We start from the raw sequence: 115,343 nt of genomic DNA, 5'->3' as shown, positions 1-115,343 counted from the left end.
ATAACATTACAATGACTTCCTAATAGAACTCTCCGTTTGACTAATGCTTTCGAATTCTTCGTGAGTCAGCTTCCAACTTAATGTGGCTGCATTGGAGGCTGCTTGTCTGGCATTTTTTTCACCCGGAATAGGGATTACTCGTGGATTGCTTGCAATCAGCCAGTTTAGTGCTACCTGTGAAATGGTTGCGTTATACTTATGAGAAATTCTATCCATAAGCTCAAATAAAGACTCAAGCTTTTCCCGCTCCAACAAATATGGCTTTGTAAAGAGACGTCGCATAAGGGGCGATGGGTCTCCGTCTTTGAATATATCTAGTTGTGTAACCCTAGCGATGCTACGCAGATTGGAGGGATGAGCATCACCGCCCACTCTATACTTTCCGGTAAGAACCCCTTCTCCTAAAGGGAGGATGGCTATAAGCGCAATATCAAGCTCTTTGCAGGCTGTAAGCATGCCATTCGTTTCAGGAAGACGGTGTAACAAATTATATCCAACCTGGTTGGAGGCCAGTTGAATATTCTGCTTTGCAAAATATTCATGGGCATACTTCATACGCTCTGTATTGAAGTTGCAGACACCAACTGCTTTTGCCTTGCCGCTTTTCACTGTTTCAGCAAGGGCATCCAAATACTTATTAAGTTTATGACGTGGAACGGGATAGTGTAATTGGTATAGATCAACTTTTTTCAGTCCGAGACGTTTTAGACTTCCATCAAGGGTGCTAACAATGTCCTTAGCTGAAAAGCGAGTAGATGGATCATAAATTTTTGCCGGTGAAAATTTAGTTGCTACTACAATTGGCCGGGCATCTTGATGATGAAATTCACACAGCAGCTGCTCGGATATCCCTCCTCCGTAACTTTCTGAAGTATCAAAAAAATTTAAACCTGCATCTAAAGACGTCTTATACGCCTTGAACAGATCCTCACGGGTAAATCTTTTACCATATCCAACAAGTTTTTCTCCCCACGCCACTGTACCAATCCCCATTGCCGGAACTTCTATACCCGTCGCGCCAAGTTTACGATATTCCATATTGTTCATCTGCAAGGCAAAATATCTACAAATACTTTAGAACAAAGGATGAAATCCTTCTTCTTATTTTGAAGGAAGACTTTAAATCCTTTATTTCAGCTTTTATTAAATCATTTAAAATTAATAAAATTTATTCTCTTTACGAAATTACAGATATATGGACATGCAGGCTGATAGAAAACGAACGGCTGTTAAAATTATATGGTATCCTTTATACAACCATCGAAAAAAATGTTTCACTAGAATCTTTAGCTGAGTTTAAAAAAGAAATACTTATATCATATCAACAATTAGTAAACTTTATTAGCCAGCTTTTTTCTGACGCCAGCGAGGATAATATAAATAATTTTATTTCTTCGGTACTTACCCTTGCTTGCGGATTATATTCATCAACAAAATTAAGTAAATTACAAATGGAGGCAACTAAATTAGCGGATGCAAATTATAGGTTTGCTGACTTTAAAGAGGTATATATGGCTTGCTTCTATCAGCAACTATATTGTTTAAAGCATTCTATTGAAATTAAATTAGAATAGTGGGTGTGGTCGTTTGAATATACTGAAATCTTTCTTTTGATGTAAAAATCATCGCATGTGATTTCCCTGATTTATATATCAGCTAATAGAATTACTATTTTATGTAATTTATTTGCATTTTTTGTAATTTCGTATTATTATAAAAAATAAAGTATAACGAAAGGAAGATTTTATGCAAAAATCACTTTTATTAACCCCACCTCCTTCAGAAACTTACCAATGTACTTCTTTCTTTATTGCAATCCTGATTGCACATCCTAGTATACAGAATTACTATTATAATAATTTTATTAACTTAAAATGTCGAAATTCTTCTGAATCTCGCAGCACTGAACTTACATATATCACCAATCATTGGGAATATATTCGTCCGTATAATTTTGCACAGATCGATGAATACAACCTCAAAAATATTCCTCGTAACCAACTTGTTCCATTGTTAAAAAAATGTATTGATGATAACAAATATCTTCTTTTATACATGGTTGACGATTACTATCTGAGTTATTCCGCCTCATACAAAAGCATACACTATATTCACGATACGTATATCTATGGCTATGACAATGACTCCTTTTTGGTGCAAGCATATAGTAATGCCAATCTACACCTGTTGAAAGTTCCAGCAGAAGAAATTGAAGAGTCATTATATAACATAAACACTGATTTAGATGTAACATTTAAGACTCTATATATTGATGATAGTAAAAATGTTGAATTAGATCTTCACACGATATATACCGAATTCAACAATTACTTAAATGGTGTCGCACCAAATGACTTAGAATCATTTGGTATCTACGGGATGAATACTTACAAAGCCTTATTCGAATTTTTGGAAATGATTCCGATACAAATGGAAAATTCAGAGAACTTACTAGATTACCGAATACTTAGATTCTTCTGGGAACATAAGGAATCAAGAACTATTCTTTTACAATACATCAAAGGCTCAATCCACATTGATGATGAAATCTTATTATTATGTAATAAAATTTCTAAATTAAGTTGTAACTTATTCAACCAATTCCTTAAGTATACAATCCAAAAAAATCCGAACCATCTTGAGAAAATGAACAACTATTTGGAAAGAATTGAAGAACTTGACTATACTTTTACAACTTCAATGATAGAGATTCTAAAGAGGGAATTAGAAATATGAGTACTCAGCCATATCTGCATAATTTAAAATCCAATCCAGTCTATTGAAGAGGGAAATAATTGCTAAGAATTATTTCCCTCTCATTGAACCGAATGTACCGCTCCCTTATATGGCTCTACAAACCTTTAACAACATTTCACAACATTTCTAAGTAAATGATCCAAAAAATGCAAATAAAAAAAGACCCTCGAGATTACTATATAAAACCAAACATTAACGGCAAATGAATCAATTTCCACATCCCATGCCAAGCTCCGCCTTATTTTAACTTATTGTACTTTTCCTTACTTCCATATGCCTTATTTACCGGATATTTCTCATCATTGCGTTTGAGTTTCTCCAGTACAATTTCATCAAGATCCAGTCCACAGGCATCTGACATAAGTACGCAATAATTAACCACATCTGCTAGCTCTTCCTTAATCTTGTCCATATTCTCCGTACATTTTACATCTTCTCCGCTCCATTGGAATACTTCCAATAATTCAGCTGCTTCTAAGGAAATGGATATGGCCAGGTCCTTGGGATTGTGAAATTGCTTCCAATCACGTTCATCACGAAATTGTAATATTTTATTTATGGTATCTTGTGTCATAATCTTTTATCTCCTTTTTGACGCTGCAAGAAGCGCTTCTCTAAGTTCCTTATCATAGGCATAAACATATAAGCCCTCTACACCGCGTGTCATCAGAACTCTAACCTCATGCTGTATTAAGGTTTCGCCAAACTGCTTTTTCGTACCATCGGATAGGGTACGATTTTGCGTCATTTTCTTATAATTCTTAGCTGTTGGATCAAAGATTACTTTTCCATCACGATATTTTACGGAAGGTCCTAAAATTACTCCTGCATAATTTAAATCAAATCCCTGAATCGTAAAGGTTGACCCCACCTCATCAATGGTCTGTGGCTGCTCTGCCCAAGAAAGTGATTTGATTGCACGTTTTTCTTTGCGTGATAATTTCTGCTCCAGCTCTCTGTTCCAGGGCTTATGCCAGGGTCCAATCAATACTTCCCAATATTTATATTTACTCAGCCTAGCTTCTGTTGTCGCTTTATTCTTATAGTCCCAATCATAGGTTGCGATCATACGGGAAAGACGATGATTCTCATCCGATGCCTTTTGCTTCAAAGCAAATTCCAGCTTCTCTGGTTCATCAAATATCTGAATATCGTATCCTCCAAGATTTGACGGTATATTAGTAATTATCTGATCCTTCGTGAATCCATCAATCCAATCTACTACCTCCTTGGAGGCTTTGATACGAAGCTGATTCGTTAGTTCATAATAATTATTGCTACACTTAGCTTGTTCTCTGAATTTATCCAAGATCTGTGATTCCCAATATTGTTCTGTTGTAAGAATTTGATTTTCATCAAACATGACAACAGTAACTCTTGCACGATCTACAATATCTTGCAGCTGATTATCACCCTGATAGGATTGTTTTCCTTGTGTTAATAGCAAATGTGCCTCATCAATAAAAGCAACATCCACCGGCTCTTCTATCCTATGATGATTGATAAAAGACGTAGGCTTACATACAACCTCTCCAAAGCGTTCCGTTAAACCAAGCTTTTGTGCAATTTGTGAATATACAGTAATCTGCTCATCATGATTTACCATCATATAGCATTGTAATGGCTCCCTATCTTCTTCCGCTGCTTTTGCAAAGATTTCATAGAAGGTGCTACTATTAAGAACTGTTTTTCCAGTTCCTGCCTCGCCTTCTATGAATATAAGTTGGTTTTTCTTTCCCGTATTTAATGCATCAAATACTCTTTGAATGATAATGCCTTTGATTTTCTCCTGATCAACTGTCAGTTTATGTAGCGGAGAGGCCTTATATACCGCAGAGTCTTTAATTGTACTTTCTCTTGGAAATAAATTTTTGTTATCCCTTCGTAATTTAGACCACATCATTCGAAAAATATCATCCATTTCACTGTCTGGATAATATTTGTTCTGGGGATTCCCCCTCATGTTGTGAATCTTTTTCACCCGGTCAACACTCATCATATAAAGCATCAATCGATTCTCTATATCCAAAGTCATGGATTTGTTGAAATGTTCATGTCCGATAATATATAAACTCGCATCAGCTTTCATGAGCTGTTGCTGCCATTCACCTGACTGATTATCGTGATGCTGCTTTGTTCTTTGAATAATATTATTGGATTCCCCAATATACACCTCATAATCCTCTGTATCTTTCCAATTATGAATATATACTGTTGGAAACTGCAGTATAATATTTTGCTCTTTTTCTGAAGCATTCGCTTTTAAATTGTTGTGAAACTCTTTTAATCCATTTGGATTGTTTGAGATTTTGTAGACGATTGGCTTTATCTCTGTTCCCATATATATTATCCTTTGTTAATTTTGTTTTTTTGCTCGGGGCGCGTTCCCTGGTTTTTCTATGTCCACTGGTTAAGCAATGCTTTCCTTTGATGGTTGGATGATTGCTGCTTTAAATCTTTCTTCTTTACAATAAATGTCTATCTTCTCTGTGAAATATTGCATTATACTGTTACTTCTGCTGTAGTTTTCATATTCCATATTTTTTCCTTAAAATCTACAACTTCTACCATTTTAGTATATTCTTATATACGAACATTTTCAACAAATTTTCACAGTTATTACGCTAATCTCATAATATTATCTGTTCCTCCTTTTAGCAAACTATGTTCTCTAAGATACTCATGTTCATTGATGAATTTCACTAGAAATTTGAAATCGATTGGCAATAGGTGCTCCGGTCTCTCCACTAATACAGGTTTACATATATACTAAGCTACTGCTGTTATCATATTTATATATTCTCATAGAACTCAAACACATTGGAATGGGTTTCTATAGATAATGCACAGTCATGCTGTAACTGGTAACGTTTAGAGGATATCCTATTCTATTCTATAAATTTGTATGATATAATAAAATATTAAAAAGGACTATCTGCAGGTTTTCGTGACGTAGCCATATTACATTATGCTTATAATGAGAGGGTATTTTGATATGAATACAATTAGTTATAGAAAATTAAATTGGCAAGATATTTCAGAATTTATAAGATTAAGAATGTGTCAATTACAGGAAGAAGGAGCTGAGCCAATATTCGATTTAGCACCTTCTTTATATGCTTACTATGATAAACATATTGCCGATGGCACTTTTGTGTCTTGGATTGCTTTATGTGGTGATGAAATTATTTCCACAAGCGGTATATCTTTTGTGGAAAAACCACCCTATTACAGTAATCCTTCCGGCAAAATCGGCTTATTATCAAGTATGTACACTTTAGAGCCGTACAGAAGAAAAGGAATCGCTAAACAACTGCTGGATCATGTAATGAATGAAGCAAAAATATATGGCTGCGGTGCTGTACATATTTCCGCATCCGATATGGGAGTTCTTTTATATAATAATTATGGATTCGAAAAAAATGGGAATTTTATGCAATATAAATTATAATAAAATCTGCAATGAAGTTGTGTCTTTAATTTACAAGATTAATAATTATTTTGTGCAATGCATTGTATTTTTCGTGCAATCAGCATATAATGTAAGTACCAGCAAGGAAGGGAGTTGATTGTATGGCTGGAACTACAACAAACATCAGCATCCGTATGGATTCCGAACTGAAAGCACAAGCGGATGAACTGTTCAATGAGTTAGGCATGAATCTGACTACAGCATTCAACATTTTTGTTCGACAGTCGCTACGTGAAGGTGGTATTCCCTTTGAGATCAAAGCAGATCGTCCTAACAAGGAAACCATTGCTGCTATACTGGAAGCGGAAAGGAATGCGAAAGACCCATCGGTCAAAGGCTACACTGATTTGGATGAACTGTTCGCAGATCTGAAGAAATGAGAGAAACCAAGCTGACCGTAAAGCTCACCACACAATTTAAGAAAGATTACAAGCTGGCTATGAAACGCGGCTTGAATATATCGCTGCTGGAGGATGTAATCACTCAGCTGGCTATGAGTGAAGCACTCCCGGAGAAAAATAAGGATCACGCGCTTTCCGGCGATTGGGTCGGACATCGGGAATGTCACATACAGCCAGATTGGCTGCTGGTTTACCGGGTGGATGATGATGTGTTGGTACTCACCTTAACTCGCACAGGAACGCACTCCGATATGTTCGGCAAATAAAGACTAGTTTACCGCCATATGGAAATTTGTTTCCTGTATGGCGGTTCACTAAATAATAGTATTCGGTTGATTATATTTTCGACCAGGTCAGTTTTAATCGAGATGCAATGTGCCTTTTACAGGATATTTCTAATTATTCATTTGATTTATCCAGTATAATTTATCAAGATTCAGTCTACAGGCATCCGACATAAGTACACAATAATTTACCACATCGGCAATTTCTACCTTAATCTTATCAATAATCTCCGTACATTTTACTTCTTCCCCGCTCCATTGGAATACTTCCAATGATTCAACAGCTTCTAAAGAAATGGATATACATAATCTCACTCCCTTATCCTAAGATAATCCTCTTATAATAAATCAAAAAAATCATCCTCTGGTTCCCCATCTAATGAATAAGTAGCTTTATAACTTGCAATTTGCTTTTCTTTGTGGTGTATCCACATTGATGCTGAAACCGTATTATAGCTGCATTCTGGCCAATTACCTAAATTCAATGATATTGTATGCACTTGTAAAGATAGATCGTTAATTCTTATATTTTTGAATACATCATTAAACTCTTCCGGATCATCAGCTTTATAATTATCCAACATTTCGTAAAATGAGTTTATTGTTTGCTCTTCAATTTTGTGTTCAAGTGCCCAATTCTTTAACTCTATGATATCTATTATACCACCCTTCTATTTGAGGTTTTTTAGTTCTCTATATATAGATTTCTCGTAATAGTTTTATATAGTAACATCTTTTTTGTTATTATACAATATTTTATGTTACTATTTTGAATTGGTCAGTTGTAAAACGAGATGCATTTTTGTAAGTCGATAATCTATTCCTTTATCGGTTGGTGTATATACCATGGTTTTAGAAGAAAACCTTAATACTTTGCAAATGCTGCATAGGTGAGTTGGTCCGCCAGCAATCCTTCCTCAATCGGTTCTTTGACTTAACACTCCATCAACAATTACGAATACCTTATCACAAAACTCCAACATTCTTTCATCATGGGTAACCATAATCGTTGCCTTCTGTTGTTCCTTGGTCTCTTTTGCTAATAACTTAACGACTTCAAAGGCCCTACTGGTATCTAAGCTTGCCGTTGGTTCATCTGCAAAGATTACCGACGGCTGATGATATAAGGCTTTGGCAATGGCTGCCCGTTGTCTTTCTCCTCCCGATAATTCATTGGGGTATTTATCTTTTAGTTTTTCTACACCAAGCTTTAAAAATAGTTCATTTATCCAGGGTAGGTTTACTTTTGTTTTCGTAATTTTATTATATAAAACCATTTGCTCCTGTATTGTTAAAAAAGGAATTAAATTAGATGCCTGCAAGATAAAGCCAATATTTTCTAAACGAAGTTTTGATTTTTCCTTGATATCTAATTCACTAAAAGGTTTGCCATTTAATAAGACATTTCCTGTGGTTGGCTTTTGCAGTCCGCCTAAGATAGTCAAAAAAGTAGATTTTCCAGAACCAGAGGGCCCTACAATTCCAATTAGTTCTCCTTCTGAAGCACTAAAACTTGTTTCCTTAAGGGCATTAATAACATTATCACCTTGTAAAAAATCTTTTGTCACACCAATCATTTCTATTAATTGTTTCATATTAACCTCCCATCTAAATCAGTATGTTGAAAAAACTGCTCTTGTTTTTTCAACTTAACTCCCTTTCGTGTGCTTTAGCAAGCTGTTCTTGTTTTTTTAACTTAATTCCCTATCGCCTTTAATGGATCTATTTTTAACACTGCACTCACTGAGAACAGTCCTCCCAAAAACGCAAATATAAAAAAAGCCGCTGTTATTACGAAATAAAACACAACATTTACAGCAAAGGGAATCACATCCGCTAATAATGCTCCTGTTACTAACGTTAACCCTAAACCTAAGATAATTCCAAATGCCACCAGTAAAAATGTTTGTATAATAACTGAGCCACCAATATATCCATTTGAAATACCTTGTGCTTTCATGACACCAAACATACTGGTTTTTTGGATGGTTAATACATATATAAATATTCCTAATACAAAGGCTGTAATAATAATCAGGAAAATAATCATGACAGAAAAAGTTAGTACTTGAGCCGTATAGCCTGGTAAGGTAGCAATATAGTCATCTGTTGTATAGCTAATTAAATCACTTGATAATTTATCTGTTTGACCCCTGACTACAATACCACTAAATTGGTCTTGCTTATTATTTGCTCCATAACGATACGTTTGCCAGGTATCTAAGTTCATATAAATGACAGGTGCTGTTTGATATGTACTCTTTTTAGAGAATCCAATTATTTCAAACTGCTCTGTGCTTCCCGTGACACCAAATAAATCTCCGATTTCATAACCTTCTTTTTTAAGCTCTTCATCTACAATAACTTGATTACCGGTTAAAGTAAGATCGTTAAGTTCAGGGGGTTTAATAAAACTATCATTTTCAATACCCCAAAAATACACATTAATTCTTGAATCCGGATTATTTTCTGAAGATGGATTATTAATTACGGCTGGAAACAAACCCAATTTTGCTTTTGAACCGGTTGTTTTGACCGAATCAAAATCCTCTTGGTCCATATAGGACATCATCATATTATCGTTGGCATCAACGGTTAAAATAATCTGATCGGAATTCCATTTTTCAATGGCATTGGTATATGAGGTAGCAAGACCGGTGGCTAACGACGTTAAAAAATATACTAAATAACTAATAAGAAAAATGACCGTAATGATTAGTGCAAATTTCGTTTTCGTATACTTTAATTCTTTCAATGCTAAAAACATAGGCTTTCTCCTTCTTACTTATTTTGGGATACTAATTTTTCAATATCTTTGGCTATTTTTTCAGACTTTACTCGCAGTGTATATCTTTTTAAGAATTATTGCAAAACTCACTCATACAATACTAAAATCAGTTTAACTTTCATTGTTTTGTTATATTATTATTTTTTACAATTTAATTGTATGCAATTTTTTATAATGTGTCAATACTTACTTTTTAGTTCATGTATAAATTATTTTGTATCATTCCCAAATGTATACAGTGAATGCTACTCCTTATCAATGGAGCTAAATATACAAATATATACATATATTCAAATATATACAAATATTATTAGACAAGTAATGTCTTAACAGAAAATAGAAAGAAATGTTTGATATACAAAGCCAGTACTATAAAGGTAAAGAAGGAAACAATGAAGGATAAGCAAAAGTAACTTACCTTTCCATTTATAGAAAGAGAATACGTGTTTTACAATAAAAATTATGCAATTGGGGTTGTAAAATTCCATGCAATCATTAATATAGTCATTATTATTATACCTAGCGTTGAAAGTATATCGTTTAATTTTATGGTCTTTATTTGTTTATTTCTTATAGTTGAAATAAACCTAAAAATTAACAGGATGAAAGAAATTGATAACAAAATAATATTTAGGTAAATAAAAAAATTAGTAATTACTATTGATGGTGACGTATTTATTCCTAATAGATAACTCATTAATAAAATTTGATTTAATGTAATTGCAAAACCGATCAGATTCAACAATATTGATATTACCCTTTGTTTTTTCTCTTCTTTGCTATATAATATTTTCTTTTTTCTATTTAATACAGTACTAATGATAAGAAACAAAGGATACAATAAAAATGCTAAAACGATAACTAAATATAGAATTCCTTCAACTATTAAGAACAAATTAGTATACGGAGGTTTCATTCTTAAGTATTCTTTCGCTACTACACCACCTTCATTTATTTTTGAAATATTGTTGTCTTTATCTTTTACAAAAAATATTTTATTACCTACCATTTTGACTACGTCTGATACATGTTCATCCTTAAGTTCATATAAATAAGGTTCCGTTTGTACAAAGGTTAAGTCTTTATACTTAATAGTATTATTATCAATTGCTTTTACTTTATCATTACCACTTAAAACTCCTAATAATTTTGTAACATCAGTATAATTTCTTCGTGAAGTTGAAAATTCCATACCATCTAGTTCATGTGAATCTGGTAAATTTATTCCTGCACGAATCTGTTTTGGTTCATTATTACCTAATAGCTTTTTAGTTAATCCATATGTAACATTTGTCTCTCCTGCATTATTAGTCAAAATAATTAGCCCAGTTTTAGTTGAAGGTGAAAATGACATCAACGATGTAAAACCAGTTTGAGCACCTCCATGCTGGTAATATAATACACCATCCATATATTCCCAAAATCCATGGGCACATCCTGTCATATCTTTATTTGCTTGATAAGTTGTTGTAAATAATTCATTCTGTATTGCTTGTTTTTCAAAAAGTGGTGTCTTATCTTTCATAAAAGCAATTGCAAAATTTGCAAGGTCAGTGACTGTTCCATTTAAAGAGCCATCAGGGTAAGCGTCCACATATGTCCACGAACTTTGGTTTAAATTACTATCATAACCCTTTGCCTTATTATCAACTATATAGCTTATATCAGCATATCTTGGATTAGCGGTAGTGCTTGTCATTCCAATCACCTGGAATATATTTTTTTCCAGATAATCATATAACTTTTCACCAGTTACACATTCCACAATGTATCCAGCCAACGCAGCACCAAAATTTGAATAGGCTACAACCGTTCCTGGTTTATATACTTGTTTCGGCATTGATTTCAAAAGTGCATCTTCTAAACTTCCAGACAATTCATCTTGATGAATTACATCACCGTCAAAGTACCTCTCCTCAAAACCTGCAGTATGATTCATTAAATCCAGCATTGTAATTGGCTTTTCAAACGATAATTTATGTTTTAGCTTTTTTATAAACTCCTGAGGCAAATAACTAAGTATATTTTCATTCAGATCAATTTTACCTTTTTCCACCTGTTGCATAACAGCTGTCCATGTGAAAAGCTTACTGATCGATGCGAATTCAAATACCGTTGAATTTGCATTAACCTTTTTTCTGTTTTCTTTATCCGAGTATCCATATCCTTTTGAAAATACCATCTTTCCGTCTTTTATAACTGCTACAGCTGCTCCCATTGTTGTATTACCTATATATTGAGACATATACTTGTCAATTGTATTTTCCATTCCATCTAATGACATTGTTTGAACAAGTGGAGCTTGGGCAGCATATACATTTGTGCTAGAAACTAACATATTTATTACTATACTTATAATTAAAATTCTTATAATGAGTAATTTTTTCATTTTAACCTCTGTTCTTGCGCACGCTCTTTGTGCATACCAAGTTTGTGGTGCGCAAGCACAAACTTGCGGTTGAAAACTTTATTTTTCAACCTATCCTCCTTAGTTAAAGTTGTAATTTTAAGTGAAATCATCCAACAGCAAAATCATTAATTTATTTCCGGTTAAATAGTATCAATCACAACCATCCTTCCATTCCCTTTTTGACTATGGCAGCAAATACACCTGTATCCTTACCACTGATACCAATATACAAGTGCAGGTTGTCATAATGACTGGTTATTACGATAAAATTGTATTATAAACTCCGTACCCTTCCCCAGTTCCGAATTGACTCTAATAGTTCCATTGTGTTTCTCAATAATTCTCTTCGATATAGTTAACCCCAAGCCTGCCCCCCCATCACTGGGTCTGGTAACATCTCCTCTTATAAATTCACGGAATGCATTATCTTGAAGTTCTTTTGACATACCTATTCCATTATCTCTGATTTTAATTATGATGGAATTTTCCTCTTCTAACAGTTCTACGGATATTATGGTTCCTTTTGGATTATATTTTAAGCTATTACTCAATAGATTAGTAATGGCACGATCCATTTCTATCATTGCTATCGGAAAGATAATTTCTTTTTCCGGTATATTCAAATCCAGATCAAATCCCTGCTTTTCAATCTCAATAAAGCATGAAGCAATGGCTTCTCTCAGAAATTCAGCAATATCCGTTTCTTTTTTCGCTATTTCGTAATTTTCCATATCCAGCTTTGAATAAAGAAATAATTCATTTACCATTCCATTCACCTTATTTGATTTATCAAGGATATATTGAAGGTATTTCTTTTTATCACGATCTTCCATTATCATATCTTCATTTAAGGCTTTTGCAAAACCATAGATGGTAGTAATTGGTGTCTTTAAATCATGGGATATATTCATTACCATTTGTTTTTTTCTTTCGTTTGTAAGCTTTTGTTCCGTTTCTAAATCCTGAAGTTTTTCAAGCATTGTATTAAAAGCATCTCGTATCATAAGAAATTCCCGTTCTGCTTTAAAATCCAGCTTTAATCTTGAGTTATCCTCCGTCATTTTCTGAATTCCTTCCGTAATCATTATCAAGGATTTTATAATTTTACGGTAGGTTAACCGGCTGTATAGTATGATGTTAATTATAATTAACAAGGAAATCACTAGAATACAGGCAACAACAAAAAACAGTATTGCAGCTTTGGAATTGCCAATTGGATCGTTTACTTCCATGTAGATAAATAAGGATCCCAGCGATTTTTTAGGAATCTTTACGATGCAAAAATAATCGTTCCCTTCTACTCCTTTAAAACTAGTTATAGAATAACTGTAACCATTCAGATGATATCCCGGAGTAGCCATATTATGTAGTTCCTTCTGTGAATAATTGAATTTATCATCTTCTTTCGTTCCAATGACATAAACGACATCTCTTCCATGTATGATTTCAACCCAACCTTTTAAATCTTTGATAAATTCTGAATCAATATTTTTATAATCCGGACGCACAATCCTGCTAGCGGAGATGACGGAAGGTATCTGTCCCTTTCCAAAAAGAGACATACTCAACAATGAGATGAGAATAACCCCTAAGACCAGAGTAATAACTAATGATACGATAAAAATAATATAATTACGAATTAATGTTCCATGTAGACTATTTGAACGAATTCTCAATTTTACCGTCCTTCGCTGTCAAAACGACCATCAAATTTATATCCTAAGCCTCTGACTGTTTTTATATAATACGGGTTTTTAGGATCATCTTCTATTTTCTCCCGAATATTACTCATATGTACCATAATAGTGCTGTCATCTGAATTATAAGGATCCTCCCATACCCGTTCAAAAATTTGTTTCTTTGTAAACACCCTGCCGATCTGTTGCATCAACATGGATAGAATTCTAAATTCTGTAGAAGTAAAAGAGAGTTCCTTCTCACACTTTTTTATAATACACCTCTCCAAGTCAAGAGTGATGTTCCCAGACGTGATTATTCTCTTATTATTTTCCTTAGGCATTACTTGATTAAGCTGATAAAATCTTCTAATCTGTGATTGAATTCTTGCTGTTAATTCTAGAGGATCAAAAGGTTTTGTAACATAATCATCCGCTCCTAGACCAAGTCCAAGAATAATATCATTTTTTGTGTTTTTTGCCGATAAAACGATAACCGGTATGTGGTACTTTTCTCTAATCCGCCGTACCAGTTGAAAACCATCCATGCCCGGCATCATGATATCGATAACCGCAAGATCACTTTCCGTCTCCTCAATCAGCTTCCATGCAGTAAGACCATCATAAGCTTTTATCACTTCAAATTTCTCTTTTAATAAATAAATTTCAATTAATTCAACAATTTCCTTTTCATCATCTGCAATTAAAATTTTTCTCCTCACTAGTTTTCATATGCTCCTTCCTACATACCATAGATTATACTTTCTGATAGTGATTATATATTTATTATGTTAGAAAATAAAGGTCATCTTTACTTTCCATCAGGCCTTCTAAGACCTAATCAAATGCTACTGTACCAGTGGCGCTAAATATTCTCTGGATTTTTTGATAAGCGTCGTCCAATACCTTCTAATTTAGATTTATAAACTACTTAATAAAATTAAATTCATGTCAGGAGGAAGATGATTTATATAAAGGATAACATAGAAACCTGAAGTTATTCTAAACTCAACCTAAAGATTACCTAAAAATGTCCGATTAAAAGGTGGGAGTAAAAGGTGGCTCCTATCCTTAACCCCCTGACTAAAAGGAACCATTGTAAGTGATTTAATAACTTTTTAATATAATTTTTTCAACATTTTACTAGTAAATATGCCAATATCCTTTACAACCTTTACTCCCCTATATTAGTCCATAATTTTTTGATAGGAATTCCCTAAATCATCATTAATTACTAAAGCTTCACCATTCGCTTTCAAAATTGAATCCTCTTTCAAAATTCTGGCACTATACTTCCACCCTTCCGGTAATTTAAGCCTTGATCCAAGGGTTTCAAGATCAGCAATTGTTAGTGTTGGATCTATCTGCTGTGAATAAGACTGCATTCTATATACGGAGCCATCCGGAGCTATTAACTCATAGACCATGTTACCTTTCCAGTATTCATATGTGGTCGATCGGTTTACAACATTTTCTTTATACGTTTTACCACCGACTGTACCGCTGAATATATTCGAATGCAGAACCGCACGTTGCGTCATCTCGATTCCTCCAAAATCAGCCACTTTTCCTTCCGCGGTTTGATTCGCACCTGCAATTTCATTTAACACCCAATACCTGGGACCATTTAGTATTACTTTCTTTGCACCATATGTTTTTGCCAGTTCCTCAGCATCCAGCTTTTCCCACAGTTCTTGAGGCAACTCATTCGATCCCATGGTATTATAGACTTCTACATACAACTTTGCACCTTTACTAAAAACCGGAATGATTTCTCCATATCGCAAATCTCTCTTGTCTTTCACATCGTCCATATATTGGGATTTTTCTACTTCTGGAATTCTATTGGCGAACTCCTTCATATCACCGCCGAACAGATATACCAGCACCCCTGCAGCAATTAACACTATAATAACGAAACCGATTAAAACTTTCTTCCTTAAGATATTTTTCATAATGTCATCCTTTCTTTTTTGGTTAAATGATACATTGTATCATTTGCATCTGTATTATATAATGAACTTAAGGATTAATCAATCCGATATCATTAACTGATACGAAAGCGAGGAATATGCATCATGAAAAGAACGAAACAAATAAATGAATCAAAGGAACTCATCTTTGAAGCGTTTATGCAATTATTAAAAGAAAAGAAAGAGGAAGATATTACTTTAACTGAGATAGCGGAAACTGCTGGTGTTGGTCGGATGACAATCTATAGACACTTTAAAGAAAAAGATGATATCCTTCTCTACAAAGTTAAACAGTACTACGAAGTTGCAAGACTCCAGCTTCAAGATAAAAAACTCTCTCTACTTGACCTCATGGAATTCAGATATAAGCTCATTTATGAATCACCACATATCGAGCACTTTTATAAAATAAATAAGTTACAATCCTTATTTGATGCTTTTCGAACAATTTATTCTTCTGATATCATGACCGTGCTCCCTCCATCAACGGATGCCTATACAATTGCCTTTATCATCTCAGGCATGGATGCCATCACAAATTTATGGATCCAAAACGGCAGAACGGAACCTCCAAAGCAAATGGCACAGCTCACAGCTCAAATTATTGAAAAAAATCTTTCAAACTAGATGTGTTAGTAAATACGAATAAATCCTTAAATGACAGTAATGATTAGTGCAAATTTTGTTTTAGAATACCTTAATTCTTTCCATGTTAAAAACATAGGCTTTCTCCTTCTTATCTATTTATCGGTAATACTTTTTCAAGATCTTTGGCTATTTTTTCAGGCTTTACTCGTGGCGAACGATCAAATTTTTTAGTACTTAGAAGAAACTCGTTTATTTTGGCACACAAAAAAAACTATATATGATTTTTCACATATAGATTCCATATTCGTGCGTTTTTATCAATACAATTTATTGTTCAGGGAACCACTCCATTACTTCACTAACTCGTTGCATAACAACGGTCCATTCAATTTCTCCTACAAAATAATTATCTAACCTAAAGGATTCCCATCTAACTTCCATTGCTTTGTCATGTAATATTCTCTCACATATCTGCATTGCTTTTTCTTTTGTAAAAATAGTTGCACGTTTCTTACAGGTAGCCAAAAATGCTCTATGTAACAAAGTCCCCTCTTGTAACTCCTCCTGTTTCTCTTTACTCAGAAAATAAATGTCATAGAAATCTCTCATTCTCGTATTCGCAATATCTCGACTAAGAACTATGTCATGATCATAGCATTACCTCCACGTATTTCATAATTTCATCTCTTAATCCTAGTTTCTCGGCATACATAAGCAAAACATCCATCTTCTTCTCTGAACTGCTCATATATTCCTTCATCGCCGTTTGAAAGGTCTGAACCTCGACATCACTGCGTTCCGCAACCATATCGCAAATGCATCTCTCTTTATCATAAATCCTTAATAGATTTCCATAATTAGACTCGACTTCAATAATCCCCATTTGATATAATTCTTTATGATATCTATGAATAACCAATCCCTTTTCTTTAAGACGAAAGGTATTATGATTTTTAGGAACGCTCACATGAATCTTTGAATACTCCCGGTCTGTCAAACCATGCAAATACAGTGCTGTTTCTCTGTCAAAAATCACAACTGGATTACTCATTTGAATAACATATAATTCGTCTAACCATGTATCTTCAGAGAAATAGATACCATGTGCAGCTTTTTCAAATTGATTTTCTTTCAAATATTTGGATAAATAGGTTTTCGAAATACCTGCTTCAACAACCTCAGCAGTAAAAAGATAACCGTTATTTTTCTCAGTCATAGCTTTAAGCTGTTCAATTTTTGTCATGGATATCATCTCCTTTGTTTACTTTTGTGTGAATTATACATCTAAATCGCACAAAAGTAAACCATATTAATTCTGTACTCTTATAAAATACTTCTCCCTCTTTAGAAAAGTTAATTCATATCTCTATTTTTCCCTTTTTTTATTGTAAAATACTATCAGGTTATGACAAACTCACTAGTGCCTTTAGTTGTGTTAGTGCCACCGGTTTCATTTTGTGTCATAAAAAAATCTTTTGAAGTCTTGCATCAAGACGATAGTTTTGGATAATAATCATAGTTTTGGTAGGCATTCCCGATGACTGTTCTGGTAACACAGTTATCAATAAGGGAGTGCCTTCTTTCTTTAGTTTATGGTCATTATACTCGTCAATTCATGGACAGGCAAGTTCGGTAGCTTTTGAATAAAATCCTGCAGTAAAAGCAATATACAATGGTTTTATTGTATATCTACTGGTTTTAATATATTTGCTGGTTTTAATATATCTGCTGGTTTTAATATATTTGCTGGTTTTAATATATGTTTACTAATTTTATCATCTTCAGTCCCGACGTTCCGGGTGAATATATACTCTTTTAAAATAGTCTCTGCTTTTCCTTCTTAATTTAAATCTTAACTTTTAGAATTCTTGAGACTATAATAAGTCAGAGGAATCATCATCGGAATTTGTGTGATCAAAATTCTTTTCTTTTACCTGACCGATCAGCCATATTACAACTTTCATCATGTATTTATTAAAGGCAATATCCTCCTGACCTATATTAATAACCATACCATCCAGTTCTCCTTTCTCCGCTAATAAATGAAAGAGATCATCGATAAACATAACAAAACCAGAAGTATCGTTACACTCCTGAAATCTTTCTTTCGATGTAAAAACCATGGCATAGGATTTACCTGCTTTATCTATTAGCCTATGGATATCCCCTCTCTCCGTACCTGTAAATAGTACGATATTATCTGCTCCTGTTGGAATCGTATCGCTGTTTACTGATAGAATTAACCCTGCGCATTCTTCTGATTCAGCGGCTATGATTTCTAGCATTTTGGCTAATGTATCACTGTTCTGGTTTTGTTTCCAATTTATTAGAGATTTTTCAATTTTTTCGTTGTGGAGCATGTATTCTATATACTCTTTTTGCTCTTCTTGGCTTATGCTCTCTGACATGATTTTCTTCGCCTCTCTTCCTATTAAGTGGTTATTTTAATTTTGAGTTATCATTTATATACTGTAGGCAAGATTCTACTTAAGTCTGCAAAATATTCACTCACTCTTTTAAATAACTTGCCGATATGTATTTAATCTTTTTGTCTCACTTTTACAACCGATTTTAATACATTTTTAGAGTAAAATCAATAAAAATGGTGCAAAAAGTGAGACAAATCATTAAACAATATTCGACATATAAAGAAGGGGGATTGCTATGCCTAAACCAAGAACCAGTTCTGGCGAGAAAAATCTTATCAGTGAACGTTTGATTGAGTTAAGAAAACAGAATAAACTTTCTCAACGTGATTTAGCCCACAAGCTTCAACTTGCAGGCTTTGATATGGATAAAAATGTGATTACCAGAATAGAAACGAACAAAAGATATGTAACTGACATTGAACTTCGTGCTTTATGCCAGGTTTTTAATGTAACTTATGATTATCTTGTGGATGGTAAGGAATAATATTTAACTTGTGTAAAAACGTGATGGAAAACTAGAAACTAATATTTTTGTCAAATAATATATTCGGATATTGATGGTCATATCGCAATGTGACACAATCAAGATTATTTAATAAAATATGAGGTGAATTGATGGATATAGTTAAAAAAATTGCTAAGTTAGTAGGCGTATCAATAATTTATAGTTATATATTTTATATAGATATATATTTCTGTCAAAATATTAACAACGATACTTTAAGAAATGTAATGCAAACTATTACATTAATAATACTGCTATATTTCTCGAATATTGGTTTGGGCATAAAAGGATATGTTTTTGAGAAGTATACTATAACTGCAAGAGTAATTACACAAATAATTATTCTATTAATGGTTTATTTTTTTAATGAAATATTATTTTACTTTGATATTATTAAATTATAACATACAATATCGATTTAGCCGTCATTAAAAGATGATAAGCGGACTCTCTGTTTCCGTTTCTCCGGAACTGCGGTTTCACCGCGCACGAGAATAATCAGTCACTGCATGTATAACTGGCTTGATTGAATTACCAATGAGCCATAACAGTTTACGCACCCGCATAGCGGGTGGTTTATTGCTGAGCGTAGATCCTACAATATAAAAAAGATATTGATAGAGACCTATAACATGCTCTATCAATATCTTTTATCGTTTTTAACACTCTAGTGTATTACATATTAAACTGATAATTGGTTTCATCGTACTCAAACCTCACTGCATTTACATCTGAAAAAGTTATCTCAAATATAAAGTGTTCGTAGTTTGCAGTACATAAAAAAATGAAACTATATAAATTGTCACTAACTTTATAATATGTACATAAAAAAATACTATTACTCTTTAAAAGATCAAAATTCAATGAACCTTTTACTTTAAAATCTTTTAATCCCATAAAATGCAACATTAAGTTATCTACTTCAACATCATTAAGCGGATTACTCCTTTTATCACCGTAGATTAAAACATTAGAGAAAAAACACTTGCATATTTTTTCTTCATAATCTACTTCAAACTTAAGTAAAATACTGTCCTCAAATACATAATTATTGATTTCCTTTAATATATCAGACTGTTGACTCTGTAATGCAACTTTTATATAATCATTCTGTTTTTTCAATAATTCATTTCTATCTCTTAAGTATAGTATATTATGTATATAATGAAATAATAAATTCAATTGATTATGCTCGGCGAAATCAAAGCTTTCACCCAGTTGGAGAACCTTAACCATGAAATTTACTAAATCTTTATTATAATAAAATTCAAAATCTTCATTTACAGTGTTATTTAATTTATATTTATTATATTCATTTGCAAATTTACTATTTTCTAGAATATTAACACATAATGAAACAACATAATCAAACTCAATTGTTATCATAATTATATACCCAGATACCATATATGTGTTAACCCAGGTGTACCGGAAGCATTCATTCTTATATGTACATGGGGTAAATTGTAAATTTGTTTACCAGAATTGTGCGCAGGATCCTTTTTATAACCATATATTGGTGATGCTTGTTGAGCAAGATGAGTTGCTATATTTATTTCATAAGTGAATACACCAGCATAAGAATTATTAGCAAGCACTTTTGTAATCGCTTTATCTATAGTTATCGGTTCAGCAACCCTTATTCCACCTAGACCTTTATAATCAACCAAATATGCAGACCAATATTTTGCACCTTGTTGCTTCTGGACCACTACAGCAGCGGTAGTAGTTCTCGCATTGAGTAAGTCCGATGCAGAATTAACATACCATGTGAGTATCAAATTATTAGCACCTACTGCAACTGCTGAATAGGCAATAACAATAGCTGTAAAGGTAATTAAACCCATACCTGCTATAAGCGCAACAAGATCAAGAAATGGAAAAGCACTTCCAATATTAATATAAGTGCCAATCGAAACTAATTGTCTTGCTATTTGATCAACCGTAAAGGTATAACCCAAACCTTTCATTAATTCCGAATAATCACCTGCATAACTATATGCCGGTGTAATAAGGCTTGGAGTTATATTTTGAGAATTATTGATTAAACTATCTGAATTTGGAAATTCACCGTATGCCGTATAATATTCATAATATTCTTTGGCTAAATTATCAATAATTTCTACTTCCGGGTTATTTAAAACATCTTTTGAGAATCCATAATTTAAATTTTCACTCTCAGAAACAGCAGAATATGAATTTTTCAGAATCTCAATATCAGAGTCACTTAAGTTTACAATTATATCTTCCGGAGCAATATTTTGTTCAACAGCTGTGTTTATCTTGTCATTCACTTTTTGCAATAGTCTTTGATTTTGACTTTTTATATCAGCTGCATTTACATGGCTAGCATTGATACAAAAAAACATAATAACACATAACATTATGGATGTTATTCTCTTAAAGAACCTCTTATTCATTTTTCCTCCCATGGGCTTTAGCCCTCTCAAAATTAGTTAATAGATATCTCGTTAAAAAGTATGACAGTTTTTCCTCCCTTCCGTAAATATTATACTTTATTTTACATTGAGTCCCAATTATTTTCAAGTTTTTACCAAATTCTTAATAAAATTGTAAGCTTTTTTATATTTTATGTTTTTATGTTAAAATTATAGTCTTATATTCATAGTATTTTTTTATCTCTCCTCCCAGTAGATTCGTTTCAACTCGACAATAAGAAAAGGACTGAACCCTATATTATCAGTTTTTGTAGTAGATTATATATTACTCATATCTACTATTAGTATATATACAATCTTTAAAAAAGCTATAAAATAAGTTGATATCCAATCAATGGATGCCCAATAACCTACCAAATAATCTATCTATTATTAAATTTATATTTTCCAAGCAACACAAAATCCCTGTAGCTATACAAGTTACAGGAATGCGAAGCGTGAAAAAGAAAAGTAAGCGGTAAATCATACGTACCGGCAACAAAAAAACAAAGCCGCCAGATGATGGCAGCATAGAATATATGGTTTTTGTTTTTAACAAGGTAAATGGTAAATAACCAGTCCTGCTCAATTTCCTCATACGCTCAATACCATAGCTTTTGACTACAGCACCTATGGGTGTTTTGCAATCTTCACCTGTATGCCGATTGCGGAAGACCTACTTCCATCTCTTAGAAAGCAGTTACTATAATTCTTTCAGTATCCTCTAGCATTCAGGACTCACTATGTGATAAACTAACTCTATATTAATATCGACAAATATTCTTGGATACTGTCTTGTGGCACAACTTCATCTTAACATAGCAGTTTCTTATTAATAACCTACGTAACACCTCTGATTATTGTATCACCCCTTTATAGCTGGAGGGTTAATTTTTTCATTTAGATATAGTTCATTAATTTTTGGTATATTCATAATATATAAAATCACTGTCCTCATTTATGTACTTAAAACCTACTTTTTCAAGAACATGCTGACTACGGGTATTCCTCAAAACTGTATCAGCATATACAATTTGCAAGCCCAATTGATTTACGCCATATTCTAACATTTTCTTTTCTACTACTGTACCATATCCTTTTCCTTTATGAATATCTTGTGTTAGCGCAATTGAAAGTACTGCTGTTTTCTTTTCAAAGTTAATGTTTTTATAATACACATTCCCTATTACATTAGTATTTTGCACTATTGCAAACCATCTTCGGTTTTTATCATGAATTTTTTTATCAAAATCTTTTTGAGCATTTTCTCTGTCGTATACATATGGTATGTCACACATCATTGGATCAGCTATATAATTCATTCTTTCTTTATGATATAGCTCTGATGTCATTGGTATCAATTTAATGCTATTTTCTAAAATTATTATTTCCACTTTCTACCTCCACTACTTTTTATAATTACTTTATCTGTCAATAACTCAACTTTCCCAACAGATATTTCCAAAAAATCTGCTTCGGTTATAGGATGTCTCATTTAGTTTGATTTATCATACGATTAGCATCTTTCTGTAATGGTTTCTCTTCAAGTGCTGATTAATCTTTTTCTTTGGAAAGAACAGTATTATCGCATTACTTCCAGTTGTCTATAATGTCCAGTGTTTTATCTCTGAATAAATTATTACAATTCTTAATGATCAACTACTTGCTCCATAAATCCAGTTTCTAAATCCACAATTTTTTGCAGATTGGTAAACCGGACGCAACACATTTTCCAGTTCTCCTGCAAATTCCGGATATTCTATTCCTTCTCGGTAAATACGTCGTCTTACATCATCATTATTTAGATGCTCTCTTACACATTTTTCAAATTCTTTATGTATCTTGTTATATTTCCATATCATCTCATAAGAGAAATACTCTACCTGAGCTAACCTTGGAAAATAAATTTCCCAATTAGGAAGCCTATTACTTTTAGAACTATTAATACTTTTTGTAGTAGGATGAAGATTCCACAATTCATCATGGGCAACATATGACCAAGGGACAAAATGATCAATTGAAATATCTTGTGAAGTCAATAGCTCATGCCCGTAAATATCATAAATTGGCTTTAGCGAAAGCAACAACTTCCAATACTTCTTAACCTTCTCCAGCTTTCTTTCCTGTGGTGGGTATAGCTTATCTGCAATGCCCGGTACACTGGGATTTTTTCGCTGCAAATAAATTATCATGTTATATTCAAGCCATCCTTTGATTATCTCCTGATTTTTTACAATATAACTTTCCAATCTTTCTGAATTATGATTGTCGTATTCATCCCGTTTAAAGCACTAAAATAATACATTAATCTTTTTTCCTGATTAATCTTTGCTACCAATGAACTCTCAGATTTCTTCCATACCTCTCCTCTTACCAGTTCCATAAATGGTGCCTGGAGTTGATATGGAACGTTATATATGTTAATGTTCTTTTTCTTTTTCGTATTTCTTGATCGGACGTATTCTTCAGATAATCCAGTATAATATCTTTTTTCTCTGCCGACTTTATACCACTGACTTTTTGCATATATAAAACCAATATCTCTAACGTATCCTTCGGTCCAAGTTTCAAATGATATTCCGTTACCATATACCACGCATCTGCAATCATCTCATCAATGAGTTCTTCAAAAAAAGAATCGACGTGTGAAATGCGAGTTTTGTCCCTGTATTATCTCAAAAAATAATAGATTCCAAGGAATCACGCCCAAAAATCAAATACAGTTTAACATTATCACTGCATATAGTATTTTTCAATTATTCCAACACCATATGCGTAAAATATAGGTATAAGATAATCTAATTGCATTTATTTCAACATATACTTTCTGTTTTTACTGTTTCCAACTGGTATAAGAGCCCCTTGCTCTACTAGTTTTTTTAATATACGACCAGACATTGTTTGAGATACTTTCAAAAGCTCCTCCACATCTTTTCGTGTGACTTCTGTTTTGTTCTCAACCAGCCCAATTACAGCCTGTTCCTGCTCAGACAATAAACCTCTTTCTTGCAATATATTTTTATTAGGGAGTGTAATTTTAAAGGCATTTTCAGAGATTTCAAACTTAGGCTGTAGTGGAAAACTCTGATAGCTTTTTAAAATCTTTGGGATTCCCGTTCCATATGCCTCTATCAGTGTAAGCCGATAGAAAATGTGTGCAAGATTTTCATTGCGAGTTATAGAAACACCAAGCATAATATCATCAGCCGAAATACCTCTGACCAGCCCACCCACCGATATAAATTCGATTCTATCATCAAATATGCTAATCAATGTGCTCGCACTATAAGAATAATCCCGGTGGACTAAAGAATTCAGCAACGCTTCTCTTAATGCATCTTCCGGATAATCCCTCTTGTCTATCCGGTGAAGCCCGGCAAATTCCGCCCGAGTGCGGTTATACTTGGAAATGTATTCGTATACCTCGTTCAGCTGCTGTAACAGTGAACCATTGAATTCATGCCGATCCTTAAATACCGATTTGTCAGTTCCTTCAAATACGGCTGCCTTGACGGTATGCACACACTGATCGGAAAGCAGATAAGCAAGGTTTGTATAGATTCCATCTGCATTAACAAGTTTCAGTGTTTTGTATTGTGCCGTGCCAAAAGGAACCTTTCGAGAAGAGAATTCCCTTTGAGCAGCTTCGAAGGTGATTTCTTGATTTAAAGAACGCATATCCTCATAGCTGTCCCCATCTGTCTCCTTAATCATTTTTCGAATTGCACTTTCCGATGCCGGTACCGTGGAAGCGCCCTGGCGAACAAATACGCCTTCAGGACGCAACCCTTTTCCTATCAGATAATAGGGACTCTCTGTCCCTCTTTGTACTATAATTTTAATAATTTTCTTATTCTCCAACTCTCCTGTCTCGTATGAAGTAAACAGAGTAATATCCGGTTTAACTGAATCACGTATCATATTGGATAATTTTAAAATTTCATTATCTGTATTCTCTATTCCAACGATCTCTCCAGAATCTTCAATCCCAACATAAACAATTCCTCCATCTGTATTGGCAAAGGCTATTACTGTTTTACGGATATCATCGACCACCTGTCGCTTTAATTCCAGATTTAATCCTTCTATAAACCTCATATTCAGACCTCCTTTTTCCTAACACACATTCTAACACATTCTAACCATTCTCGTCAACGAAATGTGTTAGCATTTTTCGACCACATTTTTCAGTCAAATGAAAATTATTCTTTCACAATACTGCAAACCCACGCGCCAGCACAACATAATGTGCTTTATATCTTGATATTCCTCTTTATATAGCGGTATACTTCCAAGAATAGTATAGATGTACTAGAATAGTTTTTTCCCAAGAACAGCACTCAATAATACTTAAGTTTTGTCAACTCTTCTTTATTAACAATCGTACTTCATAAATTTCAAACTTGAAGTAAGGATTGTTTCTGTATAGTGTAACTCAACCGACAATCAAGTTTTCTATTATTTTCTTTAAAAAACCAGACTTCAGTAGCAATAGTTGTTCTACGAGGCTGGACTAATTATCACAAACACACAGTTGCAAGCAAAACGTTTTCAAATGTTAACAATGCCTTATATTTACTGTTACAAAGATGGGCAAAGTGACCTGCTCCCTGTTTTCGTATACAGGGAATGTTAGTAATTGCTTGAATGTTTCAACGCATATTCTTCCGGTGTCAGGTTGTCAAGGGAGGAATGGGCCTAACTCGGTTATATTCCAGCGGTCAATTTTCAAAGATTTCCTGTGTCTCGGACAGGCTGTGAAACCAATGTTGGTTGAGACATTCCGTACGGAGTTTTTCATTAAAGCTTTCTATAATAACTGTTTTGCATGGGCTTCCCCGGATCGATAAATATATGCTCCACTTTGTGATCGTACGCCCAGGCATTCATAACATTGCTCGTAAATTCAGAGCCGTTATCCGTCAGTATTTCTTTGGGCAACCCGCGTTACTTCATCAATGACGGTCAGAACCCGAATGTTAGAGCCATACTTAGCCTTTTATAACAGAAAGAATGGCATTATAGTTTTTAAAGAACACTGTCATTTCTCTTGTCGATGTTTTTTCTTTTAGGCAATCGCTTTGCCACGTATCCCTTGGCACTTTAATATATGTATTTTGTGGTGGCTTAATGTTCTCTGCAAAACACTGATGTGCAATACTATTGATTGGGACTTTGCTTTGGCGTTTGGGTAATATCATCCGACAATTTGGTGATTTTACAGACCACTGAATAATCCCATTTTCTGCCCAAACAGCCATAAAACTTCCTTGTAAAAAAGCAATTGTACGAATTACTGACGCAGATAACCGACACATCGTTAACACGATATTTTTTTGGTTTCTTGTTATTGTCGCCCTCACATCCCGTGATTTATCGCATTACTTCCGGACTTCTATAATTTCCAGTGTTTATCTCTAAACAACTCATTATAATTCTTCATACTCAACTACTTGCTCCATAAATCCAGTTTCTAAATCAACAATTTTTTGCAGATTGGTAAACCGGATGCAACACATTTTCCAGTTCTCCTGCAAATTCCGGATATTCTATTCCCTCTCGGTAAATACGTCGTCTTACATCATCATTATTTAGATGCTCTCTTGCACATTTTTCAAATTCTTTATGTACCTTGTTATATTTCCATATCATCTCATAAGAGAAATACTCTACCTGAGCTAACTGAGGAAAATAAATTTCCCAATCAGGAAGTCTATTACTTTTAGAACTATTAATACTTTTTGTTGTAGGATGAAGATTCCACAATTCATCATGGGCAACATATGACCAGGGGACAAAATGATCAATTGAAATATCTTGTGAAGTCAATAGTTCATGCCCGTAAATATCATAAATTGGCTTTAGCGAAAGCAACAACTTCCAATACTTCTTAACTTTCTCCAGCTTTCTTTCCTGTGGTGGGTATAGCTTATCTGCAATGCCTGGTACACTGGGATTTTTACGCTGCAAATAAATTATCATGTTATATTCAAGCCATCCAGAACCATATCCTATATGTTGACAGCATGTACCCGCAGCCGTACTGAAAGGCAAAAAGGAAAGCCCTGATTCTTACCGAAATAGAAACCAGAGCCTTCTGCTCTTGGGATAGTTTACACAGCTGCCCCTACTGTAAACATATTAAATTTTCTCTGATATTTCTTGCAACTTTGATAAGAATATATTTGCATGTTCGACTTTTGGTTCAAAATCATATGTAAATGTATAACTTACATCATCACTTCCACCATATTCATCACTAGAACGAATACAAGGCTCATCTTTATAATATCTTTTAAATTCTTCTGTCACACTATCTATTAGCTCTAGATAATCATCACTTCCATTCTCTTCACCATAAAAAGGATTATATAATTCTGCAGACATAATTAACCGTTTGTTTTTTACATTGATATTTGCCTTCACATTTGAAAAATTAGTATCTGACTCATAAGAGAAACTATCTTCATCTTTAACAAATCCCGACTTCAAAAGATCATACTCCAGTTTTGTAGCAATTACAAGCTCTTTACGACTCAAAGTACTTACTAATTTTTGATATTCATCTTCAAAATATTTCTTATAATACTCCTGCAACACCTTCTTTTTTTCAATCTTATTCTTTGCTTCATTGATTTGTTTTACCGGATAGGCACTTTCATTATGCATTATCTTTCGTATTACCAAGTAGTGCAATTGACTTCTTGTATTTGGAATAACTATATCAATACCAAACTCTTCGATTTTTTTATCAAGCATTTCTATTTTCTCATATACAGGTCGATTAGCTATTTCAGTATTAAAAGTACTATTTAAAATTAGGTAATTAGCAATCGTCGCAATGTATTTTCGATATTTTCTAGGAATCTTGATTTCAATATCAAGTGTTTTGCCATCATTTAAATATAAGGCATATTCAAATTTTCTATTTACAATAAAATGCTCTATGTTCTTATCACCAGTTGTGATATTTGCATTCTTAAATACATCCTCATCCGGACTAATATTTCCACTATCCCATGAATATGCATCATACATGCTAAAATATCGCCTCGCCATATATTGACCACTTTCAACAGTATATGACTTGTTTATTTGAGCTACTTTATCAAACCCAATTGTGCTTATAGTATCCGAAACATATTTGTAACTGTATTTTCTTATTGCGTCTTCCCATTTTTCTTGTAACAATCGACCAGCAATTTGTTCCGATCCCTTCCCTCTTATGCTCATTGTGAAAACGCATGCAATTGCATTAATATTATGTATTATTTTATAATTATTTCTATTAACAAATTCTGGTTCCAATACTTCTAAATAATATTTCATCACCATCATTTTAGGAACCAAATCATCATTTCTAATAATTGAATTAATAACAGTATGAGTATTCAGAATTCTAGTTTCATCAGAAAGTTCTCCTTTTTCTGTATAAAACAATTTTTTGAACTCGTCGCTTCCTCCTGTTTCCTGATTAACAACTAACAACAAGAAATCCAAATAATCATTGAGATCTCGTAGCATCTTAGAATAAAATTTTTCGTTCGCAAATAAATTCCATACGAACGTACCAGAATCATATCTTTTATCGTTAAGATTAATATTTTCTCGAGTTTTATAATCCTCACCTAATTTTGTTAGCTTATATCCAATTTCCTTATTGACATTACATATAAAATACTGAAAGTAAAGAACTTCTCTTGTATACTTAACTTTCTTCTCTAACTGTATACATTTATTTTGAATATCAACCCATTTCCCTGTCATTTCATCAAAATCTTCTTTAAATGCATAAGCTCTTATTATATCCAACTCATCTAAATGAACACCCTTATTATTTACATCTATAAAATAGTCCACACAAAATTTACGTCCTGAATCTGTTTGTTGTGAATTATTAATTATTATGTTTATATCACTCTCAAGTAACGCTGAATAAAGCTTTTCTTGATCCGGTTCTGAAAGCAAATCCACTCTTTCAACAATGCTTTTCCAAATTTCTTTAAAATCTTTTTTTTGATCTAATACATCACTTTTCAATAATGCATCATATAATGGTTTATTTTCATTCTCAACACGCGAATAATCAAATCCATAATCTAGTAATTCATTAAACTTTTCAAATGATTGATTATCAATTTTACACAAACCGTCTATATTCTTTTTGTTTGGAACCACTATTTTCAAATAAGTAACTAACATAGTTATAACTGTTATTCTCTGCTGCCCATCTATAATTTCAAATTTTCCTTCCCATGATGTACTTAAAGTAATTGTTCCCAAAAACTTCTTCCCATTTTGAAGATCATCTATTAAAATTTGAACATTTTCTGAAGACCAACGAATTTTCCGCTGATATCCAGGAATAATATAAACACGACTTTTCTCGAGAGGAAAAGGTCTAGTACGATTTCCCACAATTTCATATACCGTTGTTTCTTTCAATGAAATAATATCTTGAACATTTTTTATTGCACTAAGGTTACTCATTGATACAGTTCTCCTCTTCTGTTAGTATCTATTTGCTATGTCGTCTCATTAACAATTTGTATATTGCAAAGTAATGACATTCACAATAAGTCTAATTATACCAAAAAACAACAATAATTGAAATGAGTAATAAAAAAAAGGTTGTAATCTGTTCTTTTCAGATTACAACCTAAACTACTATTCAATCAATTTATTTCACATACTCCTTTATCCCACTAAGCTTAGCATAATGCCACATTCTCTTTAGCAAATTGTCCGTGTATCTGTTAAATTCCGTTTGAATAACAGTATTTTGCAATAATTGTATCTTTCTATTTCTATCTTCTAATCTATTAAGATAATCCTGGCTAGGAACTCGATTATTTTTTTTAACATTGCACGTTGGACAAGATAAGACAAAGTTCCATATCTTATCATCTTTAACGAATGACCATGGAATAAAATGATCCACATGCATGTTCTTCTGTAATTTCTTACCACAATAAAAACAAATATCTTCTTCAAATTCTCGTCTAAGGATTTCTCGATATACAGAAAGATTTTCTCTTCTTGGTGTTGAAAGTTCAAGCTTATCGATAACTCTTATCAAGGCATTATCATCATTTATCTGTTCCATGAAACGAGCCCATGAATAATAATTCAATCGTTCCAGCTCTGCCTTATATTTTAACATAAATTCATATACACAGTAGTTAAGGGTTATTCCATCATCCTTTAAGTCAAATGAATATAAGATTCCGTCAAAATCATCATACAGGGCACCAACAACAAACTTTTTACACTCTGCTGTCACTTTTTTGATAATTGAAGATTTTGTACTTTCATCTATAATTTCAAATTCCAACAGTGCCAATGTAGGATTCTCGGCAACTGCTGTCATCAATATAGTTTCAACTTTGGAATAAATGGACTTTCCATCTTTTCTCATTTTTTTGAGACCATATTTAATGACCAAGTTCCAATAATTCTCAGGAAATCTCGAAAATAATTCTTCATAAGTATACTTGATACCTGTCTCTGTATTTTGTCCGTTGAATACATTATCAAGCAGTGACTTAACCAGTCCAAATTTATAAGTATTTCGTTTTCTGCTCGAATCAGAGAATACATAGTTAAACAAGGACCAGATTCCGTCTTCATTAACGCTATATTCAGTTATTGAACCATTTTTCAGCTCCCATCCAGCCATGATTTCTCCTTAAAATACTAATCCTTTTGCAACATTTACCACTTCCAGTAATTGACTGATTAATTCATCTTTATTTGTCTTTGCTCCCCAGCTTAATCGGATAGCTGAGGAAATCCTGTCTTGGTCTAGCCCCATTGCTGTCAATACATAGCTTGGACTATAATCCTGTGATGTGCATGCAGAACCGTTTGAGATACTACAATATTGCTTCGTAGAAAGCATGAGTGCCTCTGATTCTACTCCGTTAAAACTTACATTCAATGTATTCGGCATACAAAAATCTTGACTACCATTATATTGATAAGCAAGACCAGATTTTTCAATTAGTTTTTTTACAATTTTTTTCTTTTCTATCATACTTTCGATATTAGCTTCATATTCAGTTTCAGCCAATCTACAAGCTTCCCCAAGCCCAACAACTAATGCAACCGGTATTGTACCTGGTCTAATTCCATGTTCCTGTTGACCACCATATGTAATTGCTTTTATTGGAGGTAGCTTATATTTTTTCTTTCTAAGAACAAGTGCACCAATCCCCTGTGGTCCGCACAATTTATGTCCACTCAATGAAAGCATATCGTACTTTATTGCTTTCATTTCAGGTACTAGCTTACCGCAACTTTGAGTTGCATCCACATGAAAAAAGACACCTTTCTTTGATAACTCTTCTCCAACTTCCTTAACCGGCTGAATTGTACCTGTTTCATTATTGGCATGCATAAGGCTAACTAATAATGTGTCCTCTCTAACTAAACGTAAAACTTCATCAGCGTTAACTCGTCCTCTTTCATCTGGATTAACAAGGTCTATCTGGAATCCCTCATTTGCTAAACTCTTTACAGTTTCTAACACAGCCTTGTGTTCTATAGTCGAAGTAATAACATGCTTTTTTCCAGTTTTATTCGCATAATCAATAAGTCCTCGAATTGCAATATTATTACTTTCAGTCGAACCGCTTGTAAAGAATACTTCTCCCGCATTGACACCGAGCAGAGAAGCCACCTGCTTTCTTGCATTTTCTACTAGTTTTCGAGCATGATCCCCATAATCATGCGTTCTGCTATCCGCATTTCCATATGTATTTCTATACACATCTACCATTGCATCCAGTACGCGTTCATCAACTGGCGCTGATGCATTGTAATCTAAATAAATTCCCATTTTTTAATCCTCTATAGTTAAATTCATTAAATCATCAAGATTCTTTATAAAGTTTGTACCAGATAAATGTGCTATTCCTCTTTCAACATGAAGCTTAAAATATTTAGCCAGTGTCTCCTCATCTGTTGGTAAACTCATTTTCTTGCACCAAGCAATCATCAATGCATCATAAATATCACTATACTCACCACCAAAAGTAAACCATGACATTTCAACATTGCTGTCTGAAACTATTGGCATATCAGTAGGTATCGTATTCTCTGAGAGTGAATAACAAAGAGCCCATCTACAAAGGATATTCCAATTCTTAATACCAGTTTTTCCTTTTAATCTTCCTAAACGATCTTTCGAAATGCTAGATAACTTTATCTGCTTTACGATCATGATTCACTACCTCCCCATCCGAAATATCCTGGTGTTATCGTTGTATTTTTTGTTTCATCGTTGTATTTCAATGTGAATTCATCCCCAACACTGTTCTTCATCAATGAATAGTAGTTCTCATCAATCTCTGAATCTGTTGACAGAATAATTGTTTGATCACTAGCTTTCGGAAAATAAATTTTAATCAATGCCTGACGATGAGATGAATCAAGTCTTGATAGCGGAGTATCAATAATTACTGGGAGTTTTTTCTTTGAACAAATTGCCAATGCCCACAATAGGGAAATTACCATTAACTGTTTTTCACCAGCCGAAAGTCTTTTTTTAGCAATTTCCACACCTTCGTTGTTCATATAATGCAAATCCAAGGATTCAGAATCCATTTTGATATAGTCAACAAGTTTCTTCTTATTTGCAAGTTTTTTATAGCATTCTGTCATCGTTTGTGCTAATACATTCGTTTTTCTTTCTTGCAAGCGAACTCTGTAAAGTTTTATAATCTCAATAGCCATATGAGCATATTTTACAGTTCTTTCATTAGAATCTACCGACTCAAGAACTGACAATATTCCTTCAGCATACTTTCCAAACTCAGATTCAGCTATTACTTGCGTTCCATGTAATGATGTTCTCTCCTTCTCCAAAATGTCGATTTCAATTTGCTTTTTGGTTATCTCTCGTTCTTTATTTCTAATAGCGTTAAATAAATCTTTTAAAGATTTTTCATCAATATCAACAGATAATGAATTATCAATGTCATCAACATTTTTCTGATAATTATTACGCTTACTGATCAAAGATTTTGCTTTGTCACCACATCTCTGTAACCCATCTATATTTAACGCATCTATTTGAAATAAATTCAAATCTGAAAGACGGTATACATCTTCTTCCTTACTAGCACTCATTTCTTTTTGCATAAACTCAATAAATCCAGTGATCTGATCTGATTTTTCACTAAATTTTCCATACGTGGACTTAATCTTATCCAATGCCATCCTATTAAGTTTTCTTTCATGCTCAATTTGACTCTGATTTTGAATGTCCCTTAACAACTCTGAAACAAGAAGCAGTGGCATCTCCCCAGCTACAAGTTCAATTAATTGCTCCTGGCAGCTAGCAACGGCAGCAATACTTTCTGCCCTTTGTTTTAAAAGCATATTCTTTTGTTCAAGAATACCCCCACCTTTCACGGAATATTCAACGTTTAATTTTTCTAGATTTAGCTGTAATTCCTGCATTTCCAGATTCAAGGTCTGTAATCTTTCATCTGCTTTGCCTAACGCCTTTTCTGCTTCTTCTTTTACAATTCTAAGCTCCTCTAATCTCTTTAAATCCTGATTTCCATTGTTTTCCTTGCTGATTCTGCTAATTATCCTTCCGATATCTCCTTGCAAAATATCCAATACAGTTATTCCAAGCATAGCTTTAACTGATTCTTTCATTTGTTCGCTTGTTTCTTCAACTGCCAGTTCTGCAATTTTTTCACCATCAAAGAAAAAGAAGCTTGATAACGCACTTGGTAAAATATTCTCAACAAACATTGCCCAATTATCTGTAAGGAATGTGTTCTCTTCTCCATTCTTCCTTACACGGATTTTTTCTCTTACTCGCTGACTATTTCCATCCCATTCTCTATGTACACAGTAAACTTCCTCCTCAAAATCATCCATTGAAAACTCAATTTCAACATATGATTCCAATGAACCATCAGCCCTGTTAACATATGACTTCAAATACTGTCCATATGTTGTATATTTGCTCTCTGTATATGCAAAAGAATTTGATCCATAAAGTCCCAATAAAACAGCTTCTAAGATGGTCGTTTTACCTCGACCATTCATTCCTCCAATTAGGATTACAGGCTTATTCCCTTTAAATTCCAAACCATTTGTACCTGCATAAACACCAAAGTTATGCATAATAAGTCTCTTTATTCTCATTTACCAAAGTCCTCGTCTTCATCAGATTCTTCGTCTTCTGTTGGCTCATCATACGTACTATCTAATGCTTTTTCATGATATTTACCACCTAAATCTTTTTTACGTGCCATTTGACTTATATAGTATTCAGTTGCATCCTTTTCATCTTTATAGAAAGTTCTTTGAATACAACTTTCTAAAGCATCTGCCACACCTTTTCTCTGATTAAGGCGATTTGAATGATTCACAATATCTATAAGACTGTAAGCCATCTCAAATGCCAATTCTTCATATGGATACAATTCATCTACTACAGACTTCAATATTTCCCATTCCTCACTCTTAAAAGCTTCTAGAGCAATCCATTCTGGATCTTCAAATTTTTTTCCCATCACTTCTTGGTATATACGAGGTAATGTGTCATCGAATTCATGTTTATCATTAACCCAAATCCGACGAATATGTCTCAACTCTTGTAAGGTGATTAACTCCAAATCACTAAATTCTTCTGGCCCGTTTTCATTGATATCCTTTTGAATTTCCAATAATTCTTTGAGCCATTCCTCTCGAATTTCCTTCTTGTATGGTCCATGATGAAGCTGCTTGTAACTGCCTTGAAGGTATCCCTGCATTTTACGAAATGATCTGCGTTCTCTATCATGCTCTTCATCGCCAAATTTATTTCTAAATTCTAGCAGTGCTGACATCCATGCCTTTTCATCATCATTTGATATCATTGCTTCCATAGATTTGTCTTTTTCCACCATAGTACAAACCCAACAACCAAATCTACTCTTTCCACAACTTGGGAGTCCTTTTTCAACCATCATCGGACATTCATTATCAGCTGTCGCACCACGATATAAAGTGAGTAACTCTTTATTAGAATATCCCCATGGATTCTTATACTGCATTAGGAAAACCCATACATCATTGTCATTCCAATCTTCCAAGGGTGAAAAAACAAGCTCATTTACCATAGATTGATTAGGACTTAATAACTCCCTAACCCTCTTCTTTTCGTAGTAAGCCATTGTTTTTGCTCTTCGTGCACTTTCTGCTTTTCGAGTACCAATGACCATAATGATTTCACCATGTTCTGCAATTTTTTCCTTAACAAATGTATTTACTGGTTGAATTTTAAGTCGATCTGTACACCAACGCAGTTTTTTTCTTGGAAAAGGGTAGCCTCGACCAACAAAATTAACCCAGAATGTATTATCCATTGCAGGAGTCAGTCTATGAGTTACAAATGGAAGTTCTTGGCTTAGGGCAGCCTCATCCATTATATGTAGTGAATTCTGAACCCATTTTGAGATAATAGGGGATTCAACCATTGTATCTGTGTTAATAATATGAACCTGCTTCTTTAACTGTTCTTTTGGTAACTCTGAAAGAGCAAGCCATACAAGCTGTAATGTTGCAGTGCTATCCTTACCACCTGAATATCCGATTACCCATGGAATATCATCACATAGGTATAAATTTCTTACTGTTTCCATCAACCCATCAATGATCTCTTTGGTAATTGTTACTTCCTGCTTATTTGCTTCACAGCTTTCGCATTTTTCTGCCATGATTATTTCTCCTAAACGTTTATTGAATTGATAAATTGCTTTTCTTTTATTTTTTCTTCATCGGTCAATCCTAATCCGATTTCCTTTTTTATTTCTATAGCAGTCAGATTAATCGCTCTATTGCTTGGAATAATTTTTCCATCTGCCCTAATAACTCTCAATTTCCACTGAGATGCGCTTCTCTTCCAGTCGATTTTTTTCAAATTCATCAAGTATTTTTCCATATCTTCTTTGCGATTCTTATAAAAATATGATCCAATTACACCAAAAGATTGTATTACAACGCCCTGTGTTACAATATAGTTTTCCCTTAAATCTACTTTGGATATCTCATGATTTGTAAGTTCTTTCCACTGCAAAATATTTTCAGATACCACAGACCAAAATCGAATCATGAACTCCTCTGCGTCATCTGCTAATTCCATATTACCTACTATTTTTTTATTTGCCATGTAAAATGTGTTTAACGTAAACAGTTTTGAAGAGAATTTTCCAAGGTTATCTTTTTCTTTATCTGTGTATTCAGATAAAAATCCAACATTAGTTACAACGGTTCTGTTCACAACAGCTAACTCGTCTCTTGAATCATAAAGTTCAGATATAGAATTGGATGTCTTTACAGCATGCTTATTCAAATCAGTAAAAATCTGCTGACTCCGTGCCAACCCCAGATCTTCATAAAACACAACAGAAATTGTTTCATTTCCTAACGATACATCTTCATTTATTGCATCGAGAATAGCAGCCTTTCTATGTTGTCCATCATTAATTAAGAACCGAGCATCCATTGATATTTCAAGTACTCCTGTTCCCATTCCATCTTTACTCTCATGAAATTCATACTCTCCATCTATAGATGCTGCTAATGCCGAAAAAACATACGAATCCCTATTTTCTGTAATATATCTACTTATTACTGGTATTCTGGCTTCATTTAACTTTCTCTGAGCTCTGTATTCCGGAAGAACATACTCATCTTCATTTGGAAATATTTTCGAAAGCATCTTGAGCGGTACCATTGCTATAAAATACTCTCTTCCTGCCTGTTTTCCCCTTACCACTGGAAATTTATATGCGTAATCCATAATGCCTCCATCTCAAAAATGCTATACTTAAGTATACTACTTAAGTATAGCATTTTTATTATAATAGTCAATGTAATTCTTTGTACAACTCCCAAAAAGCTTTATCTTGAACATAGACTGGTTTATTGTTTCCAATCTTAACAATACTATGATGTTTTGTTAAACCCTTTATTGAATTATACAATACTTGATTTTCCTGACTCTTAGTCTCTGTCTTGAATACAAAATCTACATCAGAATTTTTAAGGTCTGATACATTATGTACTACCCAGGTAAGTATATACTTTGCATAGTCATCTTCACCGCTTCCAAAATGTTTCAAGAACTGGGTGGAAAGAATTGTTCCTACACCAAATTCTCGTCCTTCTTTTAAGATCTTTTTCAGAGCTGAAAAACCTTCACTCATAAAGTTATCTGCTTCATCAACCAAAATTATTTTTGTTAATTGTCGGTAATTTTCCAACATTTTGCTTGATCCAGAGGCCTGCATTTGCGTATAAAATAGATCCAGGGTAATAGCAACAATTAAGCTCTGTATATCTGAATCGTATCCTGATAAATCAATAACTACAACACCTTGTAAAATATCAAATAATGATTTTGTATTACTTGGATTTGCCTCAAACACTTCAAACTGATGAAGTTTATTCATAGCTGCAGCTAAAGAGTCATTTTTCTTTATTTCTTCATCATTCGCATATCTCTGATAAACCTGATCAAATGTTGGTGTTTCGTTATCCCATGTAGTTGCATTCGATGGCGTAATTCCACTTGCTTGATAAGTTTCAATAATACATTGGAATAACGTATCCTGCTGTTTTGGTCCTAATCCATACACTTTTGATATTGTATCTTTAAATGCATTAGCTGTATGAATAGGAAGCAGCGGTTTAAACACAGATGATTTGGTTAATGCTAACGGATTGAACGGAAGATGATATGGTTTAAGTATTGTTGCATTTGTAGTCGTAACAAAATCTGTCTTGCTTTCGTTGTAATCACCCTTATAATCAAAAATCAAAATACCTAACTTCTGACCATCTACATTATGATCTTGATCACGATATAATTGAGCAATGAGTGATTTTGTGAACTGTGTTTTACCTGTACCCATCGTACCAATAATACCTGTATTAGTATGGAAAAGTTGTGTTGTATCATTTGGTTTCCATATTACCGGTTTGCCGTCTTGCGCATTTGTACCGAAGAGTATATGCATGCACCTTTCTTCATCTTCCACGTCTTCTGTAGTCGAATCCGGTTGTGGTACCACAACTTCTGGTTTATCAGGTTCTTCTCTTTTTGATTCAAGAATTTTCACTGGATCAGGTTCTATTTTGTCTCCATCTCCGCTATCATCTGGTCTATCCTCTAATTTTGTTATAGATAACTTTGACAAATCTCCTGTTAGCTTATCAACCACACAGTCATCTAAGATAAGTAATTCCGTGTTTTTTTTATTTCGAATGTCCTCATAAATTTCATATACATCCTTCAATATTAAACCAAACTCGTCTATTTCTGGCATTTCAATGAAATTAATTGCATCTTCTTTAAATGAAGTTCTTCTTGATACTAATGCTTTCCTGAAAGATAGCACTGCTCCTTTTCCTATCAATTCCTGAATATCTTCAGATAAAACATATTTTTCATTTAATAGGGCTTCTCGAAATGTATCTAAAACAATATCCCAATTCTGAGTGTCATCCACGTGGTAAACCTGCATTTTCTTACAGCTTGTTACAAGCATTTGCATTAAGAAATTACGATTTACTTTATAAAGAATTGTATTTATCATCTCTCCACCAGGATTAAATGCATTGTGAAGACCACTGGCAGTTGATGAAGCCTGTTCAAACGCTTTTTTTATTACAGCATTATCATTATTTCCTGTCTTTACCTCTGTAGGGTATAAATATACCTTTGGCACATCTCCACTTCGATCCAAACCAATAAACAGCAAGTCATCACTTGTTGGTCCTTTCTCGAATCCAAGATTTTTAGCCGAAAGAATCCCCTCGTCTTGTGACAGTCCTGCTCCGCCAGAAATTCTTAGCATTTCCTCTAATGATATCGGAATCCAGACAATGTCTTTATGTTTTAAAAAAGCAAGCATAAATTTGATTGTGGCAACAATACTGATTTTCTCTCTACTAAATGTTGAATCTTTATTTCCTTTCTTTGAAGAAACCAATCTAAGAAGCCAATCACCATTAACTGCATTAAACAGATTTATAATCTTATGGACATCTTCCACTTCCGCACTCACACCTTTTGTCTTAAGGTATTCCTGAATAACAAGAGAATACTGCTGAGACTTATGCGTAACGGTAATTGCATCATATCCGCTACTCGATGTATATTGATCACTATAATGTATAATTAATAAATCACTGTTTGCTTCTTTTTCACTAAAGAAGTCTAAATCAACTTTTGGATCTACAAATACCACCCAGTTTGAATTCTTGTAGATGTAGTCCATTTTATTTTCTACGAGCTCATCAATCTGTGTAGAAATACTCGTTCCAGAATGATACGGATTTCCAGTTGTTTCTACTTGCATCAGCGCATTATACAGTGATGAAAGCCTGGTTAGAGAAGTATCTTCTGCATATCTTACTCCATAACCAGTTCTATATTTATATCCATATTTACTTGATGGAATTCCCGACAAAATTCCTCCAAGTGAAATCCCTGTTTCGATCTGATTCATAGTAGCCTGCTCTGAAATAATCTCTGATTCCATTTCATAGAAAGAAATATGCGCATAATTATAATTTTTACCATTATCTTTATGGAAATAGCATTCAATATTTTTGGAAAGAATTCCTTCTAAGCTATTCATTGATGTTCCATTAATAACAAATAACTTCTGCTCTGCTAAGTATTCTTTAAGTAAAGAATATTCTTTTAAATTTGAAAAAGCATTTCCTGTAATATCATCGGTATAAATGTGAAGTTCAAATTTAGCAAGACGCTCAGCATCAGCATTTCTATTAATAGAATGGATGAAGAACTGCGCCAGTCCAATAAAAACTTCACTGCAATCTCCAATATTGATAAGATTTACTCTTATTTTCTTGTTATTGATGTCATCAAATATATACCTAAAATGAGAAATAAATTCAGAGATTTTCTCTTCAATCAGTTTAGGTACATACCTACGACTTCCTCGGTATTTCTTATTTTCTACAGGCGCATAGTATTTCCACTCTTGAGAATAAAGCTGATCGGACACCTTGTATATCTTCCTCATCCGTTGTATATATGGCAGAAGGTTAATTGAATTAAGGCGATCCATTACAATATCTGTTGCATATTCTAGACCAGACTCGTTCAATAGAGTTAGCTGATATTTTAAATTAAGCGGATGAAAAGGTGTTAATAGTATCTCTTCACTATTTTTTCCCACAGATAACGTTCCTAGATATAATGCATATTCCTGCTCCTGTGATAAATTTTCTCCATCACTAAGATTTTCGAAACATTCTTCAAAAGCTTTTATAAAATTCTTTACAGAATCCTGTAAATCGCCTCCAAGGTAAGCCAGGGTTGGGATTGTACGATGTAATTTAAAAGCAGACAACATACTTAAAAATGCATCTTTAAGAGTTGAGGAAATCGTCAAATCTCGCGAATCAATCTTTATAGAATCTGACACATAAAAATTCTTTACATTTCCACAGAGGATACTATTATCAATAATATCCTGTTCTAATCTTAATTCTCTAAGTAAATTTGCCTTTGCAAAATACTCCTGCGAATCGCTTAAAATGGCTCCATCATCAAACTCAAAGCTCTTTTTATTTGATAATTTATCCCTTAATATCTTTCTTCCAATAATTTCAACACTTTTTACCTCATCTGGAAACAGTATAAACGGCACAAGAACGCCTGAAAAATTAACGTCTATCTTTATTCCACTTCCAAAGTTGGATATTTCTTCTTCTGAAGAATAAATCAACAACCTTTCTCCATAACCGCAGCTATAAATCTCGTTATCTTCTAATTTACACGATGAAACTTCCACACCATTCTTATTAAAGATAAGATTAATTCCTACTCCTGCTAACTTTATACGACTGTTCTTCTTTGTTTTTTTATAATCAATAGAAAAGCTGTGTTTTACTGTTGAATACATAAACTCTGGAGAAATATCAATAATGCATATCTTAAAAATATATGTAATGTCATTGGCTTCATCTTTAATCTCAATTTTATGAAAGGTCATTCCTTCACGATCAAATAAAAAAATTATATTCTTACCCGCTTTAACATATTTAGAATCATCCGCCATAATACCGCTATTAATAATTTTTGCATTACAACTCACTTGAATATGCATATTAGCATAATGCTCCGGATTAAAAATCAGCAAATTCTTTGTACGTTTTTTTGCTGTTTGAGAGCCTTCATTTCTTATCAAAAATCCGTCATCAAAGTTAATGGTATTAAATGGTAAATCACCATAAACTTCAATGTCATCATTCTCTATCTTTAGAGGATTTTCCATTTTAGCCTGTTTACGTTCCATTGCAGCCAAGAGTTCAGCGTATGTAAATAATCTGCTCCAATTTTCCACTTCATCTTTATGTGCTTTTTCTATTCTTACTATCACATTATCTTCGAATACTTTTGCCAGTTCAATTTCGAGATTTCCAAAACGAATTCCTCTATCTATTTTTTCAAACAGCTCGTTATTATTTTTTAACTCTTTATCAACTTGGTTATTTCCATAATGTAGATATTCTTTTTTCCCATCTACTGAAAACAAACGAAATCCCGGGAAATTATTTGTATCAATCTTTCCACTACTCATAATAGCAAGTAAGTCTCTATATTCATAAATTGAAGCTTTATCGCTAAAAACATCAGCATCTCTTCTCTTTAATTCGAACTGTAGAATACGCTTTTCAGTATTAGTTAACTGTGTGCTTTCATTAACCATATTTCTAATTTCAAACATTAATTGATCTGCATAAAAAGGCATTCCGCTTGATGACATATCCCTAGATCCACTTTTTGCGCTATCAATTGGATTTGATGAAATCATAAGCAATGGCTTTTGTTCATTATTTGCTGCATTTCTTAAAGTGGCACATAAAAAATCATTAGTCATTCCATTGATTTGTGACGCTATAATAACCTCATCATCAATTACTTTTAAAGTATACGTTTTATATATCGATTCATCTCCACATAAGTATTCATACTTACCTATAGACTGATTACTTGTGGCAAGATCTTTTAGAGCCTCTGTAACCTTGATAACCATATCATCATTATCAAGTTTCAGACAGAAACTTTCTCCTTTTAATAAAGTTCCTTCAGATGCTGCAGTCTGAAAGTAACTATTTATTTTTTTTGCTATAAAATCATAAAATTCGTTTAACATACTGTGCATCTCCGCTATCACTCTTTTTATCAATCAGGTTTAATTTAGTGAAAAAATCTTGTAAATACTCTTTTGAAGTACTATCTAAATATATACCTCTATATTCATATTCTTTATATAATTCATTCAATCTAATTTTATCTTCGTCTCTTAAACAAATCTTTGTCAAAAAAATTACATCTCTCTCTGTCAGATTCAAAACCAGACCAGATTTCTTTCTATTTTTTACCCAACGACTTTTACAGAAATCAGAAAATTTCTCATTATAGAATTGATTTGCTCTTTTACGTTCCGTATTCATGAACTGTGCTTCTACACATCTATATAAATGACGTATTGCTTTTTCTGTTTCAGTTAATCCTTGTTGATATGCAATCTTATCAAAATCTTTATAGTCTCCAACATAAGAACAATATGTCACCTCTGCCTTAGCTACTTCTCCTGCTATTTTTTCGTCTATCTCTTGGCTTTCTTCTGCCATTTTACCAAGAGAAATATAATCACACATTTCAGATTCTGTCGTCTGATTTAATATCTCCAATGTAATCGCATGACTAAACATATGACTAATGCTGCCTTGTAACTTTTCCCAGCCTTCTATACAGCACATTCTGTTTTTACTGACTTTTTCCCAATCCAGTGCATAATATAAGTTTACTTCGCCATCTCGCTCACCCGAGCAATAATGATCCAATATAATACATGTTTGCGAAACATAGTAAAAATAATAAATAGCAAAGAGATTTGAAATATCTTCTAATGATGTCATTCCTGATTCAAGCATAAAATAAAAATCTTTTCTGAATCGACCTTGAATGTCTGGTTTTATAGAAAAATAAGGTTGCCTTTTTTCTGCTTCGGATACCTTTTTCGTCTCTATTGTTTTTATTACCATGTCCTCAAGTACGTTAAAATGATATTTATTTTTTGCTGTAGTAATTGCATCGCAATCCCTCTTATTTATTCCAAACACCGAGAATAAAAAGTGAGCCAAGTTATCTGCACTTTTATTATTTGTTGCCATTTGATATGGATATAGGCCTAAATTTGTTGCAACAAAATTGTCACCTTTAAAGAATATACTTTGTAGCATATCTTTAAAATACTCCAGATCTTCACAATCCACATTAATCTCGTCAAGTATAGCACTACACAAATCCTCAAAATCTATAGGATCTGTTTTTTTATTCAATGCCTCTTTAAAAAAACCGCTTACCACATCTTCTAAATCTGTAACAATAGGTGCTTGAGCTTTTCCAGAAGCTTTATACGGAAACAATTTAAATTTATTATCTGCCCTATGAGTGAGTCTCATAGAATCTGCAGATTTTGTTTCGTTTGATTTTGCATTAAAGCTTTCTATGAACTTTTCTTCATCGAATATGTATTCCATCATTTCACCACCTTAAACTTGTATCCAAACATGCCTTGAGAAATAATAGCCTTCTTACCTTCTTTTGACACGATCGACACTGTTTCTGTCAATGAACCAGTTTGCAAAATTCTATTTACAAAACTTATAAAATCAGCATGATTATTTCTATCATCTGCAGTTTGAATATATCCATGGTTCAGTCTGTAAATCAACTCATATAATGAAAAATCTATGTTCAGTAAAATCCTTTCACCATCAGAATCTTTAAAAGCAGTAGAAACAGTCGGTACAAATCTCTGTAATTCATCTGTAGCAGCCGGATAAGGTATATGATCCAAATTTTCCTTGAAATAAATCTTCTCATATAATGAAAAACCAGGATGCTTATCATCTAAACATAAATTTCCATCCTCATCACATCCGCACCATTGCGCTACACCCCTTTCTACCATGTTATATAAAATACCGAGCTTTTTCCCTTTTCCAGCGTTAAACATGTAAAGATCCGACAAATATTTCTTATATACATCATTACCCAAATCCCCTCTATCGATTGATTGAATTCTCACAATCAAATTAAATAAATTCGATTTAAGCATTTTATCATCATTGATTCTTGCAATCATAGTCGAATCACATATTATTTCTTTATAGGATACATTTGCAAATGCGTTGTTAATATCTTTTGAAACATCAGAACTTACATAATAGGAAATTGCAATCTCATCTGCTTTTTCTGATCTATTAAGTAATGGATCATATTTTTTTAACATATTCATCAAAACCGTTACATCAACAGAATCAAACAGTAATGCTGGAGTTATTTGTTTAATAAACTCCTTCAGATATGCCGAATCATCAATCAAAAGTTTTTGAAAATTTGTATAACTAAAATTTTGAGCTATTAATATGTCGTAAATAAAATTTAAGATTTCTCTTGTTGTCAAAATAGCCTTATCTTGTATGATTGTTTCCACCAATAGCTCTGCTACATATTTCTGACGGTTCTTATCCATCATGTATTCATAATTCTTTTTCACAGGACATTTTTGTGCCAATGGGCATCCTGAACAATCATTTATATACGAGCGATAAAACAAATTCTCATCTTTCTCGCAAAACACTTTATCAAGAATAGCTTCAATATAACCTGCATGAACACCTTCCTCAGTAAGACTAAACATATGATAATCTGAAAAACTCACATGCTGAAAACTGCTCTCTTGGTCAAATGCATTATTATTAACCTGTGTCGTAAGAATGTTGCTACGTTCAACATAATTTCTTAATTGACTATATTCTCTACCATATTCAGATTCGATGAAATTACTAAGTACCCCCAGATTAATCGCTAATATTACATTTTGACCCAGATTTTTTATATTTGTATCTTTAAACGAAGATAATAAATCATTCATTGTTTCAATTGCCGTCTTTGATGGTGCACTACTTTCTGTTGCATCATTATAAACAACATAATTCTGTATCAAATGCTCTTCGTCTGAATTTTTAAGATATGAAAGCAAATGTGATTTACCATCTCCTGCACTACCACATAATAGTACTAATGTTTTTTTCCCATATGCATTTACCTTTCTGAGAATGTCTTTTAGATCCTCTTCCGCAGTTCTTGTTACATGCATATACTCCTTAAACCTGTCAAACTTCTCCACATTGTCAATGGAATCACTTGAAGATTTTCTTAGTCTATTTAATTCATTTGAAAATTTACAACTTCCCATATGACACCTCACTCACTCTTTTTATTTACAGACACAACGTCCTCGATTGTGCAGTCAAGTATTTCGCATATCTTATGTATTATCGAAAGAGACACTGGTTCATTTCTACTCATCTTTGCTAATGTACTACTGCTAATACCAGTTTTCTTACAAAGTTCACCTTTTTTTACACCATGGTCAATTAGTGTTTTCCATAAATTATTGTAGTTTAAAAACATAAACTGCCTCCATAAAACCACTTTTTGCTACATTTTTTCTACTAGTTTTTTCCTATTTTATATTATAGAAACATATTTCTTTTATTTCAACCACTTTTCTTTGATTTTGTGCAACTTTCTTCTTATTTTACAATCTAGAATTAAAGTAGGGTTAAAGTAGAATTAAAATTTAAAAAGGTTCATACATTTCAGCAATACATTTTAGCTTTTACCTGTAGATTTCATTATAGAATTTACCTTAAAATAGCAAACAATTAATTCAACATCTTTTTCCTCCTGGTTTTCTTTACCACTAAAAAAGACACTCTCACGAGTGTCTCCAATGCATCTCTTTCAAGATATTATCCGAACAACATTTTCCCTCCTCCTTAATCTCAGCCCCTTCTTTTCAATCACCTTACAAATCCCACTATATAATCTCTTATCATAACCATACTTTTCCTGTAATTCTTCCATAGTATAACCTTCAAAATCTTTCGCCAAATTTATGCCACTTTCATAAAGTGTAAGCACCTGGCTTGTTGAGAATTTAACAGGCTGTAAATCATCTTCCAACAATTTCACTGTTGATAGTTCCACTTTATACCGTACACATACCTCTAGTAATTCCTGAAAAGCTACTTCACCTAAATTGCGCATTTTCATATAGGATTCTTTTGAATAATTTCCCAATTGCGAAATAAAGTAAATACCATTTCTGGCAAGTATATTTCGCAGTCTGGTAGTCATTTGGATATCACTTAAACAAATATCTCCTTCTTTAGGATACAAATATCCCCATTGGTTCATTTCTGCAATAAAACTCTTCTCTATTTTTTCGTTGGGATAGTTTTCAATAAATTTGGATAATACCATACCATCAAGCTCTGAGATATCCATTATATTTAGGCGATTCAACGTTTTCTCTGTTCGGATTCCATACTTATTACTCATATAAGTCCCCCCAATACTTAGCTATATTAGTTTCATATGAAAATGACCTTTTTCGATACTGCAAATTAATCATTTAAGGCAATATATTTAATGCTTTTGAATACAAGCCTTTTTAGATTTCATCTGCTCTTCTGATCATCATAATGATAAACGAATTTTAGTATTCACATTTTTTTTTGAATAAATTACACATATCCATAATAATTCAACTTTTATGTCGTTACAAAGAATTATTTCGCTATTACGAAACATTATAATATAAATAACAGGTAAAATCAATCTAAATTATTTCGTTATTACGAATTATCAGGGAAGGATTTACAACTATGAAATTGAGACCGGATATGGATATCGGAAGAAATATTCAGATACTTAGACAAAAGACAGGATTGACTCAAGATCAAACCATTGCTCATATGCATCTTATGGGTCTTAACATTTCTAAGAGCACTTATGCTAAATTGGAAACAAACCGTATGAATATTCGTGTTAGTGAATTGGTGGCATTGAAAATGATTTTTCATGCCGAATTTAATGACTTTTTTGTAGGATTGGAATGTGAACAAGCTCAAATTGATGAATGATAATAACCGAATTAAATGGTTGTAATCCAGATTATTTTTCATCTCAATATATATACCCTTACTTTGTACATGGATGATAGAGATATTATATAGTTCGCCATATATTCCGAATCACTTAAATTTGAAAGCTTTTGCAATGACTCTAAGTAGTCATCAAAACTCTCATATTTACAGTATAAGATTATTCAATTTATAGATCGTTTCCAATATTCTTAGCCATCTGTTCAAAATTTGACTGACTCATGCTATATAAATCAGCTCCTTTATATCGTACGAACTTCTTATTTATTTCTTTTCCTCTTACGATTCTAAAATTAGAATCTGCCATAACGCTGTTCTCCTTTCAAACTTAAAAACGATTGATATTGTTCAACTACAACGCAATAAAGGACACCTTTCAAAAAGTCTATTTTTGAAAAGTGTCCTTTAAGTGCAAATATCTTAAATTAGATTTTATAAGGATATTTGAAATTATCACTAACTATTTCAAACTATGGACTGTCAATTAACCGTCCTCTAGTAGTTCGACATGCTTCATATCCTTGATTTTTCTAACTTTATTTCTCCAAGCTCTTCATCGTCGGAAACAACAACACATCCCTAATCGCCGCCGAATCCGTCAACAACATAACAAATCGATCAATCCCAATCCCAATACCACCAGTAGGCGGCATACCATATTCCAGAGCATTTAAGAAATCTTCATCCATAGAATTCGCTTCATCATCACCAGCCGCACGAAGTGCTTCCTGTGCTTCAAAGCGACCTCTCTGGTCAATCGGATCATTTAACTCAGAGAACGCATTCGCCATTTCTCTTTTGGTAATAAATAACTCAAACCGTTCCGTAAAGTCCGGATCACTTGGCTTTCTCTTAGCAAGGGGTGAAATCTCCACCGGATGATCCATAATGAAAGTAGGCTGTACTAATTTCTCTTCTACATACTCTTCAAAGAATAAATTAATAATATCACCTTTCTTATGACGGTCTTCATACTTAATATGATGTTCCTTCGCAAGGGCTTTCGCCTCTTCCTCGGTCTTCACCTCATTAAAATCAATACCTGCATATTCCTTAACGGCATCTACCATTGTCATACGGGCAAATGGTTTCGCCAGATCTATTTCAACGCCATCATAACTGATCGTTGTAGTCCCAAGCACTTTGTTAGCAACGGTACGGAATAACTCTTCGGCTAAATCCATCATACCGTAGTAATCGGTATAAGCCTGATATAATTCAAGCAGGGTAAATTCCGGGTTATGTCTTACGGATAAACCTTCATTTCTGAATACTCTGCCGATTTCGTATACTCGTTCTAAACCGCCGACTATTAATCTCTTTAAATATAATTCCAAAGATATTCTCAAATGAATATCTTCATCCAAGGCATTGTGATGGGTCAAAAATGGTCTTGCCGCTGCACCGCCGGCATTGGGTACAAGGACAGGAGTTTCTACTTCGATAAAACTTTTACCGTCCAGATAGTTTCTGATTTCTCTGATAATCAGGGAACGCTTAACAAAGGTATCCTTAACCTCAGGATTTACGATTAAATCTACATATCTTTGTCTGTAACGGGTATCCGTGTCCTTAAGACCGTGGAATTTTTCTGGAAGAACCTGCAGACTCTTTGATAAAAGCACAACCTGGTTTGCCTTAACCGATACTTCTTCCGTGTGGGTTTTAAATACTTCACCGGTAATGCCTACAATATCACCAATATCAAATTTTTTAAAATCCGCATAGGCATCTTCGCCGACTACGTCTTTTTTTACATAAGTCTGAATGCTGCCTTTTACATCCTGTATATTGCAGAAAGAAGCTTTTCCCATAACACGTTTGGACATAATACGTCCGGCTATGGAAACTGTTTTTCCTTCTAAATTTTCAAAATCTGCACCAACTTCTGCAGAATGATGTGTTACGTCATATTTCATTATTTGAAATGGGTCTTTGGCATTCTCTTTTAATTCGGTTAATTTTGCTCTCTTAATCTTTAAAAGCTCATTCAGATCCTGTTCTGCTTGTATCTTTTCTTCCGCCACAATAGTTACTTCCTTTCTATCTTAACATTTTTTCCGGGGTATACTGCTTAATTTGATTTCTGTATTTCAAGTATCTTATATTGGAGCATGCCGGAATGGGTCTCAACATTAACAATATCCCCAATACGGGCACCAATCAATGCTTTTCCGACGGGTGACTCGTTGGAGATTTTTCCTTTGAGACTATTTGCTTCCGTAGATCCTACGATTTTATATTCCATCTCATCATCAAACTCTAAATCTAATATTTTAACTTTGCAGCCGATGTTGATTACGTCAACTTCTACTTCGTCTTCTACAACTACCTCTGCATTCTTAAGGATTTTATCTATTTCTTCGATTCTGGCTTCTATTTCTCTTTGTTCGTCTTTCGCAGCATCGTATTCCGCATTCTCAGATAAGTCTCCTTGTTCTCTGGCTTCTTTGATCTTCTGCGCGACTTCTTTACGTTTGTTAACTTTTAAATCCTGGATTTCTTCCTCTAAAAGTCTTAATCCCTCATAGGTCAATATGTTCTTTTTGTCTGCCATATTTAAACACCCTTCCTCCGTTTTAATCGATATTACGATACATTCAAAGTATTATAACGTATCACTTGTTTCTTGTCAACAACATAAGGCTTTATTTCCTATACTTTATGCTATTTTTATAAGGATTTTACATTTCCCTTGTGGCTATTCTATATCTTATCTAGCTGACCTAAAAATTATTCCACACAAATTGGAATCTTATCATCCATTTTATTAATATTTTGGCATTTTATCTATTTTTTATTAAAATTTTGAATTAGTACGAAGAAACCCTTTACACTTCTGTCGAATAGTGATATTCTCTGTATAGGTATTTATTAAATACATATTTCATAGTAATCAGGGCGCTATGAGGGCGGCTCTGTATTTTGCTGTCTAAAGGCAATTTACCTTGATTGCTGCATTCATAAGGAGGATAATTATAATATGGCTAGAAAAATGAAAACCATGGATGGAAATAATGCCGCGGCACATGTGTCTTATGCATTTACCGACGTAGCCGCTATCTATCCAATCACACCCTCTTCAGTAATGGCTGAAGTTACAGATGCTTGGTCTACTCAAGGTAGAAAAAACATCTTCGGACATGAAGTACAGGTTACAGAAATGCAATCCGAGGCTGGTGCAGCTGGTACTGTTCACGGTTCCTTGGCAGCTGGTGCATTAACAACTACGTTTACTGCTTCTCAAGGTTTATTGTTAATGATTCCTAATATGTATAAAATTGCTGGTGAATTATTACCTTGCGTTATCGATGTATCTGCCCGTGCATTAGCAAGCCACGCTTTATCAATCTTTGGTGATCACTCCGACGTATATGCTTGCCGTCAGACAGGTTTTGCAATGCTTTGCTCCAGTAATGTACAGGAAGTTATGGATTTAGGCGCTGTAGCTCACCTTTCCACGATCAAAGGCTGCGTTCCTTTCCTTCATTTCTTTGATGGTTTCAGAACTTCTCACGAAATTCAGAAAATTGAAACCTGGGATTATGAAGACTTAAAAGAACTTACTGATTTAGACGCGGTTGCAGCTTTCCGTAAACATGCCTTAAACCCTCAGCATCCAGTTACCCGCGGTACTGCTCAGAACCCTGATATCTTCTTCCAGGCAAGAGAAGCAAGTAATGAATATTACAATGCGGTTCCTGGTATTGTAGAAGATTATATGAATAAAATCAATGCCAAAATTGGTACAGACTATAAATTATTTAACTACTACGGTGCTGCTGATGCAGAACACGTAATCATCGCTATGGGTTCCGTATGTGATACCATTGATGAAACAATTGATTACTTAACCGCTGCCGGTTCTAAAGTCGGCGTTGTCAAAGTAAGACTTTACAGACCATTCAGTGCAAAACACTTAATCGATGTTATTCCTGATACCGTAAAACAAATCTCTGTTTTAGACAGAACAAAAGAACCAGGCGCACTTGGCGAACCTTTATGGCTTGACGTAGTTGCTGCTTTAAAGAATACGAAATTCGATGCGGTTCCTGTTTTATCCGGACGTTACGGTTTAGGTTCTAAAGATACAACTCCTGCACAGATTATCGCTGTTTACAAGAATCAGGCAAAGAAACTCTTCACAATCGGTATTGTGGATGATGTTACGAATCTTTCCCTTGAAGTTACTGAAAATCCTAACACTACTCCGGAAAGCACAATCAGCTGTAAATTCTGGGGACTTGGTGCGGATGGTACTGTAGGTGCTAACAAAAACTCCATTAAGATCATTGGTGACCATACCGATATGTATGCTCAGGCATATTTCTCCTATGACTCCAAGAAATCCGGCGGTGTTACAATCTCCCATTTACGTTTTGGTAAAGACCCGATTAAGGCTACTTACTTAATTAACAAGGCTAACTTCGTAGCTTGCCATAATCCTTCTTATATCGCTAAATACAACATGGTTCAGGACTTAAAAGATGGTGGTTCTTTCCTTCTTAACTGCGGCTGGACTATGGAAGAGATCGAACATCACTTACCTGGACAGGTAAAACGCTACATAGCAAAACACAACATCAAATTCTACACCATCGATGGTATCAGCATCGGTAAAGAAATCGGACTTGGCGGACGTATCAATACTGTTCTTCAGGCTGCCTTCTTTAAATTAGCAAATATCATTCCTGTAGATGATGCTGTTAACTATATGAAAGCTGCTGCTACTGCTTCTTACAGCAAAAAAGGCGATGCAGTTGTTAAGATGAACCATGATGCAATTGACCGTGGTATCACAGATGTAAAAGAAATCGCAATTCCTGCTTCCTGGGCAGATGCTGCTGACGTAGATTTATCAACCGTAGCTGTTGGAGCAAGAAAAGACGTTGTAGATTATGTTAACAAGATTCAGAATGTTATGAATGCACAAAACGGTGACAGCCTTCCTGTTTCAACTTTTGTTGATTCCGCAGACGGTACTTTCCCTCTTGGCTCTGCTGCCTTTGAAAAACGTGGTATCGCTGTTGATGTACCAAGCTGGAATCCAGACAACTGTATTCAGTGTAACTTCTGTTCTTATGTTTGTCCTCACGCTTCCATCCGTCCGGTAGCTATGACAGAAGCTCAGGCAGCTGCTGCTCCTGAAGGTTCAACTACTATGGATTTAACCGGTTTAGCAGGCTTTAAATTCGCTATCTCCGTATCTGCTCTTGACTGTCAAGGCTGCGGTTCCTGCGTAAATGTTTGTCCTGGTAAGAAGGGTGAAAAAGCTTTAACAATGAAGAGCTTAGAAAGCCAGTTAGAATCACAGAAATTATTTGATTACGGCGTTGAAATCGGATATCCGGATGAAGTTGTAACGAAATTCAAAGAAACTACGGTTAAGGGCAGCCAGTTCAAACAGCCTTTACTTGAGTTCTCCGGCGCTTGTGCAGGTTGTGGTGAAACTCCTTATGCTAAATTAGTTACTCAGTTATTCGGTGACAGAATGTACATTGCTAACGCAACAGGATGCTCCTCAATCTGGGGTGGTTCCGCACCTTCTACACCTTATACGGTTAATAAAGACGGACATGGTCCTGCTTGGGCTAACTCCTTATTCGAAGATAATGCAGAATTCGGTTATGGTATGGCTTTAGCTCAGAAAGCTTTAAGAAGACGCTTAATCTCTTCTGTAGAAGCGCTTGCTTCCGTAGTTGATAATGCTGATTTAAAAGCTGCTTGTGACCAATACCTTGCAACAAAAGAATCCAGCGTATCAAACGGTCCTGCTTCCAAAGAGCTTCTTGCAGCTTTAGCTGACAGCAGCATCGAAAGCGCTGATAAAGACAATATCTTAGCAAACAGCGACTTCTTATCCAAGAAATCCCAATGGATCTTTGGTGGTGATGGTTGGGCTTATGATATCGGCTTCGGCGGTTTAGACCATGTTATTGCCAGCGGCGAAGATGTAAACATCTTAGTATTTGATACAGAAGTTTACTCCAATACAGGCGGACAGTCTTCTAAATCCACTCCTACCGGTGCAATCGCTCAGTTTGCTGCCGGCGGTAAAGAAGTGAAGAAGAAAGACTTAGCTGCTATTGCAATGAGCTATGGTTATGTTTACGTAGCGCAGATCGCTCAGGGTGCTGATTACAACCAGTGCGTAAAAGCATTTGTAGAAGCTGAAAGCTATCCAGGTCCTTCCATCGTTATCGCTTATGCTCCTTGTATCAACCATGGTATCAAAGGCGGTATGAAGGGTGCTCAGACAGAAGAAAAACGTGCTGTTGCTGCCGGATACTGGCATTTATTCCGCTTCGATCCTCGTCTTGAGGAACAAGGTAAGAATCCATTCCAGTTAGACTCCAAAGCGCCTACTGCTGATTATCAGGAATTCATTACCAGCGAAGTTCGTTACAGCTCTCTTGCACGTTCTAATCCAGAAAGAGCAGCAGAATTATTTGCAAAAGCTGAAAAGAGTGCAAAAGCAAAATATGCTAAATTAGTTAGAATGACTCAGGACTAATTACTAGATTTAATTCAAACGTTAGCCTTGTAAATTATAACGTAACATAAAGCAAAAAAGAGAAAACCTTAATCTTGGGTTTTCTCTTTTTTATTTCAGCTCTTTGTCAAGCATAAGTCTTATTATTATGCTCATGTTTATCTACAGTGTAGTCATAATCAATTTTTCTAGTCACAGCCTGGTTAAAATTGTCTAAGTTATGTATCACCATTCTTTCGCATTCTATTTGTACGGATTATCGTATAATAACCGTAAGACCCCGCACGCTCTGAATAAATAATTCTGCATATTAGTAATAGTAAATAGTGAAATATTGATTGTGCCATAATAAAATACTACCAAATTATAACAATGTATTATTTTGAATTTAAGTGACCATGCCTGATGCATGTAGAATATGCAGAAAACATGTAGAATATGCAGAATATATTGGAAAAGACACAAAAAATGATAAAATCTATCTGTAGCCATAAATATCCTCATCTGAAATTTGAATATTTTGCGAAAAAATTAGTTACTCCTACACCTTTCTGTCACTGTACATACCAGAACACAATTACCAGAACATTCAGAATCACATAAAACATTACAACTACTGTACAACTACTAAGAACCATATTCTTTCATTCTCCCTGTATAATTTTTACGATAGTTACATGGAGATTTTTGGGAGTACAGTAAAAATAGTGTGGCTCGTTGTTCAGAATGTGAAAATAGGTTTGCGTGCTCAAATTGTTTCAACTTGGAGTAAGAAATTGAAGCAGATAATAATAAATTAGAAATCATATGCAACTATAAACCAGAGCAGGGAAAATGGCGTAATGAAAATGTTAATTATACAAGGAGCGAATTTGAATGGAACTTCTAAATGTGAAAAATGTAGTTAAGAAATATGGAAATAAAATTGTATTAGATAATGTATCTTTTACATTATCTAAAGGTGAAATAATGGGATATCTAGGTCCTAATGCATCGGGTAAAACAACAACAATTAAATCTATTGTTGGACTAAGTCAAATTAGTAGTGGGAGCATTAGTTTATTCGGATATGATGTAGGGAAGCATTATGATAAAGTTTTCCCAAGAGTAGGAGTACTATTTGATTCCAACGGATTGTATGAAAGATTAACAGCAATGCAAAATTTAGAATTTTTTATGAAAGCATGTTCTAACTCACATGGTTATAATAAAGAATTAGTTTTAAGTATTTTAAAAGAATTTAAATTGGATGAAGTTAAGTATGATAAAGTAAAGACATTTTCAAAAGGAATGAAAAGAAAGCTTGCCTTAGCCAGATTACTTTTAATTCAACCAGATATACTTATCTTAGATGAACCTTTTGATGGAATAGACATGGAAAATAGAAATACAATAATTAGTTTGATAAACAAATATCAAACTAATTATCAAATGAGCGTAATTATAACATCACATGTAATGGCAGATATTGAGGAACTAGCAACTAAAGTAGTAGTTTTAAAGCAAGGGAAGATATTGGCAGATATGCCTATTGATCAATTCAGAGATTTGTCACAAGATACTAAAGTCAAGGTTGTTTTTGCTAATAAAGGTGATAAAGATTTATTTGTTGAATTATGCAATAAAAAACAGCCAAATATTCTGAGCATAATTCAAAATGGTTATACAGTAACCTTATCATATTCAAACAAAGAAAATATAAATATAAAAAAAATGTTGATAGAAAATGAAATTGATTTTCAAGAGATTTATAATATGCAGGAAAATATAGGTGATATCTATTTAAGGATGGTGAAATAATGAACAAATTATGGTTATCAACATTTAAAGCATTTATCTATAAGGAACTTTTAGAAGTATTATCAACGATGAAAGGTTTATCTCTTGTATGCATTCTAACTATATTAGTAACACAATATGCTACGATTAATCAAGTTGTAAATTCAGGCATGAATAAATCTATTATTGAAGAGCAAATCAGTTTTCTTATGGTTTATGTTGTTACTATGATATTTTTTTTCCATGGGCATACATTGATAGACAGATTTATCCATGAAGAAAGAATGAATAAAACGATACATGTTATGTTAGCTTCGGGAATGCCCAAAACAGCTATATGGACCGCAAAGATGTTTGTGACCATAGTAACAAGCGAAGTAATAAGTTTGCTATCTGTTGGACTGAATATTATAATGGTAAGGGTTGTTTATAGTGTAAGTGTAAAATTTAATGTAATTTCTTTTTTATTAGTCTTCGTAACAGTGCCAATATTGTGTTTTGGCATTTTAGCAATAATTTCTGTGGCATATTGGTACTTTAAGAATGTAAAAATATTTGGATTTTTATTTCCAATGATTATGTTTTTTGGCATTTGGAATCTTTCAATTAAATTATCGAATGTACTTATTCCTAAAATATTTTTAAGCATATCAACAATAACAGGAATTGTATTATTATATATTTCATTTCTTTTAGTAAAAAAAATTCCTAAAGAACGTATAGCAAACATGGAGTGATGTAGATGAAAAAGTATATAAATAATGAGTATGAATTTTCATTAGAATATCCAGAAAAATGGGAATGTATAGAAAATTATGCAGATTCTATTGTTGCAATAGTTTGTAGAGAACACGAATTTTTGATTAACAAAGATATAATACCAAATCTAAATATATTTATATATTCGGATAATCGGTCTTTAGACTTAAAATTATTAGTACACAATACGAAAACTGAATTATCGAGATATTTGAACGATTTCGTTATTAATGAGGATATAATAATAAATGAACGTGAAGAAAAACTCTTGTATAATGGAAAATTTAATAATAATCACTTGTCATTTATGCAATATCTTATAATACATAATAATAAAGTATATTCTATTACCGCTGGTTGTAATGAGGAGGAATTTGAAAAATTCCAATCGGTATTTCTCTTAATAAAAGATTCAATTTGTTTATTATAACTAAATAACTAATTGTTATATAAGGGATTTCTTAAGCAAGATATGATAAGATAATGATAAATATTTAAGCTTAAAATAAGACTCTTTGTCAATAGTTGGGGTGGATTCATTAATCCCGCTCCAACTATTGCAAAGAGCCTAAAAAATAAGTTGTTGGAACTATGTTCAACACACCCCAACATTTATTTTAGAATCTTTATTTATGAAATACATTTATTTACCTTAATGTGACTTAAATAACCATCAAATAAAAACAAATCCCGGATACTGCAATTTTCTCACTATAATATACTTCTTTCATTAAAGGTAAAGCTGTCTACTAACATATTATTATCCTAATAATATCTTTTTACATTATAATGTATCCAAATAATCCGTTAATGCCATAATAACCGGAATAGTAATTAGTGAAAGCAACGTAGTCATAGCAAAGATTTCAGAGGAATAGAGAGCATTCTTATTATAACGGATGGCAAACAGGGTACCGGTGGCAGCGGTTGGACAGGCGGCGGCCAGGATGGCGGTTGTCAGAACGGTAGGTTCTATCGGCAATCTGGTATAGAGCAACAGCACTACCACAGGAATTACCATTAATTTTAAAAGCACCACGAGATAAATCCTAGCTTTAAAGAATATCTTAACAATATTCGTCTGGGCAATGGTAACTCCCGCAATCAACATAGCAAGAGGGGTATTCATATCCGCTATGTACTTCATGGAACTGTTAAGAATCGGTGGAAGTTTTATTTGGAGAGCAAAAAATACAAACCCCAGAATGATGGATATGAGGGTTGGTGAGATCAGGGTTTTGATCATGGTTCTTCTGTCCTGAATCCCATTCATCATAATAAGCCCATGGGTCCAAACAAATAAATTAAAGATTGTGATATAGGCGGTGATGTAAAACACGCCTTCACTGCCATAAATTCCGTTGATAATCGGTATACCAATAAAACCGCAGTTTGAGTACATAGCAGCAAACCGTTCAATCACAACATCGTCATTATCCCTGACTCTTAAAACTACATATGCAATTACGATTCCAACCAAATGGGTCAGCACCGCCAGACCAATAGAAATTAACAGCCCCTTTAATAGTTCACTGCTAAAGTCCCTCTGATAGGAATTAAATATAAGAAACGGGGACACTAAAAACAGCAATAGGTCCGATAACTTTTTATTCAATTCCTTGTCGATTAACCGTAGTTTAAAACTGATATAACCGATAAGGATAAGGATAAACATGATAAGAATCTGATACATTACATTATTCGCTAGTGACATTCGGCTCTTCTCCTGGGTGTTTTATTTAATATATTGGGGAACTAAAAAAAGGTTCTATTTAAAGCGTCGTACCTGTTGGCGGCAGCTCTTCGTTTATTATATCATGGGATTGTAGTTGTATTTCCTTATTTATATAGTTATCAGATCATTTTTCATTTCTATATTTTACAATCTTTTTATATCACTACCATATCCCAAATGATTCTATTTATGTAATATTACTATTAACAGTTACTTTCTTATTGTCATATAATAATATAAACTATTTTTTGGGGTATGTCTATGAATGTTAGTATCGGTATGAAAGCCCCTGATTTTACTGCCACTACCACCTTCGGACCAATGAGACTTTCTGATTACAAAGGACACTGGGTCATTCTGTTTTCTCATCCGGGAGATTTTACTCCTGTATGTACTACAGAATTTATCGCATTTGCACAAGCCAATGATCAATTTAAAGGACTCAATGCAAACCTGATTGGACTTAGTATTGACAGCAACCCTTCTCATTTGGCATGGGTGAATCAAATTTATCAATTAACCGGCATCGAAATTCCTTTCCCAATCATCGCAGACCGTATGGCTGAGGTTGCGAAGCTCTACGGAATGATAGCTCCTGATGCAAGCACACAGGAAACCGTGCGGAATGTCTTTTTTATTGACCCCGATCAGGTGATCCGGGCAATCTTTATTTATCCTCTGACAAACGGCAGAAACATAGCAGAAATTCTGCGCCTGTTAATTGCACTTCAAACCACAGATAAATGCAAAGTAGTTACCCCGGCAAACTGGCAGCCTGGCAGTCCCGTTATGGTCCCTCCGCCCCGCACATATGATCAATTAACGGAACGGGTTAATGATCCTGAAAAGATGTGTTTGGACTGTATGGACTGGTTCTGGTGCTACAAGGATATAAACAGCTAATCATGTAAAAATGTAGCCGCGCCGGCATTACCTCTTACCGACACGGCTATTCCTATTTGAATATATATTAACTTCTTATCGTTTTTACTTCTGGGTTCTGATTATTCAATATACCGTTGCCTGATCAGCAAATTCACCACTTTTTTATCTTCTCTGCTTTCATAAGCACCGATTCCGGTTAGTATAAAAATGAAAAGCGGCAACGTCTGTATCCAGAAAAGCGTTAAGTCTGTCAAGCCATGAACCAAGGCAGCTCCCATTACAGCCAGGATAAGTGAAGTGATCATTGGTTTCTTTTCTTTCAGACATATTTTCAAAATCCTGATCAGATATTTCATAAAATATATCACAATCGGTATTGTTCCGATCATCCCATAATTCATCAGGGTATCCAGGTAGACACTATGGGCATGTGGTATCAGGTTACCGGCTTTACTGCTTAGGAATGCTGTGGACATGGAACCGTGGCCAAACAACGGCTCTTTTATGAATTGCTCCCACACAAATTGCCAGATCTTAAGACGAAGGCTTAAGGTTTCTTTTGCCTCGTACAAACGGGGGATTAAATCTATGTTTAATTCAAATATAGCAAACCCGGCAATCATTGCTCCGCCTAACCATAGGCTAAATAGTCCGTATTTTTTCATTACCAGTAGTAAAATTGCGATACCTACAAAAACTTCTACCCAGGCAAACATGCTTTCGCATAAATAGATACTTATAATATTCATAACCCCTACTATATAATACACCCATTTAGAGCCTTGATTTGAGAGTATTTTATAAGCACAGATAATGATAACGGTAGCTGTGATCGTCCCAAAATAATTGGGGTGCAAAAACATAGCAGAGATTCTGTCATAATTATAAAAATCATCCACCAGTGATATCACAAACTTCTGGGTTATGGCGCAGCTGGAACTGGTTATACTCAAAATGCAGACCAGTGTTAATACTCTTTCATAAAGTTCCGTAGTCATGAAACTGCGTTGAAAGAAGCCAATCGCCAAAGCAAGTATTAATCCAAATCCTGCCCCTACACCAAACCAGTTTCCATAAAACAAGGCTTCCAGCAAGTAAAAAACAAAAAACGAAATAATATATTTCGAGCACCTTTGGGAAAATATTATTTTTCGGGTCTGTTTATTTAGTATAAGATACATACCTAATCCAACCAACAGGATCCCTGCAAATATGTAAGGTAGAAAAATGGATGTAACAGTAATTATTATTATATTGGTATATGTTAAAGACTCATCAATCTGACGTCTTATCGCTGCTTTATTTTCTATAGTAATTCCTCTTTTCAAAAGAAAAAATCTTTATCTGAATCGATTCTTTCCCTTCTATGAACAATCCGGATTTATAGTAATTTATCTTCCGGTCACTTTATGGTATTACAACAAAGAATTATATTAGCATATAATATTTTACATTTCAATGGTTTTCACCATTCTTTCACAATTTTTGTTCATTTTTCATTAACAATTTATTCATATATTAATAAAATTAGAACAAATATCTATATCTGGCGAATTATAGTATTCAGCTTATTTTGATAGGATTTCCGGAATTATTTTATATTTTCTTAATTGTTTGTTTTATTTCGTATTTCTATTTTCCATTTTCTATTTTCTATTTTCATTTTCTATTTTCCATTTTCTATTTTATTTTCTATTTTCATTTTCTATTTTATTTTCTATTTCCATTTTCTTTTTTCATTTTCTATTTTAACTTTCTATTTTATTTTCTATTTCATTTTCTATTTTCTCAGATATTATTTTTCATTTATAGTTTCGTTATCATGTCAAGCTAGTTATAATTATTTACTTATTTTAGTATGAGTTACTTACGATTTGCATTTCATAAAGATTATGAATTCATTAAGTTTTCGCCTGTAAAGTTATAAAATCTTTATATTTGGTGTTTATTGACAGATTGCTACGACATCGACTTTCGTTTTGACCTTTCCGATTACTAATGCTTACAAATATCATGGTATTAATTACAATTACTATTTAGGTTAAGCAGTATAAATCACATAAATCACTTACATTTTCGTCTTACTTAACAATGCAGAAACATTTTCGTCTTACTTAATAATGGATGTTGACAAATAAACATCTTTTCCATATAATAAACCTATGACCCGTTTATTATTTTCGGTCATAGATTATTATAAGGAGGAAATTAAAATGGCAAGGAGTTTTTCAGAAGCCGAAAAAGACAATATCCGTGATAAGTTAATAAAGGAATGCGAGAAAAGCTGGATAACTATTGGCTACAAAAACACAAAGATTGATGAACTCTGCTCAAAAGCTGGAATATCAAAAGGAGCTTTCTATGCCTTCTTTGATTCGAAAGAGCATTTGTTTTGCAGGGTATTTGATGTTTTTCAAGAAAGGCACAAGGCACTTGAAGAAACACTTCCCGCATTTCCAGTCAAAGAAGATATCTGCCGTATGCTGAAACAATTATATCTTGAATACGACAAAACAAAGATACTCACACAGCGTAATAGCCCGGATTTTATCAGTTTTCTAAACAGGGCACCCAAAGAATGGTTAGAAAAAACTCAAAAAATCAGCGAAAGTTTTATTGCGGATAATATTTTCAATTCCAATCTTAAATTGAAAATGAGCAAAGAAAAAGCAATCGGGATATTTAATGCATTGCTTGCTATTGTAACGAACAAAGATATCCTTTACTACGACCATTATGAAGTGTTCTGTACGTTACTCGACAACATTATCGACGAAATATATGAATAGAAATTTATATATAAATTGGAGGTCCGATGAAACGTGAACCAATTATTGTAATCAAAAACCTTGCCAAAAAGTTTGATAATACTTTTGTTGTCAAGGACAGCAATATGACCGTTCCTAAAGGTAGCATTTACGGCTTCTTAGGCGCAAATGGCGCTGGAAAAACAACAATATTTAAGATCCTTACTGGCTTACTATCCCCGACAAGCGGAACTGTTGAAGTCTTGGGGTTTAATGTGACAAAAGACAGGGAAAACGTCTTGCAACGTATCGGAAGTCTGATTGAAGCTCCGGTGTTCTATGAGCATTTGTCAGCCGCCGAAAACTTGGCACTTCACCTTGACTATATGGGGGTAACAGGCTTTGGAGCGGAAACCGCACTTGATATGGTGGGGCTAAAAGTCACAGGTACTAAGCCTGTCAGCAAATTTTCGCTTGGTATGCGGCAAAGATTAGGTATTGCCCGGGCTTTCATCCACAAGCCGAAAATCTTGATTTTAGATGAACCCATAAACGGACTCGACCCTGTGGGAATACGGGATATGCGGACTTTGTTTCTTACTCTTACACAAGAGCACGGCATGACAATCCTTTTGTCAAGTCACCTTCTAAGTGAAATCGAGCATATCGCCGATATGGTGGGCGTGATTGTAAACGGTACTATCCTACAGGAGATTTCTCTTGAACAAATCAAAGGGAAAAGTGACATACGGCTAGAGGAATACTTTTTTAATATTATGAGCGGAGGAAATATATCATGAAGAAGTTAATTAAACTGGAACTTAGACGAAATAACCTTCGTACTTATTTGGTGTCAAGTGCTGTTTCCTGCTTAGTCCTGCTTGTGCTAATTTATTTTATAGCCTATGCGGCACAACTTGAAGATAGCAGTGCCCGTGAGATTGTATTTAGAAGCTATACCAACATTTTTCGTCTGACCGGGATAATCAGTCTGGTCGTTTTTGCCACCATGTCAGCAATAATGTATTCGCGGCTGATTATAGGCGAATATACGGGTAAGCGGGCGGCATTGTTATTTTCCTATCCTGTTAGCAGAAGCAAGATCCTTTTTGCTAAATTACTTTTGGTTTTTGTATTTACGTCGGTTTCCATGCTGATTTGTACGGCGATACCTTATCTTGTTTTTAGCATAACAGAATCGGTTTCGCCAATCGTCGTACAAGATGTTATGACAGTACGCTTGGTGGCAGATGCATTGAAAACATCAAGTGTTGCTGTTATTGCACTTGGCGGAATTGGGATTGTGTCCCTTAGAATCGGTTTTATCCAAAAATCCGTTCCTGCAACGCTGATTAGTGCCATTTTACTGAGTACCATCTACGGTAATGCCGCAATTAATGCAAGCAGCATTCTATCTAGTATGTTGATTAGTGGTATCGGTCTTGTTGTCGCTGTTGCAGTAATGATCGAGCTATCGAACAAAGTAAATAAAATGGAGGTCGCGTAATGCATATTGGATATATTGTTGGTGCAATTGTTGCAGTTTCGCTTATTATCTGCGGTGTAGCCGCAATGGTTTTTGCTAAAAAGAAACAAAAAAAGAATAAATGGGCTATATGGGCAATCGTTTTTGGTATTGTCGCCCTGATAAGTGCGGGTATCAATTATAACCTGTTCCGTAATTAGATAAGGTGGGTATTATGCGAAGAACAGTTAATTCATACTCGAAAAATTTTAAGTTACTAATATTTGGGCAAGTCATTTCCATATTTGGTGGGGTACTCTTGCGATTTGCTCTATCCCTTTACATCTTGGATATTACGAAACGGGCTGATCTGTTTGCCACAATGTACGCAATATCAAATATTCCGATTTTGTTTTCGCCTGTGGGCGGCGCAATCGCAGATCGATTTAACCGGCGTAATCTAATGGTAATTCTTGATTTTGCAAGCAGCTCGGTTGCTATGTGCCTGTTCTTGCTTATTTCTGCTAGATTGGCTACGGTTATACCGATTGGTGTAATTATGGTGTTGCTGTCCATTATCAGTGCAATGGAAACTCCCACTGTCACAGCCAGTATTCCTCTGTTGGTGGAGACTGAAAAATTAGAGGGTGCAAATGGTATTGCACAGGCTGTACAGGCTTTATCGGGTGTTGCCGCACCAATTCTTGGCGGTGTGCTATACAGTGCATTTGGGATTCGTTTTCTCGTTCTCACAACCTGTATTGCGTTTTTTCTATCAGCTGTAATGGAACTGTTCATTAAGATACCGTTTGTCAGACGTGAATGGGATGGGCATATTATTGCAACTATTGGTAAGGACATGAAAGTGGGTTTTGTCTTTGTTGTAAAACAATCCTTTATTCTAAAATCAATGATTGTAGCCGCTGGAATCAATTTTGTTTTATCACCACTTTTAATAGTAGGTAGTCCAATTATTTTACGCGTCACTATGCAAAGCAGCGGTACCATGCAGGGTATCGGCGTCGGACTTATCAGCTTTGCAAGCATTTTAGGCACATTGAGTATTGGAGTTTTTGCCAAAAGAATTAAAATGAATACGCTGTACCGATTGATTGCTGCTACTGCCTTATTCGTTATGCCAATAGCCGTATCCGTGTTGCCATTTACCTTGGACTTGGCTATTATCCGGCCTTCGCCCTGTTTATGCTCGGTGCGATTCCCATCGCTATGTTTGCAGCTATAATTTCAATCATTGTTATTGCGAGAGTACAGCGGGTGACTTCAAATGAGAATCTGGGCAAGGTTATGGCAATCATCATGGCTATTGCAGGGTGTGCCACACCGATCGGTCAGGTTATATATGGTGTTATATTCGAATCGTTTAGCGACGTGCTATATGTGCCAATTTCAGCTGTTAGTTTACTGATGTTTGTTATCGCCCTCATTGCGCGGAGAATGTTTGCGGCTGAACCCATTAAATAAAAAAAGGTAGGTGATATTATGGATAAATATGACTGGTTATTGTGTCCAGTTTGTAAAAACAAAACTCGGATAAAACTACGACCAGACACAATACTAACGAATTTCCCATTGTTCTGTCCGAAGTGTAAACAAGAAACATTACTACATGTTCAAGAAATGCATATGTCCGTTATCAATGAGCCAGACGCAAAGACGCAGAGCCGATAACCCGTTACACAAACACGGTTATCGGCTCGTTTTTTATATAATCAACAAAATGGTAAAAAAAAGTTGTGATGGATGTATCTCGTTACAACTTCCCGCAGCTTCTTATATATCCGCGCAGAATTCGGGCACCATAGATTATTACTATTTTTATACTATCCCTTAAATTGATGCCGGTTCGTTTCACCATCTGACATTATTGCAGATATAATAGTATAGATCACAAAACAGGAACCTATTATTATGTATACGGATTCATTACAATCTATTTACACAGAAGAACCCTTTAGCATACTTCAATATGACAAAAACGATACGGCTTATTCCATATTAATTGATACGGCGAATCATACCCTAACCTTATATCAGGGAGCAAAGGTTGTTAAGGTTTATCCTGTGGCAGTTGGAAAGGCTGCCACTCCGACTCCCAAAGGCTCTTTTAAAATTATGAACAAGGCAATTAATTCCGGAGGCCCTTTTGGAGTAAGGTGGCTTGGTCTTAATGCGCCAAATGGCGATTACGGGATACATGGCACCAATAATCCTTCTTCAATCGGTAAAAATATCTCTAATGGCTGCATCCGGATGTATAATGATGATGTATTAGAACTCAGTAAACAGGTATCCGTTGGGACACCCGTTAAAATTATTTGATTATCTATTTACCTTAGGGCTTATCTATGCTTTTACTGCTTTTCTGTTTTACTTTTTATTATTTTTTATGCTTTTATGCTTTTCATGCTTTTAAAGCTTTTACTTTTATTGTTTTCTGTTTTTCTATATTCTTACAGTTACAAATTTTACCTGAATCAATTAATTCAACAGCACAACCATAATTATCGCTATATTTTTGGATCATTTACTTTGCGTGTTTTACTATATAATCTCAAGTTTATTATTTAAATAAAATAAAGCTGATATCCGTTCTCTAAAACAGATTATCAGCTTTATTTTGCAAACTTAATTATGAGCTTATCTATTCAATCAAAATAATTTCACGAATTTCACATACCGAATAAACTTGATAAATTATCAAATCCGTCAGCGGTAATCGCCCACTCCCTAACAAATACGGGGCAGTCCTTCACCATATAAAATATCAATAATGCGGCTGCCTTCCAGTGCAGTTGTCATGGTGACTCCGCTGCCTTCTTTTATTTTACCGATGATTGCGGCATTTTCCCCATATTTGCTCTTTTTTATAAGAGCCAGGGCTTTCTCTGCCTGAGCTTTGGGAACTACTGCAATCAGCTTGCCCTCATTGGCCATATAAAGAGGGTCAAGTCCCAGGATATCACAAAAACCGCGGACTTCGCTGCTGATTGGCAGTGAGGTCTCATTAATTTCTACTCCGCAGGAGGAACTAGACGCCACTTCGTTTAATACGGTAGCCAGACCTCCTCTTGTTACATCCCGCATACAGTGGACCTTAATATCATGCTCCAGAAGATTTTTAACCATAGCACGAAGTGGTGCGCAGTCACTTTGTATGGTATTTTCAATGCCCATTCTGTGGGACATAATAGCGGCATGATGTTCCCCCAGATTGCCGGAAAGGATTATGACATCATTGTTTTTACACTTTGAGATGCTTATTCCACTTCTTTGTATCTCTCCGATACCGGAGGTGTTAATGTAGATGCCTCCCTTTCCTTCTATGACTTTTGTATCTCCGGCAACAATTTTCACCTTCGCCTCTGCGGCTGCCAAAGCCATGGATTTTGCTATCTGGTCCAGGGCATCCACATCTGCGCCTTCTTCTATTATAAAGCCGGCAGTCAGGTATTTGGGCATGGCTCCCATCATTAAAAGGTCATTCACCGTTCCGCAGACGGCTACCTTGCCGATATCCCCTCCGCGGAAAAACAGTGGCGTAACTACAAAGGAATCCGTGGTGTAGGCAATTTTTCCGCTTACGTTTAAAACGGCGGAATCCTCCATTTTTGCAAGTATTTTATTATCGAAATTTCTTAAGAATATGTCGTTGATTAAGCTGCTGGTCTGTTTCCCACCGCTGCCGTAGGCCATATCTATCTTCATACAGTAACCCTCCTGTTCTTATACCAGATTCCACAGGCGCCTTCCGTTGATACCATACAAGGACCAACGGCATTAAGAGGCGAGCAGACGGTTTGAAAAAGCGGACAGTCCACCGGTTGAATCCGCCCCAATATAACATCCTGGCATCTACAGCCCTTTGGAACCTGTTCCGTATAATCGGTTATTCTGCTGCCTGCATCGTATTGCTGGTACTCCCATCGAAGCTTAAGACCGGAACTTTTTATGATCCCGATTCCTCTCCAGTAATCATCTGCGGTTTCAAAATATTGATCTGTAATTGCCGCAGCCTTTTGATTCCCTAATTCGGTAACGGAACTGGTGTACATATTTTTCATGGAATACTGTTTCTTTTTCAGCTGGTGAAGAATTTCATCCACAGCAGCTACTATATGCTCTCCTTCAAAGCCCGCAACGACAAAGGGTTTCTGATATTTCTGGGCCAGTTCTTCGTAAATGGAACAGCCGGTAATTACGCTTACATGCCCAGGGCAAAGAAAGGCATCAATTTCCTTTTCATTTTCACAGACAAAGGAAAGTGCAGGAAGTATGGTTTTTAAGGAAGTAAGGAATTTAAGATTCGTTATATGATTCGTTATGATTTCCTCTAGCATTAAGGCGTAAATCGGTGTGGTTGTTTCAAAACCTACTGCTGCAAATATATATTCCGTATGGGTGTCCTCTTTGGCCAGTTTCATGGCAGACAGGGGCGAATACAAGATTTTAACGTTACCGCCCAGAGCCTTTGCTTCTGTTAAGGAGTATTGATTTCCCTTTACCTTCATCATATCCCCAAAGGTTAGCACACAGGTGTTTTCCTTTAAGGCATATTCCACTAATTTATCAATATAAGCAGAGGCAGTAACACATACCGGGCAGCCGGGACCGGATATTAATTGGATATCAGGGGATAACAGACTCCGGATTCCATTTTTAAAGATACTGGAAGTGTGGGTTCCGCAGACTTCCATAATTTTAATCTTTTTTCCGGTATAATTTTTAAGTTCAGTCTTTACCTGTTCGAGGGTCTTCATTCCCATCCTCCTCAAGTTCCCCAAATATACTGATTAGTTCTTCCGCCATATCCTGTTTCATGACTTCCAGGGCAAAACCGGCATGAATCAGGATATAATCACCGATTTTAGCGTCTACCAGTTTTACATTGGCTTCACAAATATTATTTAATACATCTACTTTGGCGATGTCACCGCTTATTTCAATGATTTTACCAGGTACTGCAACACACATAAGTTATCCTCCTTAATCCCAATTCAGGTTAAACTCATTAACCCGATATAAGTCTGCCCCAGACTGATGGAGCCGTCATTTGGCGGGACAGCCATATTGACATATACTGAAAAATCCGCTTCCCTTAACAGTTTTAAAACCCGTTCTGTCAGGATTGTATTCTGAAATACTCCGCCGCTTAGGGCTACTGTATTCATATTCTGTTCTTCTCTTATTATTTCACATACCCGTAACACGGCATTTGCCACGCTATAATGAAAGCCCAGGGCCAGAGAGGCCTTTGACCTTGTCCCTCTTAAGGTACTGATGGCTTTTATGACCGGCTTTGGATCAATTTCTATTATGCCACTTTTTTTACAAATTGCAAAGGTAAGGTTTTCCGGTTCCAGGTGGTTTCTTACGGCTAATACTGCCTCTTTTTCAAGAAGGGTCGCACCTTCGCCTTCGTAACGGTTCTCCTGGCAAATGTCAAGTAGGGAAGCCGCTGCATCAAATAACCGTCCCATACTGGAGGTCAGTACCGTATTGATTTTATTGTCAAGGGCTGCTTTGATGAGATCTACCCGTTCATCTTTCACTTCCTCTTTCAGACCCGCTTGTAATAAAAAGCAGGTGGCGGTCTTTTTCCCGTCCTTCATGGAACTGTCTCCCCCAAGGATTGGTGTGTAACTTAACTGGGCCGCCCGGGTAAATCCTGCACCTTTACAGATTAAAAATTCCCCGCCCCAGATGTTACCGTCCGTACCATATCCGGTTCCGTCAAAGGCAACGCCGATAACCGGTCCTTTTAAATCGTGTTCTGCCATAACCGAGGCAATATGGGCGTGATGATGCTGGACTGCAAGGACAGGAAGGTTTAATGTCCTTGCATAGAGGCCAGAGTGGTAATTCGGGTGTAAATCACATACTGCCAGACCAGGTGTAATGTTTAACAGACCTGACAAATCCTCATAAGACTTTTTATATTCCTCCAGTACGGTCTGTTCTTCCAAATCACCGAAGTACTGGGAGACTACTGCACTGCCTTTTTTATACAGGCAAAAAGCCGCTTTTAAATCACCGCCTGCGGCAAAAATCGCCGTGTCACAGCGCTCTCTCTTAGTATTCTCCATAGCCTCCTTATCTGGGTTTATAAATACCGGGTAAGGAACATATCCCCTGCTTCGTCTGATTAACTGAGGTTTTCCATCTATTACTTTTGCTACAGAATCGTCTACAGAACGGACAATCCGCCGCTTGTGATATAAGATACCTTTAAGATAAGGTGATTTTACTTCCAGCATTCTGATATCGTCTTTTATTATTGGCGCACCGGATCGATTCGCACTGGTCATTATAAGAGGTCCGCAGTGTCTGGTTAATAGAATCTGCAGGGGAGTGTAAGGCAAAAAGGCACCGCAGTAGATACCTCCCTTATTAGTGGCTTCTGCCATGGAATCATTTCTGGTATAAAGCAGTACAATCGGTCTTGCTTTTGATAACAGGAGCTCCCGTTCTTCCTCTGATACCATACAGTATTCCTCAATGGCTTCCAGATCCGGGAACATAACTGCAAATGGTTTTTCCTCCCTGCCTTTTAACCTCCGCAGGTTAAGTACGGTTTCTTCTGACATTGGGGAACAGACATAATGATAACCGCCGATTCCTTTTACTGCCAGGATTCCTCCTGATTTAAGGATGGAAACGGCTTTTGTTATTGCTTCTTCATTTAGGAATGATTTATTAGTGGCTATTTCAGTTATTGCTTTACCTGTTATTGTTTTATCTGTTACTGCTTTATTTCTTACTAATTTACCAGCTATCACTTTATCAGTTATTACTGCATTAGCTATTTTTTTATCAGGTATTACTTTATTATTTTCATCTTTTTCTTTTACCGTATCATCCTCTAAATCCTGAAATATTACATAAGGTCCGCAGTCATTACAAGAGATTGTCTGAGCATGGAATCGCCTGCTTTCGGGGTCTGTATATTCTTTGTTACATGCCTCACACATCGGAAATTCTTTCATTGTGGTAGTATGTCTGTCGTAAGGCAGATGTTCCATAATCGTATATCTGGGACCGCAGGAGGTACAGCTGATAAAAGGGTTCTTATATCTCCGGTTGCCGCTTTCATACAGCTCTTTTTTACATTTGTTACAAACCGGAAGATCTGGCGGAAGGATGGATATCTCAGACTCCGCCGCACTATTTAAGATTCTAAAATCCTTATAACGAATCTTATCTCCCTGCATAATCTTTTCTCGGATGTTCTCAGCGTCATATTTAATATCTTTCCTACTGGAACCCTTGGCAGTATTTTCTCCGTCATTCCCGCTGACATCCTCGACAATATTCTCTCTGTCATTCCCGCTAACATCCTCGGTAATCTTCTCTCTGTCATTTCCACTAACATCCTTGGCAGTATTCTCTCCGCCATTCCCGCTGACATCCTCGGCAGTATTCTCTCTGTCATTCCCACTAACATCCGCGGCAGTATTCTCTCCGCCATTCCCGCTGACATCCTCTCCATCGTTCTCCCAGACATCCTCACTGAACTCCTCACTTATATCCTCGACCTGAATATGAACGATTTCATAATCTTCTTCCCTGTTCTCCTGCAATTCCTTTAGAAAGTCTGCTACTTTTTGTTCTGGAGCATTGGCTATAATTTCAACAATTCCGCCGATATTTCTGACAGTTCCTTTTATTCCGTATTTCCCTGCATGGCGAAATACAAGGGGTCTAAAGCCAACCCCTTGTACCATGCCAAATATCTTTATTTTCTTTGTGACTACTTTAATTTGTTCTTGATCCATTCTACTGCTTCCTCAAAACCTTCTTCCGTTTTGCAGGATACTTTAACCACCGGAGCTGTTTTATTTAACGCTCTGACACCCTTCATGAAGAACTCTTCATCAAAATCCAGATATGGTATCAGATCACATTTATTTAAGATAATAATATCTGCTTTTTCAAAGGCTAACGGATATTTGTAGGGCTTGTCACTGCCTTCTGTTACGGTTGATATTAACATCTTAACATGTTCGCCAATCTGGAATTCTGCGGGGCATACTAAATTGCCTATATTTTCTATGAATAATACACCATTTTTTAAAGCTAGTTCTTTTGCAGCTTTTCCGATTAAAGGAGAATCCAGGTGGCAGGCTCCACCGGTATTAATCTGGATTGCCTGTACTCCCAGGGATTGGAGGTGTTTTGTATCAAAATCTGCCTCTATATCACCTTCAATTACATAAGAAGTGATACCTTCCAGTCTTTTAATTATTTGAATCAACGTAGAGGTCTTACCGGCTCCCGGGGCACCCATAACATTAATTGCGAAGATTCCGTTTTCATTAAAGGAGGCATTAATCTGTGTGGCAACCTCATCGTTTTTATCGTAAACCGACTGCATAATTTCTATTTCTTTCTTTTCTGACATAATTACCTCCATCCGACGCTTAGCAGCAATAATTATTTAGCAGCAATTCCTCACTGTATTTTAACTAGAAGCAATACAATATAAAAAAGCTTCCTTAAGTAAATTCTATACTGTTTGACAAAAGGTTAAATATAAACCCTTCAAATAAAAAGCTTACATTTAACCTGTCCTTACCTTACACTTCAATCGACTTAATATAAAATTCCTGACCGATTTCTGTAGGCCTTCCCTCCCCTTTGCAGACAGGACATTCAAAGGAATAAGGTTTCCTGACAAAAAGTTCGCCGCAGGTTTGGCACTTTAACTTCGGTATCACACGCTCAATATTCAACTTCGCATGTTCACATAAGCTTCCTTGTGCAATAATTTCAAAATATAATTCAATAGAACTTGCCACATAACCGGAGTAGTCACCTACTACCAGATTAATCTGCTTTACCTCAGCAGCTTCATTCTTCGCAGCAAATTCATCTGCTATCTCAATTATTCTCTGTGTGATCGGATACTCGTGCATTGGTATAATCATCCCTTACGCTTCCAAAGGAAGGTGTGGTATATCCATTGTCCATTCTCAGACATTTCTTTGGACAAACCTCATTGCAGTAATTGCATTGAATGCATTTTAGTCTTTCAATACTCCAGGAGGCACTGGCTTTATCTACCTGTATTGCCCCGGTAGGACAGCGTCTCTGGCATAAGCCGCAGTAGATACATTCGGATATATTAATACCTACACTGCCTCTGGTACGTTCATAATTATCTTTCTTTTTAACGGGATATAATACGGTATAGGGTCCGTGGATCAGACTTTTAAAGAGTGTCTTACTCATACTTAAAATTGACATAATTCTCCGTCCTATCTATAAACAATCATCGTTCCGTGCAGCTGATGCATGGGTCAATGGTAAGAATTAATATAGGTACATCCGCCAGTGCACAACCCTTTAAGGTCTCGAGTAATGCCGGTACATTAGCAAAGGTTGGTGTTCTTACTCTGACTCTGTCAAGAAATTTTGTTCCATTTGCTTTTGCATAGTACACTACCTCTCCTCTTGGCTGCTCTATTCTAGTAAAATATTCACCCTTTGGATTACCGGTTACTTTCACCTTAATATCTCCATCGGGTATTATTGCAATTGCCTGCTTAATTAAATCGATCGCCTGAAAGACTTCTTTGATACGGACAGAAGTTCTGGCATAGGAATCACCGGCAGTATCAATTATTGGCTCAAACATTAATTTAGAGTAGGCGGCATATCCCTGGGTTCTTAAATCGATGCTGACACCACTGGCTTTCGCCATAGGACCAACTGCTCCAAGGTCATAGGCTAATTCTTTTGATAATACACCTACTCCTTTGGTACGGTATTTTACAGAAGAATCATTTAAAAATACCTGGGTAAGCTCCTCTAATTCTTTTGCCATATTGGTAAGAATGTCAGAGATTTTATATAAAGTCTCATTACTAACATCTTTTCTTACTCCGCCGATATCGCATACAGAAAAAATAACACGACCTCCGGTGGTTTCCTCAAATATATCAAGAACCTGTTCTCTCAGCCTCCAGGAATGCATAAATAAACTTTCAAAGCCAAAGGCGTCTGCTAACAGTCCTAACCATAATAAATGGCTGTGAATACGGGATAACTCTGCCCAGATGGTTCTTAAAAATTCTGCTCTCTCTGGAATCTTGACATCCATAATACTTTCGATTGACATACAGTATCCCATGCCGTGCATAAAGGAACAGATACCACAGATTCTCTCTGCAACGAAGGTATATTGCTGAAAGTCCTTCTTCTCTACCAGTTTTTCAAGTCCTCGGTGAATATATCCAATACGCGGTATTGCTTCTATTACTCTTTCGTCCTCAAGCACTAAATCCAAATGGATTGGCTCCGGCAGTACGGGATGTTGAGGACCAAAGGGAATTACCGTTCTATTTCCCATTATTTCTCCTCCTTAACAATCTTATATGGAGTTTTTACCGGAATTTTATATAAGTTGTTATTAAAATCAATGGAAATATTCTTAATATCTGCCCCAAACAATTCCTTAATTTCATTCTCATATAAGAAGGCATAGGAATACAGGCTGCTGATACTGCTGATCTCCGTTTCCGTATCTGTATTAATTCTTAAATTAATAAAGTCATATTCTTTGTCAAAGGAGTAACTAAGTTCCAAATCCTCCTTGCTTGAACAGGAAATAGCCACAAGACGATAACCGTCAGTTTTTAATTGCAGAGTTTCTGCTATCAATTCATTTGGCTGAATACTTTTAATTTGTTGTTCCATACTAAACCACTTTCTTTCTATAAGGTATCTCCCAGAAACGTCTGTGTTCTTATACCACGTTTTTCTGAGAAAATGTATATCCCCTTAATTCCGGTAATCTAATTGCTCACTTTTTTGCTTACTTTTTGCTTCCTTTACGTGCATATTTTTGTTTTTCTTCCAATATAGCCAGGCCTTTCACAACGCCGTCTATAATCGCTTCCGGACGAGCGGCACAGCCTGGCACATATACATCTACCGGCAATACTTTGTCTACTCCTCCGACCACATTATAGCACTCTGCAAAAATACCACCGGAAGTAGCACAGATCCCAACCGCTACCACCACTTTAGGCTCTGCCATCTGCTCATACAACTGTTTCACTACGGGTATATTCTGCTCATTTACGCTGCCGGTTATTAATAAAATATCCGCATGCTTTGGATTACCGGTATTAATAATACCAAACCGCTCCACATCATACAAAGGTGTCAGACAGGCAAGTACTTCAATATCACAGCCATTACAGCTTGAACCATCATAATGTAAAATCCATGGGGATTTTTTAATATAATTCATATTAGACTCCCGTCCGCGTGCTTTAGCACGCTTTTAAATCAGGAAGAGTTAAAAAATACGCCTTTATTTTTTAACTTTACTCCCGTCTGCGTGCTTTAGCACGCTTTTAAATCAGGATGAGTTAAAAAATACGCCTTCATTTTTTAACTTTACTCCCGTCCGCGTGCTTTAGCACGCTTTTAAATCAAGACAAGTTAAAAAATACGCCTTTCATTTTTTAACTTTACTCCAAACTGCGTGCTTTAGCACGCAGTTCCATTCACTTCTTTTATTTGAAGAAAGATAACACAAGTAAATTTACTGTTCCTAACACAGCCGTTATAATCCAGCTGGAATTGAGTGCAAGCTGCCATTTTGTTCTAGCAAAGCCATTATCAATTACTATCTCCAAAAAATACGCCAGGATACAGGCTAGTGTAGCAAAAACATAACTGATTGGCGCTTTTGTTGCAAAGAACACGAATACAAAGGTCAAGGCAATCACGGTCTCATACCAATGTGTGATCTCTATGACTGCAAGATCCCTGCCGGAATATTCAGTCGTAATACCCTGTACGATTTCCTGATGTCCATGGTGACCCATGCTAAAATCGAAGGGAGACTTTCTTAATTTAAAAGTCAATATAAATAAAAGTCCTAAAAACAAACCTGGCAACTGAAGAACTGCTGGTGCCGAAGCTGTAATAATATCCTTAATGTAAAAGCTCTTGTCCGCATAATACAAGCCGATACCAGTAAGTAATACCATCGGCTCATAAGCCATCATCTGTAACAGTTCTCTTTCTGAACCAATCAGACTGTAGGGGGAATTTGAGGCATATCCGCCCAGTACAAAGAAGATGGAGCCTAATGTCAGAGCAAAGATTGCTAATAAGATATCTCCGCCGGTCAGCATAATAACTGCTGTAAACACAATAAAGATTAACGAAATATATACGTAAAAACGATGCATTAAATTAACTTCTATAGACTCTTTTTGTATCAGCTTTAATACATCATAAAAAGGCTGTAACACTGGAGGACCTTGCCTGCCCTGCATTCGCGCCGTAATAACACGGTCTATTCCGGTAAGTAACCCGCCGACGAAAGGGGTTAAAATAACAGCTCCTATAATACTTAAGATAAACATAATCATTATTTTGCTAAGCCTCCAATCAGAAGTATTACCCCGGCAGATAACATACAGATCGCTAACAGATCGCTCCAAAAGGCTAATCTTTTCGGTCCGAAATAGCTCTCTAAATACCAGTTGCTTAATTCCACTTTTTGTTTTTCACCGGCAAAGCCGTAAAATGTCTCATTATCGCCGGTATTCTCACCAGCCATATAAATAGGTACAATTCTTCGTTTATCCTGTTTATAAAACGGAATAAAACTGATTGGTATCACTAAGAGCATAATTAACATAGTAATCATAATCTTAACATCGCTGGTTCCAATCGGTATGATTGCTTTCGTTCCATACAAATCCGTCAAATATGGTATCAGCGCATATTTTGATATGAGAGGAAAACTTAGACAGGAGACTACTACAAGGGTCGCCTGAATAAAAATTGGAATTTCTTCTTCTGCATAAAATACATGTTTCTTAGGGTTTTTTACATTGGCATTGGACACCAGCTTACCCATCCACTTTGTCCAGTAGAGAAGCGTTGCTGCACTGCCAAAGGCTATTGTTACCACTGTTACTATATGATTCGAATCGATAAAAGCTTTCATGGCAACCCATTTTGAGATAAGCATGCCAAAAGGTGCTAAGAACATACCTGCTATACCGATTATCATGTATAAAGACAATCTTCTGGATACATGAAGCAGGATATCCATATCCTCAACATTCCTGCTGCCAATCTGGTGTTCAATAGAACCTACAGATAAGAATAACAAAGATTTTGATATTGCATGGAAGATTACCAGTAAAATTGCAGCCCAGATGGATTCCTGTGTCCCTACACTTGCACAGATAACGATCAAGCCTAAGTTAGCCAGAGTAGAATATGCTAAAATCTTCTTTGCATCACTTTGGGTTATTGCAATCAGGGAACAGGCAAGGAAGGTGATACAGCCAATGCCAGTTACGATTAATCCAACCGCACTAAGACCTAAAAGCGGCGCCAGCCTGATAATAAGGTAAACACCTGCTTTAACCATGGTTGCTGAGTGCAGCAACGCAGAAGAAGGTGTAGGGGCCACCATTGCGCCAAGGAGCCAGGAAGAGAACGGCAGCTGTGCTGATTTTGTAAGTGCGGCAAAAGAAAGCAGGAATACAGGTATTAATACCATTGTTTCTGGTTCCATTTTAGTTAAAACTGATAATTCCAACGTGCCAAACTTCATTCCAATAAATACTATTGCAGCTGCAAATGCAACTCCTCCAGCTAAATTAATCGTAAGGGCCCGAAAGGAATTGTTTTTTGCTTCCTCGGTTTTTGTATAGCCGATAAGCAGATAAGAACAAAGGGTTGTTAACTCCCAGCAGAAATATAGCCAGGTCAGATTATTACTTAATACTAAACCAAACATGGCGGAAAGGAATAAGAATAATACAGCCAGGAAGAAGTTTCTTCTATCCTTAAACTCCTTATGGTGTTTATGGTACGTCCTCATATAACCTACGGCGTACAAACATATTAAACTTCCGATCACACCTATTATTAAAACCATAATTGCTGTAAGCTTATCAAATACAATACTGTTTTCTACTTCGATGCTTCTCTCCCTGGTGAATTCAAACCACAGTATTAGGGGGGTCTGTATAACAGCGAAAACTGATACCAAGTACTTCTTGTTTTTTAAGCCTGTAATTATGATGTAGGCAGCAACCACAACCTCAACGGCCATGATAATCACATTTATTACTTCTTCGAAAGCGGGGGTAAATGAAATTCCATTCTGAAAGAACTGTGCAAATACACAGATTGTCAGTACTGCTACTATAAATGCGCTGACCTTTACTATGACATTCCTTACTTCATCGTTTCTGACAAGAAAGATAATAATGGAGGCTACCAATGGGAATAAAATTAATGCATAAATTACATTCATAATCGTCACCTTATCTAAATAATATACAAATTTCACAACGAGTTATTATAGCATATCAAAAATTCTTTTACAATGATTAACATTGTTATAGTTTAAACAATCAATTAGGTGTAGTTTAGAATTATTTTAGACATTTTATAAACAATTCATTTTGTAAAGCCATAAATCTGCTGTAATTATTTGATTGATTTGTTTAATTTTTATTACAAAAAACAGGTTCTAGAGCATGTGACTCTGATAATTATTTCACTAATCAATAATATTTATTTCATTATCAGCAATATAACTAAAATCTGGACAGATTTTCGCTATAAAAACATAAAAAACTACAAATGTTACTATTTCTTCTGAATTACCTTTCCAAACAAGAAGTCTTGCTTTGCTTTTTCTGCTTTTAGTCACAAAAAGAAACCCGCACAGAGGTTAGTTTCTGTACGGGTTTCTTAATAGGGGCTGAAATAAATTCAATGACTATATTACTTGGGAGAAATAAGGTTTATTTATATAAATCTTGAGGAAACTATGCAGTTCCTTCAATCTTATACAATCTGCCTGAGATAATCAAAATCGTTCTTAATACCATCCCAGACCGGTTTATCATATTCTTCATGTTCTACTACAAAATAGTTTGCATATACCGAAGCATCTTTGATCTTTTTCATATCAAGGATACCGTCTGCCATATCTACATTGGCTTTATCACCATCCATTTGTTTCAAATGAATCAGCTCTACCTTCTTACCCCACTTCTTAATATATTCTACGGGGTCGACACCGGCATAAGCTACCCAGAATACGTCCAGTTCCAGTATTACATTGTCGTCGGTATTCTCAGCTATAATATCAAGTGGAAATCTGCCGTCAATTTCAGTAAATTCATGGGCATGATTATGATAGCCCACTTTTATCCCTTCCCCAGCAGCTTTTTTTGCAGCACTGTTAAGAAGATTAACCAATTTGTCAATCTTTTCTATGGTATCCACTTCTGCATAAGGACAGATAATGTACTTAGAACCAATGGCTTTACTAAGCTTTAGTTCTTCGTCAAAGGAATTCTCAAAAACCTGGAGACCAGTATGGGTGCCAACAGAATACAGGTTATTCTCTTTTAGCAGGGACTTTAATTCTTCTGCGGATAATCCGCCGTAGCCGGCAAATTCCACACCGCTGTAGCCGAGCTTTGCAACCTGCTCTACCGATGCCCTAAAATCTTTCTTCGTTTCCTCATGAATTGAGTATAACTGTAAAGATACTTCCATTTCTTGTATACCTCGTTCTTTTATTGGCAGCTTAAATGGTTTCTTTTTTACCGTTTTCGCTGGATTTATATGCCGCTTCCATCATTCTGGTCAAGACAATGGCATCCTCTATTCCAAAGGCTGCGCCTTCTTTATTAAATTCTCCGGTTGCCCACTGAACTACAGGGGAGGGCAGTGATTCCGGCAGCTGCTTTGGAGCTACCCATTTGCCTTCTGTTTCTTCTGTCGCATACCATACACCGTCGCGGATGAATAGCGCACCCTTGGTTCCGCTGATTTCAAGGCTGGCAGGATTATATACGGATACAAAACCGGTTTCAGATACTCCGATGGCACCATTCTCAAATTCAATAACCGAAACACTGTTGTCATCCACTCCGCGGTTCGTAACCTCTGTAAATACGGACTGAACTGTCTTAGGTTCGCCTAACAGCCAGTTTAATAAGTACATAGGATGAGCACCCAGATCCATCATAGCTCCCCCGCCGCACTGTTCTTTGTTATAAAAATGGGCAGGCAGCCAGTCTCCGATACTTCCGTTATGCACGTTGCGCATTCTTGCATAAGTAATCCGTCCCAAAACTCCGCTGTCTACCAGCTGCTTTGCGAACAGGAATTCTTTATCACATTTCTTAACCAGGGATAAAGTAATATCTGCATTATGCTTTACCAGGGCTTCTTTTATCTCTAAGCAGTCTGCTGTGGTCAGTGCCAGTACTTTTTCGCTGAATACTTTTTTACCGGCATTGACTGCCTTTAGAATCAGCTCTTTATGCATAGAGGTAGGAGAAGTTATAATGACACCGTCAATGGACTGATCCGCAATCAATTCATCATAATCTTTATAAAACTTTGCATCAAACTGAGCGGCGTACTTTTCTCCGCGAGCTGCTTCTTCATCCCAGACAGCGGTGATTTTACTGTCTGTCTTTTCTATGATTTCTTTCGTATATCCTTCGGCATGTACATGCCAATAACTGATTACAGCTATGTTCATAGTAAATTCCTCTATTCTTTTTAGTCAAAGTAAACCGGTTGTCCGGATTTGGCTGATTTATAGATTGCTTCCAGGATTTCTGATACAACACAGGCTTGTTCCGGTTTTACAACTACTTCGGTATCGTTCTTAACTGCATCGATCCAACGTCTTGCTTCTACTTCCGCAGGATTATCGGATACGCCTTCATAGAAAGCAACTCCGCCGCTGCTTAAATCAGGTTTGATTTCAATCAGTCTGTTAAATTCACCTTTGTTGATGGTTACGCCGCCTTTTATCTGTGCTCCGGCATCACTTCCGCAAAGTACTGTGCTTCCTTCTGGAATCGGTTCGCAGGTATTAAGTGCCCAGCTGGACTCTAATATGATAGTTGCGCCGTTTTTCATTACGATAAAACCAAAGGCAGAGTCTTCCATAGTATGCTGATCTTTATCCCAGCCGCCCCAAGGATTACCGCATTCTGGATCATTTACTTTTTTATAGGTAGTACCAACTACCATCTTAGGTTCATAGTTATTCATCAGATATAAAGTTACATCAAGGGAATGGGTACCGATATCAATTAATGGTCCTCCGCCCTGTTCATATTCATTTAAGAAAACACCCCAGTTCGGAGTTCCTCTTCTTCTTACTGCAAATGCTTTTGCAAAATAGATATCTCCTAAATCCCCGCGGTCAATCACGCTCTTTAAGTAAAGAGATTCCGGTTTATGTCTGTGCTGATAGCCAATGGTAAGTTTCTTGCCGGTTTCTTTTGCAGCAGCAACCATCTTTCTTGCATCTTCAGCAGTCTTTGCCATAGGTTTTTCGCACATTACATGTTTGTCTGCATGAAGGGCATCAATGGAAATGGGTGCATGGGAACGGTTCGGGGTACATACATGTACTACTTCGATTTCAGGGTCTTTTAACAGTTCCTGATAATCTGTATAAACTTTAGCGTCCGGTGTACCGTATTTTTCTTTGGCACTTTGTGCCTTTTCTTCCACGAGGTCGCAAAATGCTACCATCTCTACATCAGATAATTTGCTTAAGGCAGGCATATGCTTACCGTTTGCAATACCTCCACAACCGATAATGCCAACTTTAATTTTCTTCTCCATAGTGTTTTATCTCCTTTAATATTTATATTCTTGGTCCGGTTATGAAGTCGTATTGATTTTCATACCAAAACCAATTGTTTACTTAACTAAAAATATAGCATACCCATAATTATTATGATATAATAATTTTAGAATAAAATATCAATTTTTTGTCATTGGGGGGTTTTTATATGGAGTATTATGTTGAGAAAAAAGATACCTTGGATGATCTGCCGCTGCCCATCAGCGTTCATATCCAGGAAGGATATACGGCAGGTACCATCGCTTCTGCCCATATACACGATTATATTGAAATTATATATACCATAACCGGAAAATTCAGGATTCTCTTAAATAACAAAGATTATTATTTTGGTTCCGGTGATATGGTCTTAATCAATTCCAACGAAATACATAATATTATTTCTCTGACAGATGGTCCTAATAAATATATCGTAGTTAAGTTCGAACCCGAAATTCTCTACACCACTACCCAGTCTGTTTTTGAAATGAAATATGTCATGCCTTTTATCCTGAATGAATCAACCCATCAGAAGATATTTAAGCGGGAGGAAATCGAGCATTCCGTGATCCCAGATATTATTACCGGAATCCAGCAGGAATACCGGGACAAGTATTATGGGTATGAACTGGCAGTACGTGCGAACATCTTTAATTTATTTTTGTTTATTTTACGCCGGTGGAATTCTCAGAATATGGACTTAAATATAAATCCGGAGGTAAACAAAGATATGGTCAAACGGCTTCAGACCGTATTTGACTATGTGGAAAACAACTATCAAAACGACATTACTTCTCTTAATATGGCAGCCTTATGTAATTTAAGCTATAGCTATTTTTCAAGAGCCTTTAAAAAGATCATGAAGAAGAATTTTAAAGAATATTTAAACTATGTCCGGATTTCCAAATCCGAGAAACTTCTTAGTACCTCGGAACTTAATATAACAGAAATTGCCCTGGCGGTAGGCTTTTCCACCTCCAGCTACTTTATTCAGCAGTTTAAGCAATATAAGGGGATATCACCGAAACAGTTTAAGAATAAATATATGAAGGTATAAGATAACATAAATCAGCCTGATTAAGACTTTCCACTTAACCTTTTCTCATAAAAAGGAAATGGATAGCATTAATCAGGCTTTCATCAGGCTTTCATCCAGGTTATCAACTGTATACCAGATTGCACCAACTGATCTTACTGGTCTTAAACCAGTAAATCCATACTTCTTTATTCTTCCAAGCTTACAGGTTTTTTAATACCTCGCTCGTAATAATCCTGTTTCTCTGCTCTGGTCCGGGTGCATGGTTCACTGCAAGTTCAAGAGCCCAAAGAAGGGCACCTGCCGCCGGGATGACCTTAAGGGGCACCGGTTCCAGAACTTTACCCGTATACTGAAAGATTCGTTCTTTAAAATGGGTTAATAAAAGGGGACAGTCCGACTTTGTCCATACGGAACCTGCCAATATGATTTCCGGAGTTTCTTCAAATTTAAGTTTTAGGATACAGCCGGATACCGATTTGGCTAGCTGGTCAGCCACTTCTTTAACAATACCTGTAGAGACTTCATCCCCTCCATTGGCTGCTTCAAACAGATAGGTTACAATTGTTTTATCCATTTCGCTGTCCCCGTAAAATCTGTCACTGATTACATTCAGCAGTTCAATCGGATTTTCAATTCCAAAATAATCCATTATCTTCCCGGTCAAACTTGTTTTCTGACCGCACCGGAAAAAATAATCATAAACCGAACATACGGCTAAGGTCGCAATGTAGTGACCGCCTGCCCTGTCTCCGGTAGCTCTGCCGATACCGCCGATCTGGAGTATTTCACCCTTTTCATTTATACCGCTGGCAACCGTACCGGTTCCATTAATGGAGCAGATTCCAACTCCGGAAGGACAGCCTGCCTTTATGCCCAGAATGGAATCATTGGACACCGCGTAGTTCAATCCGGTTTTATTCAATATCTCCTTTATCTTAGCTAACTGTACCGGTGTATCGATTCCCGCCATGCCAAAGGCAGCCCCGGCTACCTGGGATTTTTTTATTGAATTTTTCTTAAGAAGTTCCTCGATATCTGCTAAGATCTTCTCTTCCGCTTCTAAAAATCCGCCTTCCAGAAATTCGTGGCTTCTGCTTCCGGCACGGATATTGTCTACCCATTGACCCTCAGTCGTAAAAATGAGATAATCCGTCTTCGTACCGCCGCCATCTACTCCTAAAATATAGTTCGTTTCCATGGGGTTTCTCCTTTTTTATAGTGGTTTATTTGGAATTTATCATTCACATCTGAATCCGTCCATTATTTTTTGAATTGGGGAAGATACGCTTTGTGGGCTTCTTTCATTTCTTTAAAGCAGGCGGTGGCCTTATTGTAATCACCAATCAGAGGGTGAATTAATAACGCCTTGACTGCCTCGTCTTCATCCCCATTAATGGCTGCCTGAACGGTATGACGTTCATAGGCTTTTACAGTCTGCATCAGTTCCATGACATGCTGATTTCTAAAGCCCCGGATGGGAACAGGGGTTACACCGTTTTTCCCGATAATAGCTGATAGTTCTACGGAATCGTCATCTGCCATAAACTCCAATGCTCCATGGTTTAGAGTATTCACCACATGAACTTCCTTTTTATCATTATAAATAGCATCCACCAGTGAGATGGCGGCTTCCGAATAACGTGCACCGCCTCTGCTTTCTAGTTCCTTCGGCTTTACGGACAGATTTTCATCCCTGTACAGTTTAAGTAACCTGTCTTCAATCTCCATGCAGACTTCACCGCGGCATTTTTCTTCTTCCATTAAGTGTTTTAATTTATCCTCTTTAAAATAAAAGTATTCCAGATAAGAAGAAGGGAGGGCACCTATGGTATGAATGAGTTCACTGCTAAAGCCCTGCAATGGAATATTTTTCATTCCCTGTCCGCCTGTGCCCTGCTCCAGGGCTTCGCTAAGGAGATCCTTACCGCCTTTTTTTACACCGGTAATATAACTTAAATGGTTCAGTCCTACATATTCTATATCCAGATCTTTTTCACCTAAAGCCTGTTCGACTCCGGTAATCATATTAATGGGCACGTTGCATAAACCAATCGTCTTGATTTTGGTATAGTTCTGAAGTGCCTGCGCTAATATTCCCGAAGGATTGGAAAAGTTAATGAGCCAGGCGTCCGGGCAGATACGTTCCATGTGGTTTGTTATATTCAGTAACGCCGGAATAGTACGGAGTGCCTTGAAAAATCCCCCGATACCTGTGGTTTCCTGTCCGATCAGACCGTATTTTAACGGGATCTTTTCATCTAACACCCTACAGGCTAACTGACCCACACGAATCTGGGCCAGAACAAAATCAGCGCCTTTTAAAGCCTCCTCCAGGTCCTCCGTTAAAATGACTTTTGCCTTAAGACCTGCTTTCTCTATCATTCGTTTACAGAGTCCGCCTACGATTGAAAGTTTTTCTTTGTTAATGTCCATAAGCGCGATTTCAGATACCGGTAATGAATCTTTCCTTATAATGACACCTTCGAGCAGCTCTGGAGTATAAGTGCTGCCTGCTCCGATTATGGTTAATTTAATATTTGACATAATATTCTCCTCTCTATATCGATTGAATTTTTTTAACTGCATTTTATTTTTACCTGCTATTTTTACCCTGCTTTTATTTTTATCTGCTTTTTTATTAGCTGCTTTTACTTTTTTGCTTTTATTTTTTTGCTTTTATTTTTACCAGATTTATTTTTACTGCTTATATTTTTACCTGCTTTTATTTCTACCTGCTTTTATTTTTACCTGCTTTTATTTTTACCTGCTTTTATTTCTACCTGCTTTTATTTCTACCTGCTTTTATTTCTACCTGCTTTTATTTTTACCTGCTTTATTTTTACCCGTTTTAATTTACTGCATTTTTTCTTACTGTTTTTTGACTTCTATTTTTTATTACTCATAGTTGATTCTTTAATAGCCAACTTAGGTGCCAGTTTCATGGCATAAGAGCCATTATCCTGATGTCTGATTAAGGAAAGTAGCTGGTTTACCGCATTTTGCCCCATTTCTTCGGCAGGCTGTCTTACCGAGGTGATCTTAGGAGTGTAGTGATTGGCAAGGGGACTGTCATCATACCCGCATACGGACATATCATCAGGAACTTTTAGCCCCAGATCCTTGACCGCATTCACCGCTCCAAGAGCAATATGATCATCAAAGGCAAATACGGCGGAAGGGAGCTTTCCTTCCCTGTGCCATTTTATAATGGCATTGTATCCCGTCATCTGGTCGTATTTTCCGTATTCGATGCCTGCCGGCTGTAAGGATACTTCCGTCAGGGCTTTGACTGCCCCCATCTGCCGTTCCAAGGTAGAAAGTCCGTAAGGGGTTGCCCCAATGAGTCCGATTTCGGTATGTCCCAGTTCCAGTAAATGCTTCACTGCCAGATAACCGCCGGTTACATTATCCGCTAATACGGAAATGATATCGGTATTAATCGTCTGGTTGTCTACTACTACAAAGGGTACTTTCTGGTTTTTCAGTATATCAATATAGAATTTCTCTTTATTAGAAACCAGCAGGATTACACCGTCCACTCTGTTCTGATTTAAAAATGCCGTATCAATGGTATCATCTTTGCCATCGCAGATGGATATGGCTAGTAAATATCCTTGTCTTAAAAGCTGATTGTTAACCTCTTTGACGATGCTTCCAAAGAAATAATCACCGATATCGGAAACGAACATCGCAACTACATTAGTCCTGCCTGTTGCCAATGATCTGGCCGCTGCGCTGGGGACATATCCCAATTCTTCAATTGCCTCCATGACTTTTCTGCGGTTGGATTCTCGGACATTAGGTGCATTACTGATTACCCTGGATACTGTTACATAGGATAATCCGGATTTTTTCACCACATCTTCTATTGTAACTTTCATGAAGCCCTCCAAAACTATATGCGTATATATTTAAACTCTTAACATATCATACACCACGGATGATACCTTTGTCAAGTCATGTTTAATAAGATCTAAACACATAGATAAATTGCTGAATCTTCTTATTCAATCGTATTTCAATCTTATTTTAAACATATATTAAACATCTTTCAATCCTATGTTTTGTTATATATCCGCCTTGGATACTTTAATATATATACGTATATACTTTAAAAATGAATTTTTATGAAGATACTAGTCTTTAGAGCTTACAAAAGGCAAGGCATTTTTACCACTGTTTTTATTAATTTGACGAAGCAATCAATAAAAGTTATATATAGAAATTCTTAACACAACAGTAGCATACTACATAAAATGACATATAATGACATTGTGATACTGTTTGCTATTCCAAAAAATCTATAGTAAGGAAAGGAATGATTATAAATGCCATCAGTAAATTTGACACCAACAGGTGCCACCTTTGTATCCAGCAGTTTTCCTGATACTAATTTTTCATCCAACCCTCTTTTGTTGGTAGGTACAGATCCCTTGTATCAATTTACGATAAGTTATCTTCAGTTTAATCTGCCTATATTACCTGTACCCTCTGTCACAGCCGCAACTCTTGTGCTTTATGTGGCCGATAAAACAGGTGTTACACCCAGCCCGGTAGAGCTTTACAGGGTAATATCCCCCTTTGATACACAAACTGTTACTTACAATACCAGGCCGCTTATTGTACCCACCGGCATAGTTATAAATATTGTTCCCTGTGATATCGGGAGATTTGTTGCTATTGACGTCACCGATCTAGTAAATCAATGGATAACGGGAGTTTTCCCGAATTATGGTCTCGCTCTGGTTAATAATGACGGAACCACCGTAGTGAGATTTGGCAGTGATGATGCAGAGCTTCCATTTTCACCTTTGTTAGTTCTCTTTTATGGGTCAGATGCTGGTGTAACCGGACCTACCGGACCCACTGGACCGACTGGACCCGCTGGTCTTCCTGGCATTCCTGGATCGACTGGTCCAACTGGTCCTACCGGACCCGCTGGCATTGGTGCTACCGGACCGACTGGTCCCACTGGACCCGCTGGCACTGGTGCTACCGGACCCACTGGACCGACTGGCGATACCGGACCTACCGGTCCCGCTGGTACTGGTACTACCGGACCCACTGGACCGACTGGCGATACCGGACCGACTGGACCCGCTGGCATTGGTGCTACCGGACCCACTGGACCGACCGGACCCGCTGGCGAAGGAGGTATTGGTCCGACTGGACCAACTGGCGATACCGGTCCGACTGGACCGACTGGACCTACCGGACCCACTGGTGATACTGGTCCTACCGGACCTGCTGGCATTCTGGGAGCTACTGGTCCAACAGGAGCCGCTGGTATTGCGGGAACTACTGGACCTACCGGCGATACTGGTCCTACCGGTCCTGCCGGCACTCTGGGAGCTACAGGTCCTACCGGACCGACTGGAGCCGCTGGTACCGCAGGAACTACTGGACCGACCGGACCGACTGGCGATACTGGTCCTACCGGCGCTGGGGCCATCATACCATTTGCCTCTGGTGGGCCAGCTGTTATGACTACTATTGCAGGCGGATTAGCCGGTACTACAAGTCTTATCGGTTTCGGAAGTTCTGCAACCGGTATCAGCCTTGTAGGCGGAGTTATAGATCTTACCGGAACTTTAGTGGGACCGCTAATCAATTTTGCTTTCTCAGCTCCTCGTGCGGGTACGATAACTTCCATTGCAGCTTACTTCAGCAACACGATTGCTCTGGCGTTAGTAGGTACTACAATAACCATTACAGCACAGCTATATAGTTCCGATACTCCTGACAATACCTTTACTGCAATTCCGGGCGCTGTTGTAACCCTTGCTCCGCCTCTTACAGGTATAGTAGGCCTGGGTGCAATAAGTAACGGTATAACTACCGGCTTATCAATCCCGGTAACTCCGCAAACCAGGCTGCTATTGGTATTCTCCGCAACTGCAGCCGGCGTGACTCTGATAAACACTGTTACAGGTTATGCAAGCGGTGGCTTATCAATTGTATAATGAAACAAATCGAGATGGCGGCGGTCCTATCCGCTGCCATCTCGATTTATTAAAGAAGACGTAGAGTTTGTACCCATTGATAAAAACAGGAAGTTCCCTACCTATATGAATTTCTGGTCCTTCCCTGATATCCCCTAAGACACAGAGGAAGCTCCAGACCAAATGCTTCTAAAAGTTCCTTATCCCTGAGTATTAGTTCTGTGGCACCTTCTCTGATAATTTTACCTTCGGACATTAGGATTACCCGGTCACAGGTCTCAAGTATCATATCCAGGTCATGGGAAGCAACAATTTTGGCATACTCCAACCGGTTTAAAGTCTGAATCAGGTTTCTTCTGTTTTTCGGATCCAGAGCAATGGTTGGTTCATCTAATAAAATAATTTCCGGATTCATGGCAAGTACAGTAGCAATGGATGCCATCTTCTTTTCGCCTCCGGACATCTTATAAATCTGCTTATCCTTTAAATGGGTAATACCTATTGTGGTAAGTGCCGACTCAACCCTTTCCTTTACCTCCTCCTCCTTTAAGCCATAATTTCTCGGTCCAAAGGCTACATCATTATATACGGTTTGTGTAAATAGCTGGTTATCGGAATCCTGAAACAAATAACCGATCTTACTGCGTATTTCCGGAAGAGATTTTTTATTTACCGGTATTCCTTTGACGAATACCTCCCCCGAAAAGTTTAACTCTAACCCCACCAGAATACGCAGCAGGGTAGATTTTCCCACTCCGTTAGCCCCGATAATGCCAAGCGCTTCTTTGGGTCTGGTCTGCAATGAGATTCCCTTTAGAATCTCTATTCCATTTTCATAGGAAAAGCAAAGTTCCTTACAATTTATTAAAAACTGATTCATTTTAATCATTCCTTTTTATCTTATAAATTCTGTCAGCACTCTTATTTACTGCTTACGATCGTAGTTTCAATTTATTCCCTCTATTTTACCACAATAGACTTACATATGCCCCAATATTAAGGAGTCTAAGGGCTAAAAAGATTCCTAGCCATAAAAAGAGATATCCGTAATCTGTGCCGGAACTCTTCTGAGTACGGGCATAATAAAACTCCCCGGTAAACCCCCGTAACAGCATACTGTCATATAGATTCCCCGCTCTGTCAATGCTTCGGAATAAGAGCTGTCCCAAAAGAGAACCCCAGACCTTGTACCTGACCCCTTTTTCATTGGGGGCACGAAGGGAATAGGCCTGAAAAACTGCATTGGCTTCTTTTAAAAGCAGTGTTATATAACGGTAAGTTAGTAGTATCTGCGTCACGATAATGCTTGGTAATCGAAGCAGTTTCAAGGCATAGCATATTCTTTCGATTCCGGTGGTAGCAATCAATAAAAAGGATGCCACTAATGCAAAAGTACCTTTTATTATCAGCGTTAGCATAGAAATCATCCCACCGCTTATTACCAGACTGCCGATCCGGTATAAAGGAATATGGTCAAAAAAAGGATTGAACAACCCAATAAAGCAGATCAGGGGCAGCACAACCCTTAACTTTTTAAAACAGCTTTTGATAGAGATTTCCGCAAGATTAAAAACAACCAGCGGATAAAGAAGAAAAGGCAGTAATCCAAATAAGTTATATTTATGAAAGGATACCACACAGGTAATATACACTACAGTTATGGTAAGCTTTACCAGGGGGTGTACCTCGTTAAGCCTGGTATTCTTTTCTGCCATTTCATCCAATTCATGTATTTCATACAGGGCACTTGATATTTTTCCCATGTTATCACTCTTTCTGTCGTCACACTGCATTAGGAGACATCTCCACCCATCACGGTATGGTCGCACATATAAATATAACCACCTATGACACATGAAGATCAGGAGAACAATGAATATTGAGCTGCTGCTAAATTTACATTGTTCTGATACCTTGTTTTAATTATAAAAAAGTAGGTAGATTCCAAGAAATATACTCTGGAATCTACCCATACATATCCATATACCATGTACATATATGTGTTTATTTAATTATACCATAGGTTTCATGATTCTGATATCAAAAATCAATATAATCCGCAATTTCTTTATTTAGGTCTGAGGGGCATCCTTTTTCTTAAAGAATTTAAATAAAAAGGCGCAGCCGATGCAAATCGCTGCTACAACCGCCGACCCAACTATTCCTGATACCGAAGTACCGACTGCCGAATCGCTTCCAGCAAATGCATAATCCGGTAAAACCGCTGTCTTGTCCTGAATATCCTGGGATGTCTTGACAGCGTCTGTATAATCGTTCTCCGGTTCGATTTCTGTATCACCGGTTATTTTTTGGATGGACCATTCTAATCCGTCTGGATTACTAGAGGCCACTAAGGATAATCCGCCTCCGATCAATACCACAACTGCCGATAAGATAACCAGTGTCTGTCTCAGGCTCATACGGTTATCTGCTATACGATTATCCAGCAGCTCCGGTCTGGTATTCTTAATAAAGATAACCACTGCTGCGGTAATTAATCCTTCCACCGTACCGATTGCTAAGTGGATTGGCTGCATCAGCAGTAAGAACTGTCCAAAGGATAATGCTGTAATACCGGAAGCCAGGGTTTCAAGGGTTACACTTAGTGCCCCAAGCTGGAGACTGATTACACTGCCAAGGACGGAAGCAAGAATAATCCATCCGGATTTCATGCTTTTCTTAACCATCGGACGGTAGATCAGAAAATATCCCACAAAACATCCGTAAAACGCCATGTTCCAGATATTGCCCCCTAAAGCTAACAAGCCTCCGTCGGCAAATAATAGACATTGAATTACTAAAACCGATATCATGGATAAAAATCCGGCATAAGGTCCAAGCAAAATGGAAAGTAAAAGTCCACCGCATAAATGTCCGCTGGAACCGGTGCCCGGAATTGTAAAATTTATCATCTGGGTCGCGAATACAAACGCAGACATAACCCCCATAACCGGAATCTTTTTTATATCATTTTCTAATCTAACTTTTCTCACTGAATATGTAGCAGCTGCCGCTGAGGCAACATACATGGTTCCTGCTACCGCAGGCGCAAGCAGTGCATCTGCCATATGCATAATAAAATCCTCCTATACGCTTGGTACTTTATTTTATTATATTATGTTTCAAATACAATACAAGCCCGTATAGGGGATATAAATTTTAATTTTTTTCTTTGAAATATAGATAGATTTTTATAAGTTTAGCTAGAACATTACTGTAATACTCTTATGAACCAAACGGTTTCCTATGCCCCGGATGGGGATAGCAGACGGATTTTCGCTATTACCTTATTGTTGAATTATTTAATAAACCGGTCAATCGCTTTATTCAGATTTTCAATGGCTGTATCATCTCCGGATTCAATGGCATCTACAATACAATGACCTATGTGATCCTGCAAAATAACCTTACCGGCGTTATTAAGGGCTGCTATCACCGCTGATAACTGAATGAGTACCTCACTGCAGTCTTTACCGTCTTCTATCATCCGCTTTACCGATTCCAGATGACCGCTTGCACGGGATAACCGGTTTAATACTGCTTTGGTATTTTCATGAGTATGTTTATGGGGTAAACTCTCTTCATGAGTATGGGTATATTCCACGCCGTCTGCATCCACATGGGAATGCACTTGTCCTGACTTTGCCATAATCAACCTTCCTTTCTTTCTAGAATAAAGAATCTGGCTCGCCAGACTCTAGCGCTGACGAGTTGTCACCATAGTGACAAATTTCCTTGGCGCGTCATGTGCATCCTCCCAGAGGGTTTTTTATCGAATAGGAGCACTTTCCTATTCGATAAAAAATGCGCCTTGGCACCTACTCATACTTACAGAAGCCAGTAAAACCGACAAAATCATTCAGCGTGAGTGTGCTCTCTGCCCGGCAGGGCTTTTTTTATCACCCAGGAACTCATAAGAGATTCCCTCGGATATAAATTATGTTAAGGTTACCAGTATATTAGCATCGTTTCGGAAAAATGTCCACTGTAAAATGTCAACTGTAACCCATGAAAGAACTACTGGGTATAAAACTGTTTTATCATATTATATAGGTTTAACACTTTCCTTCAATAAAATCAACAACCGTTTCGTTAAATCTGTCCTTTTCATCATAAAAAGCTGCATGACCACTGAACTGGAACGGTACTAACTTTGAAGTTTTAATGTATTGAGCCTGGATTTCTCCCAACGCAAAGGGAACCACCTGGTCATGGATTCCATGAATAATTAAAGTAGGTACACGGATTGCCGCCAGATCATTAAACAATACTTCTCTGATCCAGGTTTTTTGCATTTTGGCAGTTGCCCAGCCTGCTGCCTGTAAACCGAGTTGGAAAAACCAGTCGGAAAAGGGTTGGGTTATCAACTGGAAAAAGAACATATTTCCAAAATTCCGAAGCATTTGTGGCCGGTCTTTATAGGTTTCTTCAATCATCTGTTCAACTACTTCTTTATCTACGCCATAAGGAAAATTGGGTCTCTTAATCAGACTGGGCGCTGCTGCCGCAGCTAACACCAGTTTTTTAACTCCATACCCGTTATGGCGTCCCATGTATCTGCAGGCAATAGCACCGCCGTTGGAATGCCCCAGCAGCGTGAAATCACATAAGTTAAGCTCCTCTACCACACATCTTACATCATCTGAGAGCCGGTCAAAATCATAGCCCCGAAACGGCTTATCCGAATCACCAAAACCTCTGGTGTCTATACCAATACAGCGAAAACCCAGCTTTGGCAAAACATCAAATTGATATTCATAAAGTTTATGACTTCCGGGCCAGCCATGCAGGAACAAAATGGTTTTATTCCCTTCCGGATTAAGATCCTCCACATAGTATTTTACATTCGGTTCAACTGCAACATAATATCCCATTTAAATCTCCAGGAGTAATTCGTCTTACTATTCTATTCAAAGCAAGGAAATATGTGAATAAAACCTGGTCCTGACCGCTTTTTGATACAACGATGGATTATTTATTTTCACAAAAAAGAGCATCCCAAGGGACACTCTTTTTGTATATGGATTCATCTTAGGCAGTTTTATTCTTCGTCCAATTTATCATCCATTCTTTTATTCCCATACTTTGCAATAAGTATAAGAATCAAACCAATTACGACACAGGCAATTTCAACATACAGTTTGTATTCACCTAAAAACCGCATAGATCTAAATTCCAGACCTACCAGCGATAATAAGAAGGATATTAATCCCAGACCAAATATACCTGTACCTGCCTTCATTAGTTTCTCCATATCATGTACCTCCCGCTATTATACTAATTTATACAAGGGATAATCCCAAGTTAACAGATTGGTATTGTAAATCACCTGTTATTTAGATATAATTTACATATATCACTATAGCATAATAATCGAACACTGTATATAAAAAATTACCAATTTCGTCATAATTTTACATGCTTTTCATATCCCCACTGGGCATATCTCCCATATATTACATCCCCTGACAGCTACATGGATAATACGTATTAGAAATGCCAATAATGGTATTATAAGAATACAAAATTAAAAGTAATGTAATAGAATGAATGAAATAAGATGAATGAAGTAAGATGATTGAAATAAAATGTATGAAATAAAATGTATGAAATAAAATGTATGAAATAAAAAGTATGAAATAAAATGAATAAATAAAATGAATGAAATAAAGTGAATAGATAAAATGAATGAAATAAAAATTTGAATGCTTCTTTCATATTAATAGAGGAAGGTAATACCATGATTACTTATAAAACTTGTACGGATGTACCCTTTAGCCAGATTTATGAAGCTTTTTCCCTTGGTTTTTCCGACTATTTCGTTCCCCTTTCTTCCAGTGAAACGGAATTTGAGGAACATTTCTTTGGACCTGAGGGGAACATGCTGGAATATTCTTTTATCGCTTTTTGTGATACTCATCCCATAGGACTTTTACTTGGAGGTATCCGGATATTTGACACCATAAAGACCATGCGCTGCGGTGCCTTATGTCTGGCACCGGACTTACGGGGAAAAGGCATTAGTGAAGAATTGTTTTTAATGCATAAGGCAGCTGCTGTAAATGCAGGCTGTAAACAGTTATTTCTGGAAGTAATTAAGGAAAACCACAGAGCAGTCCGGTTTTATGCCAAAGCTGGCTACCTGGAGGCAGCTATCTTAAAATATTATAAAACACCGGTTGATTTAATAGCAGCTCCGGAAAAGATTCCTCCCTATAAAGTAACAGCCGTCGGCATATCCGTAATCAAAAGCTTTCGTGAAAAATTAATGGCCTGCCATATTAACTGGCAAAGTGATATTCCGTATTATGAGGACAGTAAATCCTATATCTATTTAGGTGCTTATGATGATTATCAGTTAATCGGACTGATTGCCATGAATGCGAAAGGGAAAATAAATTTTCTGTGGGTCGAACCCTCCTACCGGTTAAAAGGGCTTGGGCATTATCTTTTATATCAGGCCGCAGGCCAGTCAGAGGTTAAGAATATAACGGTGTGTATCCCGGGCAATGCTTTACTGGAAGGTTTTTTCCGCAAAATTGGGTTTGAGAAGGATAAAATTGAACAGTATGAGATGTATCTGCCGATTTAAAAATAAAGAATATCTTAAATTGACAGAAAATAAGGATTATATTTATAAAAACTTTGTTCCAAGTACCCACGAATAAATGGTTACATTCTCATTCTTGCAGCTATTCACGCATGTTTTCACAAAATTATTAATAAATATAATCCTTATTTTCTCTCAGATAATTTAGGCTTGATTTGCAACAGCTTCTTCAATGCATACCAGTTTGGAGTTTATCCTTATTACAAACCGTTCATCTCACCCTCTGGTACCGGTTCCGTATAATTACACTGGGGATAGCCGCTGCATCCTAAGAAATAGCCATATTTTCCATTTCTGCGTACTAACTTTTTACCACAGACCGGACAAAATCTGGTATAGGACTTCTCAGATACAACGTCCTCCAAACTAGGGTCGTACTCTTCTTCTCTGATTAAATATCTTATTAATGCCCTTCTATCCCACAAAGTAATATCATTCGCCCTTGCAAGATTCATCGCATTGGGAGTAAAAAAACTATTTGTTACCACCATTCCTGCATCCGCGTTATAATATGCTATGGAACCAATTACCTCCTGGACTGCTGCAATTCCTACATCCTGATGGTACCTCTTGGCTTGTACCACCAGTTTTGTTCTTCTCTTTTTTAATACCAAATCTGCACCGTAGTCAGCCGTAACCGGAGTCAGTTTCGCTTTATAGCCCTGTCTCTTAAACTTATGATATAAATAAACTTCAAACTCAATCCCAGTCATTTCATCAATCTCTTCCAGACTGCTAGTCAAATACATATGCCTTAATTTATGGTCAGAATATACTTTAATAAAAATCGTGGATAGAATAAAATATACGAGGATAAAACTATCATCCGCTCCAAATTTCTCTATATTAAAATATCCGTTATGGATATACTTGGTAATCATAAAGATCGCTGCCAGATTAATTATTGTAACCAACAAGCTTCCTGCTTTGATTTTTCTCTTTTTCCTGCGCAAAAATACAACCTGCTCTTTCTGTCATGATATTGCTGTCAAGTAGCTATTATATCATAAAAAATGAGAAATTGCAGGGTTAGTTGCTTTCATTTATCATTTATTTATTTTTTAATTCACTTTTTTCATTCTTAATTATTATCTCTTTCTCAGAACACTCTATTACAACAGTGTTACCAACCTGTCATTTTGTTCTTCATTTCTTTCTATACTTTATTAATATCGGCATCTTCTGGATAGGTTACCTTTACGGAGAGCATAGTTTAGTTCTCCCCTTTTTAAATTAGGCTGTGTTAATGAATAATGTTGATAATATAGTATATAAAAATGGAACTCATGTGAAGGAGTTCCTTTTTTTCGTACTTTAATAATATTTGCAACTGTATATAACTAAATTTTATGCTCATCGTCTTTTGGAAACCATGTATCTTAAAACTGTTTTTAATTTTGATTTTTCAGTTTTTCTTGCATCTGAAAGATAAATTTCCCTATGTTTTAGATTGGTTATTTCAAGATTATTTTCTTTTATAAAATTTTTCATTTGCTCAAAACTTTGTGGTTCATCATCATATGAACCAATGTGCATTATTTGAACAGATAGTCCATCTTCCATAGTTTCAAAAGTTACATCATCTAATAAAGGATGTGGCTTTTTCTTCCTGACATTTTCAAACGCTTTATTAACCACTTCTTGCGTTACAAAATCAGGTTGTCTAATCATTATGGTATACAACAATTCATCCTTATTTAATATATTAGATTGTTTTCCTTCTTCTGTTAAATCCCATATTCCTTCAAGTGGATAAACAGTATATTCAAAATAACCATCTGGTGTGTACCCTTGTTTTGGCATCATTCTAACTGCATATGCTAAAGAATATAAAACACCTATTTTTTCAGAGAACTCTTCATCATTTGGATTTCCTTTTCCGTTTATCATAAAAAATTTTTGTTGTGGTACTGTTATTAAATCTGGTTTCTCTTTCGGTAAATATAAATTTTTTTCTTGCTTTTTCCATTCAAATTTCATAATTTTCCTACCTCTTTATTTTATAAGTAAAATATATCACGCTTAATATGACATCCTGCCGTCATATTATAATCAAAATTATATAAATAATTCAAATATTTAGCACGATTACATATAAATTGCTTCTCTAAATCTAAAGTCCTTTAGTTTTGTGTCAGATTGATTTAATAAATATCCCATTATATAAATATTACTATATGTTTATTGAGCATATAAAGAGAACTTATAATTTTTATAAACTGGTGGTGATTAAAATTAATGTCTCTATAAGACTGTTTTATTTATAAAAGCGTACTATAACTTATACCGTCCTTATCTCATAAAACACCAAAGCTGCCTTTCCAACCGGCGATCCGTTTAAATCCGAAGGACAGGCATAACTCCACTCCAGGAGAATATTTTTTCCGCCTGCAAGCTCACTCATAAACTGTCTTTTTATCACCGTACAGTAATCCACCAGTTCCATCATTTCTTCCTGGTTTAAGAAGTAATCATCCCCAATAAATCTCACGTCATCTTCTTCAAATATAATAGTGACGTCTTTCCTGTTATCGGTTACAAGGTTCCATAAATCGTCCTTGACCGCTTCAATCGCCGTTCTATGCAAAGAGATATCAATTACACCGCTTTTTAATGCAATAAAGTATGGATAGTATAAGATAAGATCCTCCTGTCGTAACTTCTGGCTTAATTCTTCTGCAAATTCTTTAGCTGTCTTTGCATTAATACCCACTTTACGGGGCAGATTTAAATCTTCGCCTTCTGTCACAGCACTTCTTACCGTCCATAAGATATCCGGGTCAAATACGGTATGTTCTCCATACTTCTTCCACGGGACAGCAGGCAGATTCGACTTAGCCAGTGCATAAAATCCCTGTAACTTATTCATAACAGTCCTCCTGTAGGTTTGTTAGCAATTTATATCTTAATTCTCGGATTATATAGTCTTTCGTGTTCCTCCAGGGCAAACCGGTCTGTCATAATCGCGATATAATCACAGATGACCCGAATTTTGCTATCCTTAGCTCCGTCATAATTGTCATCAGTCGTTATATTATTATACCGGTAATACCATTCCGGCGGCAGGAGTTTCGGATTATTAACAAAGCCCTCAAATAAATCCTTTACCACCTGGACTGCCTTCTCATCCATAGCCTGTATGGTATGCAAACCATATATATAAGAATAAGCAATCGTCTTAATTTGATCAAAAACGTCCTTCGTTTCCGTATCAAAAGCAATTATCTCAATATTTCTATCGGCCTTTTCTTTCACATCCTCGAGGGAATAAATAGAATATGCCTTAAGATTTGCAACGCTGCTCTTTGTAATCTTCATAATCAGCCTGTGTATCAAATCATTGATAAAATAGGTTTCACTGTATGGTGTAAACTCAATTTCCTCTATATCACAGCTTAAAAATTGGGCGATTACCGCTTTTAGTTCCTCCATCTTTTTGGCATAATCCGGATTTTTATGTATTGCCTCCTCTACCAGTCCCGACTTGATCCCGTCCTGCAAATCATGGCAGATATAGGCGATAGTATCTACTTTATTTACAATCTGGCCTTCTAAGGTAGAACATACCCTGTCATGGTTTAGTTTCTTATATATTCCGCTTCTGTCCTTATTACCGTTATGCTTTAAAATACCTTCCCGGACTTCACAGGTTAAATTAAGACCGTCATATTCCCTGCAGCGCTTTTCTAAAAAATCTACAATCCTTACACTTTGCTCATTGTGAAAAAACAGACCTTCACCTCTGTCCCCCAGTTCCTCGCTAAGATACCGCTCCACGGCATGACCAAAGGGTGTATGGCCCAAATCATGCCCCAGGGCAATTGCTTCTGCCAGTTCTTCATTTAAAGTAAGAGACTTGCAGATACCCCTGGCAAACTGGGCAACTTCTAAGGTATGGGTCAGTCTGGTCCTGTAATGATCCCCTTCATGATTGACAAATACCTGGGTTTTATACATTAATCTGCGAAATGCCTTTGAATGTATGATACGGTCCCGGTCTCTTTGAAACTCACTTCTGTTTTCATCCGTTCTAACCGGTTCTGGGTATTCTCTGCTGTTTTCCTTCGGGTATTTTACCGCAAAAGGTGCCAGAGAAGAGACATAACGCTCTTCCATTTTCTCTTTTGTCAGAGGCAATTCATTAAAAAAATCACTCATGTGAACATCCTTCCTCGTTTCACTTTCATTCCTAATTTTATCTTACAACACGGACAGCATTAAGGCAATGCTTTCCTTCATTCTAACAAAAAACTTCCTTACAGATTAACAGCTTTTGTTTATCCGTAAGGAAGCAGGTTAATTATTTTATAATATGAACTATATCACTCATATCACCCATACCAATGCATTGCTAATATTTATTATATTTCATGCTTCATTAACTACAATCCTCAAATTAACTGTAATCTAAACTTTAATCATTTCTTTTTATAACTTTCACTCGCTATTGGATACTTCTTAACAAATGCCTGGGTCTTATAGATGGAATCCCTGGAGTGGTCACTAAAATCCTTGGAGTTTTTCAGGAAATAATCATAGGTCAGCATGGGTTTACCGGTATTCGTAACCGGGTCATCCCAGGTAAGGTCAATGTTATACCATTTTCCCTTTACTTTTACAATGTTCCAGGCATGGGAATCACCGCCTGCATAACCGGTAATTACACGGTTGCTGATGCCTGCCTCCGTAAATAAGCGGTAGGCCGCCAGGGTATACCCTTCGCATACTGCTGACTTATCGATTAAAGCATTGTAAGCAGAATGTTTCTCTAAGGATTCATCATAGCTGGTATTATTAATGATATAATCGTGAATTGCTTTTACTTTGGCATAGTCTGATTTACCCTCCAGTTTCAGGGATTTCACTATACTCTTTACCTTAGTATCAACTGCCTTCTCCTGCTGCAAAGAGGTCTTATAATCCGCTGAGAAGGACAGAGTCGCACTGCCACCACCGCTTGACCATCTCCAGCCTGCTCTCCAGCTGCTTACGGATAAACGGAGATAATCTCCATCTTTTGCAGTTTTTGCACTATCAATTGCTGCTACTTTGCTGAATATATCCGTATTTCTTCCGATTGCATCCATGACCTCGGAATCCATGGTAATACTGAAATTCTCCTCATGGGAAATCAGATTTTTTTTGATTATATTATAGACATCGGTTTTAGATGTATAGGTTTTGGCACTAGCCTCAACCGGCGAAGAAACTAAAGTTAATACCAGCATAAGTGTTATTATTTTTTTTACCATACTAACCTCCTTAAGTAAAGCTGCGATAATGATACCGTCGCAATTACTGCCTGCTTATGGGAACACAGTTGGGTACGTTACGTTGTTTTGAATAATTTAAGTAATTTTTTGAAACTTTTTGTCTAAATGAATTATAACATTGATGTAATCAGTATTACAAGATTAATATTTTGGCATAAAAAATCCTGTTATAGCCAAATATCTGCTTAGTTTAGGCATAAATACACCGATATAATTTACAAAGGGAATTATTGTATTGTTACTATTTTTAATGAATTGTGAAGTTTTTATTATAATTCAGAGGATTAGAAGGTGAGAACTTTAGATAGTAAGTCGGGATAGTCTGTAGCAAATTATCGTTTAGAAGTTTATAGGTATTCGTTTGTCTCGATGGCTTTTTCTTAGGGGGTACTTGGCTTAATAGGCGTCGTTCCATAGTTCATGATAACATTATCGATTACTTTTATATTATAACAGTCATAATGAAACAAGTAATCATAGGTTGGCTCGTTGACTTATTCTTTTAATTTGTTTATGAAGTTACGGACATTATTGAATCTCTTTGCAGCAGTAATTATGATATCTTTCAAATTGAATCTTCTTTACCAATCATATCCATTATCTACTATCCTTAATCATTGTTTTAAGTCCGCTGTATATCGTCATGCTGCCACCAAACATATTACTCCAACCAAAAAGATATCCCTGCCCCAAAGATATCCCATTTCACAAAAACACCACAGCACGATGGATACCGCACCCCAAAAGATATCGCAGTTCCAAGGATACTGCAACTCCAAGGATATTACACCCCAAGGATATCTCTCCCAAAGGATATCTCTCCCAAAGGATATCACTCCCCATGTGATACCACTGTTACAGGATGCTTCATAAGGCTATATTTTTTCACTATATCCCCTATATTAATTATCTATATTCATATTATAAATCAAAAAGTAATTTTTTACCATGATTTTTGTAATTTTTTTCTATATTCTTAATTCTTAATCCTGTTACCTAAAAAATTCAAACTAAGGCAGTGAAATATAAAACTATAACAACTATATATATGACGACTATATATATGACCATAACTACATAAAGACCATGACTATTTTAAGAACATAACAATATATAATACCATAGCTCTATATAATACCATTGCTATATATAATACCATAGCAACTAAATATAAGAAACACCTAACGGAGAGAATCCCCGAAAGGTGTCAATCTGAGTTCTATTATTTTTGCTGCAACTTATTCTACAATGCCGCCTTCTACTACAAGGCTGTCAGGATCAGCTGCATCACCGTAAACTGGTGCTAAGGTTTCTTCATAATCTTTGTGGAAGAAATTATCTTTTCCTAAGGATACGATTTCGTCATTAATCCAGTTCAATAACTCTGTATTTCCTTTTTGAACAGCAGGAGCAATGGTATCTAAGTTACCCAAAGAATCAATACCTACCGTAAAACCTTTATTTTCAAGAGCCCAGGCAAGTACTTCTGTATTATCAGTTGAGAATGCATCTCCGCGTCCATCAAGAAGCGCATTGTAAGCTTCTGTATACTGATCGAATTTCAATAATTTTACATCCGGATAATTTTCTGTGAAGTAGGTTTCTGCAGTTGTACCTTTGCTGACAATTAAGGTTTTACCGTTTAACTGTTCCGGAGAAGTGATTAAAGCACTGTCAGGGGATACCACACCTAAAGCGACTTTCATATACGGCTTCGCAAAGTCCACCTGTTTGGCACGGTCTTCTGTAACGGTAAAATTGGCAAGAATAATATCAACTTTTGCAGTAACCAGATATTCTACACGACTTGCTGCTTCTACAGGAATATATTCTGCTTTAACACCTAAATCTTTGGCAAGCTGATTACCAAAATAAACGTCATATCCCTGGAATTCACCGTTTTCATCCACATATCCAAAAGGTTTTTTATCACTGAAAACACCAATAATTACTTTTCCGCTTTTTTTGATTTCCTCTAAGGTTCTTGCGGTTCCGTTTTTTCCGGTCTCTGTTCCTGTGGCAGAATTATCTTTTGTATTGTTTCCTGTTTTACTTTGGCAGCCGGTAAATGCCGCTGTTAACAGGGTAACTATGAGCAGTAAACTAAATACTTTCTTGAAATTTTTCATTATAATCTCCTCTTTTCCTGGTTTTCACCAAATTTGTTTCAGATTAACTTCATATTAATCTGTTACTTTATCTTCAACACCTTTCACGGTATCAAATTCAAAAACATTTAGAAACTTCTTTGCCCGGTCTGTCTCCGGATTTGTGAAAAAGGCTTCCGGAGAGCTTTCTTCCACAATTTCTCCCTTATCCAGGAATATAATCCGGTCTGCTATCGCTCTGGCAAACTGCATTTCATGGGTAACGATGATCATGGTACTTCCTTCTTTGGCAAGACCTAACATAACATCTAACACTTCCCGCACCATCTCCGGATCTAAGGCCGCCGTAACTTCATCAAATAACATAACTTCCGGATGCATACACAAAGCTCTTACAATGGCTACCCGCTGTTTCTGTCCGCCGGAAAGCTGCCTTGGATAAGCATCCCTCTTATCAAGCAGACCCACTCGTTTTAATAAGTCCTCCGCTTCTTTAGTTACTTCTTTCTTCTCTCTGGTCTGGGCTTTTAACGGTCCTAACAGAATATTATTAAGAATGGTCATATGGGGAAATAAATCATAGCTTTGAAATACCATGCCAATCTTCTGACGCACCAAATGCATGTTTTTTGACAGACCACTGATTACGTCTCCCTTAAGGGAAATTTCACCGCCCTGGATGCTCTCCAATCCGTTAATACATCGAAGCAGGGTACTTTTTCCGCATCCTGACGGACCAACAATAACGACTACCTCACCCTTTTTAACTTCCAGGGACAACCCTTTTAAAACCTCCAGGGTATCAAAACTCTTTCTCAGATTCTTTATAGATAAAATTGTCTCTTTTTCGCTCATATTAACTCCTACTGCACATCGCAAGTCCCTTGCGATACTGCCTCAAAATAACTAGTTCTTCCATGCTTTTTCCAACTTTGCAGATAGTAAGGAAATGGGATAACATACAATAAAATATAAGAAAAATATAACTCCATATATCCATAAAGCCGCAGAGGGTACGGTTAAACGGGAGGCTTCTATAATCTGCTGTCCCACCTTAACCACCTCTACAACTCCGATTAATGCAATTAAGGATGTAGTCTTTATCATCCTGGTAACCAGATTAATAGCTAACGGTACCAGTCTTCTTATGGTTTGCGGAATGATGATATAGAAATAAATCTGTAGTCCGGTCAAACCAATTGCCTCACCACTTTCGTACTGATGCTTTGGTATAGAGGAAAGCGCTCCCCTCACCAGATCCCCCATCTCAGCGGTTCCCCACATAGAAAATACGATTATGGCAGCAACTTTTCCGGATAATTGTATCCCAAAGGCCTTGGTGGCTCCAAAATAGACAAGAAATAAAAGAACCAGCTGAGGCATAATGCGGACGAACTCCAAATAAACTCTGGTAATTACTTTGATTACCGGATTTTTCACCGACATAATCATGCCCAGTATAATTCCCAGTATAATGGATATTGCTACTGAAATTAAGGATATTCCTATGGTAATCCACAGACCTTCCAAAAGCCTTTCAAAATTCCTGCCTTGAAACAGAACACTAATTCCCAAATCCTGCATACCTTAATTTCCTTTCTATCAATGAAAATACGATGGATACCGGCAATAAAATAATCAAATAAGCAATTACCAGCATAAACAAGGTTTCATTTGTCTCGTAGTACAGCCCAATCAGATCTTTTGCCGTATACATTAAATCTGCCAGTGCCACCGCACTAAAAACTGAAGTTTCCTTGATAAGAAAGATGGTATTAGCCGCAAATGCCGGTACAGAGACCGATACTGCCTGGGGCATTATGATATATCTTATTACCTGTAATTTCGTAAGCCCTAAACTCAAACCAGATTCCAACTGGCTCTCCGATATGGATTCCAAGCCGCTTCGAAATGCTTCGGCCATATAACTTCCGCCTAAAAAAACCAATCCGACAATGGCACAGGTTTCGGAACTTAGTATAATGCCCGCCCTTGGCAGACCAAAATAGAGAAAAAACAGTTGTATTAACAACGGAGTATTTCTAGAAAGCTCTATGTATATGCCTATAATCCGGTGCAGTACAGGTATTTTATAATAACGGATTAAACTGCAGAGAAAACCAGTTATGATAGAAAGGATAATTCCAATCAAAGCAATTCTGACCGTAAGTTTAGCTGCTTCTATATAAAGCGGATAATATTCCTTTATAAATTCATAATTCATTTGACAGTCCCTTCTTAGGATTATTCATTTATTTGATTTGTTGGAAAATGGCTTTAAGTTCAGCGCACAAAAATAGCAGTTGCTAAACTGCACCTGCCCAAGGAATTTCTGCACCATTGCAAGATATAAACCAACATAATCAAGAAACCTGCATGCATTATTCCATAAGGCGGGGTTGATTCATGCAACAGCAGCTTTGGGTATCCGTATGTAATTTAGATATTAAATTGAATGACTTTTTCATAGGGATAGTCTCCTCTGCTGATTTTTGTGTTTCTTATTCATACCATTTATATATGAATTATATGATATAGGTATTTTATATTAGTTTTTGGGTTTTGTCAATCATTTTTTTATTGGGTTTTACATCATTTTTTATTGGGATTATTAGATTCTCCAACAACTATAAATATCCCGTTAGGGAATTTATATAGTAAGCAAACTGAAAAATATAAAAATATTAATCTAAGCTGCAGAATATTTACATTTTTTTCCTTTTAAATCATCTATTATTAATATCATAATTTATCGCACTTTACACCCTTTCAATAATATACTATAATTATCCTATTATTAGGAAATTTAGTAATTAGTTCCATAATGAAAAGGAGAAGGTTTATGTATAAACATCATGAAGAATCCATTCAAAATCTGATCAATTATTTTAGTAACCGTGAGGAAATTATAGCAGTAATCTTAGGGGGGTCCGTAGCAAAAGGTGTAGCCCGTGAGGATTCTGATATAGACGCTATGATTATTGTAACCGAAGAATATTACGCAGAGAGGGTGAAATCAAATACAGTAGTTGAATGTATCGGCAGTATGTGCACCTATGAAGGCGGATATTTTGATTTAAAATATTATACCAAGGACTTCATTCGTACGACCTCCAAAATCGGCAGTGAACCCGCCAGAAATGCTTTTCTTGGGGCATATGCTTTATTCAGTAAAGACCCAGAGATTCCGGGAATCGTAGCTAGTATCCCCATCTTCCAGGAACAGGATATGAGTAAGAAATTATTATCCTTTTACAGTTCCTTAAGCCTTCATTACCATTATTTCTGGCCATTGACGAAAGACAATCCATATATGAAAATCCGTGCTGCCGCAGAAATCTCCTACTGCTGTTACCGCATTATCTTACAGGAGAACAAACTCCTCTTTCCCTGTAACCGCAGGCTTGAAGAGGCTGTAGCTAAAGCACCGAATAAACCAGAGGACATTCTTTTGTTAGGTCAGGAATTTTTAACAAAACTGGACGACGAATCCGTTAAAAAGTTTGTAGAAGCAACCACTAATTGGATGACCTATATACCCCCTAAGGATTATAGCGAAATCCTGACCTGTTATACGAAGGATTATGAACTGTGGTGGAAAGAAGCAAGACCGTTGGTTAATGAATGGTAGGATTAAATAAAGAAGATTCTTAATAAAAAATTTCAATCCATTAATTTAATATCCTTTTATATAATAATTCTGAGGCTGTTCGCTAATGTTAGCTTGCAGCCTCAGAATAAAGCTTTTAATTACCCATTCAACCCTATATCTAATATATTGTTTTTGTCAAAATTTATTTCTAAAGCATGATCCAAGTATATTCTGTCACCACAATAGACTGTTGCACCATAGTCATATTCATTATTGAATGTAATGTCTACTCTATATACTTCTATATCGTTAAACCATGCATCATACACTTCTTCACCAAGTTTATTTTCATAATATGTTTTTAATACAGTTTCACAAGTGGCAAACCAGTCAATGTAATTTACTATATGATTTATTATCGATACTAATTGTATATCATTGGCGACATATATATAGACTTCTTCTAAATCCTCATCCTCGAGTAAATGGTTAAAGATTCTTATACTTGTATTTAAATTATAGCATATATGCCTACTATCACTCTCTTCGTCATTTTTAATAAAGTTATTTATCTTAATCATGATTTGCTTCCTTTTCTAACAAAGATTAATTCGCAATGTCCTCATTTATTTATACAAGAATATACGCTTTTTAAGCCGTATACGCATTTAAGCGATTAATATATTAACGGCAAACCGCAATACTCACAATTCGAAGTGACACCCTCAAAAACCACGCTATTGGCTCCGCAGTGACGGCAATTTATGGCTTTTGATCTGCCCTGCTTTACTGCCTGATTATAGATAACCGATTTGTTTAATATGCCCGGTAATACTACCTCACCTAATGCAGTGTCAACATAAGTACTGTTATAAAAATATGAGTCCATCATATCAGAAATTTCCTTTGCTGCTACTGCTGCCGGTACTTTAGCCTCTTTTGCTATTTCCTGTATACTTGTTATTCCACGATTTATAATGTTATAGTACTTATTATACCGTTCGCCAAGGATTCTCATTTTCCTGGCTCCTCTTAAAATAATTATCCCTGGAAGTAAAAATATTATTAAAACAAACGTAATGAAAAACACAGAAAAACCATCAAACTCAGTATCATTGAAACTGAATATTATCATATAGAATATTCCTAATCCAGTCAAAACCCATCCAAATACCTTAACAATTCCGCTGTTCCTTCTTAACTCTGACTTATCCTCTGTTAACCTTCTATGTAAAAGATAAATACCCAATGGAAAAAAACAAATCAGTGTAATAAATACCAGTATAACAGAAGTTCTATCTTTCTTCATCCCAGGCATATCCCCGCCTCCTTAATCACCTTGTATAACGGAACCACAGAATTCACACTCAATCACTCTGCCTTTAATCACCTTGTTTACTCCGCCGCAGTTTTTGCAGGTTATAGCTAAATATTCCAAATTAGAATGATTCCCTTTTGTTATCGTATCACCGATGGTGCTTCTTGGAAACACGATTCTGCTTTCCTTTTCATCAATATAGGCTAAGGGAAATAACTTCTTATCAATCATTTTCTCCAGATTTGCAGTTACAACCTCTTTGGATATATGTAATGAGGCTGCCAGACTCGTAATGGAACCTGTCTGATCCGTTAATAGTCTTGCATAATATGCTTTCAGGTTTTTCAGTAGTTTATTACGCTTTCTGGCAAAGATAATAAGCATAACACCTAAAACTGCAATCAACAGCACTATAATTTGGTAACTGATGTCATCCTTTTCATTATCTACCAGACCAACAATAAAAACAAGTCCAAACAATGTGCTCATAACAATACCTACTATCATCTGCACTACTTCAATAACTTTGCTGATTACATATGCTTTTTTCGAATATTCCATGTATGCCGCCCCTTTTGATATGTTTTAAAACAAAAGTCAGTTTTAATAATTTTATCACTGAATTTGGCAAATCTCAACATTTCTTTAATAATTTTAATCAAAATATAGCAATTGGTTCGTAATTGGTTATCGCAAGTATAGCAGCCCCCAATTTGTCCGTTTCCTTATCCTTATCTTTATCGTTACCTTTATCCTTATCTTTACCTTTATCTTATCTTTACCTTTATCCTTATCTTTACCTTTATCCTTATCTTTATCGTTATAAAATAACCAGCTCCAGAATAAAGGTCCGTCATCCATTAAAATAAATTTACAAGCAGATTTGGTATCAGCATTGCCACCGCTGCCGCATAGATAACATCCAGCCAAAATACGGAACCCAGGGCGCCGATATAAACCAATAGTATGAACGGCGCGGAAAGGATTTTAGGTATTATGCCCACCTCATTATTTTTTAAGATTCGATCCATCATAACCCCTGCATCCCCGGTACTGGGAAATGCATGCATAAGTATGGAAAAACCCAGCCATCCAAGAATTAGATTCAGTATATTGTGGTAATCTTTAAATGCAACAATTTCAATTGATGCCGGCAGCATAATAAGCAATCCTAGCAATGTATTAAAAAAGAAGGGTCCCATGGAAGTAAAAAAGACCTTTCCTGGATGATCTGTTCCTTCATGGATCACATAACCGCTTGGATTCTTAACCTGGAAGTATTTCACCTCATATACTTTCAAGCCGCATATATAACAAAAAATCTGATGTGCCAGTTCATGTATTATCACCCCCGGAAATGTGATAATGGAAATAACTATTCCAGGTATTATCATTCTTGCCCCCTATTCTTATCACACCAGTCTCCTGATGCGATAGAGCCAATTTTCTTATTGTTAAGTATTCTTTTAATTTGAGTATCAACTTTTTTCACTCAACAGCAACTTTTACCATATTTATTCGAGTAAAATGTTCCTGTACAAAACACACTTTTATTCCACATAATAATTTTCCAAAGTTATGTCACCATTTAAGAGCATTACCGTATCCTCATCCAGTGCACCGTCTTTTTTAATAATTTCCTCCTGCAGTTTTTCAGCCTCTGCTTTCATACCACTCTGGCTTAATGCAATGAGATAGGTTTCCTTAATATAGTTGCCGTCGGGATTCATGTCATATGCCTCTTTTGCAAGGTTACGTCCGCTTTCTAAGTCTCCTTCCAGCATTTTAAGGATAGCCATAGAGCGAAGTGCATCGGAATCTGTCTTCTCTTTTGCCAGAGCTTCGTTAACATACCTTTCTGCGGTTTTATAATCACCCATTCTCCGGTATAATACAGCGAGCCTCACACGTACATCATATATTTCCGGATCGGTATCATAACAACTTTGAAAATAATTTAGGGAATTGGTCAGATCAGTTTCGATACTTCCCAGATAATAGTAAATGGTGGCATAATCCTGACCGGCTTCATTTAATAAGGACTCAAGGTCTGTCTTTAGCTTTTCATAATCTGCCTCGCTGACAGAGGCATTCTCTGAGAAAGGCTTCGTAAGTTCATCAATGGCATCATACGTTTTATAATATGCCTCTAATTGTGTATAATAACGGTTAATTCGGTCGTATTCCGAGTCTGATAGGCTTTTTCCAGTCAGATAGGTATCCATTATGTATCCTGCCACATCATAATACCCATTTTCCATAGACAGTTTAATACTTTTCGTTAAAACCGGAACAGAATCTGGATATTTGTCTGATAATAACTTTAAATCATTTATGACCTGTGTAGTTTCCCCGCTTGAAATCCTGTTTTCCGCTTTCGCATATACCTTGTAATCACTTAAAACTTTTGGGAAGCGTATCATACACACTACATCAAGGGCTACTACCAATATCAGAAACAGAATTATCCAGCCTGGAACCTCTAACTTTTTTTGTTCTGGTTCTGTCATACCCCTGTAATCATCGTACTGATAATTTTTATTCTCATAGTCTTTATAATCATCCTTTTGATAATCCTTATACTGATCGTCATAATCCCTATACTGGTTGTCATCGTCCTTATACTCTTTGTCATAATCCTTATACTGGTTGTCATAATCCCTAAACCGGTTGTCATAGCCATCGTGCCGATTGTCCTCATATTGGCTTTTGGATTTGTTACCGGTATCGTTCCATATATCCTTATAGCCATCTGTGCCGCCGTTCTCAGACTGGCCGCTCCTCTTTTCATTATCCCCGTTCATTCATTCCTCTCCTTTTATTAAGTATCTTCATAAGTATCTTTTGTTTTATTTTATATAAAAGCCAAATTGTAGTACTGCTTTCAGCCCTATTATCCTTCGCTATCAAGCAGGTTCTTTAATAGCAGCTCTTTATTATTGATAAATAGTTTCGTTATCTTATAACTTTCTGTTTCTTCATATGGAATCTCCTTAATCATTCCGTTATCAAAGGAAAGTATTAACGCTCCTGGAACTCCTAGCAGTATTGGTGAATGGCTGGCAATGATAAACTGTGTCCCTTGTTCCGCCAGATTGTTAAGAAACATCAGCAAAGTTAACTGCCTTTGGGGGGACAGCGCTGCCTCGGGTTCATCCAGTATATAGATACCCTGGGCTTTGAACTTATTTTGGATTAAAGCCAGGAAGCTTTCTCCGTGAGACTGGTCATGGAGTGATTTACCGCCATAGCTTTTATAATAATCCTCATAACTATCCCTGTCCCGGTAATCTTCCACTTTACTGGCTACATTATAAAAACTTTCGGCTCTGAGAAAAAAGTTGGCCTTCGGGCGTCTGCTCCCTTTCACAACCGTTATTGCCTGGTGTAAGTCCGAATGGGTATCCATGGTTGAAAACAAGAAATTCCTGTTACCCCCTTCCGGATTAAACCCATAAGCCACGGCAATACTCTCTAGCAGGGTTGACTTACCTGTCCCGTTTTCCCCTACGAAAAAGGTTATATTGCTATGAAACTCCAGGGTGTTCAAGGAACTGACAGCAGGTATCTTTCTGACATAGTTATTTGGTCCGGCATTGTCCCAGTTTATTTTGATTCCTTTGATAAATAAGTCATTCATATGGCACTCTCTTTTTCATCTTTGATTATTACATTTAATCCTATATTTTTACATTTTACCATATAATAAATCAAAAATCTATCTTCAATTAAGATATTAACCTGTCGGTTTTGTAGTTAAATTAAAACTCAATAGTATTTGTATAAGATTGTCTTAGTGATATTTTCGCTAAAACTCAATACGAATTACCAGTTAAGGTATAATTAATAAAATCATGTCAATTTTGTAGTTATTTTACTACCATTGTAAAAGGAGATAAAATGGAATCAATACTTAAGAAATTATACTATGATACCCTTAGTCTTGATGATATTAATCGACCAACTGATCCAAAATACAGTAAACTTATTGAGGAGGCAATTGAGGTCGGTAATAAATTAAAAGAGAAAGTTTCCATTGAAGATTATAAAATTATGATAAACTTATTTGACATTCATAATGATATAGGCGGATACGAAGCGGCTGAAGCATTTGTAAATGGTTTTAAATATGGTTCACTGATTATGTTGGAGATTTTATCAGATAAATAATTTATTTTAGTACCAGAAAATAAAATTTTAGAAGTTGATTAGCTGATAAATAGAACGTCTCCTAGGGAGAAATGCAAACTAAAATCATCCCATACGGATAATCCTCTGATAAGCTTCACACCACTTTACTGGTACTAATATAATACCACCTATGTTTTGACACTTTATTTTTGAATTAATTTTTTGATGCAATATCAAAAATTGATAATCCTCTTCCAAATATGGTATCATTAACATGCAGTCGTCTCCGTATCTCTGTCCCTTTATACCTGACAGGGCGTACAAATTTGAAGTTTGGAGTATTAATACACTTTTATAAAAAAAAGGATAATTCTTGGAATAAATCTATATTTTTAAACGAAGCCTACAGTATATCAAAATGATTAACTAAGTTTAAATTTGTTAATGAGCTTAACTCTTTTATATAATTTATGCCACCTGTTTCGGTGGCGGAATGGAGTGTTTATGATAAAACTTAGCAAAAATAAAAAACTTCCAATATATATACAAATATACCGTCAGATAAAAAATGATATCATTAATGGAAATATATCTGCAAAATCAAAACTTTACTCGGTAAGAAGTCTATCCCAGGAACTTAATGTCAGCGTTAATACCATTAGAATGGCATACAAGCTATTGCAGAATGAAGGGTATATTAAAAGTCAGCCAAAATCAGGGTATATTGTGGTCGATATACAGAAATATCATATAAACAGAAACCCAAATAATAAGATGGTTAAAGTTAATCAGCAAAGAAATAGTATTATTGAAGAAAATCATATTGAATATGATTTCACATATCAAAGAATGTCCATGGAACTATTTCCAGTGATGAAGTGGTTAAAATACACGAAAGAAGCGTTACTGGGACCTGATGTATATAAAATGGGTCAATATAATGATATGAAAGGAGAACTGGAATTAAGAGAAGAAATCAGAAAATATCTGGCAGTAAGCAGAGGTGTTAACTGCGATGTGGGACAAATAATCGTATGCTCAGGTATTCAGCATAGCATTGAAATATTATGCCGTATAATGTCTCCTGGAACGGTTGCTTTAGAATCTCCGGGCATCCCCTTGTGGAAGAAAATATTCAGCCGCAATGGTTTCGAAGTCCTGGAGTTATCTGTATATCCTAAAAACAATTATATTGAATCATTAATGAAGAGTAATGCTAAAATTGCAATTACAACTCCTTCTCACCAGTTTCCTACCGGTTACACCTTTTCCCTGCAGGAAAGAATGCAGCTTCTTCAATGGGGGGCTGAAACAAACGGTATTGTTATAGAAGATGATTATGATTGTGAATTCCGATATGCATCACAACCATTGACTGCTATGCAATCAATGGATCTAAATGATTGTGTTTTGTATTTGGGAACCTTTTCTAAGATACTTTTGCCAGGTATCCGTATCAGTTATATGGTTTTACCCAAAAAGTTATTACCTGATTATGATAGAGAATATAATCTTTATCCTTCCGGGATTCCATGGATAACTCAGAAAACTTTATATCATTTTATGGCGATGGATGATTTTTCAAGGTATATTAGCAGGACACGGATTTTCTTTAAAGAAAAATATGATACTCTTGTCCAAGCATTTAAAGAACATTTTAAGGACAAAGTTGAAATAATAGGGAATGATGCTGGTCTTCATATATTGATTCGTGTCATCGAAGCAGACAGTCAAGAAACGCTCATTGAAAAAGCTGCAAGAAAACATGTACGTGTTTATTCAGTCAATGAGTATTGGACAGATGAATGTCCTGAGAATATTCTTTTAATAGGATATTCTTTCTTAAATAAAACAGAAATACAAGAAGGCGTATTACGTTTAAAAGAAGCTTGGAAAGAGTATTTATGATGTTCTGTGTCCAAAAAAAAGATTAAAACTGTATCACCTGTTCTTCGCAAACCATATTGACTGGTGTTATATTGTTAGTTATACTTATGTCAATTCATATGAATCGAGTAAAAAATAATAATTTTTGAATTGATGTATAAAGTCAGTTCAATTAAAGCAAAGGCGCTGATTGGGTTAATCCCCCGGCGCTTTTTTTATTAGGAGGTTTTAAAAATGAAAAAATTATTGATTTCCCAAGATAAATGTATTGGATGTGGAATCTGTGTATCAGTTTGTCCAGCCTATCACCTTACTATAAAAGAAAAAAAATCTGTAGAAGAAGATAGTTTATGTATTCAATGCGGTCAATGTCAAGCAGTATGTCCAAAAGAAGCAATTACCGTTGAACGTTTAGCTTCAAGTCCAGTAATACCAACAAAAGATATTAATCATAATATAACACCGGAACAGTTGAAAGATTTTTATTTAACAAGACGAAGCTCCCGATTCTATAACGATAAAAATATTTCAAAAGAAACCTTTGATAAACTAATTAAATATGCAACTATAAATGATGGTTCTTACTTTAATATACAGACTACGGAATATGCTGTTATTGATGAGAGATTTCAGGAGTTTAAAAAGCATTTATTGTATGTACTCAAGGATGAAATCGATAAGGACCGTTATATGGATCTTCATGGGGACCAGGTTAATAAAAATGATTTTGTCAGATACTTTAATATGTATATGAACGGTGAATTCCCCAAAGATCCCTTTTTCCACGAAGGTCGTCAGGCAATTGCTGTATTTTCAAAACATCCAGTAGATGCGGCATATGGAATGACTCATATTGAGTCGATGGCACATGCTATGGGCTTAGGCGGTTTTTGGTTAGGTTATGCAATTACTGCTTCAGAACTTGAGCCTGAAAAAATGATGGACTTTTTCCCTGAAATTGATCAAACAAAGAGAATGTATGCAATATTTGTTTTAGGTTATCCAAAAACAAATTATCTGCGTACAACACCTAAGGCAGAAACAAAAATAACATATATGTAAGCGAGGTATAGAAGAATGGAAGTAATAAATAATAATAAAATTGCAGAAATGTATCATAAATTAGGAGTGTCAATTGCTGTGTTTGATCGAGAAATGAATATGATTTATATGAATGAAAAAGCACAGGAATTTTATGAAAAAATGTTTGGAGCCAAAGATATTCTTGGAAAAAATGTTAAGGACTGTCATTCCAATCTGAACGTCAGAAATATAGAGGGACTGTTCAAACAGTTTGAAAAAGGAAAGCCATTTAGCTTTATTAGTGCTAAAGTACCTATTTTTGAAGGTGGTCATTTAACGGTCTTACATTTACCGATAAAGGAAGATAACAAAATAATTGGAATTATGGAGATTCCAATGGGTTCATCTTTTGTTCCGGGTTCAGGTTATTGTGAATATGAAAGACCTATTGATGATGATGATGATAATTTTTTAGACTATTCTCATATGGAAAAATAATTGTTTCTAACATGGAAAGTGGTTCTTAGTGAAAAATAAAATAAACATAAAAAATATAACAACTATTGGAGTGGGTATTGCAGCTATCATAGGCGGAGGCATGGTTATATATCAAATCAGCCATATATTTCCTCTGCCTGGAGTAAAATTCATTATGATGTCGCCGTATTTGTCAGCAGCAATATTTATAATATTAAACAAAATAAAATCTCATAATGGAATAATGTGGTTGGGAGGTGTTTTTGGGGGACTCATGTCATTGATGAGTATTTATATGGGAATAGCAATTATATTAACAACATTGACTACGCATATTGCGATGTGTTTATTAAAAAACCGCCCTCATGAACAGCGGATTTACATTGGAAGTATTCTATTTTCAGCATTGGCTGGAGGAATATCCTTACTTGTATCAAAAACACTGATTGGTGGTGTTTTTGCTGAAATAGGAATGATTTGGGTTTTAATAATTACTATGCTCTCCGCTGCATTTGGCTGGGTGGGTGTAAGATTCGGAAAAAGAATTACTAAATATATTCCAAATAATCTATGAAATTTTAGAGGCAGATTGCAGGAGGGGCT

General features: G+C 35.9%; 111 protein-coding genes. 31 read left to right on the top strand and 80 right to left on the bottom strand.

Going from position 1 to position 115,343, the window contains the following annotated elements:
• Window positions 1-6: 6 nt before the first annotated feature.
• The gene (locus QA584_RS03630) at window positions 7-1,038 is read right to left on the bottom strand and encodes an aldo/keto reductase (protein WP_278273142.1); all 1,032 of its coding nucleotides are present in this window, start codon (window positions 1,036-1,038) and stop codon (window positions 7-9) included.
• Between the two features lie 68 nt (window positions 1,039-1,106).
• Here QA584_RS03630 and QA584_RS03625 point away from each other — a divergent pair, with 68 nt between their 5' ends.
• A complete protein-coding gene (locus tag QA584_RS03625; protein WP_278273141.1) occupies window positions 1,107-1,574 on the top strand; it encodes a hypothetical protein in 468 nt (155 codons plus the stop codon).
• Between the two features lie 172 nt (window positions 1,575-1,746).
• Window positions 1,747-2,736 (top strand): hypothetical protein, encoded by a 990-nt coding sequence (locus QA584_RS03620; RefSeq protein WP_278273140.1) that lies wholly within the window; start codon window positions 1,747-1,749, stop codon window positions 2,734-2,736.
• A gap of 259 nt (window positions 2,737-2,995) precedes the next feature.
• On the opposite strand, the gene QA584_RS03615 is transcribed toward QA584_RS03620, so the two are convergent.
• Both QA584_RS03615 and QA584_RS03610 read right to left on the bottom strand, forming a co-directional pair.
• Window positions 2,996-3,331 (bottom strand): nucleotide pyrophosphohydrolase, encoded by a 336-nt coding sequence (locus QA584_RS03615; RefSeq protein WP_278273139.1) that lies wholly within the window; start codon window positions 3,329-3,331, stop codon window positions 2,996-2,998.
• Window positions 3,332-3,337: 6 nt separating this feature from the next.
• Window positions 3,338-5,098, bottom strand: a complete 1,761-nt coding sequence (locus tag QA584_RS03610; protein WP_278273138.1) for a DUF2075 domain-containing protein — start codon at window positions 5,096-5,098, stop codon at window positions 3,338-3,340.
• Window positions 5,099-5,752: 654 nt separating this feature from the next.
• Here QA584_RS03610 and QA584_RS03605 point away from each other — a divergent pair.
• The 3 genes from QA584_RS03605 (at window position 5,753) to QA584_RS03595 (ending at window position 6,896) form a co-directional block, all read left to right on the top strand.
• Window positions 5,753-6,208, top strand: coding sequence for a GNAT family N-acetyltransferase (locus tag QA584_RS03605; protein WP_278273137.1), 456 nt, complete (start codon window positions 5,753-5,755; stop codon window positions 6,206-6,208).
• Between the two features lie 122 nt (window positions 6,209-6,330).
• Window positions 6,331-6,609 carry a type II toxin-antitoxin system RelB/DinJ family antitoxin gene (locus QA584_RS03600; RefSeq protein ID WP_278273136.1) on the top strand — a complete coding sequence of 93 codons (279 nt, stop codon included), beginning with the start codon at window positions 6,331-6,333 and terminating at the stop codon, window positions 6,607-6,609.
• Window positions 6,606-6,896 (top strand): type II toxin-antitoxin system YafQ family toxin, encoded by a 291-nt coding sequence (locus QA584_RS03595; RefSeq protein WP_278273135.1) that lies wholly within the window; start codon window positions 6,606-6,608, stop codon window positions 6,894-6,896. The genes QA584_RS03600 and QA584_RS03595 overlap by 4 nt, the downstream gene beginning before the upstream one ends.
• A gap of 129 nt (window positions 6,897-7,025) precedes the next feature.
• Here QA584_RS03595 and QA584_RS03590 read toward each other — a convergent pair whose 3' ends face one another.
• From QA584_RS03590 to QA584_RS03560, 7 genes are all read right to left on the bottom strand, one after another.
• The gene (locus QA584_RS03590; protein WP_278273134.1) at window positions 7,026-7,229 is read right to left on the bottom strand and encodes a MazG-like family protein; all 204 of its coding nucleotides are present in this window, start codon (window positions 7,227-7,229) and stop codon (window positions 7,026-7,028) included.
• Between the two features lie 602 nt (window positions 7,230-7,831).
• Window positions 7,832-8,509, bottom strand: a complete 678-nt coding sequence (locus QA584_RS03585) for an ABC transporter ATP-binding protein (protein WP_278273133.1) — start codon at window positions 8,507-8,509, stop codon at window positions 7,832-7,834.
• 101 nt (window positions 8,510-8,610) lie between these two features.
• Window positions 8,611-9,681 carry an ABC transporter permease gene (locus QA584_RS03580; RefSeq protein ID WP_278273132.1) on the bottom strand — a complete coding sequence of 357 codons (1,071 nt, stop codon included), beginning with the start codon at window positions 9,679-9,681 and terminating at the stop codon, window positions 8,611-8,613.
• Between the two features lie 481 nt (window positions 9,682-10,162).
• Window positions 10,163-12,091, bottom strand: coding sequence for a serine hydrolase domain-containing protein (locus QA584_RS03575; protein ID WP_278273131.1), 1,929 nt, complete (start codon window positions 12,089-12,091; stop codon window positions 10,163-10,165).
• A gap of 263 nt (window positions 12,092-12,354) precedes the next feature.
• Entirely contained in the window at window positions 12,355-13,788 is a 1,434-nt protein-coding gene (locus QA584_RS03570; RefSeq protein WP_278273130.1) for a HAMP domain-containing sensor histidine kinase, read from the bottom strand.
• Between the two features lie 2 nt (window positions 13,789-13,790).
• Window positions 13,791-14,510 carry a response regulator transcription factor gene (locus QA584_RS03565; RefSeq protein WP_278273129.1) on the bottom strand — a complete coding sequence of 240 codons (720 nt, stop codon included), beginning with the start codon at window positions 14,508-14,510 and terminating at the stop codon, window positions 13,791-13,793.
• Between the two features lie 465 nt (window positions 14,511-14,975).
• Window positions 14,976-15,743: a hypothetical protein gene (locus QA584_RS03560; protein ID WP_278273128.1), complete on the bottom strand. Its 768-nt coding sequence runs from the start codon at window positions 15,741-15,743 to the stop codon at window positions 14,976-14,978.
• Window positions 15,744-15,866: 123 nt separating this feature from the next.
• Between QA584_RS03560 and QA584_RS03555 the strand changes: the two genes are divergently transcribed.
• Window positions 15,867-16,388 carry a TetR/AcrR family transcriptional regulator gene (locus QA584_RS03555; RefSeq protein ID WP_278273127.1) on the top strand — a complete coding sequence of 174 codons (522 nt, stop codon included), beginning with the start codon at window positions 15,867-15,869 and terminating at the stop codon, window positions 16,386-16,388.
• 288 nt (window positions 16,389-16,676) lie between these two features.
• Here QA584_RS03555 and QA584_RS03550 read toward each other — a convergent pair whose 3' ends face one another.
• The 3 genes from QA584_RS03550 to QA584_RS03540 all read right to left on the bottom strand — a co-directional run bounded on the left by QA584_RS03550 (window position 16,677) and on the right by QA584_RS03540 (window position 18,757).
• The gene (locus QA584_RS03550; RefSeq protein ID WP_278273126.1) at window positions 16,677-16,958 is read right to left on the bottom strand and encodes a nucleotidyl transferase AbiEii/AbiGii toxin family protein; all 282 of its coding nucleotides are present in this window, start codon (window positions 16,956-16,958) and stop codon (window positions 16,677-16,679) included.
• Window positions 16,959-16,998: 40 nt separating this feature from the next.
• Window positions 16,999-17,592, bottom strand: a complete 594-nt coding sequence (locus QA584_RS03545) for a type IV toxin-antitoxin system AbiEi family antitoxin domain-containing protein (protein WP_278273125.1) — start codon at window positions 17,590-17,592, stop codon at window positions 16,999-17,001.
• A 631-nt stretch (window positions 17,593-18,223) separates the two neighbouring features.
• Window positions 18,224-18,757 (bottom strand): SseB family protein, encoded by a 534-nt coding sequence (locus tag QA584_RS03540; protein WP_278273124.1) that lies wholly within the window; start codon window positions 18,755-18,757, stop codon window positions 18,224-18,226.
• Between the two features lie 256 nt (window positions 18,758-19,013).
• Here QA584_RS03540 and QA584_RS03535 point away from each other — a divergent pair, with 256 nt between their 5' ends.
• Window positions 19,014-19,262, top strand: coding sequence for a helix-turn-helix domain-containing protein (locus QA584_RS03535; RefSeq protein WP_278273123.1), 249 nt, complete (start codon window positions 19,014-19,016; stop codon window positions 19,260-19,262).
• A 131-nt stretch (window positions 19,263-19,393) separates the two neighbouring features.
• The gene (locus tag QA584_RS03530; protein ID WP_278273122.1) at window positions 19,394-19,687 is read left to right on the top strand and encodes a hypothetical protein; all 294 of its coding nucleotides are present in this window, start codon (window positions 19,394-19,396) and stop codon (window positions 19,685-19,687) included.
• Window positions 19,688-19,958: 271 nt separating this feature from the next.
• Here QA584_RS03530 and QA584_RS03525 read toward each other — a convergent pair whose 3' ends face one another.
• The 6 genes from QA584_RS03525 to QA584_RS03500 form a co-directional block, all read right to left on the bottom strand.
• Window positions 19,959-20,669, bottom strand: coding sequence for a hypothetical protein (locus QA584_RS03525; protein ID WP_278273121.1), 711 nt, complete (start codon window positions 20,667-20,669; stop codon window positions 19,959-19,961).
• Window positions 20,670-20,671: 2 nt separating this feature from the next.
• A complete protein-coding gene (locus QA584_RS03520) occupies window positions 20,672-21,715 on the bottom strand; it encodes a hypothetical protein (protein ID WP_278273120.1) in 1,044 nt (347 codons plus the stop codon).
• Window positions 21,716-22,635: 920 nt separating this feature from the next.
• A complete protein-coding gene (locus QA584_RS03515) occupies window positions 22,636-23,115 on the bottom strand; it encodes a GNAT family N-acetyltransferase (protein ID WP_278273119.1) in 480 nt (159 codons plus the stop codon).
• A gap of 261 nt (window positions 23,116-23,376) precedes the next feature.
• Window positions 23,377-23,913, bottom strand: coding sequence for an HNH endonuclease domain-containing protein (locus QA584_RS03510; RefSeq protein ID WP_278273118.1), 537 nt, complete (start codon window positions 23,911-23,913; stop codon window positions 23,377-23,379).
• A 38-nt stretch (window positions 23,914-23,951) separates the two neighbouring features.
• Window positions 23,952-24,317: a hypothetical protein gene (locus QA584_RS03505; RefSeq protein ID WP_278273117.1), complete on the bottom strand. Its 366-nt coding sequence runs from the start codon at window positions 24,315-24,317 to the stop codon at window positions 23,952-23,954.
• A gap of 212 nt (window positions 24,318-24,529) precedes the next feature.
• Window positions 24,530-25,819, bottom strand: coding sequence for an RNA-binding domain-containing protein (locus QA584_RS03500; protein ID WP_278273116.1), 1,290 nt, complete (start codon window positions 25,817-25,819; stop codon window positions 24,530-24,532).
• A gap of 393 nt (window positions 25,820-26,212) precedes the next feature.
• Here QA584_RS03500 and QA584_RS28800 point away from each other — a divergent pair, with 393 nt between their 5' ends.
• Window positions 26,213-26,323: a group II intron maturase-specific domain-containing protein gene (locus QA584_RS28800; protein ID WP_278275105.1), complete on the top strand. Its 111-nt coding sequence runs from the start codon at window positions 26,213-26,215 to the stop codon at window positions 26,321-26,323.
• 119 nt (window positions 26,324-26,442) lie between these two features.
• On the opposite strand, the gene QA584_RS28795 is transcribed toward QA584_RS28800, so the two are convergent.
• The 16 genes from QA584_RS28795 to QA584_RS03420 form a co-directional block, all read right to left on the bottom strand.
• The gene (locus tag QA584_RS28795) at window positions 26,443-26,535 is read right to left on the bottom strand and encodes an integrase core domain-containing protein (RefSeq protein ID WP_442870349.1); all 93 of its coding nucleotides are present in this window, start codon (window positions 26,533-26,535) and stop codon (window positions 26,443-26,445) included.
• Window positions 26,522-26,611 (bottom strand): hypothetical protein, encoded by a 90-nt coding sequence (locus tag QA584_RS28790; RefSeq protein ID WP_442870348.1) that lies wholly within the window; start codon window positions 26,609-26,611, stop codon window positions 26,522-26,524. The genes QA584_RS28795 and QA584_RS28790 overlap by 14 nt, the downstream gene beginning before the upstream one ends.
• A 101-nt stretch (window positions 26,612-26,712) precedes the next feature.
• Window positions 26,713-26,982, bottom strand: a complete 270-nt coding sequence (locus QA584_RS03485; protein ID WP_278273115.1) for a hypothetical protein — start codon at window positions 26,980-26,982, stop codon at window positions 26,713-26,715.
• A 217-nt stretch (window positions 26,983-27,199) separates the two neighbouring features.
• Window positions 27,200-27,703 (bottom strand): HNH endonuclease domain-containing protein, encoded by a 504-nt coding sequence (locus QA584_RS03480; protein WP_278273114.1) that lies wholly within the window; start codon window positions 27,701-27,703, stop codon window positions 27,200-27,202.
• Between the two features lie 159 nt (window positions 27,704-27,862).
• Window positions 27,863-30,211 (bottom strand): DUF262 domain-containing protein, encoded by a 2,349-nt coding sequence (locus QA584_RS03475; protein WP_278273113.1) that lies wholly within the window; start codon window positions 30,209-30,211, stop codon window positions 27,863-27,865.
• Window positions 30,212-30,401: 190 nt separating this feature from the next.
• Window positions 30,402-31,400: an HNH endonuclease domain-containing protein gene (locus tag QA584_RS03470; RefSeq protein WP_278273112.1), complete on the bottom strand. Its 999-nt coding sequence runs from the start codon at window positions 31,398-31,400 to the stop codon at window positions 30,402-30,404.
• A gap of 9 nt (window positions 31,401-31,409) precedes the next feature.
• The gene (locus tag QA584_RS03465; protein ID WP_278273111.1) at window positions 31,410-32,561 is read right to left on the bottom strand and encodes a cysteine desulfurase family protein; all 1,152 of its coding nucleotides are present in this window, start codon (window positions 32,559-32,561) and stop codon (window positions 31,410-31,412) included.
• A 3-nt stretch (window positions 32,562-32,564) separates the two neighbouring features.
• On the bottom strand, window positions 32,565-32,945 hold the full coding sequence (gene dndE, locus QA584_RS03460) for a DNA sulfur modification protein DndE (protein WP_278273110.1): 381 nt from the start codon (window positions 32,943-32,945) through the stop codon (window positions 32,565-32,567).
• Window positions 32,942-34,888, bottom strand: coding sequence for a DNA sulfur modification protein DndD (gene dndD / locus QA584_RS03455; RefSeq protein WP_278273109.1), 1,947 nt, complete (start codon window positions 34,886-34,888; stop codon window positions 32,942-32,944). The genes dndE and dndD overlap by 4 nt, the downstream gene beginning before the upstream one ends.
• Window positions 34,885-36,444 carry a DNA phosphorothioation system sulfurtransferase DndC gene (gene dndC, locus QA584_RS03450; protein WP_278273108.1) on the bottom strand — a complete coding sequence of 520 codons (1,560 nt, stop codon included), beginning with the start codon at window positions 36,442-36,444 and terminating at the stop codon, window positions 34,885-34,887. Before dndC ends, dndD begins: the two co-directional genes overlap by 4 nt.
• Window positions 36,445-36,455: 11 nt before the next feature.
• Window positions 36,456-37,529 carry a DNA sulfur modification protein DndB gene (dndB, locus tag QA584_RS03445; protein WP_278273107.1) on the bottom strand — a complete coding sequence of 358 codons (1,074 nt, stop codon included), beginning with the start codon at window positions 37,527-37,529 and terminating at the stop codon, window positions 36,456-36,458.
• Window positions 37,530-37,596: 67 nt separating this feature from the next.
• On the bottom strand, window positions 37,597-42,924 hold the full coding sequence (locus QA584_RS03440; RefSeq protein WP_278273106.1) for a helicase HerA domain-containing protein: 5,328 nt from the start codon (window positions 42,922-42,924) through the stop codon (window positions 37,597-37,599).
• Entirely contained in the window at window positions 42,905-44,320 is a 1,416-nt protein-coding gene (gene dptG, locus QA584_RS03435; RefSeq protein WP_278273105.1) for a DNA phosphorothioation-dependent restriction protein DptG, read from the bottom strand. The genes QA584_RS03440 and dptG overlap by 20 nt, the downstream gene beginning before the upstream one ends.
• Window positions 44,317-46,041 carry a DNA phosphorothioation-dependent restriction protein DptF gene (gene dptF / locus QA584_RS03430; RefSeq protein ID WP_278273104.1) on the bottom strand — a complete coding sequence of 575 codons (1,725 nt, stop codon included), beginning with the start codon at window positions 46,039-46,041 and terminating at the stop codon, window positions 44,317-44,319. Before dptF ends, dptG begins: the two co-directional genes overlap by 4 nt.
• A gap of 8 nt (window positions 46,042-46,049) precedes the next feature.
• On the bottom strand, window positions 46,050-46,259 hold the full coding sequence (locus QA584_RS03425; RefSeq protein ID WP_278273103.1) for a helix-turn-helix domain-containing protein: 210 nt from the start codon (window positions 46,257-46,259) through the stop codon (window positions 46,050-46,052).
• Window positions 46,260-46,592: 333 nt separating this feature from the next.
• On the bottom strand, window positions 46,593-47,192 hold the full coding sequence (locus QA584_RS03420; RefSeq protein ID WP_278273102.1) for a DNA-directed RNA polymerase subunit alpha C-terminal domain-containing protein: 600 nt from the start codon (window positions 47,190-47,192) through the stop codon (window positions 46,593-46,595).
• Window positions 47,193-47,536: 344 nt separating this feature from the next.
• On the opposite strand from QA584_RS03420, the gene QA584_RS03415 reads away from it, so the two are divergent.
• Window positions 47,537-47,776, top strand: a complete 240-nt coding sequence (locus tag QA584_RS03415) for a helix-turn-helix domain-containing protein (protein WP_278273101.1) — start codon at window positions 47,537-47,539, stop codon at window positions 47,774-47,776.
• A gap of 190 nt (window positions 47,777-47,966) precedes the next feature.
• On the opposite strand, the gene QA584_RS03410 is transcribed toward QA584_RS03415, so the two are convergent.
• The 3 genes from QA584_RS03410 to greA all read right to left on the bottom strand — a co-directional run bounded on the left by QA584_RS03410 (window position 47,967) and on the right by greA (window position 50,354).
• Entirely contained in the window at window positions 47,967-48,104 is a 138-nt protein-coding gene (locus QA584_RS03410) for a DUF6462 family protein (RefSeq protein ID WP_331487827.1), read from the bottom strand.
• Between the two features lie 229 nt (window positions 48,105-48,333).
• On the bottom strand, window positions 48,334-49,824 hold the full coding sequence (gene lysS, locus QA584_RS03405; protein WP_278273100.1) for a lysine--tRNA ligase: 1,491 nt from the start codon (window positions 49,822-49,824) through the stop codon (window positions 48,334-48,336).
• Window positions 49,825-49,871: 47 nt separating this feature from the next.
• Entirely contained in the window at window positions 49,872-50,354 is a 483-nt protein-coding gene (greA, locus tag QA584_RS03400) for a transcription elongation factor GreA (protein WP_278273099.1), read from the bottom strand.
• 426 nt (window positions 50,355-50,780) lie between these two features.
• Here greA and nifJ point away from each other — a divergent pair, with 426 nt between their 5' ends.
• From nifJ to QA584_RS03380, 4 genes are all read left to right on the top strand, one after another.
• Window positions 50,781-54,311, top strand: coding sequence for a pyruvate:ferredoxin (flavodoxin) oxidoreductase (gene nifJ / locus QA584_RS03395; protein ID WP_278273098.1), 3,531 nt, complete (start codon window positions 50,781-50,783; stop codon window positions 54,309-54,311).
• An 855-nt stretch (window positions 54,312-55,166) separates the two neighbouring features.
• The gene (locus QA584_RS03390) at window positions 55,167-56,090 is read left to right on the top strand and encodes an ABC transporter ATP-binding protein (protein WP_278273097.1); all 924 of its coding nucleotides are present in this window, start codon (window positions 55,167-55,169) and stop codon (window positions 56,088-56,090) included.
• Entirely contained in the window at window positions 56,090-56,806 is a 717-nt protein-coding gene (locus tag QA584_RS03385) for a hypothetical protein (RefSeq protein WP_278273096.1), read from the top strand. Before QA584_RS03390 ends, QA584_RS03385 begins: the two co-directional genes overlap by 1 nt.
• 5 nt (window positions 56,807-56,811) lie before the next feature.
• Entirely contained in the window at window positions 56,812-57,258 is a 447-nt protein-coding gene (locus QA584_RS03380; protein WP_278273095.1) for a hypothetical protein, read from the top strand.
• 354 nt (window positions 57,259-57,612) lie between these two features.
• On the opposite strand, the gene QA584_RS03375 is transcribed toward QA584_RS03380, so the two are convergent.
• On the bottom strand, window positions 57,613-58,542 hold the full coding sequence (locus QA584_RS03375; protein ID WP_278273094.1) for an AEC family transporter: 930 nt from the start codon (window positions 58,540-58,542) through the stop codon (window positions 57,613-57,615).
• Between the two features lie 282 nt (window positions 58,543-58,824).
• Here QA584_RS03375 and QA584_RS03370 point away from each other — a divergent pair, with 282 nt between their 5' ends.
• Window positions 58,825-59,466, top strand: a complete 642-nt coding sequence (locus QA584_RS03370; protein ID WP_278273093.1) for a peroxiredoxin — start codon at window positions 58,825-58,827, stop codon at window positions 59,464-59,466.
• A gap of 101 nt (window positions 59,467-59,567) precedes the next feature.
• On the opposite strand, the gene QA584_RS03365 is transcribed toward QA584_RS03370, so the two are convergent.
• On the bottom strand, window positions 59,568-60,530 hold the full coding sequence (locus tag QA584_RS03365; RefSeq protein WP_278273092.1) for an O-antigen ligase family protein: 963 nt from the start codon (window positions 60,528-60,530) through the stop codon (window positions 59,568-59,570).
• A 1,131-nt stretch (window positions 60,531-61,661) separates the two neighbouring features.
• On the opposite strand from QA584_RS03365, the gene QA584_RS03360 reads away from it, so the two are divergent.
• The 7 genes from QA584_RS03360 (at window position 61,662) to QA584_RS03330 (ending at window position 66,000) form a co-directional block, all read left to right on the top strand.
• On the top strand, window positions 61,662-62,237 hold the full coding sequence (locus tag QA584_RS03360; RefSeq protein WP_278273091.1) for a TetR/AcrR family transcriptional regulator: 576 nt from the start codon (window positions 61,662-61,664) through the stop codon (window positions 62,235-62,237).
• A 26-nt stretch (window positions 62,238-62,263) separates the two neighbouring features.
• The gene (locus QA584_RS03355) at window positions 62,264-62,995 is read left to right on the top strand and encodes an ABC transporter ATP-binding protein (RefSeq protein WP_278273090.1); all 732 of its coding nucleotides are present in this window, start codon (window positions 62,264-62,266) and stop codon (window positions 62,993-62,995) included.
• On the top strand, window positions 62,992-63,702 hold the full coding sequence (locus QA584_RS03350) for an ABC transporter permease (protein WP_278273089.1): 711 nt from the start codon (window positions 62,992-62,994) through the stop codon (window positions 63,700-63,702). Before QA584_RS03355 ends, QA584_RS03350 begins: the two co-directional genes overlap by 4 nt.
• Complete coding sequence (locus QA584_RS03345) at window positions 63,702-63,881, top strand: hypothetical protein (protein WP_278273088.1); 180 nt, start codon at window positions 63,702-63,704, stop codon at window positions 63,879-63,881. The genes QA584_RS03350 and QA584_RS03345 overlap by 1 nt, the downstream gene beginning before the upstream one ends.
• Before the next feature lie 14 nt (window positions 63,882-63,895).
• Window positions 63,896-64,903, top strand: a complete 1,008-nt coding sequence (locus QA584_RS03340) for an MFS transporter (protein ID WP_278273087.1) — start codon at window positions 63,896-63,898, stop codon at window positions 64,901-64,903.
• 257 nt (window positions 64,904-65,160) lie between these two features.
• Window positions 65,161-65,349: a cysteine-rich KTR domain-containing protein gene (locus QA584_RS03335; RefSeq protein WP_278273086.1), complete on the top strand. Its 189-nt coding sequence runs from the start codon at window positions 65,161-65,163 to the stop codon at window positions 65,347-65,349.
• A 240-nt stretch (window positions 65,350-65,589) separates the two neighbouring features.
• Window positions 65,590-66,000: a L,D-transpeptidase gene (locus QA584_RS03330; protein WP_278273085.1), complete on the top strand. Its 411-nt coding sequence runs from the start codon at window positions 65,590-65,592 to the stop codon at window positions 65,998-66,000.
• Between the two features lie 408 nt (window positions 66,001-66,408).
• Here QA584_RS03330 and hypE read toward each other — a convergent pair whose 3' ends face one another.
• The 15 genes from hypE to QA584_RS03255 all read right to left on the bottom strand — a co-directional run bounded on the left by hypE (window position 66,409) and on the right by QA584_RS03255 (window position 81,339).
• Window positions 66,409-67,386 carry a hydrogenase expression/formation protein HypE gene (gene hypE, locus QA584_RS03325; RefSeq protein ID WP_278273084.1) on the bottom strand — a complete coding sequence of 326 codons (978 nt, stop codon included), beginning with the start codon at window positions 67,384-67,386 and terminating at the stop codon, window positions 66,409-66,411.
• The gene (gene hypD, locus QA584_RS03320; protein WP_278273083.1) at window positions 67,383-68,438 is read right to left on the bottom strand and encodes a hydrogenase formation protein HypD; all 1,056 of its coding nucleotides are present in this window, start codon (window positions 68,436-68,438) and stop codon (window positions 67,383-67,385) included. Before hypD ends, hypE begins: the two co-directional genes overlap by 4 nt.
• Window positions 68,410-68,652 (bottom strand): HypC/HybG/HupF family hydrogenase formation chaperone, encoded by a 243-nt coding sequence (locus QA584_RS03315; protein WP_278273082.1) that lies wholly within the window; start codon window positions 68,650-68,652, stop codon window positions 68,410-68,412. The genes hypD and QA584_RS03315 overlap by 29 nt, the downstream gene beginning before the upstream one ends.
• Window positions 68,653-68,675: 23 nt before the next feature.
• Window positions 68,676-71,453: a carbamoyltransferase HypF gene (hypF, locus tag QA584_RS03310; RefSeq protein WP_331487826.1), complete on the bottom strand. Its 2,778-nt coding sequence runs from the start codon at window positions 71,451-71,453 to the stop codon at window positions 68,676-68,678.
• Complete coding sequence (gene hypB, locus QA584_RS03305) at window positions 71,429-72,079, bottom strand: hydrogenase nickel incorporation protein HypB (RefSeq protein ID WP_278273081.1); 651 nt, start codon at window positions 72,077-72,079, stop codon at window positions 71,429-71,431. The genes hypF and hypB overlap by 25 nt, the downstream gene beginning before the upstream one ends.
• 175 nt (window positions 72,080-72,254) lie before the next feature.
• Window positions 72,255-72,605, bottom strand: coding sequence for a hydrogenase maturation nickel metallochaperone HypA (gene hypA / locus QA584_RS03300; protein WP_278273080.1), 351 nt, complete (start codon window positions 72,603-72,605; stop codon window positions 72,255-72,257).
• Window positions 72,559-72,924, bottom strand: coding sequence for a 4Fe-4S dicluster domain-containing protein (locus QA584_RS03295; RefSeq protein WP_278273079.1), 366 nt, complete (start codon window positions 72,922-72,924; stop codon window positions 72,559-72,561). Before QA584_RS03295 ends, hypA begins: the two co-directional genes overlap by 47 nt.
• Before the next feature lie 25 nt (window positions 72,925-72,949).
• Window positions 72,950-74,029 carry a hydrogenase large subunit gene (locus QA584_RS03290; protein WP_278273078.1) on the bottom strand — a complete coding sequence of 360 codons (1,080 nt, stop codon included), beginning with the start codon at window positions 74,027-74,029 and terminating at the stop codon, window positions 72,950-72,952.
• Window positions 74,029-74,376 carry an NADH-quinone oxidoreductase subunit C gene (locus QA584_RS03285; protein WP_278273077.1) on the bottom strand — a complete coding sequence of 116 codons (348 nt, stop codon included), beginning with the start codon at window positions 74,374-74,376 and terminating at the stop codon, window positions 74,029-74,031. Before QA584_RS03285 ends, QA584_RS03290 begins: the two co-directional genes overlap by 1 nt.
• Window positions 74,377-74,494: 118 nt before the next feature.
• Entirely contained in the window at window positions 74,495-74,935 is a 441-nt protein-coding gene (locus tag QA584_RS03280; RefSeq protein WP_278273076.1) for an NADH-quinone oxidoreductase subunit B family protein, read from the bottom strand.
• A gap of 268 nt (window positions 74,936-75,203) precedes the next feature.
• Window positions 75,204-76,070 carry a respiratory chain complex I subunit 1 family protein gene (locus QA584_RS03275; protein ID WP_278273075.1) on the bottom strand — a complete coding sequence of 289 codons (867 nt, stop codon included), beginning with the start codon at window positions 76,068-76,070 and terminating at the stop codon, window positions 75,204-75,206.
• Window positions 76,070-77,980, bottom strand: coding sequence for an NADH-quinone oxidoreductase subunit 5 family protein (locus tag QA584_RS03270; RefSeq protein WP_278273074.1), 1,911 nt, complete (start codon window positions 77,978-77,980; stop codon window positions 76,070-76,072). Before QA584_RS03270 ends, QA584_RS03275 begins: the two co-directional genes overlap by 1 nt.
• A gap of 539 nt (window positions 77,981-78,519) precedes the next feature.
• Window positions 78,520-79,239, bottom strand: a complete 720-nt coding sequence (locus QA584_RS03265) for a sugar phosphate isomerase/epimerase family protein (RefSeq protein ID WP_278273073.1) — start codon at window positions 79,237-79,239, stop codon at window positions 78,520-78,522.
• Window positions 79,240-79,270: 31 nt separating this feature from the next.
• Complete coding sequence (locus QA584_RS03260; RefSeq protein WP_278273072.1) at window positions 79,271-80,236, bottom strand: Gfo/Idh/MocA family protein; 966 nt, start codon at window positions 80,234-80,236, stop codon at window positions 79,271-79,273.
• A gap of 20 nt (window positions 80,237-80,256) precedes the next feature.
• Window positions 80,257-81,339, bottom strand: coding sequence for a Gfo/Idh/MocA family protein (locus QA584_RS03255; RefSeq protein WP_278273071.1), 1,083 nt, complete (start codon window positions 81,337-81,339; stop codon window positions 80,257-80,259).
• A 170-nt stretch (window positions 81,340-81,509) separates the two neighbouring features.
• Here QA584_RS03255 and QA584_RS03250 point away from each other — a divergent pair, with 170 nt between their 5' ends.
• Window positions 81,510-82,397 (top strand): AraC family transcriptional regulator, encoded by an 888-nt coding sequence (locus QA584_RS03250; RefSeq protein WP_278273070.1) that lies wholly within the window; start codon window positions 81,510-81,512, stop codon window positions 82,395-82,397.
• A 181-nt stretch (window positions 82,398-82,578) separates the two neighbouring features.
• Here the strand turns inward: QA584_RS03250 and QA584_RS03245 are convergent, their stop codons facing one another.
• The 3 genes from QA584_RS03245 to QA584_RS03235 form a co-directional block, all read right to left on the bottom strand.
• Window positions 82,579-83,577, bottom strand: coding sequence for a BadF/BadG/BcrA/BcrD ATPase family protein (locus tag QA584_RS03245; protein ID WP_278273069.1), 999 nt, complete (start codon window positions 83,575-83,577; stop codon window positions 82,579-82,581).
• 62 nt (window positions 83,578-83,639) lie between these two features.
• Complete coding sequence (locus QA584_RS03240) at window positions 83,640-84,923, bottom strand: 6-phospho-beta-glucosidase (protein ID WP_278273068.1); 1,284 nt, start codon at window positions 84,921-84,923, stop codon at window positions 83,640-83,642.
• A gap of 341 nt (window positions 84,924-85,264) precedes the next feature.
• Window positions 85,265-86,260, bottom strand: a complete 996-nt coding sequence (locus QA584_RS03235) for a LacI family DNA-binding transcriptional regulator (RefSeq protein ID WP_278273067.1) — start codon at window positions 86,258-86,260, stop codon at window positions 85,265-85,267.
• A 447-nt stretch (window positions 86,261-86,707) separates the two neighbouring features.
• Here QA584_RS03235 and QA584_RS03230 point away from each other — a divergent pair, with 447 nt between their 5' ends.
• Complete coding sequence (locus QA584_RS03230; protein WP_278273066.1) at window positions 86,708-88,342, top strand: exosporium glycoprotein BclB-related protein; 1,635 nt, start codon at window positions 86,708-86,710, stop codon at window positions 88,340-88,342.
• A gap of 97 nt (window positions 88,343-88,439) precedes the next feature.
• Here QA584_RS03230 and QA584_RS03225 read toward each other — a convergent pair whose 3' ends face one another.
• From QA584_RS03225 to QA584_RS03200, 6 genes are all read right to left on the bottom strand, one after another.
• Window positions 88,440-89,201: an energy-coupling factor ABC transporter ATP-binding protein gene (locus QA584_RS03225; RefSeq protein WP_278273065.1), complete on the bottom strand. Its 762-nt coding sequence runs from the start codon at window positions 89,199-89,201 to the stop codon at window positions 88,440-88,442.
• A gap of 85 nt (window positions 89,202-89,286) precedes the next feature.
• Entirely contained in the window at window positions 89,287-90,084 is a 798-nt protein-coding gene (cbiQ, locus tag QA584_RS03220; protein ID WP_278273064.1) for a cobalt ECF transporter T component CbiQ, read from the bottom strand.
• 309 nt (window positions 90,085-90,393) lie between these two features.
• The gene (locus QA584_RS03215; RefSeq protein WP_278273063.1) at window positions 90,394-91,395 is read right to left on the bottom strand and encodes an energy-coupling factor ABC transporter permease; all 1,002 of its coding nucleotides are present in this window, start codon (window positions 91,393-91,395) and stop codon (window positions 90,394-90,396) included.
• A gap of 224 nt (window positions 91,396-91,619) precedes the next feature.
• The gene (locus QA584_RS03210; RefSeq protein ID WP_278273062.1) at window positions 91,620-91,970 is read right to left on the bottom strand and encodes a metal-sensing transcriptional repressor; all 351 of its coding nucleotides are present in this window, start codon (window positions 91,968-91,970) and stop codon (window positions 91,620-91,622) included.
• 406 nt (window positions 91,971-92,376) lie between these two features.
• Window positions 92,377-93,195: an alpha/beta fold hydrolase gene (locus QA584_RS03205; protein WP_278273061.1), complete on the bottom strand. Its 819-nt coding sequence runs from the start codon at window positions 93,193-93,195 to the stop codon at window positions 92,377-92,379.
• A 167-nt stretch (window positions 93,196-93,362) separates the two neighbouring features.
• On the bottom strand, window positions 93,363-93,575 hold the full coding sequence (locus tag QA584_RS03200; protein ID WP_278273060.1) for a hypothetical protein: 213 nt from the start codon (window positions 93,573-93,575) through the stop codon (window positions 93,363-93,365).
• A gap of 486 nt (window positions 93,576-94,061) precedes the next feature.
• Between QA584_RS03200 and QA584_RS03195 the strand changes: the two genes are divergently transcribed.
• A complete protein-coding gene (locus tag QA584_RS03195; protein ID WP_278273059.1) occupies window positions 94,062-94,913 on the top strand; it encodes a GNAT family N-acetyltransferase in 852 nt (283 codons plus the stop codon).
• Window positions 94,914-95,131: 218 nt separating this feature from the next.
• Here QA584_RS03195 and QA584_RS03190 read toward each other — a convergent pair whose 3' ends face one another.
• The 10 genes from QA584_RS03190 to QA584_RS03145 all read right to left on the bottom strand — a co-directional run bounded on the left by QA584_RS03190 (window position 95,132) and on the right by QA584_RS03145 (window position 104,536).
• Window positions 95,132-95,884, bottom strand: coding sequence for a restriction endonuclease (locus tag QA584_RS03190; protein ID WP_278273058.1), 753 nt, complete (start codon window positions 95,882-95,884; stop codon window positions 95,132-95,134).
• A 400-nt stretch (window positions 95,885-96,284) separates the two neighbouring features.
• Entirely contained in the window at window positions 96,285-96,911 is a 627-nt protein-coding gene (locus tag QA584_RS03185) for a GyrI-like domain-containing protein (protein ID WP_278273057.1), read from the bottom strand.
• 301 nt (window positions 96,912-97,212) lie between these two features.
• Window positions 97,213-97,800 carry a hypothetical protein gene (locus QA584_RS03180; protein ID WP_278273056.1) on the bottom strand — a complete coding sequence of 196 codons (588 nt, stop codon included), beginning with the start codon at window positions 97,798-97,800 and terminating at the stop codon, window positions 97,213-97,215.
• 29 nt (window positions 97,801-97,829) lie between these two features.
• On the bottom strand, window positions 97,830-99,089 hold the full coding sequence (dgt, locus tag QA584_RS03175; protein ID WP_278273055.1) for a dGTP triphosphohydrolase: 1,260 nt from the start codon (window positions 99,087-99,089) through the stop codon (window positions 97,830-97,832).
• Window positions 99,090-99,349: 260 nt separating this feature from the next.
• Window positions 99,350-100,183 (bottom strand): transglutaminase domain-containing protein, encoded by an 834-nt coding sequence (locus QA584_RS03170; protein WP_278273054.1) that lies wholly within the window; start codon window positions 100,181-100,183, stop codon window positions 99,350-99,352.
• A gap of 662 nt (window positions 100,184-100,845) precedes the next feature.
• Window positions 100,846-100,983 carry a hypothetical protein gene (locus QA584_RS03165; protein WP_278273053.1) on the bottom strand — a complete coding sequence of 46 codons (138 nt, stop codon included), beginning with the start codon at window positions 100,981-100,983 and terminating at the stop codon, window positions 100,846-100,848.
• 459 nt (window positions 100,984-101,442) lie between these two features.
• Window positions 101,443-102,333 (bottom strand): cysteine ABC transporter substrate-binding protein, encoded by an 891-nt coding sequence (locus QA584_RS03160; RefSeq protein ID WP_278273052.1) that lies wholly within the window; start codon window positions 102,331-102,333, stop codon window positions 101,443-101,445.
• Window positions 102,334-102,387: 54 nt separating this feature from the next.
• Complete coding sequence (locus QA584_RS03155; protein WP_278273051.1) at window positions 102,388-103,167, bottom strand: amino acid ABC transporter ATP-binding protein; 780 nt, start codon at window positions 103,165-103,167, stop codon at window positions 102,388-102,390.
• Window positions 103,168-103,218: 51 nt separating this feature from the next.
• A complete protein-coding gene (locus QA584_RS03150; RefSeq protein WP_278273050.1) occupies window positions 103,219-103,896 on the bottom strand; it encodes an amino acid ABC transporter permease in 678 nt (225 codons plus the stop codon).
• A complete protein-coding gene (locus tag QA584_RS03145; RefSeq protein ID WP_278273049.1) occupies window positions 103,877-104,536 on the bottom strand; it encodes an amino acid ABC transporter permease in 660 nt (219 codons plus the stop codon). Before QA584_RS03145 ends, QA584_RS03150 begins: the two co-directional genes overlap by 20 nt.
• Before the next feature lie 618 nt (window positions 104,537-105,154).
• Between QA584_RS03145 and QA584_RS03140 the strand changes: the two genes are divergently transcribed.
• Window positions 105,155-105,943 carry a nucleotidyltransferase domain-containing protein gene (locus QA584_RS03140; protein ID WP_278273048.1) on the top strand — a complete coding sequence of 263 codons (789 nt, stop codon included), beginning with the start codon at window positions 105,155-105,157 and terminating at the stop codon, window positions 105,941-105,943.
• Between the two features lie 119 nt (window positions 105,944-106,062).
• Here the strand turns inward: QA584_RS03140 and QA584_RS03135 are convergent, their stop codons facing one another.
• The 6 genes from QA584_RS03135 to QA584_RS03110 all read right to left on the bottom strand — a co-directional run bounded on the left by QA584_RS03135 (window position 106,063) and on the right by QA584_RS03110 (window position 110,862).
• The gene (locus QA584_RS03135) at window positions 106,063-106,485 is read right to left on the bottom strand and encodes a hypothetical protein (protein ID WP_278273047.1); all 423 of its coding nucleotides are present in this window, start codon (window positions 106,483-106,485) and stop codon (window positions 106,063-106,065) included.
• A 95-nt stretch (window positions 106,486-106,580) separates the two neighbouring features.
• Entirely contained in the window at window positions 106,581-107,222 is a 642-nt protein-coding gene (locus QA584_RS03130; protein ID WP_278273046.1) for a hypothetical protein, read from the bottom strand.
• A 12-nt stretch (window positions 107,223-107,234) separates the two neighbouring features.
• A complete protein-coding gene (locus QA584_RS03125; protein ID WP_278273045.1) occupies window positions 107,235-107,783 on the bottom strand; it encodes a hypothetical protein in 549 nt (182 codons plus the stop codon).
• A 299-nt stretch (window positions 107,784-108,082) separates the two neighbouring features.
• The gene (locus QA584_RS03120) at window positions 108,083-108,616 is read right to left on the bottom strand and encodes a metalloprotease family protein (protein ID WP_278273044.1); all 534 of its coding nucleotides are present in this window, start codon (window positions 108,614-108,616) and stop codon (window positions 108,083-108,085) included.
• 156 nt (window positions 108,617-108,772) lie between these two features.
• On the bottom strand, window positions 108,773-110,026 hold the full coding sequence (locus QA584_RS03115) for a tetratricopeptide repeat protein (RefSeq protein WP_278273043.1): 1,254 nt from the start codon (window positions 110,024-110,026) through the stop codon (window positions 108,773-108,775).
• A gap of 89 nt (window positions 110,027-110,115) precedes the next feature.
• Window positions 110,116-110,862: an AAA family ATPase gene (locus QA584_RS03110; RefSeq protein WP_278273042.1), complete on the bottom strand. Its 747-nt coding sequence runs from the start codon at window positions 110,860-110,862 to the stop codon at window positions 110,116-110,118.
• A gap of 260 nt (window positions 110,863-111,122) precedes the next feature.
• Here QA584_RS03110 and QA584_RS03105 point away from each other — a divergent pair, with 260 nt between their 5' ends.
• From QA584_RS03105 to QA584_RS03085, 5 genes are all read left to right on the top strand, one after another.
• Complete coding sequence (locus tag QA584_RS03105) at window positions 111,123-111,392, top strand: DUF6809 family protein (protein ID WP_278273041.1); 270 nt, start codon at window positions 111,123-111,125, stop codon at window positions 111,390-111,392.
• 465 nt (window positions 111,393-111,857) lie between these two features.
• Window positions 111,858-113,261 carry a MocR-like pyridoxine biosynthesis transcription factor PdxR gene (gene pdxR, locus QA584_RS03100; protein WP_278273040.1) on the top strand — a complete coding sequence of 468 codons (1,404 nt, stop codon included), beginning with the start codon at window positions 111,858-111,860 and terminating at the stop codon, window positions 113,259-113,261.
• Window positions 113,262-113,474: 213 nt separating this feature from the next.
• Entirely contained in the window at window positions 113,475-114,302 is an 828-nt protein-coding gene (locus tag QA584_RS03095) for a 4Fe-4S binding protein (RefSeq protein WP_278273039.1), read from the top strand.
• A gap of 15 nt (window positions 114,303-114,317) precedes the next feature.
• The gene (locus QA584_RS03090; RefSeq protein ID WP_278273038.1) at window positions 114,318-114,761 is read left to right on the top strand and encodes a hypothetical protein; all 444 of its coding nucleotides are present in this window, start codon (window positions 114,318-114,320) and stop codon (window positions 114,759-114,761) included.
• A gap of 28 nt (window positions 114,762-114,789) precedes the next feature.
• On the top strand, window positions 114,790-115,314 hold the full coding sequence (locus QA584_RS03085) for a hypothetical protein (RefSeq protein WP_278273037.1): 525 nt from the start codon (window positions 114,790-114,792) through the stop codon (window positions 115,312-115,314).
• Window positions 115,315-115,343 lie beyond the last annotated feature (29 nt).

Source organism: Anaerocolumna sp. AGMB13025, from assembly GCF_029689925.1.
Taxonomy (GTDB): domain Bacteria; phylum Bacillota; class Clostridia; order Lachnospirales; family Lachnospiraceae; genus Anaerocolumna.
This window is presented reverse-complemented; position numbering and strand designations above follow the sequence as displayed.

Excerpts from the sequence above, each read along its gene's own strand:
- QA584_RS03630 (WP_278273142.1), bottom strand. The coding sequence starts at position 1,038 with ATGGAATATCGTAAACTTGGCGCGACGGGTATAGAAGTTCCGGCAATG.
- QA584_RS03620 (WP_278273140.1), top strand. The coding sequence starts at position 1,747 with ATGCAAAAATCACTTTTATTAACCCCACCTCCTTCAGAAACTTACCAA.
- QA584_RS03615 (WP_278273139.1), bottom strand. The coding sequence starts at position 3,331 with ATGACACAAGATACCATAAATAAAATATTACAATTTCGTGATGAACGT.
- QA584_RS03610 (WP_278273138.1), bottom strand. The coding sequence starts at position 5,098 with ATGGGAACAGAGATAAAGCCAATCGTCTACAAAATCTCAAACAATCCA.
- QA584_RS03605 (WP_278273137.1), top strand. The coding sequence starts at position 5,753 with ATGAATACAATTAGTTATAGAAAATTAAATTGGCAAGATATTTCAGAA.
- QA584_RS03600 (WP_278273136.1), top strand. The coding sequence starts at position 6,331 with ATGGCTGGAACTACAACAAACATCAGCATCCGTATGGATTCCGAACTG.
- QA584_RS03595 (WP_278273135.1), top strand. The coding sequence starts at position 6,606 with ATGAGAGAAACCAAGCTGACCGTAAAGCTCACCACACAATTTAAGAAA.
- QA584_RS03585 (WP_278273133.1), bottom strand. The coding sequence starts at position 8,509 with ATGAAACAATTAATAGAAATGATTGGTGTGACAAAAGATTTTTTACAA.
- QA584_RS03580 (WP_278273132.1), bottom strand. The coding sequence starts at position 9,681 with ATGTTTTTAGCATTGAAAGAATTAAAGTATACGAAAACGAAATTTGCA.
- QA584_RS03575 (WP_278273131.1), bottom strand. The coding sequence starts at position 12,091 with ATGAAAAAATTACTCATTATAAGAATTTTAATTATAAGTATAGTAATA.
- QA584_RS03560 (WP_278273128.1), bottom strand. The coding sequence starts at position 15,743 with ATGAAAAATATCTTAAGGAAGAAAGTTTTAATCGGTTTCGTTATTATA.
- QA584_RS03555 (WP_278273127.1), top strand. The coding sequence starts at position 15,867 with ATGAAAAGAACGAAACAAATAAATGAATCAAAGGAACTCATCTTTGAA.
- QA584_RS03550 (WP_278273126.1), bottom strand. The coding sequence starts at position 16,958 with ATGAGAGATTTCTATGACATTTATTTTCTGAGTAAAGAGAAACAGGAG.
- QA584_RS03545 (WP_278273125.1), bottom strand. The coding sequence starts at position 17,592 with ATGACAAAAATTGAACAGCTTAAAGCTATGACTGAGAAAAATAACGGT.
- QA584_RS03540 (WP_278273124.1), bottom strand. The coding sequence starts at position 18,757 with ATGTCAGAGAGCATAAGCCAAGAAGAGCAAAAAGAGTATATAGAATAC.
- QA584_RS03535 (WP_278273123.1), top strand. The coding sequence starts at position 19,014 with ATGCCTAAACCAAGAACCAGTTCTGGCGAGAAAAATCTTATCAGTGAA.
- QA584_RS03530 (WP_278273122.1), top strand. The coding sequence starts at position 19,394 with ATGGATATAGTTAAAAAAATTGCTAAGTTAGTAGGCGTATCAATAATT.
- QA584_RS03525 (WP_278273121.1), bottom strand. The coding sequence starts at position 20,669 with ATGATAACAATTGAGTTTGATTATGTTGTTTCATTATGTGTTAATATT.
- QA584_RS03520 (WP_278273120.1), bottom strand. The coding sequence starts at position 21,715 with ATGGGAGGAAAAATGAATAAGAGGTTCTTTAAGAGAATAACATCCATA.
- QA584_RS03510 (WP_278273118.1), bottom strand. The coding sequence starts at position 23,913 with ATGATAATTTATTTGCAGCGAAAAAATCCCAGTGTACCGGGCATTGCA.
- QA584_RS03500 (WP_278273116.1), bottom strand. The coding sequence starts at position 25,819 with ATGAGGTTTATAGAAGGATTAAATCTGGAATTAAAGCGACAGGTGGTC.
- QA584_RS28790 (WP_442870348.1), bottom strand. The coding sequence starts at position 26,611 with ATGAATGCCTGGGCGTACGATCACAAAGTGGAGCATATATTTATCGAT.
- QA584_RS03485 (WP_278273115.1), bottom strand. The coding sequence starts at position 26,982 with ATGGCTGTTTGGGCAGAAAATGGGATTATTCAGTGGTCTGTAAAATCA.
- QA584_RS03480 (WP_278273114.1), bottom strand. The coding sequence starts at position 27,703 with ATGATAATTTATTTGCAGCGTAAAAATCCCAGTGTACCAGGCATTGCA.
- QA584_RS03475 (WP_278273113.1), bottom strand. The coding sequence starts at position 30,211 with ATGAGTAACCTTAGTGCAATAAAAAATGTTCAAGATATTATTTCATTG.
- QA584_RS03470 (WP_278273112.1), bottom strand. The coding sequence starts at position 31,400 with ATGGCTGGATGGGAGCTGAAAAATGGTTCAATAACTGAATATAGCGTT.
- QA584_RS03465 (WP_278273111.1), bottom strand. The coding sequence starts at position 32,561 with ATGGGAATTTATTTAGATTACAATGCATCAGCGCCAGTTGATGAACGC.
- dndE (WP_278273110.1), bottom strand. The coding sequence starts at position 32,945 with ATGATCGTAAAGCAGATAAAGTTATCTAGCATTTCGAAAGATCGTTTA.
- dndD (WP_278273109.1), bottom strand. The coding sequence starts at position 34,888 with ATGAGAATAAAGAGACTTATTATGCATAACTTTGGTGTTTATGCAGGT.
- dndC (WP_278273108.1), bottom strand. The coding sequence starts at position 36,444 with ATGGCAGAAAAATGCGAAAGCTGTGAAGCAAATAAGCAGGAAGTAACA.
- dndB (WP_278273107.1), bottom strand. The coding sequence starts at position 37,529 with ATGGATTACGCATATAAATTTCCAGTGGTAAGGGGAAAACAGGCAGGA.
- QA584_RS03440 (WP_278273106.1), bottom strand. The coding sequence starts at position 42,924 with ATGTTAAACGAATTTTATGATTTTATAGCAAAAAAAATAAATAGTTAC.
- dptG (WP_278273105.1), bottom strand. The coding sequence starts at position 44,320 with ATGATGGAATACATATTCGATGAAGAAAAGTTCATAGAAAGCTTTAAT.
- dptF (WP_278273104.1), bottom strand. The coding sequence starts at position 46,041 with ATGGGAAGTTGTAAATTTTCAAATGAATTAAATAGACTAAGAAAATCT.
- QA584_RS03425 (WP_278273103.1), bottom strand. The coding sequence starts at position 46,259 with ATGTTTTTAAACTACAATAATTTATGGAAAACACTAATTGACCATGGT.
- QA584_RS03420 (WP_278273102.1), bottom strand. The coding sequence starts at position 47,192 with ATGAGTAATAAGTATGGAATCCGAACAGAGAAAACGTTGAATCGCCTA.
- QA584_RS03415 (WP_278273101.1), top strand. The coding sequence starts at position 47,537 with ATGGATATCGGAAGAAATATTCAGATACTTAGACAAAAGACAGGATTG.
- QA584_RS03410 (WP_331487827.1), bottom strand. The coding sequence starts at position 48,104 with ATGGCAGATTCTAATTTTAGAATCGTAAGAGGAAAAGAAATAAATAAG.
- greA (WP_278273099.1), bottom strand. The coding sequence starts at position 50,354 with ATGGCAGACAAAAAGAACATATTGACCTATGAGGGATTAAGACTTTTA.
- nifJ (WP_278273098.1), top strand. The coding sequence starts at position 50,781 with ATGGCTAGAAAAATGAAAACCATGGATGGAAATAATGCCGCGGCACAT.
- QA584_RS03390 (WP_278273097.1), top strand. The coding sequence starts at position 55,167 with ATGGAACTTCTAAATGTGAAAAATGTAGTTAAGAAATATGGAAATAAA.
- QA584_RS03385 (WP_278273096.1), top strand. The coding sequence starts at position 56,090 with ATGAACAAATTATGGTTATCAACATTTAAAGCATTTATCTATAAGGAA.
- QA584_RS03380 (WP_278273095.1), top strand. The coding sequence starts at position 56,812 with ATGAAAAAGTATATAAATAATGAGTATGAATTTTCATTAGAATATCCA.
- QA584_RS03375 (WP_278273094.1), bottom strand. The coding sequence starts at position 58,542 with ATGTCACTAGCGAATAATGTAATGTATCAGATTCTTATCATGTTTATC.
- QA584_RS03370 (WP_278273093.1), top strand. The coding sequence starts at position 58,825 with ATGAATGTTAGTATCGGTATGAAAGCCCCTGATTTTACTGCCACTACC.
- QA584_RS03360 (WP_278273091.1), top strand. The coding sequence starts at position 61,662 with ATGGCAAGGAGTTTTTCAGAAGCCGAAAAAGACAATATCCGTGATAAG.
- QA584_RS03355 (WP_278273090.1), top strand. The coding sequence starts at position 62,264 with ATGAAACGTGAACCAATTATTGTAATCAAAAACCTTGCCAAAAAGTTT.
- QA584_RS03350 (WP_278273089.1), top strand. The coding sequence starts at position 62,992 with ATGAAGAAGTTAATTAAACTGGAACTTAGACGAAATAACCTTCGTACT.
- QA584_RS03345 (WP_278273088.1), top strand. The coding sequence starts at position 63,702 with ATGCATATTGGATATATTGTTGGTGCAATTGTTGCAGTTTCGCTTATT.
- QA584_RS03340 (WP_278273087.1), top strand. The coding sequence starts at position 63,896 with ATGCGAAGAACAGTTAATTCATACTCGAAAAATTTTAAGTTACTAATA.
- QA584_RS03335 (WP_278273086.1), top strand. The coding sequence starts at position 65,161 with ATGGATAAATATGACTGGTTATTGTGTCCAGTTTGTAAAAACAAAACT.
- QA584_RS03330 (WP_278273085.1), top strand. The coding sequence starts at position 65,590 with ATGTATACGGATTCATTACAATCTATTTACACAGAAGAACCCTTTAGC.
- hypE (WP_278273084.1), bottom strand. The coding sequence starts at position 67,386 with ATGAAGATAGATATGGCCTACGGCAGCGGTGGGAAACAGACCAGCAGC.
- hypD (WP_278273083.1), bottom strand. The coding sequence starts at position 68,438 with ATGAAGACCCTCGAACAGGTAAAGACTGAACTTAAAAATTATACCGGA.
- QA584_RS03315 (WP_278273082.1), bottom strand. The coding sequence starts at position 68,652 with ATGTGTGTTGCAGTACCTGGTAAAATCATTGAAATAAGCGGTGACATC.
- hypF (WP_331487826.1), bottom strand. The coding sequence starts at position 71,453 with ATGGATCAAGAACAAATTAAAGTAGTCACAAAGAAAATAAAGATATTT.
- hypB (WP_278273081.1), bottom strand. The coding sequence starts at position 72,079 with ATGTCAGAAAAGAAAGAAATAGAAATTATGCAGTCGGTTTACGATAAA.
- hypA (WP_278273080.1), bottom strand. The coding sequence starts at position 72,605 with ATGATTATACCAATGCACGAGTATCCGATCACACAGAGAATAATTGAG.
- QA584_RS03295 (WP_278273079.1), bottom strand. The coding sequence starts at position 72,924 with ATGTCAATTTTAAGTATGAGTAAGACACTCTTTAAAAGTCTGATCCAC.
- QA584_RS03290 (WP_278273078.1), bottom strand. The coding sequence starts at position 74,029 with ATGGGAAATAGAACGGTAATTCCCTTTGGTCCTCAACATCCCGTACTG.
- QA584_RS03285 (WP_278273077.1), bottom strand. The coding sequence starts at position 74,376 with ATGGAACAACAAATTAAAAGTATTCAGCCAAATGAATTGATAGCAGAA.
- QA584_RS03280 (WP_278273076.1), bottom strand. The coding sequence starts at position 74,935 with ATGAATTATATTAAAAAATCCCCATGGATTTTACATTATGATGGTTCA.
- QA584_RS03275 (WP_278273075.1), bottom strand. The coding sequence starts at position 76,070 with ATGATTATGTTTATCTTAAGTATTATAGGAGCTGTTATTTTAACCCCT.
- QA584_RS03270 (WP_278273074.1), bottom strand. The coding sequence starts at position 77,980 with ATGAATGTAATTTATGCATTAATTTTATTCCCATTGGTAGCCTCCATT.
- QA584_RS03265 (WP_278273073.1), bottom strand. The coding sequence starts at position 79,239 with ATGGAAGTATCTTTACAGTTATACTCAATTCATGAGGAAACGAAGAAA.
- QA584_RS03260 (WP_278273072.1), bottom strand. The coding sequence starts at position 80,236 with ATGAACATAGCTGTAATCAGTTATTGGCATGTACATGCCGAAGGATAT.
- QA584_RS03255 (WP_278273071.1), bottom strand. The coding sequence starts at position 81,339 with ATGGAGAAGAAAATTAAAGTTGGCATTATCGGTTGTGGAGGTATTGCA.
- QA584_RS03250 (WP_278273070.1), top strand. The coding sequence starts at position 81,510 with ATGGAGTATTATGTTGAGAAAAAAGATACCTTGGATGATCTGCCGCTG.
- QA584_RS03245 (WP_278273069.1), bottom strand. The coding sequence starts at position 83,577 with ATGGAAACGAACTATATTTTAGGAGTAGATGGCGGCGGTACGAAGACG.
- QA584_RS03240 (WP_278273068.1), bottom strand. The coding sequence starts at position 84,923 with ATGTCAAATATTAAATTAACCATAATCGGAGCAGGCAGCACTTATACT.
- QA584_RS03235 (WP_278273067.1), bottom strand. The coding sequence starts at position 86,260 with ATGAAAGTTACAATAGAAGATGTGGTGAAAAAATCCGGATTATCCTAT.
- QA584_RS03230 (WP_278273066.1), top strand. The coding sequence starts at position 86,708 with ATGCCATCAGTAAATTTGACACCAACAGGTGCCACCTTTGTATCCAGC.
- QA584_RS03225 (WP_278273065.1), bottom strand. The coding sequence starts at position 89,201 with ATGAATCAGTTTTTAATAAATTGTAAGGAACTTTGCTTTTCCTATGAA.
- cbiQ (WP_278273064.1), bottom strand. The coding sequence starts at position 90,084 with ATGGGAAAAATATCAAGTGCCCTGTATGAAATACATGAATTGGATGAA.
- QA584_RS03215 (WP_278273063.1), bottom strand. The coding sequence starts at position 91,395 with ATGCATATGGCAGATGCACTGCTTGCGCCTGCGGTAGCAGGAACCATG.
- QA584_RS03210 (WP_278273062.1), bottom strand. The coding sequence starts at position 91,970 with ATGGCAAAGTCAGGACAAGTGCATTCCCATGTGGATGCAGACGGCGTG.
- QA584_RS03205 (WP_278273061.1), bottom strand. The coding sequence starts at position 93,195 with ATGGGATATTATGTTGCAGTTGAACCGAATGTAAAATACTATGTGGAG.
- QA584_RS03200 (WP_278273060.1), bottom strand. The coding sequence starts at position 93,575 with ATGGAGAAACTAATGAAGGCAGGTACAGGTATATTTGGTCTGGGATTA.
- QA584_RS03195 (WP_278273059.1), top strand. The coding sequence starts at position 94,062 with ATGATTACTTATAAAACTTGTACGGATGTACCCTTTAGCCAGATTTAT.
- QA584_RS03185 (WP_278273057.1), bottom strand. The coding sequence starts at position 96,911 with ATGAAATTTGAATGGAAAAAGCAAGAAAAAAATTTATATTTACCGAAA.
- QA584_RS03180 (WP_278273056.1), bottom strand. The coding sequence starts at position 97,800 with ATGAATAAGTTACAGGGATTTTATGCACTGGCTAAGTCGAATCTGCCT.
- dgt (WP_278273055.1), bottom strand. The coding sequence starts at position 99,089 with ATGAGTGATTTTTTTAATGAATTGCCTCTGACAAAAGAGAAAATGGAA.
- QA584_RS03170 (WP_278273054.1), bottom strand. The coding sequence starts at position 100,183 with ATGGTAAAAAAAATAATAACACTTATGCTGGTATTAACTTTAGTTTCT.
- QA584_RS03160 (WP_278273052.1), bottom strand. The coding sequence starts at position 102,333 with ATGAAAAATTTCAAGAAAGTATTTAGTTTACTGCTCATAGTTACCCTG.
- QA584_RS03155 (WP_278273051.1), bottom strand. The coding sequence starts at position 103,167 with ATGAGCGAAAAAGAGACAATTTTATCTATAAAGAATCTGAGAAAGAGT.
- QA584_RS03150 (WP_278273050.1), bottom strand. The coding sequence starts at position 103,896 with ATGCAGGATTTGGGAATTAGTGTTCTGTTTCAAGGCAGGAATTTTGAA.
- QA584_RS03145 (WP_278273049.1), bottom strand. The coding sequence starts at position 104,536 with ATGAATTATGAATTTATAAAGGAATATTATCCGCTTTATATAGAAGCA.
- QA584_RS03140 (WP_278273048.1), top strand. The coding sequence starts at position 105,155 with ATGTATAAACATCATGAAGAATCCATTCAAAATCTGATCAATTATTTT.
- QA584_RS03135 (WP_278273047.1), bottom strand. The coding sequence starts at position 106,485 with ATGATTAAGATAAATAACTTTATTAAAAATGACGAAGAGAGTGATAGT.
- QA584_RS03130 (WP_278273046.1), bottom strand. The coding sequence starts at position 107,222 with ATGCCTGGGATGAAGAAAGATAGAACTTCTGTTATACTGGTATTTATT.
- QA584_RS03125 (WP_278273045.1), bottom strand. The coding sequence starts at position 107,783 with ATGGAATATTCGAAAAAAGCATATGTAATCAGCAAAGTTATTGAAGTA.
- QA584_RS03120 (WP_278273044.1), bottom strand. The coding sequence starts at position 108,616 with ATGATAATACCTGGAATAGTTATTTCCATTATCACATTTCCGGGGGTG.
- QA584_RS03115 (WP_278273043.1), bottom strand. The coding sequence starts at position 110,026 with ATGAACGGGGATAATGAAAAGAGGAGCGGCCAGTCTGAGAACGGCGGC.
- QA584_RS03110 (WP_278273042.1), bottom strand. The coding sequence starts at position 110,862 with ATGAATGACTTATTTATCAAAGGAATCAAAATAAACTGGGACAATGCC.
- QA584_RS03105 (WP_278273041.1), top strand. The coding sequence starts at position 111,123 with ATGGAATCAATACTTAAGAAATTATACTATGATACCCTTAGTCTTGAT.
- pdxR (WP_278273040.1), top strand. The coding sequence starts at position 111,858 with ATGATAAAACTTAGCAAAAATAAAAAACTTCCAATATATATACAAATA.
- QA584_RS03095 (WP_278273039.1), top strand. The coding sequence starts at position 113,475 with ATGAAAAAATTATTGATTTCCCAAGATAAATGTATTGGATGTGGAATC.
- QA584_RS03090 (WP_278273038.1), top strand. The coding sequence starts at position 114,318 with ATGGAAGTAATAAATAATAATAAAATTGCAGAAATGTATCATAAATTA.